Here is an 80,768-nt window from a genome sequence, read left to right as displayed (position 1 = left end):
CCGCGGCCGAGGGGCTCCGGCTCCACGACGGTGCAGACGCGGACCGGCAGGTCCGCCGAGTTCAGCCACTTCTCCAGCACCTCGGCGAGGTGGCCGCAGGACACCACCACGTCCGTCACCCCCTCCTCGGCCAGCCAGGCGAGCTGGTGCCCGATGATCGGGGTGCCCGTGCCGGGGATCTCGACCATCGGCTTGGGCCGGTCGTCGGTGTAGGGCCGCAACCGGGAGCCCTGGCCTCCGGCCAGGACGACGGCTTGAGTGGGGCGGGACGCGGTCTTCGGAGGGGTCATGTCCGCACTGTACGACCCACCCTCGGGCCGGCCGTCAGGGGCTGTCACGGCACGCCCGGGGGGCGTCGGGCACGGTCCGCTCGGCAGGACGGAAGCGACTGCCGGAGAAGCCCCACACCTCGGGACGAGACGGACGGGGGCCGGCCGGTTTCTCCACGAGTCCGCGGCGCGGAGCTGCGGGGTCAGGGCGACGGGGCCCGGTCGGGTGGGGACGGCCGACTTGTCCTGGAGGATCGGGGCGCGGGTCGGCGGGGGCGGCGCCGTTGACCGGTCGGCATACTGCCGCCTGCCGCCTGCCGCCTGCCGCCTGCCGCCTGCCGCCTGCCGCCTGCCGCCTGCCGCCTGCCGCCTGCCGCCTGCCGCCTGCCGCCCGCTCGTCTGCCCGCCAGCCCGTGTCGGCCCTCCGGGTCGGGCCATGGGCTGTGTGGGTGGCGGAGCCGGGTCGGGTGGGGCGGCTGGCTTCTCTGCGAGGTCCGCAGTCGGAGTCGCAGGGGGCGGGGGTCGTTGACCGGCCGCCATGCTGCCGCCCCGCCCGTCTGCCCGCCAGCCCGCCTCGGCCCTCCAGGCCGGTCCGCGGGCCGTGTGGGTGGCGGAGCCGGGTTGGGCGGGGCGGCCGGCTTCTCTGCGAGGCCCACAGCGCGGTGCCGCGGGAGGCGGGAGTCGTTGACTGGTCGCCGTGCTGCCGCCTGCTCGTCTGCCCGCCAGCCCGTGTCGGCCCTCCGGGTCGGGTCATGGGCTGTGTGGGTGGCGGAGACCGGTTGGGTGGGGTGGCTGGTCTCTCTGCGTGGCCCGCGGTGCGGAGCCGCGGGGGGCGAGAGTCGTTCACCGGTCGGCTGCCCGTCGGCCGACCGGGCCATGGGCCGTGTGGGTGGCGGAGACCGGTTGGGTGGGGTGGCTGGCCTCTTTGCGAGGACCGTAGTGCGGAGTTGCACGGGGCCGGGTGGCAGGGCCCGTAGGGGCGCGTCGGCCGGTGTTGGGGGGCCTGGGGTGCGGTGGCTGCGTCCGGGCCGTTGGTCGACTGACCTGGTGCCCGGGGCGCGCGTCGCCGGTGGCCGGGTCCCGTGGTGTTGCCGCCCGGCGCGTTCGGTGCGGGCGGTCCCGCCCTGGCCCCGAGGGTTCGCTCGGTCGGCCAGGGCGTCGCGGGGGCGTCAGTCGTGGGTGGACTGGATGCCGGAGGCGAAGGAGGTGTCGCAGACCGGGCGGGCGTAGGACTGGGCGCGGGTGGGACCGTAGATATGGACGGCCGCGCGGCCCAGGGTGCGGGCGATGGAGGCGCAGTGCTGGGCCAGCGACGGGCGGCCGTTGACCGCCTGCTGGAGGTGGGTGAGGACCACGCCCGGGTTCTTGTCCTGCAGCTCGGTCAGCAGCTGGTCGCGCAGCACGTCCTGCGGGGCGCGGGCGCGGGACTTCGCCGCGGCGCCGGCGGCCACGGAGTCCGACGCGGTCAGCACCGAGTTCGAGGTGCTCCCCGACCAGTTGACCCGGGTGACCGCGAGGGTTCCCGAGAGCACCAGGACGACGGGCAGGACGAGGGCGAGGGAGCGGCCGATCCGGCGGGCGGGGCCCGGGCCGCGTCGCGTGGAGTGGTTGGTGGAGTGCTTCACGCGAGTGAGGGTAGCGCCCGGTAATGATTTGGCGACATTTAGTCACCCCTTCGGGGGATGGCCGAACCGTCCCTCCCGGCCGACGTGTTGACGCACACCGCTCGAAATGTCCGGTGCGCAAGGGTGGTTCGGAGACATGGAGAAGGGCCCCGCTGCCAGGTCGCGGGGCCCTTCTCGTCAACTTGGGTGAATCGCTCGGCGATGTCCGGAGGTTTCAGCCGTAAGGCGTCAGCCGCGGACGGGTCAGTCCGACAGACGCTCGCCCGTGGAGGTGGAGAACACGTGGGTCTCGCCCGGCCGCGGCACGACGTGCAGCGTGGAGCCCTTCTCCGGGACGGAACGGCTGTTGACGCGGACGACGAGGTCCCTCTGCTCGCCGCCGACCTCGACCGAGCCGTAGACGTACCCGTCGGCGCCCGTCTCCTCCACCACGTTCACGGAGACGGCGAGGCCGGCCGGGGCGTCCTCGGTGTCCTTCGACAGGGAGGCGGCCGCGCCGCCGCCCAGCTCGACCACGTCGAAGTGCTCGGGACGCACGCCCACCGTCACCGTTCGGTCGCCCTTGTCCGAGGCGGCCTTGAGCGCGTCGCGGTTGACCGGCACCACGCTGTTGCCGAACTTCACGCCGCCGTCGGTGATCGGCACCTCGACGAGGTTCATGGCGGGCGAGCCGATGAAGCCGGCGACGAAGAGGTTGGCGGGCTTGTCGTACATGTTGCGCGGCGAGTCGACCTGCTGGAGCAGACCGTCCTTGAGCACCGCCACACGGTCGCCCATCGTCATGGCCTCGACCTGGTCGTGGGTGACGTAGACGGTGGTGATGCCGAGCCGGCGCTGGAGCGAGGCGATCTGCGTACGGGTGCTCACCCGGAGCTTGGCGTCCAGGTTGGACAGCGGCTCGTCCATGAGGAACACCTGCGGCTCGCGCACGATCGCGCGGCCCATGGCGACACGCTGGCGCTGACCGCCGGAGAGCGCCTTCGGCTTGCGGTCGAGGTACTCGGTCAGGTCGAGGATCTTCGCGGCCTCCTCGACCTTCTGCCGGATCTCCGCCTTGTTGACGCCGGCGATCTTGAGCGCGAAGCCCATGTTGTCGGCGACCGTCATGTGCGGGTAGAGCGCGTAGTTCTGGAACACCATGGCGATGTCCCGGTCCTTCGGCGGCAGGTGGGTGACGTCGCGGTCACCGATCCGGATGGCTCCTCCGTTGACGTCCTCCAGGCCCGCGAGCATCCGCAGGGAGGTGGACTTGCCGCAACCGGACGGGCCGACCAGGACGAGGAACTCACCGTCCTCGATGTCGATCTCGAGCGCGTCGACGGCGGGCTTGTCGGAACCCGGGTAGATCCGGGTCGCCTTGTCGAACTGGACAGTGGCCATGGCGAATGGGCCCCCTTCTACCGGCAGGAACGTGCCGGACGATCCGTTGTAGGAAGGTGGTGCCACTACGGGTGATTCCGTTGTGGTGGTGTAGTCCACACGAGTGAACTGGCACAGGACGGTACCTGGCGTTCACCTGGTCTGTCAGCATCCGGGGGCGGGTGAACTTCACGGAAATTCCTGGCGGGCCGTCTCGGGGACCTGGGTACACTGCACGAACACACCCATGCAGGCCTCCTTAGCTCAGCTGGTCCAGAGCGGCTGTCTTGTAAACAGCAGGTCGTCGGTTCGAATCCGACAGGGGGCTCCACACACGAAGGCCACCCGCACCGTGAAGTGCGGGTGGCCTTTGCGTTTTGGCAGGTCAGGCGGTTCTGAGGAGGGTCCGCACGACCTGACGCAGCGTCGCCTCCGCGTTCGGGACCGCGGCCGCCGTGCGCCAGGCCACGAAACCGTCCGGGCGGACCAGTACCGCTCCGTCGGCCGTGGTGCCGTGGGCGCGCGCCCAGTCGGGTGCCGCTCCCTCCACGCCGTCGCGCGGGTCGTAGCTGAGCTCGGCGCCGAAGCGGTACGAGTCCAGGCAAACGCCGTCGCTCCCGGTGATGCGCAGGGCCGCCGCGTGCCAGCCCGCCGTCGACTGGGCGTCGCTCAGCAGCACCAGGGAGCGCTCGTACAGGTCGAGCGTCGAGATCCGCTCGGCGCCGCGGCGCAGCCACAGGTGGGGCGCCCGGCTGCCCGGCTCGCCGGTAAGCCGCATCGCCTCGGGCACGACCTCCTGGCCCGGGTCGGCGCCCACGACGGCGCCCTGCGGGTAGCGGTAGCCGAGGACGACGTTGAGGATGCCGCCGCGCCTGCCGCCGCCGATGCCGGGAGCCGGGGCGAAGCCGGGGTGGCTGTGCTCGACGGAGCGGGCGGAGGCCCGGGCGCTGGTCGCCGTGGCGACGGGGCGGCGCTCGGTGTCGTAGGTGTCGAGGAGGCCGGGTCCGGCCCAGCCGCCGAGCACGGCGGCCAGCTTCCAGACCAGGTTGTGCGCGTCCTGGATGCCGGTGTTGGAGCCGAAGGCGCCGGTGGGGGACATCTCGTGCGCGGAGTCACCGGCGAGGAACACCCGTCCGGCCGAGTAGCGGTCGGCGACCCGTTCGGCGGCACGCCAGGACGCCTTGCCGGTGATCTCCACATCCAGGTCGGGGGCCCCGATCGCGCGGCGGATGTGCCGCTGGAGCCGGTCCTCGGTGAACTCCTCCAGCTTCTCGCCGCGCTCCGGGTGCCAGGGCGCGTGGAAGACCCAGTGCTCCTTGTTGTCGACGGGCAGCAGGGCCCCGTCGGCGTCCGGGTCGGTGAGGTAGCAGCAGATGAAGCGGCGGTCGCCCACCACCTCGGCGAGCAGCTTGGAGCGGAAGGTGACGCTGACGTTGGCGAACAGGTCGCCCGGCCCGCTCTGCCCGATGCCCAGGCGGCGCCGGACCGGGCTGCGCGGGCCGTCGGCGGCGACCAGGTAGTCGGCGCGGACGGTGTACCGCTCGTCGGAGCCCCGGTCCCGCACCACCGCGGTCACGCCCTCGCCGTCCTGCTCGAAGGACTCCAGCTCGTGGGAGTAGCGCAGGTCGCCGCCGAGCCTGCGGGCGCCCCTCAGCAGCTCCGGCTCCAGGTCGTTCTGGCTGCACAGGCACCAGGCGGCGGGGCTGAACCTGGCGAGGCCGCCGCCCGGGTCGATGTGCTTGAACAGCCACTCGCCCGCGTCGCCGGCCAGCGTCGGCGTCTGGAGGATGCCGTGGTTCTCCGCGAGCAGGGAAGCCGCCGTCCTGATGTCCGGTTCGACGCCGGCCACCCGGAACAGCTCCATGGTCCGCACGTTGTTGCCGCGTCCGCGGGGGTGGATGGAGGTGCCGGAGTGCCGCTCGACCAGCAGGTGCGGCACGCCGTGGCGGCCCAGGAACAGGGAGGTGGACAGACCCACCAGGGAGCCGCCCACGATGAGGACGGGTACCCGGTGGTCGGCTTCTCGGCGCATCGATGCCTCCAGGAGCAGGGGTGCGGGTGCGGGGCGCATCGGAGTTTCCATGCCCTCGCGGAGGCCGTCGTGCGTACGTCCGCGGCACCAATCACCCCTGTGATCACCCGCGTGGTGCACACGAGTCGCGCACCGATCGGGCACGGCACAGGATCGAGATCACGCTGACGTCGCGTCACCCGCGGCCGGCGTTCCCTCTGCCCCGCCAAGCCCGCCAAGGAGACGTACGCAGATGACCGCCATTTCTGAGCGTGTATCAGAAACTACCGAGCAGCAGGCAGCGACACGTGTCTCCCAGTCCGTCTTCGACGGCTCCCGGCTCCGGGTCGTCCTCCTGGTGGACGTCCACGACGGCGCCCAGCAGCAGTTCCTGGAGGCGTACGAGGAGATGGGCAAGCAGGTCGCGTCCGTCCCCGGGCACGTCAGCGACCAGCTCTGCCAGTCCATCGAGAACCCCTCCCAGTGGCTGATCACCAGCGAGTGGGAGAGCGCCCCGCCGTTCCTCGCCTGGGTGAACAGCGAGGAGCACGTCCAGATGGTGCAGCCGATGCACAGCTGCATCCGGGACACCCGGTCGCTGCGTTTCCACATCGTCCGTGAGACCGGCGTCGCGGCGGGCAAGGCCACCGCCGACCGCCGGCTCCAGGACTCGGCGCGGATCGGGGACGGGGTGATCCGGCACGCGCTGACCTTCACGGTGAAGCCGGGCAGCGAGCAGAAGGTGGCCGACATCCTGGCCAACTACGAGGCGCCCGACGCGGACGTGGACGGCACCACCCGGCTGTGCCGCACTTCCCTGTTCATGCACGGCAACCGGGTCGTGCGGGCCATCGAGGTGCGCGGCGACCTCCTCGTGGCGCTGCGGCACGTGGCCCAGCAGCCGCAGATCCGGAAGGCCGAGGAGGCGCTCAACCCCTACCTGGAGCAGGACCGCGACCTCAACGACCAGGAGTCCGCACGAGTGTTCTTCACCCGGGCGGCGCTGCCCGCGGTGCACCACGTGACGTCCGTCCAGGAGGACGTGGAGGCGGAACGGCACGCCTTCTACTACCCGGCGCGGCCGGGCATGGGCATGAAGCTGGCGGAGCTGCTGTCCCATCACGACGAGCGGGCCGCCCAGGACCCGGACAGCCCGGTGCTGCGCAGCACGGTCTTCGAGCGGGACGACGTCGTCGTCCGTCTGGTGGACGTCTGCGGCCGTCTCGACGCCGACCCGGCCGGCGCGCTGGGTCTGACGGACCCCGCGAAGGTGTCGGAGCTGACCACGCTGCTCGACGAGGGCGCCGCACCGAAGGACGGCGACCTGGCCCGTCTGCTCACCCTCGCCCGTATGGACCTCGTCACCGACCGCCGGGCCGCGCCGGACGCCTGACGCATTCCGAAGCCGACGTACCACACCACCGGAGGAACGACGTGATCAAACCCAGGCCCAGGATCGTGGAGCTCGGCGAGACCGAGCCCAACACGAAGCGCGGAGGCGATCTGCGCGCCATGCTCACCCCGGCCACGGTCGGTTCCACCAGCGGCTTCATGGGCGTGGCCATCGTGCAGCCCGGCGACCGCATCGGCGAGCACTACCACCCGTACTCCGAGGAGTTCGTGTACGTCGTCTGCGGCGAGCTCGAGGTGGACCTGGACGGCGAGCCGCACTCGCTCAGACCGGAACAGGGTCTGATGATCCCCGCCTACATGCGCCACCGCTTCCGCAACGTGGGCGAGGAGGAGGCGCGGATCGTCTTCCACCTGGGGCCGCTGGCCCCGCGCCCGCAGCTCGGCCACGTCGACACCGAGGGCACCGAGCCGGCGGCGGCCGGCGCCGAGGCGCCGCCGGCGGCGGACGTGGCAGAGGTCCGATCATGACCAGGCGGGTGGCGGTCACCGGCATAGGCATCGTGGCGCCGGGCGGTATCGGCGCCCCGGCGTTCTGGGACCTGCTGGCGAACGGGCGCACCGCGACGCGGGGCATCACGTTCTTCGACCCGTCGGGGCTGCGGTCCCGGATCGCCGCCGAGTGCGATTTCGATCCGGCGGCCGCGGGTCTTGAGGAGGAGCAGGTCGAGCGCTGCGACCGCTACATCCAGTTCGCCCTGGCCGCCGGCCAGGAGGCGGTGGCGGACTCCGGACTCGACCTCGCCGGGGAGAACCCCTGGCGGGTCGGGGTCTCGCTGGGCACCGCGGTCGGCGGCACCACACGGCTGGAGAACGACTACGTCCTGGTCAGCCACCGCGGCGACCGCTGGGACGTGGACCACGAGCGGTCCCGGCCGCATCTGGAGCGGGCGTTCACACCGAGCACGCTGGCCTCCACGGTGGCCGAGCGGTTCGGGGCCCGGGGCCCGGTGCAGACCGTCTCCACGGGCTGCACCTCCGGTCTCGACGCGGTCGGCTACGCGCTGCACACCGTGGAGGAGGGCAGGGCGGACATCTGCATAGCCGGGGCGTCGGACTCGCCGATATCGCCGATCACGATGGCGTGCTTCGACGCGATCAAGGCCACGTCGCCGAACAACGACGACCCCGCCCACGCCTCCCGCCCCTTCGACAACGACCGTGACGGGTTCGTCATGGGCGAGGGCGGCGCGGTGCTCGTCCTGGAGGAGCTGGAGCACGCCCGGGCCCGCGGCGCCCATGTGTACTGCGAGCTCAGCGGCTACGCCACGTTCGGCAACGCCTACCACATGACCGGACTGACCAGCGAGGGCCTGGAGATGGCGCGGGCGATCGAGACCGCGCTGGACCACGCCCGCCTGGACGCCACCGCGATCGGCTACGTCAACGCGCACGGCTCCGGCACCCGCCAGAACGACCGGCACGAGACGGCCGCGGTGAAGCGGGCGCTGGGCCACCACGCCTACGACACCCCCATGAGCTCCATCAAGTCGATGGTGGGTCACTCGCTGGGCGCGATCGGGGCGATCGAGGTGGTGGCCTGTGTGCTGGCGCTGGCCCACCAGGTGGTCCCGCCGACCGCGAACTACGAGACCCCGGACCCCGAGTGCGACCTGGACTACGTCCCGCGGGTCGCCCGCGAGCGGAAGCTGGACAGCGTGCTCTCCGTGGGCAGCGGGTTCGGCGGCTTCCAGTCCGCGGTGATCCTGACCCGGCAGAGGGAGAGGACACGATGAGCGCACCGCGCAAGCGGCGGGCCGCCGTCACCGGCATCGGTGTCGTCGCGCCCGGCGGCACGAGCACCGAGACCTTCTGGAAGTCCACCCAGGAGGGCGTGAGCGTCCTGGACCGCGTGACCCGTGAGGGCTGCGAGCACCTGCCGCTGAAGGTGGCCGGCGAGGTGCGGTCCTTCGAGCCCTCGGCGGCGGTCGAGGAGCGCTACCTCGTCCAGACCGACCGCTTCACGCACTTCGCGATGGCCGCGGCCGACGCCGCACTCCAGGACGCCCAGCTGGGTCAGGCCGACACCGACGCGGCCCCGTTCTCCGCCGGCGTGGTCACCGCGGCCGGGTCCGGCGGCGGCGAGTTCGGTCAGCGGGAACTGCAGAAGCTGTGGAGCAAGGGCAGCCGTTACGTCGGCCCCTGGCAGTCCATCGCCTGGTTCTACGCGGCCAGCACCGGCCAGGTCTCCATCCGGCGCGGCTTCAAGGGCCCCTGCTCGGTGGTCGCCGCCGACGAGGCGGGCGGCCTGGACGCCCTGGCGCACGCGGCGCGGGCCGTCGAGCGCGGCACCGACGTGATGGTGGCCGGTTCGACGGAGGCGCCGCTGGCCCCGTACTCGATGGTGTGCCAGCTCGGTTACCGGGAGCTGAGTCCGGTGGCCGACCCGGAGCGCGCCTACCGCCCGTTCACCGAGGAGGCCTGCGGGTTCGTGCCGGCCGAGGGCGGCGCGATGCTCGCCGTGGAGGCGGCCGGGGCGGCCCGCGAGCGGGGCGTGCCCGTACGGGCCCTGCTGGCCGGGCACGCGTCGACCTTCACCGGCGCCTCCCGCTGGGAGCTGTCCAGGGAGGGCCTGGCGGAGGCGATCCGCGGGGCTCTGGCCGAGGCCGGGTGCGCACCCGAGGAGGTCGACGTCGTCTTCGCCGACGCCCTCGGCGTCCCCGAGGCGGACCGGGCCGAGGCGCTCGCCCTCGCCGACGCGCTCGGCGCGCACGGCCGGCGCGTCCCGGTCACGGCGCCCAAGACGGGCACCGGCCGGGCGTACTGCGCCGCCCCGGTGCTGGACGCGGCGGCGGCGGTCCTCGCCATGGAGAACGGCCTGATCCCGCCCACCCCGAACGTCTCCGACATCTGCCATGACCTCGACCTGGTGACCGGTCGTGCCCGCGCCGCCGAGGTGCGCACGGCGCTGGTCCTCAGCCGGGGGCTCATGGGCTCGAACTCGGCGCTGGTGCTGCGGCACGGTGCCGCCGAGGCCTCGTAGCGAGGCAGCCACGATCAACCGGGAGCAACAAGGAGAGGAACCGCATGAGTGACCGAATCACAGTGGAGGAACTGGCCGAACTCATGAAGAAGGCCGCCGGGATCACCGTCAGCCCGCAGGAGCTGGCGGACCGGTCCGAGACCGGATTCGACGAGCTCGGTATCGACTCGCTCGGCCTGCTCGGCATCGTGGGCGAACTGGAGAACCGTCACGGCATGCCGATGCCGGCCGACGCGGAGCGCTGCAAGACGCCCAGGAAGTTCCTCGACCTCGTCAACAGCACCCTTCTGGCAGGAGCGTAGAAATGGCCGGACACACCGAGAACGAGATCACCATCGCTGCGCCGGTGGACCTGGTCTGGGACATGACCAACGACGTGGCGAACTGGCCGCGGCTGTTCAGCGAGTACGCCTCCGCCGAGATCCTGTCCCAGGAAGGCGACAAGTGCACCTTCCGCCTGACCATGCACCCGGACGAGAACGGCACCGTGTGGAGCTGGGTGTCCGAGCGCGAGCCCGACCGGGCCACACTCTCGGTCAGGGCCCGCCGGGTCGAGACGGGCCCCTTCGACCACATGAACATCCACTGGAGGTACGAGGAGGTGCCCGGCGGCACCCGGATGATCTGGACCCAGGACTTCGCGATGAAGCCGGAGGCACCGGTCGACGACGACTGGATGACCGACAACATCAACAAGAACTCCAAGGTCCAGATGGCCCTGATCCGCGACAGGATCGAGAAGGCCGCCGCCGGGCACCGGGCCGAGCCGGTCCTGACCAACGACTGATCCGGACGGAGGAAGCATCGTGCACCAAGCCCTGATCGTCGCCCGGATGGCCCCGGGCTCGGCCCCGGACATCGCCAAGATCTTCGAGGACTCCGACCGGGGGGAGCTGCCGCACCTGGTCGGCGTCACCCGGCGCAGCCTCTTCCAGTTCGGCGATGTCTACATGCACCTGGTCGAGGCGGACCGGGACCCGGGACCGGCCATCGCCAAGGTGGCGGACCACCCGGAGTTCCGCGGCATCAGCGAGCGGCTGTCGGCGTACGTCAGCGCCTACGACCCGCAGACCTGGCGTTCGCCGAAGGACGCGATGGCCCGGCGCTTCTACCTGTGGGAGCGTGACTGAGCCTTCGGATCAGCCACCTGACGAGCCGTCCGATCCCTCACGGACGGCCACCGGCCGCCGGGCCCGCTCTGTCGCGGGCCCGGCGGCCGGTGTCCGGGGAGGTCGCGGCGGCGCCGCCGGCGGTGCCCGCTCAGGCGGGCACCGTGCAGTCGAAGGCGTGCAGGTAGGGGTTGACCGGGCTGATGTCGCCGATGACCAGTCCCGCCGCCTTCAGCCGGTCGGCCATGCCGGCGCTGGTGTGCTTGGCACCGCCGACGTTGAGCAGCAGGAGCAGGTCCATGGCGGTGCTGAACCGCATCGAGGGCGTGTCGTCGACGAGGTTCTCGATGACCACGACCCGCGCGCCCGGCCCGCCCGCCTCGATGACGTTGCGCAGGCAGCGGGCGGTGGAGTCGTCGTCCCACTCCAGGATGTTCTTGATGATGTAGACGTCGGCCCTGACCGGGACGGCCTCACGGCAGTCGCCGGGCACGATCCGCACCCGGTCGGCCAGCGAGCCGCCGGCGCGCAGCCGGGGGTCGGCGTTGTCCACCACCCGCGGCAGGTCCAGCAGGCTGCCGTGCATCAGCGGGTACTTCTCCAGCAGGCTCGCCACCACGTGCCCCTGTCCGCCGCCGATGTCGGCGACCGAGGAGGCACCCGACAGGTCGAGCAGCTCGGCGACGTCCCGCGCGGACTGCTTGCTGGAGGTCGTCATGGCCCGGTTGAAGACGTCCGCGGATTCGGGGGCGTCCTCGTTGAGGTGGACGAAGAACTCCTTGCCGTACAGGTCCTCCACCACGTTGCGGCCGGTGCGCACCGCCTCGTCCAGCTTCGGCCAGGCGTCCCAGGTCCATGGCTCGGTGCACCACAGGGTGATGTAGCGCAGGCTGGCCGGGTCGTCCTCGCGCAGCAGCCGGGACATGCCGGTGTGCGCGAACCTCCCGTCGTGCTCCTCGGTGAAGACGCCGTAGCAGGTCAGTGCCCGCAGCAGCCGGCGCAGTGGCCTGGGTTCGGTCTTCACCGCGGCCGCGAGGTCCTCCACGGCCATGGGTGCGTCCCCGAGCGCGTCGGCCACACCGAGCCGGGCGGCCGCGCGGAGGGCGGCGGCGCACGCCGCCCCGAACGCGAGCTCCCTGAGCCGCATGGACGGCGGTGGGGCGGACTGAGCGGTCGTCATGTGCCGCCTTCTTTCCTTCTCGGTCCCGTGGGTCCCACGAGTGGCGATGGCCTCAGCACAGTCCGGCGGGCCTGGAGGTACCGCAGGAGTTGGCTGTGAAGGTGTTGTCGAGCGCGGTGCTCTCCTGGTTGACCAGGTCCGCGGGGGAGTTCCCGTCGAGCACGTTCCGGCTCACCCGGTTCCGCTCGCCGGGCGCGCCGACGAAGCTCTTAAACAGCACGATGCCGCCGGACAGGGGGGACCTGCCCGAGTTGCCGGCGACGAGGTTGCGGGACACGTCGGTCTGCTCGGTGCCGGTCAGGACGATGCCCGAGCCCTGGAGGAAGGGCAGCCGGGCGGTCGCCGGGCAGAACCTGTTGTTCTCCACGACCCGGTTGTCGCGCACGGTCAGGGCGCCGGCCTGCGGCTTGTTCTCGTCGCCGACGACGAACACGCCCGCGCAGTTGCCGGAGACCTGGTTGCCCGTGACGGTGAGGTCGCGCAGCCGGCGCACGGTGACGCCGATCCGGTTGCCTTCGAGCCGGTTGTGGGCGATCAGCGTGCCGCCGGTGTCGGCGGCGCCCTGCTCGGCGGTGACCGTGTTGGCCAGGAAGAGTCCCGCGTCGCCGTTGTCCCGGGCGGTGTTGGCGCGGTACTCGCTGCGTACGGAGCGCTCCTCGGCCAGGCCCCAGACGCCGTTCTTCTCGGCGGTGACCTGCCGTACGGTCAGCCGGTCGGTGCCCACGGCCATCAGGCCCGACTGGCGGAAGCCGGTGAGGGTCAGATGGGAGACGGTGACGTCTTCCAGGCGCCTGCCCTTGGTCCCCACCACACAGATGCCGTTGCCCCGCTTGCCGCAGGCGCTCGCGGCGCTCTGACCGCCCGGTTCCAGGACGGTGCCGGGGCCCATGCCGCGCAGCGTCAGACCGGGCGTCGTCACCTTGACGCTCTCGTGGTAGACGCCGGGCAGCACCAGCACGGTGTCACCCTGCTGCGCGGAGTCCACCGCCCGCTGGATCGATTGGCCCGGATGTACCAGGTGCGTCCTGGGCATCGCGGCCGACGGGGTGGCGGCGATGCCCGTACCGACCAGCGCGGTGGCGCTCAGGAGCAGAGCGATATGGCGTTTCGTCATATTCTGTACGGTATGGCCCGATAGTCGGCTGGAACGCCGGATGGGCCGTCCGGCGGCGTGTCACCGGACAGGGTGCGGTTCAGGCGTGTCACCCGCGCAGGGAGCGGCCGATCCACAGCTGTTCGGGGGACAGGGCACGGCCGTCCTTCAGGTCCCACAGGGCGTTCTGCAGGACGCGGCCGAGCGTCCAGGCGCGGGCCCGGTCCCGGTCGAGGCCCAGCACCCCGGTCATGGCCTCGAAGCGCGGGACGACCTCCCCGGGCTCGAAGCGGTTGAACAGCGCGGGGAACAGTTCGAAGCCGGGGTCCCCGGCGAGCGGCTTGGGGTCGATGGCCAGCCAGGCCTCGCGGTCGGCGCCGAGGACGTTGTCGTAGTGCAGGTCCCAGTGCAGCAGCCGGTCGCCGCTCTCGCCGGCGACCTCGCGCACGGCGGCGGCGCAGTCCGCGAGCAGCCGGCGGTCGTCCCCGTCGGGCAGCCGCCGCAACGCGCCCGGGGTCCGTTCCAGCAGGGCGCCCGCGATGTCACCCAGCCGCCGTATCCCCGCCGGGGCGGGGACGGACGTCAGGCGGGCCAACAGGCCGGCGATCACCCGGACGGCGTCGCGGGTGTCCGGCAGGCGCGTCAGCGGGCGGGCGGAGTCGAGCCGTTCCAGCAGCAGCGTGCCGGTCGGCCCGTCGTGCTCCAGCAGCCGTACGGCGCCCGCGCCGTCCCACACGCGCAGCGCCGGCGCCTCTCCCGCGCTCTCCTCGTCGGGCAGCTGGAGCTTCAGGACGGCGGGCAGGCGGTCGGCGCGGAGGACCGGGAGGACCAGCGCGCACACGCCGTGCATCGCCGGTCCGTCGATCCGCAGCCGCCACCGGTCGAGGAAGACGGACACCAGGCCGGGCAGACCGGCGACGAAGGCGCGGCCCGCCGCCCCGTTGAATTTCTCCTGGGAAGCGGCCAGCGCGCCGGGCACCTCGATCACCCCGACGACCATACTTGCGCCTGTGAGCGGGGTCATGCGGATGCGGCGTGGGCTTCGGGCGGCGGCGGCGTACGTCCGCAGCGCGCCGGGCACGTATGTCTGGCTGCTGATCCTGTTCCTGACCACCGTGGCCCTGCACCACATGTCCGCGTCGTTCGAGCAGCACTTCCTGCTCCACCGCTCGACGAACCTGCGCGAGCTGTCGCACGACCCGGTGCGGGTGCTCTTCTCCAGCGCCATGTGGATCGACAGCGGTCACTGGCTGCCCTACGCGGCCCTCTACACGGTCTTCCACGCCCAGGCCGAGCGCTGGCTGGGCACCCTGCGCTGGCTGCTGGTGTGCGTGACCGCGCACGTGCTGGCGACGCTGATCAGCGAGGGCGCCCTGCTGTGGGCGATCCAGCGGCACGTGGTGCCGGAGTCGTCCGTCAACACCCTGGACGTCGGCGTGAGTTACGCCCTGGCCGGGGTGGTGGGGGTGCTGGCGTACCGGATCGCCCCGCCCTGGCGGTACCTGTATCTGACCGCCGTCCTCGCCTTCTACGCCGTGTCGCTGGTGACCGGGCGCACCTTCACGGATCTCGGGCACTTCGCCGCCGTCCTGATCGGCCTGGGGTGCCGGCCGCTGGCCAGGGGCCGGGGCAGGCTGTGGGACCCGGTGGAGGCGCTGTCCGCGCGGAGGCGTTAGCGCCCGGCCCTCGCGCCTCACGCCACCGGTTCGCGCACGGGCGCCTCCGCCGGGGCGCCGTGCTTGGGGGCCCTGCCCGTCACCATCAGGCCGGCGACCAGTCCGGCCAGCAGCATCACGGCGGCCGCCCACCAGATGGCGACCGTGTAGCCGTGGACGATGCCCTCCGGTACCACCCGGGCCCGGACCGCCCCGCCGCGCAGATGGGCGGTGACGAAGGCGGCGCTGCTGGTCGTGGCGACCGTGTTGAGCAGGGCGGTGCCGATCGAACCGCCGACCTGCTGCGAGGTGTTCACGGTCGCGGAGGTCACCCCCGAGTCCTGCGGGGCGACGCCGGCGGTGGCGGTGGCGAACACCGGCATGAAGGTCAGGCCCATGCCGAGGCCCATCAGCACCAGCGCGGGCAGCACCTCGCTCGTGTAGTGCGAGTCGACCGTGAGCCGGGTCAGGAGCAGCAGGCCGCCCGCGGCCAGGAGCATGCCGGGGACCATGAGCGCGCGCGGCGGCACGTGCCGCAGCAGCCGGGCCGAGATCTGCGTCGAACCGGTGATGATCGCGGCGGTCATCGGCAGGAAGGCGAGTCCGGTCCGCAGCGGTGAGTAGCCGAGGATCTCCTGCAGGTAGTACGTCATGAACAGGAACAGCCCGAACATGCCGATCACGGCCAGCAGCATGGTCAGGAGGCAGCCCGCCCGGTTGCGGTCCCGCAGGACGTGCAGCGGCAGCAGCGGCATCGGCGCCCGGCTCTGCCACCACACGAACGTCAGCAGCAGCGCCGTACCGAGTGCGAACAGGGTCAGCACCACCGGATCGGTCCAGCCGCGCGGTTGCGCCTCGCTGAACCCGTAGACGACGGCGACCAGTCCGCCGCAGCCCAGCACCGCCCCGGGCATGTCGAGGCGGGCGTCCGTCCGACCCGGTCTGTCGCGCAGCAGGGCGAGGGCGCCGAGTACGGCGACGACGGCGATGGGCACGTTCACGTACAGGCACCAGCGCCAGTTCAGGAACTCCGTCAGCACGCCGCCGACGATGAAGCCGATCGCCGAGCCGCTGCCCGCCAGGGCGCCGTAGATGCCGAACGCCTTCCCGCGTTCCCTGGGGTGGGTGAAGGTCGTGGTCAGCAGGCTGAGCGCGGAGGGGGCGAGGACGGCCGCGAAGGCGCCCTGGAGGGCGCGGGCGCCGAAGAGCATGCCCGAGGACGTGGCCGCGCCGCCGAACGCGGAGGCGGCGGCGAACCCGGCCAGCCCGACGACGAACGTGCGCTTGCGGCCCACCAGGTCGGCGATCCGCCCGCCCAGCAGGAGCAGCCCGCCGAAGGCGAGGGAGTAGGCGGTGATCACCCACTGCCGGTTGCCGTCGGACATGTGCAGGGCGTGTTGCGCGGAGGGGAGCGCGATGTTCACGATCGTCGCGTCCAGGACCACCATGAGCTGCGCGAGCGCGATGAAGACCAGTGCCCACCAGCGGTGCCGGTCGGTCTCCTGGGACGAGGATTCACCTGTTTGGGTGACGCTCATCTGGCCAGAAGACCATGAATCGGGAGGTATCGCATCCTCGTGTGGACAAGGGGCGCCTCGCGGCCGGAGAGGGCGGGAGCCGGGGCATTGTCAGTGGCGGGGTGCAGCATGGGGGCATGGTGAGCGGAACGAGCGGCAGGGCCGGTGTGAAGGGCGCGCGGCGGCCCGAGGTGCGGCTGCCCGCGCTGGAGGCGTGCGGCGGCGGGGGACTGGCGCCCGACGGGGACTACGACGGGCTGGAGTTCCGGGAGGAGGACTTCGCCGGGCAGGACGGGGCGGGCGCCCGCTTCCTGGACTGCGCGCTCGCGGGCTGCGCGCTGGACGACACGTCGCTGCGCCACGCCCGCTTCCTGGACTCGGTCCTCACCGGCATACGGGGTGTCGGCACCGACCTCGCCGAGGCCACCCTGCGCGATGTGGAGGTGACCGACGCCCGTCTCGGCGGTGTGCAGTGCCACGGCGCGGTTTTGGAGCGCGTGTGGATCCGCGGCGGCAAGATCGACTACCTGAACCTGCGCAGGGCCCGGCTGCGGGACGTCGTCTTCGAGGGCTGCGTCCTCGTCGAGCCGGACTTCGGGGGCGCCCGGCTGGAGCGGGTGGAGTTCGTGGACTGCGTGGTCAAGGGCGTCGACTTCAGCGCGGCGACGCTCTCGGACGTGGACCTGCGCGGCGCCGCCTTCCTGGAGATCGCCCGCGGCCTCGACCGGCTGGCGGGCGCGGTGATCAGCACCGGCCAGCTCCTGGACCTTGCGCCGGTGCTGGCGGCGGAGATGGGGATCAGGGTGGACGGGTGAAAGGCCGATACAGGGGATGCGACTCAGGGGGTGCGGCTCAGGGGGAGGGGCTCAGGAGACGCGCGGGTAGCGAGCCTGGAGGGTCCAGATCGCCGGGTTCTCCGCCAGGTCCTCGTGCAGGTCGCACAGGTCGGCTATGAGGTCGTGCAGGAAGTCGCGGGCCTCTCGGCGCAGCGCGGTGTGCGAGAAGGACAGCGGGGGCTCCTCGGCCGGCATCCAGTCGGACTCGATGTCGACCCAGCCGAAGCGGCGCTCGAAGAGCATGCGGTCCGTGGACTCGGTGAAGTCCAGCTCCGCCCGCTGCGGACGGGAGGCGCGGGAACCCGCCGGGTCCCGGTCCAGCCGCTCGACGATGTCGCACAGGGCCCAGGCGAAGTCGAGCACGGGCACCCAGCCCCAGGCCGTGGCCAGTTCGCGGTCCGACTCGGTGTCGGCCAGATACACGTCGCCGCAGAACAGGTCGTGCCGCAGCGCGCGCACGTCCGCGCGGCGGTAGTCCGTCTGCGGCGGGTCGGGGAAGCGGTTGGAGAGGGCGTAGCCGATGTCGAGCACGTAGGCGATGGTGTCATGCGCCCCGCATAGGATCGCGCGCGTGTATCGATCCGCCCCGCTCGTCCGGACCGCCGCGGCCGGCTGCGCTCTGCTCGTGCTGACGCTGACCGGGTGCGACGGCGGTGTGCGGGGCACTCCGGGCGGGACCGGCGTGCAGGATCCGTACTTCCCCAGGGCGGGCAACGGCGGGTACGACGTCAGCCACTACGGCCTGACCCTCGACTACGACCCGGACCGGCGTCACCTCACGGGTACGGCGGTCATCACCGCCCGGGCGACCAAGGACCTGTCCGCCTTCGACCTCGATCTCAGCGGGCTCGACGTCCGCGGCGTCACGGTGGCCGGGAAGGCCGCCTGGTTCAGCCGGGCCGGTCAGGAACTCACCGTGCGGCCGCACGACGATCTGCTGAAGGGGGAGACGTTCAGCGCGACGGTGCGCTACTCCGGGCGCCCGCAGGTCGTCGTCGACCCCGACGGTTCGCGGGAGGGGTGGCTGCCCACCGCCGACGGCGCGCTCGCCCTCGGGGAGCCGGTCGGCTCGATGGCGTGGTTCCCGGGCAACCACCACCCGTCCGACAAGGCCGCGTACGACATCGCGGTCACCGTGCCCGAGGGGCTGCGGGCCGTCTCCAACGGTGAGTTGAGGAGTGAGACGACCAGCGGGGGACGTACGACGTTCCGGTGGCGCACCGCCGAGCCGATGGCGACGTATCTGGCCACCGTCGCGATCGGCCGGTTCGAGATCACCCGCTCCACGACGAGGAGCGGTCTGCCCGTGTACGTCGCCGTCGAGCCGTCCCAGGCGCGGGCGAGCCGGGCCGTGCTGGCCAGGATCCCCGAGGTCGTCGAGTGGGCGGAGCGGCGCTTCGGCCCGTACCCCTTCTCGTCCACCGGCGCGGTCGTCGGCCGGCGCGAGGACGCCGGTTACGCCCTGGAGACCCAGAACCGGCCCGTCTTCCCCGGCGCCCCCGACATCGGGACCCTCGTCCACGAACTCGCCCACCAGTGGTACGGGGACTCGGTCACCCCGAAGAGCTGGCGGGACATGTGGCTGAACGAGGCCTTCGCGACGTACGCGCAGTGGCTGTGGGAGGAGGACCACGGCGGCCGGACCGCGCAGCAGGCCTTCGACGCGCTGCTGCGCGGCGACTACTTCGCCGACGGCGCCGGGGACGAGGCGGTGTGGGCCTTTCCGCCCGCGAGGCCGAGCGGTGCCGAGCACATCTCCGACCGGCCCGTGTACGAGCGCGGCGCGATGGTGCTGCACAGGATCCGTCAGGCGGTCGGCGACCGGGCCTTCCAGGACATCGTCCGGGGCTGGGCCGCCGCCCACCGCCACGGCAACGCGGACACCGCCGACTTCACCGCCTACGTGGAGAAGAAGGCGCCGGGCACGGACTTCGCCGGGATCTGGGCCGACTGGCTGTACGGGGACGGCAGACCGGCGGGTCCCTGACCAGGGCCGACCGGCCGTGGTCAGGACGGGCGCGACGACCGAGGCCCCGGCCCTTCGCGGGCAGGGGCCTCGGTCGTCGGACCGCGTCCGTCAGACGTTGACGCCGAAGTCCTGGGCGATGCCGACCAGGCCCGAGGCGTAGCCCTGGCCGACGGCGCGGAACTTCCACTCCGCGCCGTTGCGGTACAGCTCGCCGAAGACCATGGCCGTCTCGGTGGCCGCGTCCTCCGACAGGTCGTAGCGGGCGATCTCGGCGCCGCCGGCCTGGTTGACGATGCGGATGTAGGCGTTGCGGACCTGGCCGAAGTTCTGGCCGCGGTTCTCGGCGTCGTAGATGGAGACCGGGAAGACGACCTTGTCTACGTCGGCGGGGAGTCCGGCGAGGTTGACGTTGATCGCCTCGTCGTCGCCCTCGCCCTCGCCGGTGAGGTTGTCGCCGGTGTGGACGATGGTGTTGTCCGGGGTCTGCTTGTTGTTGAAGAAGACGAAGTGCTGGTCCGAGTAGACCTTGCCCTGCCCGTTGACCGCGATCGCGGACGCGTCCAGGTCGAAGTCCGTGCCGGTGGTGGTGCGGACGTCCCAGCCGAGGCCCACGGTGACGGCGGTCAGGCCCGGAGCCTCCTTGGTGAGCGAGACGTTGCCACCCTTGGACAGGCTTACAGCCATTGTTGGGAGTCCCTTCCCTCGTTGCGTATGCGGACGAAGCTACCGCCACCCATAGGAACGCCGAGGGGGGTCCTCAGGGTTCCGCGTCTCTTTACCTTTTTTACCCACCCGGATCGAACACGCCCGCGGCGAAAACATGATGACGTGACGTGGGCGGGGAGGGGAACATGGACGACATGTCCGGTCCCCATCTCATCCGCGGCTCCGTCGCGCTCCCCGAGGCCGAACTGGCCTGGCGCTTCTCGCGGTCCTCCGGGCCTGGCGGCCAGCATGTCAACACCACGGACTCCCAGGTGGAGTTGCGCTTCGACCTCGCCAACACCGAGGCGCTGCCCGCGGTGTGGAAGCAGCGCGCGCTCGAGCGCCTCGCGGACCGGCTCGTCGACGGCGTCATCAGCGTGCGCGCCTCCGAGCACCGGTCCCAGTGGCGCAACCGCGAGGCCGCCGCCGTGCGTCTCGCCGCGCTCCTCGCCGAGGCGACCGCGCCCCCGCCGCGGCCCCGCCGACCCACCCGCATCCCCCGCGGCATCAACGAGCGCCGCCTGCGCGAGAAGAAACAGCGCTCGCAGACGAAGCGGGGGCGCTCCGGAAAGGACTGGGGGTAACCCACGCACGACACCGACGGCGTCACTTTCGTGCCGGGAGGTGGTCGAGCGCGGGGCGCGGGCGGGGCGTCGTTCCGGTCGGGCGGTGGTCGGGCATGGGGCGGGGACAAAAGGTCTGCCGAGCCGGGTGGTGCGTCGGCCCAGCCGGTCAGTAGTCGGGCACGGGCGGGGCGCCAGCCCCAACTGAGGGACACCCGGTGTGGACGGGCGGCAGTGCAGGCGGCGGCGGTCGGGCACGGGGCGCGGCTGGGAGGGCAGTCGAGCCGGGCGGCAGCGGACACCCGCGCCCATGGGGCCAGCCCAACCGGGTGGACACCCGGTGTGGACGGGCGGCAGTGCAGGCGGCGGCGGTCGGGCACGGGGCGAGGCCGGGGCGTCAGTCGAGCCGGGCGGCTGCGGGACAGCCGGCGCCGATAGGGGCGTCAGCCCAACCGGGTGCAAGTCGGGCACGGGATGTCGGTGGTGCGTCGGCCCAACCGGGCGGTGGTCGGGCACGGGACGGGGCGGGGCGGCAGCCGAGTCGGGTGGGCGGCCGGTGCGGACGGGCGGCAGGTCGGGCACCCGGTGCGGACGGCGCGTCAGCCCAGGCGGCGGTAGCGGCCGTGGTAGTACAGCAGGGGTTCTTCGTTCGTGCCGGGCAGGCGGGCCGTCAGGACGCGGCCGACGACCAGGGTGTGGTCGCCCGCCGCCACCCGCTGCTCGGTGCGCAGTTCCAGGGTGGCCAGGGCGCCGGTCAGCAGGGGCGCGCCGGAGACCTCGCCGCGGGTGTGGGGGAGGTCCCGAAACAGCAGGCGGTCGCTGACCCGGCCCTTCATGGCGAAGCGGCCGGCGATGGCGTGCTGGCTGTCGGCGAGGACCGAGACCGCCCACAGGGGCTGTTCGGCGAGCAGGTCGTCCATGCGGGAGCCCTCGCGCAGGCTGACCAGGGCCAGCGGCGGGTCCAGGGAGACCGACATGAACGCCGTCGCCGTCATGCCCGCGTCCTCGCCGGCCGGAGCCCGCGGATCGTCCGGGTCCAGCGACGGCTCCTGCGCGGTCACCAGGACCACACCGGCGGCCAGCCGGGACATCGCGGCACGGAACTCCTCGTCGGTCACCCCCTCAGCATGCCCGGACGGACGCCCTCGCTGCCCGAGCGGAGACGGCTCGGCGGAGGCGGCGGGACAGGGGGCGGGCGGCACGGAGGAAGGCTTCAACACACACGGAACGCTAGCCACCGGCCCGGCGCCGCCGCATCGGACCCGGGCCCGAAGCCGGACCTAGGACCAGCGGCGGAGCGAGTCGTGCATCATGTCTCCACAACTGCGTGGCCCGCGTTCGGCAAACGCACAGGGGAAAGACAGAAACCGCACTCAATTGTTCACGTTCATCTGTGACTTGAGTCACAAGAGCTGGGAATTGTTGACCCTGTGTACCGAGTGGGCTTCGCGCTGTGATTCAGTGGCGGAGAATGCGCAGACGATACGCCGAACAGCACCCTTGATTCTGCTGGCGAGGTCTCGGGGGGAGGGCGAGCATGGAGACCGACTCGGAGCCGTACGTCCGCCTGGCGTCCCTGCGGAAACTGCACCAGGTCATGGCGGACATGAACACCGCGCGAAGCCTGGCGGACACACTGCAGACCGTCGCCGACGGCGTGGTGCAGGGCCTCGGCTACGAGCTGGCCTGCGTCAACCTCGTGCGCGCCGACGGCGACCTCGTGGTCGCCGCCCTGGCCGGTAACGCCGCCGCCGAGTCGCTCATCACCGGCCGCGTCGGCTCCCGGGATTCCTGGGACCGCCGGCTGGCCATGGGTGAGCAGTGGGGCGGCCTGGTCTTCATACCCCACACCGAGGGCTGGGTCCTCGACGACGACGACGTCCCGACGTGGTACACGGACGGGCCCGCGCCGCGCTTCGAGGACGAGTGGCACCCCGCCGATCGGCTCTTCGCGCCGATGGACGTCCCCGGCGGATCCGGCGGCTCCTCCGGCGAACTGCTCGGCGTGATCTCCGTGGACCGCCCGCGCAACGGCCGCCGGCCCGGCGCCTGGGGCCGCGAGGCCCTCCAGATGTACGCCTTCCAGGCGGCCATCGCGATCAGCAACGCCCGGCTGCGCTCCAACATGCAGCGCGCCCTCATACGCCTGGAGCGCGAGCAGCAGGCCCTGCGTGCCAGCGAGGAGAGCTTCCGCCAGGCCTTCGAGTACGCCCCCTCCGGCATGGCCATCGCCGAGATGGGCGGCGACGAGCACGGCCGGATCCTGCGCACCAACGACGCCCTGTGCCGGCTGCTGGGCCGCCCCGCCTCCGCCATGCGCCGCTACTCCTTCTCCGACCTCGTCCACCCCGAGGACATAGGCACCCTGCTGCGCACCTCGGCGGAGGGCGGCCGGGCGGAGCTGCGACTGGGCCGCCGCGACGGCTCCTACGTCTGGGTGTCCCTGCGCAACTCCGTCGTCGCGGACGCCGCCGACGGGCCCCGCTTCCTGCTCACGCACGTCGAGGACATAGAGGAACGTAAGCGCCGCGAGCTCCAGCTCGCCCACCGCGCCTCCCACGACTCCCTGACCGGCCTGCCGAACTCCGCCGAGCTGCGTTCCCGCCTGTCCGCCCGGCTGTGCCGGCGGTCCCGGGCCGCGCACGCGGGCGACCCCGAGTCGCAGGACACCGCCCACGGCCACGCCGGCTACGACGTCGGCGACCACGGCTTCGACTTCCGGCCGGGCACCGAGGCCTACGACGCCTACGACCACCACGTGCACACCATCGCCCCCGAGGGCGACCACGACGACGGCACCAAGGGCCTCGCGGTCCTCTTCTGCGACCTCGACGGCTTCAAGTCGATCAACGACCGGTTCGGGCACAACGCGGGCGACGCGGTGCTCATCGAGGTGGCCCGGCGGCTGAGCAACGGCGTACGCGACGGCGACACGGTGGCCCGGCTCGGCGGCGACGAGTTCGTGATCCTCGCCGACGGCCTCGGCCGGGCCGACGCCCAGGACCTCGCCGTACGGCTGCGCAACGAGATCATCCAGCCGATCCGCGCCGAGGGCCGGGCCGTCCGGGTCGGGGCGAGCTTCGGCATCGGATGGGCCCACTGCGGAATGACGGCGGACGAAGTGCTGAAATCAGCCGACGAACGGATGTACGTCGAGAAACGATCTCGTCCCAAACAACATCGCCGTGCCGGATGAGCCGCAGGTCAGTCGACTCGTGCGGCGTGAGTCACCCGTTTGGGCCCCGTGGAGCGGGTAGGCTCGCCTTTCTCACGACGTACCGCCCGACCCCGCACCTGTTGAGGAGTACCAAGGGATGACGCCCGGCAACAGCGGCGCGAGCACGCCCGAGGACGACGACCCGTTCGGCTACCTGTACGCCGACGGGCAGGCCAACGGAGCCCAGCCGCCCTCGAGCGGTTACGGCTACCCGAACGCGGTCAACCGTGTCCGCACGGTCGGTCAGCGGCAGTACGGCCAGCAGTCCCCGACGGCGCCCTACGGGCAGGTCCCGCAGCAGCAGGGCACGTTCGGTCAGCCGAACGCCCACTACGCCGCCCCGGAGACCCTGCCCGGCGGCGCGCCCGCGGGCCGGAGGCAGTCCCAGGGCGGCGGCCGGGGCCCGAACACCAAGGGCCTGCTGATCGGCGCCATCGCGGTGGTCGCCGCGGTGGTCATCGGCATCGGCGTGGCGATGCTCGGCGACGACTCCGGCAAGAAGGACGACAACCAGGCGGGTGGCGCCGACCCCACGGTGACCCAGAGCGACGAGCCGACCCCGACCCGGAAGGCCGACGCGAAGGGCCCGGAGGAACTGCCGAAGATCGACGCCAAGGCGCTGCGCCTGGAAGGCGGCGCCGGGACGGCGACCGACTTCAAGGGCGCCGAGGCTGACGGCGGTGTGTACGTAACGGGCTTCAACCAGGTGGGAGCCAGGGTCACCTGGACCGTCGACGGTATCCAGAAGCCCGGCTCCTATCGGCTGAACGTCCGCTACGGCATCCCGGGAGTGGACGCCAACGCGACGCTTTCGGTGAACGGCAAGGCGAACACCGGCCCGCTGAGATTGAACAATTTCATCGGCGAGGCGCAGGCGCCCAAGGGGGACTGGGAGAAGGGGTGGCAGACCACCTGGGCTCCTGTGAACCTCAACCAGGGAACCAACGTCATCGAGATCGCCTGCAACGACGGCAACCAGTGCGATGCCGTCCTGGACCAGGTGTGGCTCAGCAAGGGATGAGACGCCGGTCGTCCTCGGGTGGAGCGGAGGGCGACCGCCGCTCTCCGGACGGCAGTGCGGTCACCGGCCACCGTCGGAGCTACGCCGCCGTCCGTTCCGCCGTTGCCCTGACACGCGTCAGCAGATCCTCGTAGCCGCGGCAGTCGAACTCGCCCGCCGCCGGGGACAGGACCGTCGCCGCCGACAGGGCGACCGCGCGGGTCAGGCGGTCCGGCCACGGGAGGTTTTCGACCAGCCCTGACAGCAGGCCGGCGACCGCGGAGTCGCCTGCGCCGGTCGGGTTGCCCTGGACGCGGGCGGGCGGGGCGGCCCGCCACAGGCCGTCGGGGGTGTGGGCGAGGAGGCCGTCGGCGCCCAGGGAGGCGACGACCGCGCGGGCGCCGCGGCGGCGGGCGTCATGGGTGGCGCGCAGCGGCTCGTGGGAACCGGTGAGCTCGGCCAGTTCGTCCGCGTTCGGCTTGACGATGTCGGGGCGGGCCGCCACCCCGCGCCGCAGGGCCTCGCCGCTGGTGTCCAGCAGGACGGGAACCCCGGCCGCCCGTGCCGTCCGTATCAGACCGGCGTACGCGCCCACCGGCAGCCCGGGCGGCAGGCTGCCGCACAGCGCCACCGCCGACACCGAGCCGAGCAGCTCCTCGTACACGTCCTGGAAGGCGGACCACTCGGCGGGGCCGACGACCGGGCCCGGCTCGTTGAGCTGGGTGGTATCGCCGGTGCGCGCGTCGACGACGGCTATGGTGCGCCGCGTCGCGCCCGCGACCGGGACCAGCGCGTCCACCACGCCCGGCGCCTCGGACGCGAGCCGGTCCCGCACCTGGCGCCCGGTGGCCCCGCCCGCGAAGCCGGTGACCGTCACCTCATGACCGAGGGCCGCGAGCACGCGGGCCACGTTGACACCCTTGCCGCCGGGCCGCTCGGTCACCTCGGACACCCGGTGGGTGGCGTGCGGCCGCAGGGACGGCACCCGATAGGTGATGTCGAGAGCGGTGTTCAGCGTGACCGTGAGGATCAACGGGCCGACCTCCCCCGAGTAAGCGCGTGTCCGCCGCGAAGTTCCGAAGACTCGATCATGCCAAAGACACGGCCCACCGCCCACCCCTCGGACCGGCCACCGCCTGCCGGACGGGTGGACGGATCAGCCCAGTTGGGGCTCAACCACCCAGGTGCCCCGCCGCATCACGCCCTTGAGGGTGAAGTCCTCGTCGAGCAGGACCAGGTCGGCGTCCTTGCCGGGTTCCAGGGAGCCCACCCGGTCGTCCATCCCGAGCAGCCGGGCCGGATTGGCGGACAGCGCGGCGACCACGTCCGTGACGGGGAGCCGGTCGACGGTCACCGCCCGGTGGAAGGCCCGGTCCAGGGTCAGGGTCGAGCCCGCGATCGAGCCGCCTTCCACCAGCCGTGCGACCCCGCCCTCGACCTCGACCTGGAGCGGGCCGAGGAGATAGCGGCCGTCGCCGATCCCGGCGGCGTCCATGGCGTCGGTGATGAAGGCGACCCGCTGTGCGCCCGCGTGGTGGAAGGCCAGCTCCAGGGCGGCGGGGTGCAGGTGCACTCCGTCGTTGATCAGCTCGACCGTGACCCGCTCGTCCTCCAGCAGGGCCGCGATCGGGCCGGGGGCGCGGTGGCCCAGCGGCGGCATCGCGTTGAACAGGTGGGTGGCGACGGTGGCTCCGGCGTCGATCGCCTCCACCGTCTGCTCGTACGTCGCGTCCGTGTGCCCGATCGCCGCGATCACGCCGTGCTCCGTGAGCAGCCGTACGGAGTCGATGCCGCCGGGCAGTTCGGTGGCCAGGGTCATCATCCTGGCCCGGCCGCGGGCGGCGTCGATCAGCTTGCGCACCTCGGCGGGGTCCGGGTCGCGCAGCAGCTCCTCGGAGTGCGCTCCCTTGCGGCACGGCGAGATGAACGGCCCCTCGAAGTGGACGCCCGCGATGTCGCCCTGCTCGGCGAGTTCCGACAGCAGGCCCGCCTGCTTGACGAGGAGGCCCATGTCGTCGGTGACGGTGGAGGCGACCAGGGTGGTGGTGCCGTGCTCCCGGTGGGTGCGGACGGCGGTCAGCACGTCGTCGGCCGTGCCGGAGAAGGAGGCGCCGCCTCCGCCGTGGTTGTGGAGGTCGACGAAGCCGGGGACCAGCCAGTGCCCGCGTACGTCGAGGGTCTCGGCGTCCTCCCGGGCGTTGTCGGCGATCCGCGTGCCGTCGACGATCACACGGCCGCCGTCCACGATCCCGGTGGGCAACACCACCCGGGCTCCGGTCAGAACCTTGCTGGGGGCCATCAGATGGCTACCTCCGGAAAACTCGTAGAAGTGTTGAGCAGGTCCCAGGCCAGGAGTCCCGCACCCAGGCAGCCGGCGGTGTCCCCCAGGGCGGCGGGGACGATCGACGGCAGCTTCTGGAAGGTGACGCGCCGCCGGACCGCCTCGCGCAGCGGCCCGAACAGCGTCTCGCCCGCCTCGGCGAGCCCGCCGCCGATGATCAGCGTGCGGGGATCCAGCAGGGTGAGCGCGGTGACCAGCCCGTCGGCGAGCGCGTCCACCGCCTCCTGCCAGACCGTCCGTGCCCTCGCGTCCCCGGCCTCCACGGCCTTGGCGCAGTCCGCCGCGTCCGCGTCCGGGTCCCCGCACGCCTCGGCCCATGCCTGGCTGACCGCCGACGCGGAGGCGAACCGCTCCAGGCAGCCGCGCTGCCCGCAGGGGCAGTCCAGGCCGCCGGGGCGTACGACGATGTGGCCGATCTCGCCCGCGAAGCCGTGCGCGCCCGTCTCCACCCGGCCGTCGATGCCGATGGCGCCCGCGATCCCGGTGCCCAGCGGCACGAAGAGGTATCGGTCCGCGCCCTTGCCCGCCCCGATCCGGCCCTCGGCCAGCCCGCCGGTGCGCACGTCGTGGCCCAGGGCCACGGGGGCGCCGAGCCGCTCGGCGAGCAGATCGCGCAGGGGTACGTCACGCCAGCCGAGGTTCGCCGAGTAGGCGGCGATGCCTCGCTCCTCGTCGACGATGCCGGGGACGGCGACGCCGGCCGCGGCCGCCTCCTGGCCCAGGTGCCGGACGCCGTGCGCGCGCAGCTCCGCGGCGAAGTCGAGGATGCCCTCGACGACGGCGTCCGGACCCCGCTCGCGGCCGGTCGCCCGGCGGGCCCGGTGCAGCAGGGAGCCGTCGGCGGCGACCAGGGCGGCCTTCATCCCGGTGCCGCCCACATCGAGGGCGATGACGTGTTTCACGTGGAACAGTGTGGACCGTCGACCGGGAGAGGTCTAGTCCACTTGCTTGGTGCAGACCAATTGTGTCCACTTGGTGACGCCGGGACGGCCGGAACGGCGCGGACGGGCCGGCGAGGGCCGATGTCGGTGGTGGGGGCTACGGTGCCTGGTATGCACGACGACGAGGAGCAGGGGCTCGGCCGCAGGGAGCGGGACATCCTCGCCCTGGAGCGCCGCGGCTTCACCGGCCCCGGCGCGAAGGAGCGCGCGATACGCGAGGAGCTCGGCCTGTCGCCGGTCCGGTACTACCAGCTCCTCAACGCCCTCCTCGACGACACCCGCGCCCTCGCCCACGACCCGGTCACGGTGAACCGCCTCCGCCGCGTCCGAGAAACCCGCCGCGCCGAACGCTGAGCCCACGCCGGGTGCCCGCGTCGCGGGGGTCCGCGCCGAGGGCGTTTTCGCGCCGGGCGTGAAGCTCGCGCCTCGGCGATGTGCCCGCGCCGGGCGGTGAACGCCCACCGCCACGAACGCGAGCGCCGCACGGCGCCGGCCATGCGGCGCAGCCTGCTCCCGAAGGCTGGGCTCGCGCCGGGCGGTGTGCCCACGCCCGGCGGTGTCCCTGAGCCGGGTCGTGAGGCCCGTGTCCGGCGGTGTGCCCGCGTCGGTTGGTGTGGTGCCGGGTGGTGGAGTCCGCGCCCGCGGTGTCCCTGAGCCGGGTCGTGAGGCCCGTGTCCGGCGGTGTGCCCGCGTCGGTTGGTGTGGTGCCGGGCGGTGGAGTCCGCGCCCGCGGTGTCCCTGAGCCGGGTCGTGAGGTCAGTGTCCGGCGATGTGCCCGCGTCGGATGGTGTGGTGCCGGGCGGTGGAGTCCGCGCCCGGTGGTGTGTTCGCGCTGGGTCGTGAGATCCGGGTCGGTGGAGGAGTGCGGCGGGTCGGGGAGGGATAGGTTCGCCCCATGGGTAGTCAGGACCGTCACTCCGCCGACTCGACCGCCTCCGTCTCCGATCTGCCGGCGCCCGTCACCCGGGCGGGACGGGACGGGCTCGCCGCGCTTCTCGCCCGGCCCGAGCGCGCGCTGATCGCACTCGACTTCGACGGGACGCTCGCACCGATCGTCCCCGACCCCGACCAGGCCCGCGCCCACCCGGACGCGGTGCCCGCGCTCTCCTCGCTCGCCCCGAAGGTGGCCGCCGTCGCGGTGGTCACCGGCCGCGCGCCCGGTGTCGCGGTGCGCCACGGCGGCTTCGCGGGCGTGCCCGGTCTGGAGCACCTGGTCGTCCTCGGCCACTACGGCGCCGAGCGCTGGGACGCCGCCACGGGCACGGTCACCGCCCCGCCCCCGCACCCCGGCGTCGCCGCCGTCCGCGCCGAACTGCCCGGCCTCCTCGACCGGACCGCCGGGCACGGCACCTGGACCGAGGACAAGGGCCGCTCGGTCGCCGTCCACACCCGCCGCGCGGACGACCCGCAGGCCGCGTTCGAGGCGCTGCGCGAGCCCCTCGCCGACCTGGCCGCCCGTCATGGGCTGATCGTCGAGCCCGGCCGCCTGGTCCTCGAACTGCGCCCCCCGGGCATGGACAAGGGCGTGGCGCTCCTGGACTGCGCCCGCGGCCTGGGCGCCACGTCGGTCCTGTACGCGGGCGACGACCTGGGCGACCTCCCGGCCTTCGCCGCCGTCGACGAACTCCGCGCGGACGGAGTCCCGGGCGTCCTGGTCTGCAGCGGAAGCACGGAGGTCACCGAGGTGTCGCAGCGGGCCGACCTGGTGGTGGACGGCCCCGCCGGGGTGGTGGCGCTGCTGAGGGACCTGGCGGACCGCCTCGCGTAGCCGTCCGTCCGCTCAGCCGCCGAGCTCCTGGAGCTGGTCCAGGAACCACTGGGCGGGCGGCAGCGCGGTCGCGGCGGCGGCCAGCCGTTTCGTCCGCTCCGCCCGTTCGGGACCCGGCATGCTCAGGGCCCGGTGCAGTGCCCCGGCCGTCCCCACCACGTCGTACGGGTTGACGACGACCGCGTCGTCGCCCAGTTCCGCGTACGCCCCCGCCTCCCGCGACAGCACCAGCGCGCACCCCGAGTCGGAGACGACCGGCACCTCCTTGGCGACCAGGTTCATCCCGTCCCGGATGGGGTTGACCAGCGCCACGTCGGCGATCCGGTACGCCGCGAGCGACCGCGCGAAGTCGTCCTCCACGTGCAGCAGCACGGGGGTCCAGCCGGGCGTCCCGTACCGCGCGTTGATCTCCTCGGCCACCCGCCGCACCTCCTGCGTGTACTCCCGGTACACCGCGAGGTCCTGCCGCGAGGGGTAGGCGAACGCCACGTGCACCACCCGCTCGCGCCACTCCGGGCGCTCCTCCAGCAGCTCCCGGTACGCGTGCAGCCCCCGCACGATGTTCTTGGACAGCTCGGTCCGGTCCACCCGTACGATCGTCCGGCGCGGGCCACCGTCCGGACCGGCGCCGATCTCCTCGCGCAGCGCCGCCATCCGCTCCTTGACGTCGGCCCGGTGCGACCGCTCCCGCAGGAACTCCGCGTCCGCGCCCAGCCCGTGCACCCCGATCCGGGTGCCCCCGAGCCCGCCGACGAGCGCGTCGCAGCACCCGGCGAACGCGTCGGCCCACCGCCGGGTGAGGAAGCCAAGCCGGTCCGCGCCCAGCATCCCGCGCAGCACCTGCTCGGCGATGTCGTCGGGGAGGATCCGGAAGTAGTCCGCGGGCGCCCAGGGCGTGTGCGAGAAGTGGCCGATGCGCACATCGGGCCGGAAGTCGCGCAGCATCCCCGGCACGAGCGTCAGGTGGTAGTCCTGCACCACCACGGCCGCCCCCTCGGCCGCCTCCTCCGCCAGCGCCTCGGCGAAGGCCAGGTTGTAGGCCTCGTAGGACTTCCACCGGCGCCGGAACTCGGCGTCGAAGACCGGCTCGAGCGGGGTCTGGTACAGCATGTGGTGGACGAACCACAGCACCGAGTTGGCGATGCCGTTGTAGGCGTCGGAGAACACCCGCGCGTCGATGTCGAGCATCCGCACCTGCTGCCCGCCGGCCGCCTCCGACGGCAGCCGGCGCCCGCCCTCGAAGCGGCCCGCCGCCTGCCGGTCGGCGTCGCTCAGCGCGGCGCACACCCACACCGCGCCCGCCTCCGGGCCGATCGCGGAGAGCCCGGACACCAGCCCTCCGCCTCCGCGCCGGGAGTGGAGCGAGCCGTCCTCGCGCACCTGATACGAAACCGGGCCGCGATTGGACGCGACCAGCACCTCGGCACCGTGCGTAGAAGCCATAAGGCTCAACCTAGCCCGGCCCCGAAACGCTCAAACGTACGGTTCCGCTTCGTAGCCGCCGGAAAGCGGGCGAGGCCGGTGTTTCACGCCACCTGCCGGGCCGCGTACTCCGCGACCTCGGCCATCGGCGGACGCTCCTCGGTGTCCACGGGGTGCGTCCGCGGCTCGAAGCCGCTCTCGCCGCGCTCGAACTGGGTGAGCCGGGGGCGCACGAGATGGCCGCGGGCCAGGCGGAGCTGGGCGGTGCGGTAGATCGCGGCGGCCATCCGGCCGAGCGCCTGCCCGTCCTGGTGCCGGTGCCTGCGTACCCCGACGTCGACCTGCGCGAGCGCGTCCAGGCCCACCAGGTGCAGCGCGTCGACCAGCATGCCCAGTTCGACGCCGTAGCCGACCGGGAAGGGAAGCTGTTCGAGGAGTGAGCGGCGGGCCGCGTACTCGCCGCCGAGCGGCTGCACGAAGCCGGCCAGCTGCGGCCAGTGCATGTTGAGCAGCGGGCGCGCCATCAGCTCGGTGACCCGCCCGCCCTGCCCGGCGGCGGCCGGGTCGGAGGCGGCCGAGCCGGGCACGGTGAAGGGGCGGTCGTACATCGCCTTGACCAGGTCGATGTCGCGTTCGGTGAGCAGCGGGCCCACGATGCCGGTGACGAAGTCGGAGGAGAACTCCCGCAGATCGGCGTCCACGAAGCAGACGACGTCCCCGCGGGTGACGAGCAGGGAGCGCCACAGCACCTCGCCCTTGCCCGGCACCGCCGGCAGGCGCGGCAGGATCTCGTCGCGGCGCACCACCCGGGCGCCCGCGGCGGCGGCCACCTCGAAGGTGCGGTCGGTGGAGCCGGAGTCGACGACGACGATCTCGTCGACGAGCGGCGCCCGCTCCACGAGGTCGCGGCGGATCACCGTGACGATGTCGCCGACCGTCGCCTCCTCGTTCAGCGCGGGCAGCACCACGGAGACGGACTGACCGGTGCGCTGCTTGGCCGCCAGGATCTGGTGGAGCGGCCGGTCGGCCACGGACCAGGAGCGGGTGGCCAGCCAGCGCTCGACTTCTTCCAGCACGGTCAGCGGCTCCTCACTGTCGTCCCGCGACTGTCGTCTCGCGGTGTCGTCTCGCGGTTCGGACGACTGTCTCGGCCGTCCTGGCCTTCCGTTACAGTCTTGAACAACGCGGACGACCATCCCATGCCGGGGGTCACCTCCGCGCCACAACCGAATACAGCTCATCCAGAGGGGCAGAGGGACACGGCCCGATGAAGCCCCGGCAACCCTCCAGCCGGTTCTCGTATCGACTGCTGTGCGCGCACAGCCGATCGTCTTCGCGAGGCTCCCGGCTAGGGAAGGTGCCAAATCCGTCTCACGGCGAGATGCGTCGTGAGGAAGATGAGGAGAAAGGGCCTCGCCTCACATGGCTGTGCAGACCGTTGCAAGCAGCACCGATTCCACCGTGAACCTCGGCCCCGCCGCGGCGCTGAGCTGTCGCGAGTGCGGTCACCGCGTCCCCCTCGGCCCGGTCTTCGCCTGCGAGGAGTGTTTCGGCCCGCTGGAGATCGCCTACGACTTCTCGGCCTACGACACCGAGGAGCTGCGCAAGCGGATCGAAGCGGGCCCCGCGAACATCTGGCGCTACGCCCCGCTGCTGCCCGTCCCCGCGGACGTCGCCGGCAAGCCGAACCTGAACCCGGGCTGGACCAAGCTCGTCCAGGCCGACCGCCTCGCCCGTGAACTGGGCGTGACCGGCGGCCTCTACGTGAAGGACGACTCCGGCAACCCGACGCACTCCTTCAAGGACCGCGTCGTCGCCCAGGCGCTGGAGGCGGCCCGCGCCTTCGGCTTCACCACGCTCTCCTGCTCCTCGACCGGCAACCTGGCCGGCGCCGTCGGCGCCGCGGCCGCCCGCGCCGGACTGCGCTCCTGCGTGTTCATCCCGCACGACCTGGAGCAGGGCAAGGTCGTGATGGCCGCGATCTACGGCGGCGAACTCGTCGGCATCGAGGGCAACTACGACGACGTGAACCGCTTCTGCTCCGAGCTGATCGGCGATCCGGCCGGCGAGGGCTGGGGCTTCGTCAACGTCAACCTGCGGCCGTACTACGCCGAGGGCTCCAAGACCCTGGCGTACGAGATCTGCGAGCAGCTCGGCTGGCGGCTGCCGGACCAGATCGTCGTCCCGATCGCCTCGGGCTCCCAGCTCACCAAGGTCGACAAGGGCCTGCGGGAGCTGATCGAGCTGGGACTGGTCGAGGACAGGCCGTACAAGGTCTTCGGCGCCCAGGCCGAGGGCTGCTCGCCGGTGTCCACCGCCTTCAAGGCGGGCCACGACGTCGTGCGGCCGCAGAAGCCGGACACCATCGCCAAGTCCCTGGCCATCGGCAACCCGGCCGACGGCCCGTACGTCCTGGACATCGCGCGCCGCACCGGCGGCGCGGTGGAGGACGTGACCGACGAGCAGGTCGTCGACGCGATCAAGCTGCTGGCGCGGACCGAGGGCATCTTCGCCGAGACCGCGGGCGGTGTGACGGTCGGCGTGACGAAGAAGCTGGTCGAGAACGGCGTCCTCGACCCGACCAAGACCACCGTCGTCCTCAACACCGGCGACGGGCTGAAGACGCTGGACGCGGTGGCCGGCACCGGCCTGACCGCGACGATCCGTCCGACCCTGGACTCCTTCCGAGAGGCTGGCCTGGCATGAGCGTGAACGTCCGCATCCCCACCATCCTGCGCACCTACACCGGCGGGCGGGCCGAGGTGAGCGCCGAGGGCGCGACCCTGTCCGAGGTCATCTCGGACCTGGAGAAGAACCACACGGGCATCGCCGCCCGGGTCCTGGACGACCAGGGCAAGCTGCGCCGCTTCGTCAACGTGTACGTCAACGACGACGACGTCCGGTTCGAGCAGGGCCTCCAGACGGCCACCCCGGACGGCGCGGGCGTCTCGATCATCCCGGCGGTCGCCGGCGGCTGACCATTACCTTCGGTAATTCCGGTCACGCAGAGTTCACCCGAGTTGCCCCTTCCGCGAGAGAAGCGGAGGGGGCAATTCTGTGTGATTGAACGGGGTAGAGTTGGGGAACGCGCCCCCGGACTCGGATTCCGGGGCCATGGATTTCTGCCGCGGGCCCGGCAAGAAGTAGCCAAAGTCTGCGGACCTTTTGCGGCATTTGCCTTGCTTATGGGGCCCGAAATGCCCTGAATTCGCGTGAACTCTTCCTATATTCCGGACCGCGTACGTCCAGATTTCTCGTCCGATTGACCTGTTGCAGACGGCAGTTGGACAGATACATTCAGCCGCGGTCGACGCGTTCCGGCGCACGCCCCCGATCCACGGGGGGTGAGGTCTGACCCGGGTCCGCGAAGTGTGGATCTGTGCAAGGGCCAGTAATAGGGGAGTTAGGCATGGCTCAGGGCACCGTCAAGTGGTTCAACGCGGAGAAGGGGTACGGCTTCATCGCGGTCGACGGTGGTGCGGACGTCTTCGTCCACTACAGCGCGATCCAGATGGACGGCTACCGCACGCTGGAAGAGGGCCAGCGGGTCGAGTTCGAGATCTCGCAGGGCCAGAAGGGTCCGCAGGCCGACATGGTCCGCGTCACGGCCTGAATCGCGCGACCACCGCAAGCGACGTTCTTCTTCGGAAGGGCCCGCACCTCCGCTGCCGGGGTGCGGGCCCTTCGCTGTGCCCGCGCCCCCTTCCCCCCTCCGTCCGCCGGCCCGCACATCCGCCTCCGCGCCCGCCCGACTGCCCGCCGACCCCCCGAAGGCGCTTGCACTCGGAGGGGTCGAGTGCTAATCATTGGCGTTAGCACTCTGAAGGTGAGAGTGACAACGAAGGACCGGGTCGGTGAGGCCGCGGGCCAGGTGGGGCAAGGAACCACCGTGGACCGGAGGCCGTCCGTCGCGGGCGCGGGCGCGGTCCGAAGGAATCACCCCCAGTCCTGGAGGGACCACTTCACATGGCCAAGATCATCGCGTTCGACGAGGAGGCGCGGCGAGGCCTCGAGCGCGGCATGAACCAGCTCGCGGACGCCGTCAAGGTGACCCTCGGCCCCAAGGGCCGCAACGTCGTCCTCGAGAAGAAGTGGGGCGCCCCCACGATCACCAACGACGGTGTCTCCATCGCCAAGGAGATCGAGCTCGAGGACCCGTACGAGAAGATCGGCGCCGAGCTGGTCAAGGAAGTCGCCAAGAAGACGGACGACGTCGCCGGTGACGGTACGACCACCGCGACCGTGCTCGCCCAGGCCCTGGTCAAGGAAGGCCTGCGCAACGTCGCCGCCGGCGCCAACCCGATGGCCCTGAAGCGCGGTATCGAGCGTGCCGTCGAGGCCGTCTCCGCCGCCCTGCTCGACCAGGCCAAGGAGGTCGAGACCAAGGAGCAGATCGCCTCCACCGCCTCCATCTCCGCCGCCGACACCCAGATCGGCGAGCTCATCGCCGAGGCCATGGACAAGGTCGGCAAGGAAGGCGTCATCACCGTCGAGGAGTCGCAGACCTTCGGTCTCGAGCTCGAGCTCACCGAGGGCATGCGCTTCGACAAGGGCTACATCTCCGCCTACTTCGCGACCGACATGGAGCGCATGGAGGCGTCGCTCGAGGACCCGTACATCCTCATCGCCAACTCCAAGATCTCCTCGGTCAAGGACCTGCTCCCGCTCCTGGAGAAGGTCATGCAGTCGGGCAAGCCGCTGCTGATCATCGCCGAGGACGTCGAGGGCGAGGCCCTGTCGACCCTGGTCGTCAACAAGATCCGCGGCACCTTCAAGTCCGTCGCCGTCAAGGCCCCGGGCTTCGGCGACCGCCGCAAGGCCATGCTCGGCGACATCGCCATCCTCACGGGCGGCGAGGTCATCTCCGAGGAGGTCGGCCTCAAGCTGGAGAACGCGACCCTGGACCTCCTGGGCCGCGCCCGCAAGGTCGTCATCACCAAGGACGAGACCACCATCGTCGACGGCGCCGGCTCCACCGACCAGGTCGCGGGCCGCGTGAACCAGATCCGCGCCGAGATCGAGAACAGCGACTCCGACTACGACCGCGAGAAGCTCCAGGAGCGCCTGGCGAAGCTCGCCGGCGGTGTCGCGGTCATCAAGGCCGGTGCCGCCACCGAGGTGGAGCTCAAGGAGCGTAAGCACCGCATCGAGGACGCCGTGCGCAACGCCAAGGCGGCCGTCGAGGAGGGCATCGTCGCCGGTGGTGGCGTGGCCCTGCTCCAGACCACCAGCGTCTTCGAGAAGCTGGAACTCGAGGGTGACGAGGCGACCGGCGCGCAGGCCGTGAAGCTCGCCCTGGAGGCCCCGCTCAAGCAGATCGCCGTCAACGCCGGCCTCGAGGGCGGCGTCGTGGTGGAGAAGGTCCGCAACCTCACCCCGGGCCACGGCCTGAACGCCGCGACCGGTGAGTACGTCGACCTGGTCGCCGAGGGCATCATCGACCCGGCGAAGGTGACCCGTTCCGCGCTGCAGAACGCCGCCTCCATCGCCGCGCTGTTCCTCACCACCGAGGCCGTCATCGCCGACAAGCCGGAGAAGGCCGCCGCGCCGGCCGGCGGCGGCATGCCGGGCGGTGACATGGACTTCTGATCCCCTCGAGGATCGGATCCGTCCGTCACGTACCGAGGGCGGCACTCCCTGGAGACAGGGGGTGCCGCCCTCGGGCGTGTTCCGGGTCACAGCGGTGGACCGGTGGAATGCCGTGGCCGGTGGGGCAGTTGACGCCGGTGCGCGGTCGACGCGCGTGCGTGTCGGCCGCTACCGACCACGATTTCGAGGAGCCCCCCACGTGACCGTCACCGCCTCCGAATCCGCTCCCGGGTCCGCCTCCCGCGCGGCCGAGATCCTCTCCCGCCCCGTCACGCTGAACGGCCTCACCGTCCCCAACCGGATCGTGATGGCGCCGATGACCCGGATGTTCTCGCCGGACGGTGTCCCCGGCGAGGACGTGCTGTCGTACTACGCCCGCCGCGCCGCCGCGGGCGTCGGTCTGATCGTCACCGAGGGCACCTACGTGGGGCACGACTCGGCCGGGCAGAGTGACCGCGTGCCGCGCTTCCACGGCGAGGAGCAGCTCGCGGGCTGGGCGAAGGTGGCCGAGGCCGTGCACGCGGCGGGCGGCACGATCGTGCCGCAGCTCTGGCACATCGGCATGGTGCGCAAGCCGGGCAAGCCGCCGTTCCCCGAGGCGCCCGCGGTCGGCCCCTCCGGGCTGCGCATCGGCGAGTCCGAGGTCACCGGCAGGGCGATGACGCGGACGGACCTGGACGACGTCATCGGCGCGTTCGCCGAGGCGGCCGCCGCCGCGGAGCGCATCGGCTTCGACGGCGTGGAACTGCACGGCGCCCACGGCTATCTGCTCGACCAGTTCCTCTGGGCGGGCACCAACCGCCGTACCGACGCCTACGGCGGCGACTTGGTGGCCCGTACGAAGTTCGCGGCCGAGATCGTGGCGGCGGTGCGCGCGTCCGTCTCGCCCGGCTTCCCGGTCCTCTTCCGGTACTCCCAGTGGAAGCAGGGCGCCTACGACGCCCGCCTGGCGGAGACGCCCGAGGAGCTGGAGGCGATCCTGTCGCCGCTCGCGGCGGCCGGAGTGGACGTCTTCCACGCCTCCACGCGCCGCTACTGGATGCCGGAGTTCGAGGGCTCGGACCTCAACCTCGCGGGCTGGACCAAGAAGCTGACGGGGACGCAGGCCATCACGGTCGGCTCGGTGGGTCTGAACGGCGACTTCGACAGGGCGCTCCAGGGCGAGGGCGCGGAGCTCGGCAGCCTCGACAACCTGCTGGACCGGCTGGAGCGCGACGAGTTCGACCTGGTGGCCGTGGGCCGCGCGCTGCTCCATGACCCCGAGTGGGCGGCGAAGGTCCTCGGCGGCCGCTTCGACGAGCTGAAGCCGTACGACGCGGCGGCCCTGAAGACGCTGAGCTGAACCGAGCCGGGTTCCGGGGCGGCGGCTGCCTGAGGCGGACGCCGCCCCTGCGCTTGGTGTCCGGCGGCCCCTGGCCCCTCCCGGCGGATTTTCGCTTGCTTAAGTCAATCAAGTCCAATTAAAGTTGCCTGAGTCAAGTACACCCGCTCTCCGACGGAGACCTTCCTTCATGTCCGACGCACTCGCCCGGCCCGCCACGGCAGGGCAATCCGCGCCCCGGCCCAACGCCGTCGTGGCCGTACTCGCCTTCGCGGGCATCGTGGTCTCGCTGATGCAGACCCTGGTGATCCCGATCATTCCCGAGCTGCCCCAGCTCCTGCACGCCTCGGCGTCGGACACCGTCTGGGCCGTCACCGCCACGCTGCTCGCCGCGGCCGTGGCCACCCCGGTCATGGGCCGCCTCGGCGACATGTACGGCAAGCGCCGCATGCTCCTGCTGAGCGTGGCCATGCTGGTGGCCGGCTCGGTCACGGCCGCGCTGAGCGACTCCCTGACGCCGCTGATCGTCGGCCGTGCCCTGCAGGGCCTCGCCTCCGGTGTCATCCCGCTCGGCATCAGCATCATGCGCGACGAACTGCCCGCCGAGCGGCTCGGTTCGGCGACCGCGATGATCAGCGCCTCGCTCGGTGTCGGCGGCGCCCTCGGACTGCCCACCGCCGCCCTGATCGCCGAGAACCTCAACTGGCACATGCTGTTCTGGGTCTCGGCCGGCCTGGGCGTCGTCGCGGCGGTGCTGGTGCTGGTCCTCGTGCCCGAGTCGGCGGTGCGCACCGGCGGCCGCTTCGACCTTCCCGGCGCGATCGGTATGGCGGTGGGCCTGGTCTGCCTGCTGCTGGCGATCTCCAAGGGCGCCGACTGGGGCTGGGGCAGCGGTACGACCCTGGGCCTGTTCGCGGCGGCGGTCGTGGTCCTGGTCGCCTGGGGCCTGTTCGAACTGCGCGTCGAGGCGCCCCTGGTGGACCTGCGCACCACGGCCCGCCGCCAGGTGCTGGTGACCAACCTCGCCTCGGTGGCCATCGGCTTCGCGATGTTCTCGATGTCCCTGGTCATCCCGCAACTGCTGCAACTGCCCGAGCAGACCGGCTACGGCCTCGGCAGGTCGCTGCTGGCCTCCGGCCTGGTCATGGCTCCCTCCGGCCTGGTGATGATGGCCGTCGCCCCGGTGTCGGCGATCGTCTCGCGGTCCAGGGGCCCCAAGGTGACGCTGATGATCGGCGCGCTGATCGTGGCCGCCGGCTACGGCCTCAACATCGCCCTGATGAGCGAGGTCTGGCACTTCGTCCTGACGTCCTGCGTGATCGGCGCCGGCATCGGCTTCACCTACGGCTCGATGCCCGCGCTCATCATGAGCGCCGTCCCCGCGTCCGAGACGGGCGCGGCGAACAGCCTCAACACCCTGATGCGCTCGATCGGCACATCGGTCGCCAGCGCGGTGGCGGGCGTGGTCCTGGCCCATATGACCACCGCGTTCGGCCCGTACCAGCTTCCCTCCGAGAACGGCTTCCGCACGGTCCTCGCCGTCGGCGGCGGCGCCGCCCTGCTCGGCTTCCTGGTCGCGTCCTTCATCCCGCGCCCGCGCACCGCGGCGCCGGGGGAGCCGACGGGGGCCGGCCGGCCCGCGCCCGCCGGGGCGAAGGTGCCGTAGGTCCCGGCCCCGCTCCCTACGGGTTGCCCGGGTTGCTCATGGGTTCGATGTCGACCCGCACGGGATGGCCCCAGACCCGCACCACCTCGTAGTCGGTGAACTCGTGCACGAGCCGGTAGGCGGGCGCGGCGCGCGGGGCCCTGCGCTGGGCGGCGATGAACAGCTCCGCCTCGCGCCGGTCCCGGCGCGGGGTGCCGCACAACTGCCACTCCCGCCCGTTCCACAGCTCCGGCAGCCACCGCTGCTGGGGCTGCGGGCGGTCCTCGCGGACGCCGTAGCGGGACGGGGTGGAGGCGGCGGGTTCGGCGGCGCGGCGCGCGTACGAGGCGTACGCCCCGTCGACCTCGGAGCGGCGGGCGGCCCGGCGCCGGGTTTCGCACAGCAGACACAGGTCGGGCGCGCTCTCGTCGACGGGCCCGTTCGGATGCTCGGGGCAGCGGGTGGCGGGTGCGGCCGTCGTGACGGTCTCGTCCAGCAGGTCGAGAGCGCGCCGGAGATCCGCCTTCATCTCGTGGAGCCTGGCGTCGGGCGTATCCGCGGAGAGCGCCTCGCCGTGCTCGCCGAGCAGACGCAGGGCCCGGCCGAGGGCGGTGAGCTGGGCGTGGTTCATGGTGTCCTCCAGCGTAGGACGCCCCGGCCGGTGGCGGAGCCCCCGGTCAGTCCGTCCGCCTTCGCCCGGCTCAGTCGCGGGCCCGCTCCAGCGCCGCGCGCAGGTGGCCGTCGGACTCCTCCAGGAGGCGGGTCGCCGTGGAGCCGTCGAGGTCGGCGAGGAGGGCGAGGACGGCGGTCTTCACCTCGCCGTCCGCTGCTGCCAGCGCCCGTTCGATCTCGTCGTCCGGCGCGCCCGTGGCCAGGGCGACGATGCGGCGGGAGCGGGCGCGGAGCTTGTCGTTGGAGGCCCGTACGTCGACCATCAGGTTTCCGTAGGTCTTGCCCAGCCGGATCATCGTGATCGTCGAGAGCATGTTGAGGACCAGTTTCTGCGCCGTCCCGGCCTTCAGACGGGTTGAGCCGGTCAGCAGCTCGGGGCCGACGACGACCTCGATGCCGTGCTCGGCGGCGGCCGCCAGCGCGCTGTCCGCGTTGCAGGACAGGCCGACGGTCAGGGCGCCCAGGGCGCGGGCGTGCTCCACCGCGCCGATGGCGTAGGGGGTGCGGCCGGAGGCGGAGACGCCCACCACCGTGTCGTCCGGTGCGAGACCGAGGGCGTCGAGCGCCTCGGCCGCCAGCTCCTTGGAGTCCTCCGCGCCCTCGACCGAGGTCACCATGGCCTGCGGGCCGCCCGCGATCACCCCGACGACCTGGGAGGGGCGGGTGTTGAAGGTCGGCGGGCACTCCGAGGCGTCCAGGACGCCCAGCCGCCCGGCCGTGCCCGCGCCGGCGTAGACCAGCCGGCCGCCACGCGCCATCCGCTCCGCCACCGCGTCGATCGCGGCGGCGATCTGCGGCAGCCGCTCGGCCACGGCGGCGGGCACGGTGGTGTCCTCGGCGTTCATCAGCCGGGCGATCTCCAGCGTCGGCAGCCGGTCGATCTCCGCCAGCTCGGGGCGGAACGCCTCGGTCGTCAGCGACTCCAGCTCGGAGCGCAGCTCGCGGTAGTGGGGCGTGGAGGTCATGGGAAGGGCGGCTCTCCTCGTGCGATGCGGTACGGCTGACCGTACGGATCCGGGCTTGTTCGGTTCTCGGCCACGAGCGCCACGAGAGCTAGGAACGGTGCGTTCCGCCCCGCGGGCTGTGCCGGTGGGCGAGCGCCTCGTAGGACGCGGCGAGCGCGGGCGCCGCCGTCTCGTACGTCCGCTGGGCCACCCCGACGAACAGGCAGTCCACCACGAGCAGTTGGCTGGTCCGGGAGGACATCGCCGCCGGGCGCAGCTCGCTCTCGCGGGCCGTGGAGGTGGTCAGGACGTGGTCGGCGTACTGCGTCACGGGCGCGGTGGGCCGGCCGGTGATGGCGACGGTGGTCGCGCCGCGCTCGAAGGCCACCCGCAGCGGTTCGATCACGTCCCCGGTCGAGCCCGAGTGGGTGATGGCGATCGCCACGTCCCCCGCGCGCAGTTGCACCGCGTTGGTGACGGCGAGGTGCGGGTCGCTGTGCGCGTGCGCCACCAGCCCTATGCGCAGCAGCTTCTGGGTGAGGTCCTGGGCGACCAGTCCGGAGGCACCGATGCCGTAGACGTCGGTGCGGCGGGCGGCGGCCAGCGCGGTGACGGCCGCGCCGAGCTGGATGGTGTCGAGCCCGGCGGCGGTGTCGGCCAGCGTCTGCTGCTCGTCGTAGGCGAGCTTGGCGACGACGTCGGCGATGGGGTCGTCCACCGCGATGTCGGTCGTGATGGCGGGCGCGCGGCCCGACTGCTGCTGGGCGGCCAGGCCCGCGAGGGCCAGGCGCAGGTCCCGGTAACCCGGATAGCCCAGCAGGCGGGCGGTGCGTACGACCGTCGCCTCGCTGGTGCCGGTGAGTTCGGCGAGGCCGGTGACCGTGAGGGCCGCGCAGCCGGCCGGGTCGCCGGCGACGGCCTCGGCGACCCGCTGCATGGAGCGGGTCATCGAGGGCGCGAGCGTACGTACCTTGGCCGCGAGGGCGGCGGGTGCGGGGGGCGTGAGGCCCGGGGCGCCCACGCCTGCGAAAATTTCCTTCACGTCCTGGGTCACACAGTGAAAGGTATTTTCCGTACGGTCGCGTGGTCAAGGCCGCGCGCAGAGGCCCCGAGGACCGCGGCGGAGTTCAGCGCACCTCCTTGCGCGCGCCCCGCCGGATCGCGGTCGCCACGCAGCCGGCCGCCAGCACCACGGCGACCGCCAGGGCCCGTTGCGCGTCGTCGGTCGCCGTGTGCCGCAGGAACGCGTCCGGCGCCTGCGTCAGCTCGGTCGGGAGCCAGCGCGACACGTGCGGCACCGCCCCGAGCAGCGGGAGCGTGAACAGCACGAGCAGCGCGTACCCGACGGTGCCGAGCGTGCTGCGCGCCAGTGTCGCGGCCAGCGCCGTGACCGCCACGGCGAACACCAGGTACACCGAACCGGCGAGCGCGGTCCTTCCCATGGCCGCCGTACCGGGACTGCCCAGCAGGACGGCCGTCTCGTACCAGGCGGCGAGCAGCCCGGCCAGGTAGCCGCCCACGGCCCCGGCGGCGCTGACCGCGAACCTCGGCACCAGCAGATCGCCGAAGCGGCGGGCGCGCGTGCGGTAGAAGACCGCCAGCGCGGGCCTGGCGTCGAGCGAGCACGCGTACGCCGCCACGACGACGGTCACGATGAGGCCGATCCCGAGCGCGTTGCCCACGTACTGGACCACGCCGTCCGCCGGGACCGGGGGCGGAAAGACGATCTTCACCCGCTGACCCGAGCTCCCGGCGTGGTTCAGCAGTTCCCCGGAGTACCGGGCGAGCAGCGGCCCGGCGAACCCGAAGAGCACGAAGACGCCCAGCAGTGCGATCAGTCTCTTGGTGCGCAGCAGCCGGAGCCACTCGACCCGCCACAGCGAAAGCTCGTTCACGCCGCATCCGTCCGTACGTCTTGTCCGTGGTGTCCGTGCCGTCCGCCGGTCAGGGCCAGGAACGCGGCCTCCAGGTCGGCGTCGACCGGGTGCAGGCTGATCAGAGCGGCGTCCGCCTCGGCGATCGCCTTCGGCAGCAGGCGCTCACCGACCGCCGTGCTCGCCGCTTCGACGCGTACGGACCCGTCGGGGCCGACCGCCACCGAGGTGACCCAGTCCTGCCGCCGCAGCAGTCCGGCCAGCCGCTGCTCGCCGCCCCCGCGCAGCCGCACCTCCCAGGCCGGCTGGAGGAACCGGTCGATCAGGTCGCGTACCGGCCCCTGGAACAGGAGCCGCCCCCGGTCGAGGACGCCCACCGTGTCGGCGACCCGCTGGACGTCCGCCAGGACATGGCTGGAGAAGATCACGGTGCGGGTCCGGCCGAGCCCGGCGACCAGGGAGAGCACCTCTGCCCGCCCGGACGGGTCGAGCGCGCTGGACGGCTCGTCGAGGATCAGCAGCTCGGGGTCGAGCGCCAACGCCACCGCGAGGCCCAGCCGTTGCTTCATCCCGCGGGAGAAGCCGCCCGTGCGGCGGTCGGCCGCCTCGGTCAGGCCGACCTCCGCGAGGACGGCCGCGACCGGGTCGGGGGCGTCCGTGCCCCGGTCGTGCTTCGTACCGCCACGGCGGCGGCGCCTGTCGCGTGCGGCCAGACCGCGGGACTGGCGCACCACCTCCGCCGCGGTGAGCCACGGTTCGAACTCGGGGGTGTCGGGGCAGACCCCGATCCGTCCCGCGTCGATCGACAACCGGACCTCGCCCGCGTCGGAGCGGCGCAGACCGGCCACGATGGACAGCAGCGTGGTCTTGCCCGCGCCGTTCGGGCCCACCAGACCGTAGACACCGCCGCGCGGCACCTCCAGGTCCACGCCGTGCAGCCCCGCGCCGTTCCCGTAGTCGCGCACCAGGCCCGTGGTGACCACGGCCGGCCCGTTCACCGGTTCTCGCTCCGCCCCGCCACCAGGTAGGCGATCGGACCCAGGGGGTTCACGAACAGGCATATCAGCACCCAGGCCCAGCGGGGCAGGTGACGGGTGTTCCGGTGCCGTGCGACGTCGACGAGGCAGTGGACGAGCAGAGCGAGCTCGGCGACCAGCAGAGGCGCGATCGCGGCCCAGGGGACCGCTGAGAAGTTGAGGCTGGAGGCAATCACGGGACGGACTCTCTGTGGGGGTTTCGGATCGGGTGGATCACGGCGTCTCGGGCGGGAGGACGAAGAATCCGGCGACCTTCTCGTCCGTGTCGAACGCGACCCGGGCCTTCATCTCACCGGCCTCGTAGCGCAGCGGGATGTCCACCACGGTGTGATCGCCGACGCGCCGGACGAACGGCTCGCCCTCGCCGAAGCCCTCGAACGCGCCGACGAGGCCGGCGACACTGGCCAGGGCGTCGCCCCGCACCTCGTCGGTGAAGGCCGCCAGCACCTCGGCGTTGAAGGACGGCCTGGCGTCGTCCATGCGGCCTTCGAGGACGGCCGTGACGATCTCGAGGGCGCGCCCCGCGGCGTCGGTCATGCGCACGGTCTTGTCCATGGGTTCTCCCGTTCGGGGGTCGATGGGCTTGCCGAACCGCTGGAAGGCGGCCTGGCGGGTGACTCCGAGCAGGTCCCCGACCTCCTGCCAGGTGTGACCCGCGTCCCGGCTCTGCTGCACGCAGAGCTTCAACACCTGTTCGGCCAGGGCGTCCACCTCCTGCGCGCGCCGGACCAGTTCGAGGTAGTCCGGCGCGGCCAACGGGCTGCCCGCGGCCGAGGCCAGGGCCGAGGCGTGCTCGGCGAGCCGCGCGCTCAGGGAGGTGAGGGGGAGGGAATCGGTCACGCGTAAAGGATGCCTTTACGCCCGGAGGGGTGTCAAGGCTTCCTTTACGGCGAGAGGTGCTCCCGTCCGTGCGTGATCCGTCACCGGTGTCCGGTCCGTGACTTCCGGGTGACAATGGGGGCATGGAACCCGTCAGCCCCCTGGAGCAGGCCCTGCACGCCGCCCGCGCCCTGGTGCTCGCCGACCTGGTCGCCGGCGAGGTCGCCGACGCGGACGTGGTCTCGCTCGTGGAGGACTCCGTCGTCCAGCGCCGCTGGTGGGTGGAGCAGTGGCCGGAAGGCGCGCGGTACGTCGCGGGTCTGGTCGCGCAGGACGTCCAGGACGCGCTCCTGGAGCGGTACGGCCGCTGGCCGCTGTGCCCGGTGTGCGGCTACGGCGACCCGCACGCGCTGGACGTCGAGCCGGAACTCGGGCCCGACCCGCACTGGGTGTGCACCAAGGTGGGTGTGAAGGTGGCGCCGGTGGGCGCCCTGGCGGAGGCGACCGGCCGGAGCACCACGTCGTGACGGTGCCGCGCCCGGCGGTCGCGCCGTGACCCTCTACATCGACCCGCCGTCCTGGCCGGGCCACGGCCGCATGTGGTCCCACCTGGTCAGCGATGTCTCCTACGACGAACTGCACACCTTCGCCGAGGGGTTGGGGGTGCCCCGCCGCGCCTTCGAGCGGGACCACTACGACCTGCCCTCACACCGGTACGCCGACGCGGTGGCGGCCGGCGCGGTCGAGGTCAGCAGCCGCGAGGTGGTACGGCTGCTGTACGCCGCCGGGCTGCGCCGCCCCAAGGGCCGTGTTCAGGGCCGGAGTTCGTAGGAGATCTCCTCCTCGTCCTCACGCACGGCGACGAAACCGGCGCGGCTGAGGACGCGTTGGGAGGGAACGTTGTACCGGTCCACGGTCGCGATCAGCGTCCGTACGTCGTCCCGGGCCAGCGCCCAGGCCGACAGCGCGCGCAGCGCCTCGGTCGCGTAGCCGTGGCCGCGGGCGGACACGGCGAGGTCGTAACCGACCTCCGCGCGCCCCTCCTCGTCGGGCACACCGTGGAAGCCCATGCCGCCGACCGCGAGGCCGTCCTCCTGCCGCACCAGCACGAACATCCCCCACTCGGGCCGGTGCGCTCCGGCCTCGTAGGCCTTCACGGCCATCCCGGCGGCGTCCCGCGTGCCCTCGTAGGGCCCGCCCTCGGCCCATGTGAACCCGCCGTCACCGCCGGCGCCCAGATCGCGGGCGGCGGCGGGGGTGACGCCCTCCAGGGTGAGCCGGCCCGCGGGGACGGCCGGCGGGTTGCTCCAGCGCCACTCGGTGACCGGCGGCCGGCCGGGGAGGTCGCCCCGGCCGGTGGCCCACAGGAGCGTCGGCCAGGGCGCGGAGCCCGGCCGGACGTGCGGGAAGAGCCGGGTCAGCACGTCCTCGCACAGTTCGGCGGGCGGCTCGTGGGCCAGGTGCAGGCCGGTCGCGATGTCGTGCGTGTGCAGCAGCACCTCGGCGACCCCCATCGCGGCGAAGCCCTCGCGGTTCGCGCTGCGGAAGGGGTACGGGTGGAAGGCCCGGACCTCGCGCGGGGTGGTGCGGACGGCGGCGGCGAGCAGGGCGCCGGTCGCCTCGATCACGTCCAGGACGTCCGCGTTCCCGGTGCCCTCGTCGAGGGTGATCTCGAAGGGGACGTAGGCGTGCTGTGCCCGCCCGGCCAACTGCCCGGCGTACGCGACGAGATCGCTCGCGATGTGCTCGGCCGTCCGCCGGCAGCTCCACTCGAGCCGCCCGGCCGTCGCGCGGTCCCAGTCCTGGTCCGTCGCCGTCCTCAGGAGCGCCACGGCGCCCGCGACGGCCTGCTCCACCTGTTCCCCGCCCCAAGTACGCATACGGCGCAGGGTAGGCGCGGTGATGCCCTCAGAGCGACAGCATTTCCAGCTCGGAGGTGACGTTGTAGCGGGCGGTCGCCTCCCAGTGCTCCGTCCCGTACGGGGTGCGGAACAGGCGGGGCAGGGCGAGGAGCTGCCGCAGGACGTCGGCACGGCCCTCGCGGAAGGCGTCGCTCGGGACGAAGTGGTACTCCTCGCGGACCCCGGCCGCGTAGGCGGCGTACGCCGACGGCGACGCGGCGAGGATCGCCAGGTCGGCGTCGCACAGCACCTGTCCGTCGCGGTCGCCGTCGGCCGGGTCGTGGGTGACGGTGAGCCGGACCAGCCGGGCGACCTCGGCGGTCTTCTCGGCCGACACCCCGGCCTCGGGAAGCGCGCGCTCGGCGAGCCGCGCGGACCGCTCCTCGTTCTCGGACCGCTCGGGCAGGTAGACAGCGTCATGGAACCAGGCCGCCAGCCGGACCACGTCCGGATCGCCTGCGTACCGCTCCAGCACGTCGACGCGGTCGAGGACGGCGGCGAGGTGCGTGATCGTGTGGTAGTGCCGCTGCGGCTCCTGCCACCGCGCGAGCAGGTTGTCGGCGTACGGCACGGGGTCGGGACCGCCACCGGGACCCCGGGCACCCTCCAGGGCACGGCTCCAGCGGAAGCGCAGGGCGTCGAGATCGGCCATGCGCTCATTGTCGCCCTTGCCGGGCGGCCGGCCACCGTCAACGGCTGAGGGGAGGGCAGCTTTCAAGGGGAGTCGTCCTCTTCCGCAGTCCTCCCTCCGCGTCCTTCTCGAACAGGAAGGAGTAGCAGCGGTGGACCTGGGAGTGCGAGGAGCCGAACATGACGGCCTCGTCGTATGCCGCGACGAACTGGACGACGGTGGTCAGCGACCGTGTCGACTGTGTGTAGGAGACGAGCGTGCCGTGGTTCTGCCGGGCGAGGCCGCGTGTGCGCGCCTCGCTCGGGTAGCGGGTCCGCGCCTCGTTCGACAGGTCACCCACGTACGACTCGGTCAGCCGGGCCATTCGCTCCAGTGCCGCTTTCTCATGGCGCTCGTTGGCCCGGTCCTGGCGGTGGGCCAGGAACATGAGCGTCCCCGCGATGAGCGCCACCGCGACCAGGGGCGCCATGAGGGCGATCAGGCAGCCGGGAGCCGGTATCCCGTCGCGATCGGATCGCGACCGCGTACCGGGGCCGGAGGGGGAGCCGAGTGGCATGTTCTCGTCCTTCGCCGGAGGTGCGGGAGTCTCCCATGGCGAAGGTCACCGGCGGTGGGTTCTCCGACCCCGTACCCTGATATTGGACTAGACCTGTCCGCTTCAGGGGAAACGAGGGAAGGGCTCCTATGAGCATGCGTGCAGTCCTGGAGGTGATCGCGCTCGATGCCGGGGACGCGGTCGCCGCTCAGGCCGGAGGCGCGGACCGCCTCGAGCTGATCACCGACATCGCGGCCGACGGGCTCACCCCGCCGGTCCGTACCGTCGCGGGGATCCGCGCCGCCGTGGACATTCCGCTGCGGGTGATGCTGCGGCTCGCGGACGGGTTCGGCGTGGGCGGTGCCAGGGGGCTGGACCGGCTGGCGGGGGTCGCGGGCGAGATGCGGGCAGCCGGCGCGGAGGAGTTCGTGCTGGGGTTCCTGGACGAGGAGGGCGGGGTGGACCTGGAGGCCGTCGAGCGGGTGGTCGGCGAGCTGGACGGCTGTCCGTGGACCTTCCACCGGGCGATCGACCGCGCCGCCGACCGGGACGCGCTGCGCAAGCGGCTGGACGGCCTGCCGGGGCTCGACGCGTATCTGACGGCGGGCGCCGCCTCCGGCGTGGACGAGGGGCTGCCCACGCTGATCGCGGAGGCCGCACGCGGCGGCGAGCCCGGCTACGAGCCGCAGATCATGGTCGGCGGCGGACTGCGGCTGGACCATGTGCCCGCTCTGCTCGCCGCCGGGATCGGCGCCTTCCACATCGGCGGTGCGGCCCGCCCCGGCGGCTGGGACGGACCGGTCTGCGTCGAGGCGGTCGCAAAGTGGCGTGCGGTCCTGGACGGGGTGGCGGTCCGGCAGCCCGCGGGCTGAGAGGCGGCGCCCGACCGGGGCGGGGTGGGATCGGGGCGGGTAATTCGTACGCCTGGCCCATTCCGACCGGGCACGATGTCGTTCATGACAGCAACGTCTCCTGACCCCACCGGGCTGCCCTATCACCGTATGGCCCGGTACTCGCCTCACCACCGCTGGTGGCGGCCGCTGCTCGGCACCGTGGTGCTGGTTGTCGGGTCGCTCCTGGCCGCCGGCATCCTCTACGCCCTCACCGACGGGATCGGCTGGGCCGCCGGTTACCCGGAACTGCCGGACGGCGGCGCCGACTTCGGTCCGATTGCGAACACGGGCCTCGACCTGGCGTTCATAGCCCTGGACCTGCCGCTGGTCCTGCTGGTCGTCCTCTGGCTGGGCCGGCGTCCGGCCGGCACGGTGGCCTCCGTCACCGGGCGGCCGCGTTGGCGGTGGCTGGGCTGGTGCGTGCTGGCCGCCGTGCCCCCCATGGTGCTGCTGCCGGTGGTCGCGGGCTTCCTGCCGGGCGACGAGGGTGACGGCGGCGGGTCCGACGTGTGGGTGGGGTGGCAGACGTTCCTCGTCTCCCTGGCCATGCTGGTCGTCCTCGTGCCGTTGCAGTCGGCGGCGGAGGAGTACGTCTTCCGCGGCTGGCTGCTCCAGGCAGCCGGGGCGTATCTCCGGTCCCCGTGGCTGGCGGTGCTGCCGCAGGCGGTGCTCTTCGCGGCCGCGCACGGCTGGGGCACGCCCTGGGGCTTCGCCGACCTTCTGGTCTTCGGCGTGGTGGCGGGGCTGCTGACCATCCGCACGGGCGGGCTCGAGGCGTCCATCGCCCTGCACGCGCTGAACAACCTGCTGGCCTTCGGCTTGTCCGCCGCGTACGTGGACGGGCTGGCGTCCGACGAGACGGCGGCGGACGCCTCCTGGCAACTGGCCCTCGTCGACATGGTCTCGGTGCTGCTCTTCGCCGCGATCGTGCTGCGGCTGGCCCGGCGACGCCGCCCGCAGCACCTGTCCGCCCCGCCCCCCGAGCCGATGTACGCCCCGCCGCAGGGCGCGTACTGGCCGTATGGGCAGGTGCCGGGTGCGTACGGTTCGTACCCGCAGCAGGCGCCGGCCGGGTACGGGCCGTACCCGCAGCAGCCCGGAGCGCCGTGGCCGTACCCGCAGCAGCCGGGTGCGCACGGGGCGTACGCGCCGCCGCCGGGTGCGCCTTGGCCCTACGCGCCGCCGCAGGGCAATCCTGGTCCGTACCCGCCACCGCCCCCGAACGCGACCGTCCCAGGCCCGGCCGCCGCGCCGGGTGCAGCACCGTCCGGCCCTGGTGGGCCCAGGCCTGCGGGGCCCGACGCCGTGCCTTCCGGCGCCGATGGGCCCGGGTCTGCCGCGCCCGGCGCCGAGTCCGGCTCCGCTGCGTCCGGTTCGGCAGCGCCCGGCCCCGCCGTGCCCCGCCCCGCCGTGCCCCGCCCCGCCGTGCCCGGCGACGCGCACAGCCCGGACGGGCGCAGTTCCGCTGCGACCAGCGATGCACTCAGCCCCGAAGGGACGAGCACCGCTGCCTCCGCCCCCGACGACGGGGTTCAGGAAAGCTGAGCCGGCAGCGGGGCCGCGTGGGTGACGATCAGGCCCGAGACCGCTCGGGTCAGGGCCACGTACAGGCGGCGCAGGCCCGTGCGTTCGTCGGGTTCGCCGGTGACGACGGCCTGGGGTTCGTCCAGGACCACGTAGTCGTACTCCAGGCCCTTGGCGAGGGAGGCCGGGACCAGGGTGAGGCGGGTCTCGGCCGTCGTCTCCGTGCCGGGGGCGAGGTACGGCAGGCCGGCCGCCGTCAGAGCTTCGGTCAGCGCCGGGACGCGGGCGTCGGCGGCGATCAGGCCGACCGAGCCCTCGTTGCGCAGCAACTCCTCGCAGGCGCCGACCACGTCGGCGTCCCCGGCGGAAGTGCGGATCTCGAAGAAGCCCGGGTTCTCACGCACCGACGCCACGGGCGCGAGGCCGGGCGCGATGTGCGGCAGCAGCCGGGAGGCGTACGTGATGACGTCCGTCGGCACGCGGAAGCCCGCCGTCAGCTCCTCGATCAGGCCGTCGGGCTTGCCGAGGTGGGCCAGGGCCTCCTCCCAGGTGCGGGTGGCCCACGGCGTGGTGCCCTGGGCCAGGTCGCCGAGGACGGTCGCGGAGCCGGTGGTGCAGCGCCGGCCGACCGCCCGGTACTGCATGGGGGAGAGGTCCTGCGCCTCGTCCAGGACGACATGCCCGAGGGAGTGGGTGCGCTCCACCAGGTCGGCGGCCTCGTCGATCAGTACGGCGTCGGCGGCGGACCACTTGGCCGACTTCACCGACCGTACGGGCCGGGCCCACAGGAGCGTCTTGCGCTCCTCCTCGGTGAGGATCCCGTCCGCGTGCTCCGCGAGGAAGTCCGCGTCGGTCAGCAGCCGCAGCACCAGTTTCGCCGGGTCGACCTGGGGCCAGACGTCCTTGACGGCTGCCTTGACCGCCGCGTTGCGGGCCACCGCGTCCTGCACGCGGTCGTCGGGGGCCTCGCCCGCCCGCTCCATCTGCACCAGCACGGCGTGCGCGATCCGCTGCGGCAGGGCCTCGCGGGCGGCGCCGTAGCGGATGCCGCGGTCCAGCAACTCGCGGACGATGTCCTCCAGTTCGTACGCGGAGACGCGCCAGCGCCGTGAGCCGCGCACCACCACGACCGGTTCGGTGGGCATCGTGACATGGGAGTACAGGGCCCTGCGGAGCACTTGGGCCATCCGGGCGTCGCCCTTGACGATCGCGGTCGCCGCGTCGTCCGCGCCCCGCACCTCCACATGCGCCACGAGATCGTCGACGGTGGCCTGCTGGACGGTCAACTCACCGAGCGCGGGCAGCACTTGCTCGATGTAGTGCAGGAAGGACCGGTTCGGTCCGATCACGAGCGTGCCGGTGCGGGCCAGCCGCTCGCGGTGGGCGTAGAGGAGGTAGGCGACCCGGTGCAGGCCCACGGCGGTCTTTCCCGTGCCGGGGCCGCCCTGGACGCAGACCGTGCCGGACAGCCCGGACCGCACGATCTCGTCCTGCTCGGGCTGGATGGTCGCCACGATGTCGCGCATCGGGCCCACACGGGGACGCTCGATCTCCTGCTGGAGCAGCTTGCTGGTGGTGGCGGCCCCCGACGGCTCGGCCGGGTCGGACAGGTGCTCGTCCTCGTACGCCGTGAGGTCGCCGCCGGTGTAGCCGAAGCGGCGGCGCAGCCCGACGTCCATCGGGTCCTTCTTCGAGGCCCGGTAGAACGGCTGCGAGACCGGTGCGCGCCAGTCGATGACCATGGGGTCGCCCCCGGCGTCGTGCACGTGCCGCCGCCCGATGTGCAGTGTCTGATAAGCGGCCTCCGGCCGCGGGCGTTCCCCTTCGGCGCCCTCCGCCCGGTCCGCGCCCGGACTGTGCAGGTAGTCCAGCCGCCCGAAGAACAGCGGGGTGTCGCTGAGGTCGGCCAGCGCCTTGATGCGCTCGTCGATCTGGCGGGCGAGGACCTCGGCGTTGACCCAGTTCGCGGTGACGTCCCGGATGTCGAGCGACTCCACGTCCTCGCGCATGGCGCGCAGCGCGGCACGGGAGGAGGACAGGTGGGCGCGCTCGCGGGCGAGGGGGTCGCCGGCCGGGTGCGCGGAGTCGGCGGACGTGGGCGCGGACGAGGGCGAGCGGGACAAGGGTGTGCCTCCGGAAGGCCTAAGGGACAGGCGGGTGCGCCGTGCGGCTGTGCCGTGCGCGGCGGGAACTGCCGACCGGTTTCCGTCCGGACGGCGGCGCTCCGTGAGGGAGGCGGGCAAGAGGGCGATTCTAGGTCGTCGGCGCAGGTGGAGGCCAACCGATATTCCGTTACCGCGTGCCGCCGTGTCGTGATCTTCCGGCCCCGCAGGGCCGACTTTGCGCCAACCCAGTGGTCGTGTACACAACTACTGTGTGAATGAGGGTTGTTGGGTGTTGTCGCACCTGGCCCGCCGGGACGTGGGCCGGCAGGTGCTGATCGAGGAATACCTGGACGCCCCCGAGTTCAGCTGGGAAGCGCTCGTCGAGGAGGGCGAGGTGATCTTCGGGGACCACACCCGCAAGGTGACCACCGGACCGCCCGAGTTCGTCGAGCTCCAGCACCAGTTGCCGTACCTCCCCGCCGACCGGGACCGCGTCGACCGGCAGACGGCCGCGCTCGTGGCCGCCGCCGGCATCCGCACCGGCATCGTGCACGACCATCAAGCTCCCGCCCGAGCACTTCTCCTCCGGCGCCGTCGGTGCCGTCATCGCCACCGGCGACACCGCCGCGGCGGTCGAGGGCGCGCTGCTGACGGCGTCGGATGCCATACGGGTGGAGATCGCCTCCCGCTGAGGGATTTCACCTACAGGACGTAGGGGTTGCTGTCCTCCCGGAGAGGTACGCGGGGGCCGGAAGAGCCGGTCCGCGGACCGATGCCGGACTCGGGTCCGCGGATCCACCATGGAGACATGAGCGCAGCAACCATCCACCCCGCTCCCGCCGCTCGCCCGGCCGGCGCCACGGCTGTCCAGGACAGCCCCCGTCATCACGCTCTGGGCGACGCCCTGCACGCTGTCAAGGTGTTCGCGGGCGCCCTGTTCGACGTGGTCGTCCTCGGCGAGTACGGCGAGGAGGCGGGCGTACGCCGCAAGTGAGCAACTAGGGTCGGTTCGTGACAGCACGGAAGGTGACCGCCCGGTCACCCGCGGCACCCGCCCTGGCCCTCCTCGTCGTCTCCTTCGCCGCCCTCGCGGCCCTGTTCGCGGTGCAGCGGGTGCAGATGGCCGACGCGGTGGTCTACCAGGCCGAGGGCGCGGCGGTCGTCCACGGCCACGACCTCTACGGCTTCACGGTCACGCGGGGACGGCTGCCGGCCACGTACCCGCCGTTCGCGGCCCTGCTGTTCGTGCCGACGGTGTGGCTGCCCGCCGCGGCCCTGAAGGCGGCGTTCCTCGCCGGCAACGCGCTTCTGCTCGCCTGGCTCGTCCACCTCTCCGCGCGGCTCGCCGGCCGCCGGGCCGGACTCCCGCTGCTGTGCGCCGCGACGGCGCTCGCCGTCTGGCTCGAACCGGTCTTCCAGACCTTCGTGTACGGGCAGATCAACCTCGCGATCGTCTGCCTGGTCCTGTGCGACCTGACCCGGCCGCCCGGCGCCCGCGGCAAGGGCGTCCTGATCGGCGTCGCGACCGGCATCAAGCTCACCCCGGGCCTGTTCATCGTGTACCTGCTGCTGCGGGGACGGCGGCGCGAGGCGGCCGCGGCCCTGGCCGGGTTCGCCGCGACGGTCGCCGTCGGGGTGCTCGTCCTGCCCGCGGCCGGCGTCGACTACTGGACGCGCCGGGTGTTCGAGACCAGTCGGGTCGGCAAGCCGTGGATCATCGCCAACCAGTCGCTCCAGGGCCTGGCCGCGCGGCTGCTCGGCGAGCCGTCGCCCGGCCTCGCCTGGGTCCTGCCGGCCGTCGCGGTGGCCGCCGCGGGGCTGTGGCTCGCCCGCCGGGTGCGGCGGGAGCGGTGGGGCGTGCTGCTGACCGGCCTGACCGCGCTGCTGGTCTCACCGATCAGCTGGTCCCACCACTGGGTGTGGTGCGTCCCGCTGATCGCCGTGCTCCTGGCCGAGGGCCGCCGCGTCTGGGCGGCGGTCACCGTGGTCGTGTTCACGGCCCGCACCCTGTGGATGGTCCCCAACAAGGGCGTGGAGCTGCACCTGTCCTGGTGGCAGCAGCCCCTGGCCTCGCCCTATCCCCTGCTGGGTCTCGTCCTGCTCGGGGCGGTGGCGCTGGCTTACCGCAGACAGCGGTCCGGCCGGACGGGGACGGGTCAGCCCTCCTCCGCCAGCAGTTCGTCGGCGTCCATGATCCGGTAGGCGTAGCCCTGTTCGGCCAGGAAGCGCTGGCGGTGCGCGGCGAAGTCCTGGTCGATGGTGTCGCGGGCGACCACCGAGTAGAAGTGGGCCTGGTGCCCGTCGGCCTTCGGGCGCAGCACCCGCCCGAGGCGCTGGGCCTCCTCCTGGCGGGAGCCGAAGGTGCCCGAGACCTGGATGGCGACCGTGGCCTCCGGCAGGTCGATGGAGAAGTTCGCCACCTTGGAGACCACCAGCACGCTGATCTCGCCCTCGCGGAAGGCGTCGAAGAGCTTCTCGCGCTGCGCGTTGGACGTCTCGCCCTTGATCACCGGCGCGTTCAGGTGCTCGCCCAGTTCGTCGAGCTGGTCGATGTACTGGCCGATGACCAGGATCTGCTGCCCGGCGAAGCGGCGGACGATCGCCTCCGTGACCTTCCGCTTGGTCGCGGTGGTCGCGCAGAAGCGGTACTTCTCCTCCGTCTCGGCCGTCGCGTACGCCAGCCGCTCGGAGTCGGTCAGGTTGACCCGGACCTCGACGCAGTCGGCGGGCGCGATGTGGCCCTGCGCCTCGATCTCCTTCCAGGGCGCGTCGAACCGCTTGGGGCCGATCAGGGAGAACACGTCCGACTCGCGGCCGTCCTCGCGCACCAGGGTCGCGGTCAGTCCCAGCCGCCGCCGGGCCTGGAGGTCCGCGGTGAACTTGAAGACCGGCGCGGGCAGCAGGTGCACCTCGTCGTAGACGATCAGTCCCCAGTCCCGGGAGTCGAACAGCTCCAGGTGGGGGTAGATCCCCTTCCGCCGGGTCGTCAGCACCTGGTAGGTGGCGATGGTGACCGGGCGGACCTCCTTCCTGGTGCCGCTGTACTCCCCGATCTCGTCCTCGGTCAGCGAGGTCCGCTTCACCAGCTCGTGCTTCCACTGCCGGGCCGAGACGGTGTTCGTGACGAGGATCAGCGTCGTCGACTTCGCCTGCGCCATCGAGCCCGCGCCGACGAGCGTCTTGCCGGCCCCGCAGGGCAGCACGACGACGCCGCTCCCGCCGTGCCAGAAGTTCTCCACGGCCTGCTTCTGGTAGGGCCGCAGCGCCCAGCCGTCCTCGCGCAGCTCGATCGGGTGGGCCTCGCCGTCGACGTATCCGGCGAGGTCCTCGGCGGGCCAGCCCAGCTTCAGCAGGGTCTGCTTGATCTGCCCGCGCTCCGAGGGGTGCACGGCCACGGTGTCCGGGTCGATGCGGGCGCCGACCAGCGGGGCGATCCGCTTGGACTTCAGCACCTCCTCCAGGACCGGCCGGTCGGTGGTGGTCAGGACAAGGCCGTGCGCCGGGTGCTTGCTGAGGGTCAGCCGCCCGTAGCGGTCCATCGTCTCGGCGATGTCGACGAGCAGCGCGTGCGGCACGGGGTAGCGGCTGTACTGCACGAGGGCGTCGACGACCTGCTCGGCGTCGTGCCCGGCGGCGCGCGCGTTCCACAGGCCGAGGGGGGTGACCCGGTAGGTGTGGATGTGCTCGGGCGCCCGCTCCAGCTCGGCGAACGGCGCGATGGCCCGACGGCAGTCGTCGGCCTGCTCGTGGTCGACTTCGAGAAGCAGGGTCTTGTCCGACTGGACGATCAGGGGACCATTCACGCGCAGCGCCCTTTCCATTGGTCAAACGTCCAGTGTGCCCTACTCGTGGCTCCTCGCGCCGCTCCCGCGGTCCGCCGGCTCCGGCCACGGGGCGACGGCGGAACGCAGCCGGCCGGCGCGGTTCTGCCGCGGCGGCACTGGCAGGGGCAGAGCATGCTGATGGAGCCTTTCCAGACCCCCTCCGCCGTTGCCGAGGCCGGGTTCCGGGTGCCCACGGGCCTCGGGGTCACGCTGATGCCTCTGCGGCACCCCTTCGCAGCTAGTGCCGCGACAGGTGACGTTTCCGAGAGGCTGTTGCCGACCGGCCGGTCGGAACCGGGAGGCGCGCGGAGCTTTGTGGCAAGGGAGGGGGAGGTCCGATGAACGCTGGACTGACGGTGGGCGAGCGGATCGTGCTGCTCGCTCTGGACGAGGAGGACGGCCCCCGCGAGCAGCTCCGGGTGGGCTGCGCTGTCACGGCGGCGCCGCTGGCGGAGACGGACCGGTTCAGGCGGAGTCGTCGGCGAGTTCGGCGACCCCGGTCACCCGGTGCAGGGGGTAGGTGCGGACCTCGTCCGCGGTGTGGTCGTACGCGGTCACGAAGCCGCCCTCGACACGGATGGGCGCGATGACGCGCTGGCTCGCCGCGCCCTCGGCGTTGACGTAGCCGATCCACAGGGACTCGCCGGTGAGGACGGCGGCCTGCATGGTGGCGAGGGTCTCGGCGGAGCCGGTGCGCGGCAGCTCCCCGTCCTCCCGCGTGGCCGCGGTCGGCTTGCGCGGGGCCGTGGAGGCCAGGTCGCCCGCCCGGATCGCGCGGATCGCGGCGAACAGCAGCACGGCGTCCGGGGCGGGCGGGCCGTCCGGTACCGGGTCGGGTGCGGTGCGCGGCGGGGTGCGGTGGGAGTGCGCGCGGGTGATCAGCACGTCGCCCGCCGCGGATTCGGCGGCCGGGGCGTAGCCCATCGCGCGCAGGCCCTCCAGGAGCGTGGCCGGATCGGCCTGCGTGGCCAGGACGGTCGGCGCGAGGCGGCGCAGGCCGAGGCCGGCGGACCGCTTGTCGGCGAGGATCTCGTTCAGCAGCGCGTCGTCGTCGCAGCGCACGTACGCGGAGGCCGCGCCGACACGTAGATGGCCGTGCCGGCGGGCCACGTCGTCGATCAGGTACGCCAGCGGCTGCGGCACCGGCGTACGGGAGTGCGCGGCCAGGAAGGCGTGCAGGTCGGAGGCGGTGCGGCCGGCGTCCAGGGCACGGCGTACGGAGGCGGGCGTGAACCGGTAGACGGTCGCCCCGCCCTTGGACTCCACGTCCGCGAGCACCCCCAGCGTCTCGGCCAGCGGCCGCCGCAACGGCCCGGGCGCGACCGCGGTCAGGTCCGCCTGCAGCAGCACGTGATCCAGCGGCTCGGGCAGAAGCGGCGCGAGAACCCGCGCCGCCTCGGCGACGGCAGCGGCCTGCTCGGCGGGGGAGCTGGGAGCGGCGGGGCGGACGGGCGGGACCCGAGCCGGGGCGGGCGCGGGCGGGGACTGGGGCTCGGGCGCCCCGAGGGTTCCCTCCGGCCGGTGGTGCTTGTGGACGGGCAACTTGTCCCCGGGGCTCGCGGGCGCGACCTCGCCCACGGCGGCTCCACGGCCGCCCGCCCTCGCGGCGGCTCCAAGGCCGCCCCCGCCGGTGGCGACTCCCCGGCCTTCCTCACCCGCGTCGGTGGCCGCCTTCGCGCGTGCGGCGGGCCCATGGTCGCCCGCGCCCGCGGTGGTTCCCCGGCCTTCCTCACCCGCGTCGGTGGCCGCCTTCGCGCGTGCGCGGGCTCCGTGACCGCCCGCGCCTGCGGGGGCTCCGCGACCTCCCTCGTCCGCGGTGGTTCCGCCCGTGTCCTCGCCTGCGTCCGTGGCCGCCTTCGCGCGTGCGGCGGGCCCATGGTCGCCCGCACCCGCGGTGGTTCCCCGGCCTTCCTCACCCGCGTCGGTGGCCGCCTTCGCGCGTACGGCGGGCCCGCGGTCGCCCGCACCCGCGGGAGTCCCCCCGGGCGCGGACGCGGGCTCCGGCTCCGCGGGAGCCGGTGCCGACGCGCCGAGCAGTGCGCGGCCGTGGGCGGACAGGGCGCCCCGGCCCGTGATGCCGAGCAGTTCGGCCTCGGACAGCGTCCACCGGGCGAGGCGGCTGCGCAGGTCCTCCTCCTGCCGCGCACCGCGCGGCGGGTGCTCCCAGCGCAACCGGGCCTGCACCGACTCGGCGACCGGCGCGGTGCCCAGCGGCAGCTCCGCGAGCAGCGTGAGCACCCGGTGGCGTACCTCCGGCGCCGCCGAGCGGTCGAGGCCGGGGCCGAGCGCGGACAGCGTCCGGTCCTTGGCGTCCCGTCCGCCGGCCAGCCCCGCGGGCCGCGTGGCCGCCAGCCAGGCCGACGCGAGGTGGGCCCAGCGTTCGGCCACGGGCAGCTCCAGCCACGCGTCGTGGGCCGGGGTCGCCGCGTACCGCTCGTCCGGCTCCCCGTCGGCGGCGACCAGACCGGCCGCGTAGGCGAGTTCGACCCAGAACGCGGCCACCGGTTCGGGCACGTCGAGGGCGACGGCGGTGCGCTTGAGGTCGCGCACGCTCAGTCCGCCCGAGCGCAGCACGCTCGGGCCGCCCTCGTCCCAGTCCCGCAGCAGTTCCTCGACGGTGGCCAGCGCGGTGTACGCCTGCCCGGCCGCCGTGGCGTCCACCATCTGCGGACGGTGGGTCGCGGCCGCCTCCACGGCCGGCGGCACCGGCTCGGGCATGCGGTGGGCGCGGCCTCCGCGCAGGTGCAGCGCCGCCTCGCGGGGCAGGACGACGGTTCCGGGCGCCGTGGGCAGCAGCAGCCCCCGGTCCAGCAGCCGCCGCAGCCGCGGCGCCGGGTCGGGAGTGACCTGGCCGTAGGGCGGCCCCCACACCAGGCGCTCAAGGACCTCCAGGGAGTCCGCCGGCAGCTCGGCGAGCAGCGCGGACATCCGCGCGCGGTCGGTGAACAGGTCGGTGAGCGAGGCGACGGCGGAGACGGAGTCGTGGGTCGACGGCAGCCCGGCGGTCGTCACGATCTCCTGGATGCGCCCCGGCGACATGCCCGCCGTGGCCTCCCGCACCGTCGGTCCGAGCCCGGTCGGGGACGGGTGCTGAGGCGACGGCGCGAGCAGCTCGCGTGCCGTGCGCACCAGACGGAGCCGGTCGTCGTCGCCCCAGACGAGGGCCTGCTCGCGCAGGGTGCCGAGGGCGCGGGGCAGCGCGGCGGCGACGACCGGATCGCGGTCGTCGGAGGCCATCAGGCCGAGCAGTTCGTCGTACGTGGCCGGGTCGCCGGCCACCGCGAGCGCCTGGGCCGTCTGCTGGGCGAACCGGTCGAGCCGCTCCAGGGCGCGGACCACCGAGGCACGGGTCCCGGCGCGTGTGGCGAGCTGCGTGAGGTCGGTCGGGACCGGGGTGATGAGGTCGGGGCGGCTGCGCAGAAGCGCGGCCAGGGAGGCGTCGTCGCGCGCGCGGAGCGCTTCCGCGAGCGAACGCGGGGCCGCCGGTTTCTCATCGCTGCTCATCCGATTCACGGTACCGGGTGAGAGTCGCGCCCGGCCCGGTACCGCGGCACCGGGCACCGCGCGGAAGGCGGTAACGTCGTCCAGCGGGGTCATCGGCCAGCCACCCCGGAGGGGCTTCGTGGGGATCGAGAGCGATCAGGTCGTCTACGAGTATCTGAGTCGCGTCGGCGACGTCGCTCAGCAACGCCAGTTGTCCTCGGCCACCCGGATGCGCCTCGTCGCGGAGTTGCGCAACGAGATCGACCGGCAGCGCGCCAAGGCCGCCGTGGACAGCCCCGCCGCCGTGCGCCGCATCCTCGACGGGCTCGGCAGTCCCGACGACATCGTCGCGGCCGCGGGCGGCACCGGCCGTGGCGGACCGGGGACGGCGGCACCGGCCGTGCCCGCGCAGCGCGAACCGGAGGCGGACCAGGCGCGCCCGAAGGGGCTGCGCAAGGTCGTGCCCCGGCCGCGTCCGCCGCAACCGCAGTCGCGCCCCGCGCCGTCCGACGGCCCGTCACCGCCGCACCTGGCGACCGCCGACGAACTCGGCGGCCCGGCGGGCGCCTCCGAGTGGTGGAGCGTGGGGCGGGGGACCTCGGCGATGGGCGACGAGGTGCCCGGCTTCATGGGCGGGGTGGAGATCCCGGAGCTGCTCAAGCCCCCGCCCGCGAAGGAGCCCGCGCAAGCGGAGCCCGCGCCCGGGGCGGCCGGTGCCACGGAACCGGTGGAGGCCGCCGAGCCGGACGCGCCCGCCGGGCGCCGGCGTCTCGCGCTGCCGCCGTTGCTGACGGGCCGGAGCAATCCGCTGCTGCTGCTCGCGGCCGGACTGCTGGTGGTCGGCGCCGTCCTGGGCAACTGGTACGCGCTGCTGCTCGGCTGGGTCATCGCCTACGCCTCCCGCCGGCTGACCCCTGCGGAGTCCAAGTGGGCCGCCCTCGGCATGCCCGGCCTGGCGCTCGCCGCCTGGGCGGTCTGGCTGTGGGGCCGTACCGACGACCGCTGGGGCACCCCGATCGCCGAGGGCCACATGAACGACGCGGTCGCCCAGACCTGGCCGTGGGTGGTCAGGGCCGCGGCCGTGCTGTCGGCGCTGTTCCTGGTGTGGCGCTCGCAGCGCCGGAAGTAGCCGCGGGAGGCCGGAAGCAGGCGCGGGAGGTAGGTGTACGTCACACGGACCCCGGGTCTCGCGGCCGGGCCCCCTGGGCACAATGGCCCATATGACCTCTCGCCCGCCGACCGTCGGCTTCGACCTCGACATGACCCTCATCGACTCCCGCCCCGGCATCCGCGCCTGCTACCTGGAGCTCTCCGCGCGGACGGGGACGTACATCGACGCCGACCTGGCGGTCACACGGCTCGGTCCGCCGCTCGCGGAGGAGCTGGTCAACTGGTTCCCGGCGGAGCGGGTGGAGGCGGCCGGGGCTCTGTACCGGGAGCTGTACCCGGCCACAGCCGTCTCCGCCACGCCCGCGCTGGCCGGCGCCCGCGAGGCGATCGAGGCCGTGCGGCGGGCCGGCGGGCGGGCGATCGTCGTCACCGCGAAGTACGAACCGAACGCCAAGCTGCACCTGGAGCACCTGGGCATCGAGCCGGACGCGGTGATCGGCGACCTGTGGGCCGAGCAGAAGGCCGAGGCGCTGCGCGAGTACGGCGCCAGGGTGTACGTCGGCGATCACGTCGGGGACGTGCGGGGCGCCCGTGCGGCCGGCGCGCTGTCGGTGGCGGTGGCCACCGGACCGTGCGACGAGGAGGAACTGCGGGCGGCGGGCGCGGACGTCGTGCTCGCGGATCTGACCGGGTTCCCGGCCTGGCTCTCGGCCGACGGCGCGCTGTTCAGCCGCTAACGGGAGTCGCCGCGCGCCTGACGGCGGCCGGCCGCGATCGACCGGAGCACGCCCGCGCCGGCGATCAGGAAGCCGACGGCCATGAGCATGCTCAGTCCGAACATGTAGGTCGGGAAGGGCTTCGCGCCGAGGAACAGCGGCGCCAGCGTCACCGCGGTGGCCACCGCGCCGACGAAGAAGACGACGGCACCTGCACGGACCAGCCGGTCACCGGCCGTGGGTTCGGAATGGGTTCGGGTCTGGTCACGCACCCCACCAGGATAGGTCCTCACCGCGAAGCGGCCGCGGCCGCGGGGCGTCCGCCGTCCGGTGCGCGCGCTGTCCGGGTGTCGTCACTCTGCGCGAATTCGGGTTGCCGCGGACGCCCCCTCATGTGCTGAGATATCCCCTGCCTCCCTCACCCGGGAGCGGGCGCACCCACGCCGATCGGCCAGGTTCGGCCGACTGGAGTGGGCGGGCTCGACGGCGGGTAAAGAGCTGGGGAGGCTACGGGACAACGGCAGGCACGAGCGAGCGCTAGATAGCCTGACCTGCGGCAACAGTGGTTCGGCTGACCGGTGAGATGGGGTGCGTGCTTTGCCTACCGGCAAGGTCAAATGGTTCAACGCTGAGAAGGGCTTCGGCTTCCTCTCCCGCGACGACGGCGGCGACGTGTTCGTCCATTCCTCGGTGCTCCCGGCCGGAGTGGACACGCTCAAGCCGGGGCAGCGGGTGGAGTTCGGAGTGGTCGCCGGTCAGCGCGGTGACCAGGCCCTCTCCGTGACGCTCCTGGATCCGACCCCCTCGGTCGCCGCCGCCCAGCGCAAGAAGCCGGACGAGCTGGCGTCCATCGTGCAGGACCTGACCACCCTCCTGGAGGGGGTCGCACAGACCCTGGAACGCGGCCGCTACCCCGAGAAGTCGTCCGGCAAGAACGTCGCCGGACTGCTGCGCGCGGTCGCCGACCAGCTGGACGTATGAACCGACAGGGCCGACAGGGCTGAGGCCTAGGGAAAAGCGAGCGCGTCCGGGCCGAGGGGCGGTACGAGCCCCTCGGCCGCCGCACGTGTGAGCAGCCCGCGGACCGCCGCGTAGCCGTCCTCGCCGAGGCCGGCGGTGAACTCGTTGACGTACAGCCCGATGTGCTGGTCGGCGACGGCCGGGTCCATCTCCTGGGCGTGCTCCATGACGTACGGCCGGGAGGCCTCCGGGTCGTCCCAGGCGGCGCGCACCGACGCGCGGATCGAGTCGGCGAGCCGCGTCAGCGTCCGCTCGCCCAGCGACCGCCGGGCGATGATCGCGCCGAGCGGGATCGGCAGCCCGGTGGTGTGCTCCCAGTGCTCGCCCATGTCGGCGAGCTTGTGCAGGCCGTAGTTGCCGTAGGTGAAACGCGCCTCGTGGATCACCAGACCGGCGTCGACCTTCCCGTCCCGCACGGCCGGCATGATCTCGTGGAACGGCATGACCACGATATCGCCCACCCCTCCGGGGACGACATCCGCGGCCCACAGGCGGAACAGCAGGTAGGCCGTCGACTTCTCGCTCGGCACCGCGACCGTGCGGCCCGTGAGGTCGGCGTCGGGCTCCTTCGTGAGCACCAGGGGTCCGCAGCCCCGGCCCAGCGCGCCGCCGCACGGCAGCAGCGCGTACTCGCCGAGGACGTACGGCAGCACGGCGTAGGACACCTTCAGCACGTCCAGCTCGCCGCGCTCGGCCATGCCGTTGGTGACGTCGATGTCCGCGAAGGTGACGTCGAGCGCGGGCGCGCCGGGGACGCGGCCGTGGGCGAGCGCGTCGAAGACGAACGTGTCGTTGGGGCAGGGGGAGTAGGCGATCCGCAGTCGGCTGCTGTCAGGGCTCATGTGGGTTCCAACTCGTGAGGACGGGCGCCAGCTTCCCGAAGCCCTCGGTCAGGGCGGTCAGGGCGTCGCCGATGCGCCAGGCGGCGCGGTCGCGCGGGCCGACGGGGTTGGAGACCGCGCGCACCTCCAGCACCGGGACGCGGTGCGCGGCGGCCGCCTCGGCGACTCCGAACCCCTCCATGGCCTCGGCCAGAGCGCCGGGGTGGCGGGCGCGCAGGGCGTCGGCGCGCGCGGCGGTGCCGGTCACCGTGGAGACGGTCAGCACCGTGCCGGTACGGGCCGAGGCGGCGGCCGCCATCGCCCGTACGAGCGCTTCGGGCGGACGGTGGGTGACGGTGCCGAAGCCGAGTTCGGTCACCGGCAGGAATCCCTCGCCGGTATCGGCGCCCAGGTCGGCGGCGGTGATCTCGTCGGCGACGACGAGCGAGCCGACCGGCGCGCCGGGCGCGAAGCCGCCGGCGATACCGGCCGAGACGACGAGGTCGTAGGCGGCGCCGCCGAGCGCGGCGGCGGTCAGGACGGAGGCGGTGGTCGCGGCGGCGAGGGCGGGGCCGACACCGGCGGCGATCACGTCGACGGCGGGCGGCCCGGGAACCCGGCGGAGGCTCGCTCCGGGCAGCGCCGGCAGCGGCTCCTCACGCACGGGCCCGGCGAACGCCCGTGCCACCGCGTCCCGTTCGACAGGGACGGCGGTGGCGACGAGGACGCGTGGCGAGGACGTGGTCAGGAATCCTTCTTCAGCTTGAAGGACCACAGACCTCGCACGTCCTTCTCGCCCTCCTTGATGGACACCAGCGTCGAGTTGCCGCTGGCGCCGTACTGGGCGTTGAAGAAGACGCTGCCCGGGATGGTGCGGTAGGTCTTGGTGCTGGAGTCGGTCAGCGGCTGACCGTTCATCAGGATGGTCCAGCCCGTGTCCGCGATCTTCGGGTCGACGCCGAAGCGGACGGTCTCGTCCGGGTCGACCTTGATCGTCTTGATGTCCTTGGACTTGAGGCACTTGGCCAGGTCGGCGGTCTTGAGCGCGTTGCCGTCGTTGTAGCAGTTGGCTTCCGAGCTCACCGAGGAGCTGCCGACGGTGAGCGTGGCCAGCGGGGTCGGCTTGGAACAGGCCGACAGCGCGAGCAGTCCGGCGGAAACGGCGCCGGCAGCGGCGACGGCGCGGCGGCGTCGCACGGCGGAATGCAGCGTGGTCATGGCGGAAGGCTATCGGGCGCGTCCGGCCGCCCGCCCACGCGGGGGTACGACGTGCCGTACGGCCCGCTGCGGCGCCTCATGCCACCCGGGGCCGCGTGGTGCCCCCGTGCCGGGCGGAGGCGAGCAGGCCGCGGACGGTGGGCAGCCAGCCGGCGGCCACGAGCCCGGCGCCCACCGACAGGCCCAGCACGCCGTTGAGCGGCAGCACGATGCCGATCGCGCCGCCGAGCACCCAGGCCACCTGGAGCAGGGTCTCGGAGCGGGCGAACGCCGAGGTCCGCACCGGTTCGGGCACGTCCCGCTGGATCAGCGCGTCCAGGGACAGCTTGGCCAGCGCCTGCCCGAAGCCGGCGATCGCGGCCAGGCAGGCCACCAGGAACGCGCCGAAGAAGACCGCGGCCGTGACCGCCGCGCCCAGGACGATGGCGACGACGGTCACGATGATGATCTCGGGCGCGCGCGATCTCAGCCAGGCCCCGACCGCCGTGCCCAGCGCGTTGCCCGCGCCCGCCGCGACGCCCACGATGCCCAGCGAGACCGCCGCGCTCTCGCCGGTCAGCGGGTGCTCACGGAGCAGGAACGCCAGGAAGAAGATCAGGAATCCGGACAGGCAGCGCAGGGCGGCGTTCGCGGCGAGGGCGTGGGTGACGGCCGTGCCTACGGTGCGCAGGCCGGGGCGCTTGAGCGGCTTGCGGCGGGGGCCGCGCAGATGCTGCTCGTCGGCGGCGAGCAGCGCCCGGTCCTCGCCCTTGGCCGAGTCGACCTTCGGCGGCAGGGCGAAGGACAGGAACGTTCCCGCGACGAAGATGACGAAGGCGCCGTAGAGCGGCCAGCGCGCGTCGAGGGTCTGGAGGCCGGCGCCGATGGGGGCGGCCAGGCCGGTGGCGAGCAGCCCGCCGAGGGTGACCCGTGAGTTCGCCTTGACCAGGGAGAAGCGGGGTGGCAGCAGCCGGGGTACGACGGCGCTCCTGACCACGCCGTACGCCTTCGAGGCGACCAGCACGCCGAGCGCGGCCGGGTACAGCTCCAGGCTGCCGCTGGCGGCGGCGCCCGCGATGATCAGCGCGAGCAGCGCGCGGGCCAGCATCGCGGCGGCCATCGCGGCGCGGCGGCCGTGCGGGAGGCGGTCGAGGAGGGGGCCGATCACGGGGGCGAGGACCGTGAAGGGCGCCATGGTGATGGCGAGGTACAGCGCGACCCGGCCGCGGGCCTCGTCGGTGGGCACGGAGAAGAAGACGGTGGAGGCGAGCGCCACGGTGATCATGACGTCTCCGGCGCCGTTCACCGCGTGCAGCTCGATCAGGCGGCCGAGCCCGGACTCGCCGGCGCCATGGGCGTTGGTCGCCCTGCGGATGCCGCGGACCGCTCCGGTCACGGGCAGGTGCAGGGCACGCCCGACCGCGCGGACGGACCCGCCGAACCGGCCCGAACCGCTGCCCCGGCTGCTCCCCTTGACCCCCTTGTCCCCACCGACGCCGGTGGTTCCCGGGGGCGTCCTTGCGGCTGCCACTCCGTCATACTGCCCCGGAACCGGCACGGGTAGCGCCATGGCGGCCCGGATGCGACCAACCAGACACCCCGAACCCACCCACCCGGCCCCGACCCGCAGCACCGCGCCGGGGCCCGCGGGCGCCCGTCCGCCCGGCTGCGCTGCCGAGCGGGGCTCGTCCCCGCCGGCCCCCGATCCGCCCACGCGCACGGCACCGGCCCGTCCCGCGCCCGGCGGGGCCGCCCCGCCGCGTTGTGACGGCGATCGAGGTCCGCCCTCACCGCCTCCGATCCGCCCACCAGCCCGGCCCTGGCCCACCGCGCTGCGCTCCGGCCGGTGGGCGGCCGCCCCCCGGCCGCGCTGCCGAGCGGGGCTTGCTCCCACCGGCCCCGGATCTGCCCACGCGCAGGGCACCGGCCCACCGCAACGCGCCCCGGCCGGTGGCGCCCGCCGCCCCGGCCGCGTTGCCGAGCGGGGCCCGCCCCCACCGCCCCGGCCCGCCCACGCGCACGGCGTCGGCCCGTCCCGCGCCCGGCGGGGCCGCGCTGCCGCGCTCGTCACGGCGCGGCGGGCCTGCCCGTCCCGGTTCGCCGTCGCCGTGACCGCTTGCCCGGTCATGGGTCCCGGAGGTCCGGGGCCCCGAGGCCTGCCGCGCACGCGGTTGTGGCGATCCGGCCGCTCCGGCGGCTCCGCCCGCCGGTTGCCGGGGCGGCCGCGCGTCCGGTGGCCCGGGGGAATGGGTTCGGGCGCCGGCCGGGTGGCGTGCCGGGGGCCCGGTGCGGGTGGGACTCGCGGACTTGGAGGCAGGTTCTCGGTGGGGTCGGTGGGGGCTGACGGCGGAGGGAAAGTTTGGGCGGGGCGTCGTGAAGCCAACGTCGGTGTAGGCCGAGCGGCGACGAGAAGGTAGCGTGCGTAGCGCGCCGTGGCGAACGTTCTCGACCGCGCGCCTTACGGGCATACCGCAGAATGGATGACGTAGGTGCGCCCGAGCGCGATCGGGCGTGGACGTCGACGCGGTCCCAGGGTCCGCTCCGTCCGCCCCGCCGCCTTCAGGCCGGCGCACCCGAAAGACGGCGTAGGAGAGAAGCGATACCTGTGAGCGCAGCGACCACGCGAAGCCGCACCCCCGACCGCCTGTGCGCCGAGGCAGTCGACCTCGCCCGGGCCGCAGCCGAGGAGGCGGCCGCGCCCGGTGTCGTCGGCGAGCACGCGGGAGTGCTCTCCGAGGGCGACCGGGTCGTCACGCACTTCTTCGAGTGCAAGGAGTTCGGCTACCGCGGCTGGCGCTGGGCCGTCACCGTGGCCCGCGCCTCACGCGCCAAGATCGTCACCCTGGACGAGGTCGTCCTGCTGCCCGGCCCCGACGCGCTGCTCGCGCCCGAGTGGGTGCCGTGGAGCGAGCGCCTGCGCCCGGGCGACATGGGCCCCGGCGATCTGCTGCCCACCGACGCCGAGGACCTCCGTCTGGAACCCGGCTACTCCGGCGAGGACGAGCCCGCGCCGAACGCCGCCGTCTCCGAGGAGATCGCGGACCTGGCGGAGGCGGAGGACGCCGACGTCACGGCGGGTCCGCCGAGGAACCTGCCCACCGCCCCGTCCCGCGGTTCGATCCCCGCGGTCGCCGAGGAACTCGGCATGCGCCGCGCCCGGGTCCTGTCCCGCTACGGCCTGCACGTCGCCGCCGACCGCTGGGAGGAGGGCTTCGGCGCGAAGACCCCCATGGCCCAGGCGGCCCCGGCGGCCTGCGTGAGCTGCGGCTTCCTGGTGCCGATCGGCGGTTCGCTGGGTCAGGCCTTCGGCGTGTGCGCCAACGAGTTCTCCCCGGCCGACGGCCGCGTGGTCTCCCTGACGTACGGCTGCGGCGGGCACTCCGAGGCCGCGGTGATGCCCAGGCCGCCGCAGCCGGCCCCGCCGGTGATCGACGAGACGCGCGTGGACCCCTTCCCGCTGCGTCCGGCTCAGGACTCCGGCTCCGTGCCGGTGACCGGGGACGACGAGACCGCCGAGCTGGGGCACTCCTAGGACAGCCCGCCCCGCGACCGGCCCGGACCGGTCCGTCCGTCCGTCCGCCGGGCGAATGGCCTCTCCCACGCGCGGTACCTTCGTCGTCACGCCGATGAGGAGAGTGAACGTGAGCATGTTGGTGCAGCCGTCCGCCGGAGGCGATCCGTTCGGGACCGCGCGCCTGCGCCGCGGCGTGCTGGACGCCTGGGCCACCAGCCCGGCCCGGTTCCGCGAGGACGCCAACGCGGAGGAGGACCTCGTCCTCGGCGGCTACCGCGACCGGCTCGTCGTCGAGCTGGCGCAGAACGCGGCCGACGCCGCCGCCCGCGCGGGCGTGCCCGGCCGGCTGCGGCTCACCCTGCGCGACGACGTGCTGCTCGCCGCCAACACCGGCGCCCCGCTCGACGCGGCCGGCGTGGAGTCGCTGGCCACGCTCCGGGCCTCCGCCAAGCGCGACGACTCCCGCGACCGCGCCGTCGGCCGCTTCGGCGTCGGCTTCGCCGCCGTCCTCGCCGTCACCGACGAGCCCGCCGTCGTCGGCCGGCACGGCGGTGTCCGGTGGTCGCTGGCCGAGGCCCGCGCGCTCGCGGAGGAGACCGCACGGCACAGCCCCGGGCTCGGCGACGAGATCCGCCGCCGCGAAGGACATGTACCGCTGCTGCGGCTGCCGTTCGCCGCCGAGGGCACCGCGCCCGACCCCTACGACACGGTCGTCATCCTGCGCCTGCGCGACGCGGCCGCCGCCGACCTCGCCGAACGCCTCCTGCACGCCGTCGACGACGCCCTGCTCCTCGCCCTGCCCGGGCTCGAGGAGGTCGTGGTCGAGATCGGCGACGCCGCACCGCGCACCCTGAGCCGCCGCACCGAGGGCGCCCTGACGGTCGTGGAGGACACCCTCGAGGGCACCACCCGCTGGCGTACGGCCGGCGCGCACGGCCCGCTCACCCCGGACCTCCTCGCCGACCGCCCGGTGGAGGAGCGCCTGCGCCCGCACTGGTCGGTCACCTGGGCCGTCCCCGTGGACGCCGACGGCACCCCGGCCCGCCCCCGCACCAGCCCCGTCGTCCACGCCCCGACCCCCAGCGACGAACCCCTCGGCGTGCCGGCCCTGCTCATCGCCTCGTTCCCGCTGGACAGCACCCGCCGCCACACCGCGCCCGGCCCGCTCACCGACTTCCTCGTGCAGCGCGCGGCCGACGCCTACGCCGAACTCCTCGCCGCCTGGCGGCCGGTGACCGAGGGCGTCATCGACCTCGTGCCGGGGCCCCTCGGCAAGGGCGAACTGGACGGCGCGCTGCGGCAGGCCGTCCTCGACCGGCTGCCGCGCACCTCCTTCCTGCCGCCCGCGGCCGTACCCGGGGAACAGGACTCCGACCTGCCCGAATCCCTCCGCCCCCGGGACGCCGAGGTGGTCGAGGGCGCGGGCGCCGCCACCGTGCGCGTCCTCGCCGAGGTGCTGCCCACGCTGCTGCCCGCCGGACTCGAACGGCGTGTGGAGCTGCGCACGCTGGGCGTGGCCCGTCTGCCGCTGACCGACGCCGTCGACCGGCTGGCCGGCCTGGAGAAGGAGCCGGACTGGTGGCGGCGGCTGTACGAGAGCCTCGCGGGCGTCGACCCCGACCGGCTCTCCGGGCTGCCCGTGCCGCTGGCCGACGGCCGTACGACCATCGGGCCCCGGCAGGTCCTGCTGCCCGTCGCAGGCGACGCCCTCAGCGACCCGGAGGTGCTCGCCCGGCTCGGTCTGAAGGTCGCCCACCCGGACGCCGTCCATCCCCTCCTGGAGAAGCTCGGCGCCCTGCCCGCGACGCCGCGTGCCGTGCTCACCACCCCGCAGGTGCGGGCCGCCGTCGCCGCCTCCCTCGACGAGGACACCGGCGGATGGGACGAGGACACCCCGGACGCCGAGGAACTCGCCGACACCGTCCTCGCGTTGGTCCGGGACGCCGCACTCGAACCCGGCGACGAGCCCTGGCTGGGCGCGCTCGCCCTGCCCGACGAGGACGGCGAACTCGCCCCGGCCGGCGAACTCGTCCTGCCCGGAGGCCCGTTCGCCCGCCTCATGCGCGAGGGCGAACTCCCCGCCGTGGATGCCGAGCTGGCCGGAAGGTGGGGTGAGCAGCCGCTCGCCGCGTGCGGTGTGCTGGCGAACTTCGCGCTGGTGCGGGCCACGGACGTCGTCCTCGACCCGGACGAACTCGACCCGCGCGAAGGGGACTTCCCCGAGCCGGACGACCCCGGGCTACTCGACGCGGTCGACGTGTGGTGCGAGGACCTGCTCGACCGGTTCCCGGACACCCCCGTGCCGCCGGTCGCCACCGAGATCGTCGCCGTGCGCGACCTGGACCTCGTCGACGACGAGCAGTGGCCCCGGGCGCTCGCGCTGCTGGCCCGGCCGCCGCTGCGGGACGCGCTCACCCAGCCGGTGCGGATCCTGCTGCCCGACGGCACCCACGAGATCGTCCGGCCGTACACCGCGTGGTGGCTGCGCGGGCACCCGGTGCTCGGCGGGCGCCGCCCGGCCGGTCTGCGCGCCGCCGGCTCCGACCCGCTGCTGCGCGGACTGTACGAGGAGGCCGACGCCGCCGGCTTCGACGACGAGCAGGTGCTGCGCGCGCTCGGCGTGCGCACCAGCGTCGCCGCGCTGCTCGAGGAGCCGGGCGGCGCCGCGGAGTTGCTGGAACGGCTCGCCGACCCCGAGCGCCCCGTGACCTCCGCCCAACTGCACGCCCTGTACGGGGCGCTGGCCGAACTCGATCCGGAACAGGTGACGCTGCCGGACGAGGTGCGGGCCGTGGTCGACGGCCGGGTGGAGGTCGTGGACGCCGCCGACGCCGTGGTGTGCGACTCGCCGGACCTGCTGCCGTTCACCGAGGGCGTCCCGCTGCTGCCCGTACGGCCCGCGCTGGCCGCCGAGCTGGCCGAGCTGTTCCAGGTGCGGCGGCTGAGCGAGTCCGTCACCGGCGAGGTCGGCTCCGAGGGCACCGAGCACGACGTACCGGAGCCGGTACGGGTCCTGCTCGGAGCGCGCACCCCCCGCACCTACGTCGAGCACGAGGAACTGGTCGTCGACGGCACCGAGCTGGACTGGCGTCTCACCTCCGACGGCGTCCTGCACGCGGCCACCCTGGAGGGCGTGGCCGCCGGCCTCGCCTGGGCGTCGGGCCAGTGGCCGCGCCGGTTCGAGGTCGCGGCGCTCCTTGAGGACCCGTCCCGGACGGGGGAACTGGCACGGGACCGCTGGTTCGACTGAATCTGTATACCGAATAGTCGCCATCTCGCGGCGTGCTGGATCCGAGCGCCTCAAGGGTGGCCGACGCGCGATCGCCGCGCACGGCGAGCTGTCTTGGTGCGAGTCCGATGTACGGCCTTCCGGTATACCATTCTGGAATGGCTGATCTGACTCTGACCAATGTCCGTCCCTGGGGCATGGCGGCCGTCGACATCGTCGTCTCCGACGGGAAGATCCGCGACCTGGTGCCCGCCGGTGCCGCGGGCGAGCCCGGTGAGCGCGTGGACGGCGGCGGACTGCTCGCCCTGCCCGGCTTCATCAACGCGCACGCCCACGTGGACAAGAGCTGGTGGGGCCGCCCGTGGGTGTCCTACGGCGGCGAGCCCACCACCGCGGGACGCATCGCGCACGAACGAGCCGAGCGGGACGCGCTCGGCATCCCCAGCGCGGGCAACAGCCTCACGGTGCTGAGGGAGTTCCTGCGGCACGGCGTCACCGCGGTGCGCAGCCACGTCGACGTCGACCTCGGAGTCGGCCTGCGCGGGATCGACGCCGTCCGCGAGGCGGCGGAGGTGCTCGGCGGCGCGATCGAGGTGGAGATCGTCGCGTTCCCGCAGGACGGGGTGGTCCGCAGGCCCGGCGTCCTCGACCTGCTGGACCGGGCGGCGGCGAACGGTGCGGGCAGCATCGGCGGACTCGACCCGGCGGCGATCGACCGCGACCCGGTGAAGCAGCTCGACGGGCTGTTCGAGATCGCCGAGCGGCGCGGGGTCGGCATCGACATCCACCTGCACGACGGGGGAGAGCTGGGCGCCTTCCAGTTCGAGCTCATCGCCGACCGCACCCGCCGCGCCGGGCTGCGGGGGAAGGTCAACGTCTCCCACGGCTTCGCCCTCGGGGAGGTGCCCGCGGGCCGGCAGGCCGACCTGCTCGACGAGCTGGCCGAGGCCGGAGTCTCCTGGTCGACGGTCGCGCCGGTGCGCACGGCGCCGCTGCCCTGGCGCGGGATGCGGGACCGGGGGATGCCGGTGGGTCTGGGCACCGACGGGATCCGCGACCTGTGGTCCCCGTTCGGCGACGGCGACCTGCTGCGCGTGGCCCTGGACTTCGCGCGGCTCCACGGCCTGCGGACCGACGAGGACCTCGGCTACGCGGTGGAGCTCGCCACCACCCGAGCCGCGGGCTTCGTGCACCGGGGCGTCCACGATCTCGCCGCGGGCGCGCCCGCGGACATCGTGCTGGTCGACGCCGAGAACGTGCAGGACGCCCTGATGCGGTCCCCTCAGCGCGAACTTGTGATGTCCGGCGGACGAGTGGTGGCCCGCAACGGCGAGCTACTGGTCTAGGGCGGCGCGCGACCTGTCGCCGGCACCCGATGGCGGAACTGTTCCCGCCGGTATTTCCCCGAGGTCGGATGCCGACCGGCCACCGGTCTTCACGTTTCCTCCGTGCACCCGTCATCAGTCGTACAACCTTTCACTTCCGCCCCCGGTCATGTCAGTGGAGTCAGCAGGCTCCTCAGACATGGACCGGGCGCGCATGGTGTCGAGCCGCGGCGGCCCGGCCTCCTGAACGTGGGGACAACACATGCGCATTCGTGCCTCTGCCGCCGTCGTGACCGGCGTACTGGCCCTGTCCGCCCTCGCCGTCCCGGCCGCGCAGGCCGACGGCGGGTTCGGCGACGTCAAGATCACCAAGGTCGTCGTCGACGGCGACAACAAGGTGGCCATCTCGACGTCCGGGCTGAAGACGATCAAGGTCAGCGTCACGGCGACGGACAACTCGGGCATCAAGCGGGCCGACTCGTTCACGCTGCAGGGCCCCGGCTTCGGATTCGCCACGAGTAGCAAGCCGACCTGCACCGTCGTCAACGCCACCACCTCGACCTGCACCGGCTCGGTCAAGGTCGACCCGAAGGTCGACTACCTCAGCAACAAGAACGCCGGCCGCTGGTACGTCGACGCGTGGATCGACGCCAACGACGGGGACTACATCTGGAAGGAGAAGGCCGGCTCCTTCCTCTTCCAGCGCGCCGCCAAGCTCACGGTTGACGCGGCGCCGGAGCCGGTGAAGAAAGGCAAGACCATAACGGTCACGGGCGCGCTCACCCGGGCCAACTGGGAGACGCTGAAGTACGGCGGCTACGCCTCCCAGCCGGTGAAGCTCCAGTTCCGCAAGAAGGGCTCCAGCACCTACAAGACGCTGAAGTCCGTCAAGACGGACTCCAAGGGCAGGCTGAAGACCACGACCAAGGCCACGGCCGACGGCTACTTCCGCTACTCGTTCGCGGGGAACTCGGCCACCTCGGCGGTCGATGCCAAGGCCGACTTCGTCGACGTCAAGTAGGCGGCACTGCTCTGTCCCGGGCGGCGGTCGGTCGCGCCACCGCCCGGGCGGACACAAGAAATCCAGATCTCCGTGCAACCTTCTTCACGGATCAGCGATCTGATCATGTGAGTCAGACAGACTCCACGATCATTGGGCCCCGCGCCGAAGCCGAACCGTCAGGGACGACCGGCGCCGGCCCCATTCTCCACCTGGGGAAACGTATGCGTATACGAGCCACTGTGGCAGCCGTGTCCGGCGCCCTGGCCCTCTCCGCCCTCGCCGTGCCCGCAGCGCACGCCGACGAGGTGGAAGGAGACACCAAGATCTCCAATGTCGTCGTGAACGGCGGCAAGCCGGTCGTCGTCACCGCCACGGGCGCCAAGAAGGTCACCGTCACCTTCACCGCCACGGACGACTCCGGCATCGACTTCGCGCAGGCGGTCCTGTACCACGGTGCGAGCGTCGCGAAGTCCGACAGCGGCGCGGTGGCCAACAGCAGCGACGGCAGCGCCAAGTGCACCAAGGTCAACGCCACGACGTTCAACTGCACGTCCACCTTCACCCTGAAGCCGATGGACAACCTCATCAACTCCGTCGCCGGCACCTGGAAGGTGTGGGCGATCGCCGCCGCCAAGGACGGCGACTACGTGATGAAGGAAAACGCCAAGAGCTTCAAGGTCCAGCGTCTCTCCAAGCTGACCGCCGACGCCGCGCCGGAGCCGGTGAAGAAGGGCAAGACCCTGACCGTCACCGGCAAGCTGACCCGGGCCAACTGGGAGAGCGGCAAGTACGCGGGCTACACCGCCCAGTCGGTGAAGCTGCAGTTCCGCAAGAAGGGCTCCAGCACCTATACGACGCTGAAGACGGTCAAGACGGACTCCAAGGGGAACCTGAAGACCACGACCAAGGCCACGGTCGACGGCTACTACCGCTACTCCTTCGCGGGCAGCTCGACCACCCCGGCGGTCAACGCCGCGGGTGACTTCGTCGACGTGAAGTAAGCCACCCGGCGTCCCGTCTAGACGGGAAAGCGGCGGCCGGTCCACTTCCACAGGAACTCCAGGACGGCCGCCGCCACCACCGCGATGCCCACCGCGAGCCACGGCATCGTCGTGCCCTCCAGCTTCAGTGCGAAGAAGTCCTGGAACGCGGGCACCGCCAGGACGACGAGGAACGCCAGGCCCATCGAGGCCACCAGGGTGATCCGCCACCAGGTGCAGGGGCGGGCGACGATCGCCAGGACCCACATCGAGACCAGGAACAGCGTCAGCGTGGCCGCGCTGGTCTCCGCGTCCAGGGCGCCCGGCCCCGTGTAGTGGTGGCGGGCGACCAGATACGTCACGAAGGTCGCCACGGCGGCCACCGTCCCGCCGGGCACCGCGTAGCGCATGACCCGCCGTACGAAGTGGGGCCGGGCCCGTTCCGTGTTCGGCGCGAGGGCCAGGAAGAAGGCCGGCACACCGATGGTGAGCGTGGACAGCAGGGTCAGATGCCGGGGCAGGAAGGGATACTCCACCTGCGAGCAGACCACCAGCACCGCCAGCAGCACCGAGTAGACCGTCTTCACCAGGAACAGGGTCGCGACCCGGGTGATGTTGCCGATCACCCGACGCCCCTCCGCGACCACGGACGGCAGGACGGCGAAGCTGTTGTTCAGCAGCACGATCTGCGCGACCGCCCGGGTGGCCTCCGAGCCCGAGCCCATCGCCACGCCGATGTCCGCGTCCTTCAGCGCCAGCACGTCGTTCACCCCGTCGCCGGTCATCGCGACCGTGCGCCCGCGTGACTGGAGGGCGCCCACCATGTCCCGCTTCTGCTGCGGGGTGACCCGCCCGAACACCGTGCCCCCGTCCACCACCGGGGCCATCTCGTCCCGCCCGGCGGGCAGCCGGCGGGCGTCGACGGCGGTCCCGTCGAGGCCGACCTTCGCGGCGACCGCGCCTACGGACACCGCGTTGTCGCCGGAGATGACCTTGGCGCTGACGTCCTGCTCGGCGAAGTAGCGCAGCGTCTCGGCGGCGTCGGGCCGCAGCCGCTGCTCCAGCACGACCAGCGCGGCCGGCCGCACGGTCCGGGCCACCTCCGGGTCGTCCAGGTCGCGTGCGGCACGGGCGAGCAGCAGCACGCGCAGGCCCTGTTCGTTCAGCCGCCCGGTCTCGGCTAGGGCGGGGGCCTCGGCCGGCAGCAGCACGTCCGGGGCGCCCAGCAACCACGTACTGGACTCGCCGTCGCCCTCGCTGAAGCTGGCGCCGCTGTACTTGCGGGCGGAGGAGAAGGGCAGCGACTCCACGCAGCGCCACTCCTCGCTGTCCGGGCAGGCGGCGATGATCGCCTGGAGGGAGGCGTTGGGGCGCGGGTCGGACTCGCCGAGCGCGCCGAGCACCTTGCGCACGTACGACTCGTCGTAGCCGTCGAGCGACCTCAGCTCGGTGACGTCCATGCCGCCCTCGGTGAGGGTGCCGGTCTTGTCCAGGCAGACGGTGTCGACGCGGGCGAGGCCCTCGATGGCGGGCAGTTCCTGCACCAGGCACTGCTTGCGGCCCAGCCGGATCACACCGATGGCGAAGGCGACGGAGGTGAGCAGGACCAGGCCCTCGGGGACCATGGGGACGATCCCGCCGATGGTGCGGGCGACGGACTCGCGCAGGTCGTTGTTCTTCACCACGAGCTGGCTGATGACCAGGCCGACCGCGGTCGGGACCATCATCCACGTCACGTACTTGAGGATGGTGGAGATGCCGGTGCGCAGCTCGGAGTGGACGAGCGTGAAACGGGAGGCCTCCTCGGCGAGCTGGGCGGCGTAGGCGCCGCGGCCGACCCTGGTCGCCTGGAAGGCGCCGCCGCCGGCGACGACGAAGCTGCCGGACATCACACGGTCGCCGGGCCGTTTGACGACGGGGTCGGCCTCGCCGGTGAGCAGCGACTCGTCGATCTCCAGACCGTCGGTCTCGACACAGGTCCCGTCGACGACGACCTTGTCGCCGGGACCGATCTCGATGAGGTCGCCGCGGACGATCTCGGGGGTGGCGATCTCGACGGCGGTGTCGTCGCGGCGCACCGTGGGGCGGGCCTCGCCTATGACGGCGAGCGAGTCGAGGGTCTTCTTCGCCCGCCACTCCTGGAGGATCCCGATGCCGGTGTTGGCGATGATCACGAAGCCGAACAGGCTGTCCTGGATCGGGGCGACGAACAGCGTGACCAGCCACAGGACGCCGATGATCGCGTTGAACCGGGTGAAGACGTTGGCGCGGACGATGTCGGGGAGCGACCGGCTGCTGCGCACCGGCACGTCGTTGATCTCGCCGCGGGCGATGCGCTCCGCGACCTCGGCGGAGGTGAGTCCGGTCGACCGGACCGCCGGCACGGGCACGGGGTGCACGGGGTCGAGTTCTGCGCCCGCGTCGATGTGCGTCATGCATTCGACGGTACGTGCGGTTGTGCGGCTTCACTCGTCGGGGAGGCGGAAGATCCGACCTGGGGAGGAGAGGGGCTCGTACCGCCGTCGTACGAGTGTGGCGAGCGACCGGTGTTGTGCATTGCACAACGATATGCTGCATAGCACCGATCGTGGCCTACGATGCTCGGCACGATCGGCGCGGCACCCGGCACACCGGTTCAGCGAGGAGGCCACTTGTGACCGACCAGCTCGCCCCCACCCCCGGCGCGCGCAACAACTCGGCCTCGCTGCGCCGGGCGCTCGGGATCCTCATCAGGCTCGGCGACGACGTCGAGGGCCGCGGCTGCACGCTCACCGAGCTGGCCGCGCAGCAGGGCCTGAGCAAGTCCACGGTGCTGCGTCTGCTGCAACCGCTCATCGACGCCCGGTTCGTCCAGGTCCTGCCGGGCGGCGCCTACCGGCTCGGCTGGCGCAACGCCCAGCTCGGCCAGGTGTACCTGGCCGGAAACGACCCGCACCGCGACGCACGCGACGTGCTGAAGGACCTGTCGGAGTCGACGAACGAGACCGTTCACCTGGTCACGGCGGACTTCCCGCACGTGGTCTACGTCGACAAGGTCGACAGCCCGCTTCCCGTGCGGATGGCGTCGCGGATCGGCACCACCCAGTCGGCGTACTGCACCAGCGTCGGCAAGGCCATGCTGGCCCACGCCGACGCCGCCGTCGTCGACGCGGTGATCGCGGCCGGCATGACCCCGCGCACCGGGAACACCATCACCGACGGCGACGCGCTGCGCGCCGAGCTCGCGAAGACCCGGGCCCGCGGCTGGGCGATCGACGACGTCGAGAACGAGGCGGGAGTGCGCTGCGTCGCCGCCCCGGTCTTCGACGCCACCGGGGCCGCGACCCACGCGATCAGCGTGTCGGCGCCCGAGGAACGCATGCCGGCCGAGCGGGTCCCGCAGGTGGCGCCCCTGGTGACAGCGGCGGCCCGCGCCATCACGCAGCGGTGGGGAGGCCGCGGATGACCATGGCCGCCCCCGGTGCCGGACCCGGCCGGAGCCCGCTCGCGCGGCGCGGCCGGGGCGCCACCAGGTTCCGCTGACCACCCCCGACCCACGGCGTGACCTGCCTCGTCGAAGGCGACCAGGCGGCCCGCCCCCCACCACCCTGTTGTGAGAAGGAGCTGCTCCGTGGCCCAATCGGCGGCCCCCCTGCCCCTGCCCCCGGCCCTGACCGAGACCCGTGTCGTGGCCGTGCTGCGGCCCGCGACGACCGAGCACCTCGCCACCACCGTGGCCGCGCTCATACGCGCCGGTGTGCGAGCGATCGAACTGACCGCCACCACCCCGGACTTCACGGCCGTTCTGGAACGCACCGTCCGGCAGTTCTCGGCCGACGCGGTGATCGGCGCCGGCACCCTCACCGACGAGTCCCTCACCCGCGCTGCGATCGACGCCGGAGCCGGGTTCGCCGTGTCACCCGGCCTGGTGGACGCACTGCCCCGGATCGCGTCCGGACACGGGGTCCCGAGCATCGTCGGCGCCTGGTCGCCGTCCGAGGTGATGCGGGCCCACGCCCTCGGCGCCGACGCCGTCAAGATCTTCCCCGCCGCCACCGGCGGCCCCGGCCACCTGCGCAGCCTGCGCGAACCGTTCCCCGGCATCCCGTTCGTCCCGTCGGGAGGGATCACGGTGGAGACCGCCGGCTCGTACGTGGCCGCCGGGGCGGTCGCGGTCAGCCTGGGCGGCGCGCTCACCGGCAGCGCGCTGCGCGACGGCGACGTGTCGGTGATCGCCCGGCGCGCGGCCACCCTGTTCACGTCGATCGAGGAAGCGGTGTGAGCGCGATGGGTCCCGAAGTCGTCACCCTCGGCGAGTCCATCGGACTGCTCACCCAGTCGGCGGACATGCCGCTGATCCGACAGCCCACCCTGCGACTCGGCTTCGGCGGCGCCGAGAGCAATGTGGCCATCGGGCTGGCCCGGCTCGGCCGCGCTGCGCACTGGATCGGCCGGCTGGGCACGGACGAGGTCGGCGCGCTCATCGCCAGGGAGCTGCGCGCCGAGGCCGTCTCGACCTCGATCGTGCGCGACCCCGCGCCGACCGGCCTGATGCTCAAGACCCGCCAGGCCTCGGGCCGGGTCCAGGTCGGCTACTACCGCACCCACAGCGCCGGCTCCCGCCTCGCGCCCGCCGACCTCGACGAGGCCCTGATCGCCGGCGCGCGGATCCTGCACGTCACCGGCATCACGCCGGCCCTGAGCGCGTCCGCGTCCGACGCGGTGCGCAGGGCCGTCACCATCGCCGAGGAGCACGGCGTCACCGTCTCCTTCGACGCCAACTTCCGCTCCCGGCTGTGGGACGAGGACCGGGCCCGTCCGGTGCTGAGCCATCTGCTCGGCAAGGCAGGCATCTTCTTCGCCACCACCGAGGAAGCCCTGCTGTTCACCGACGAGAAGGATCCCGAGCGGCAGGCGAGGGCCATCGCCGCACTCGGCCCCGGCCAGGTCGTGATCAAACTCGGCTCCGCCGGCAGCGTCGCCTGCGTCGACGGGGCCGTCCACCGGCAGCGGCCCCAGCCGGTCGCCGTCGTCGACCCGGTGGGCGCCGGAGACGCGTTCGCCGCCGGCTACCTCAACGGGGTGCTCGACGGGGCGGACGCGGCCGAATGCCTTCGGATCGCCGGTGTGTGCGGAGCCCGTGCCGTGACCGTCGCCGGTGACTGGGAGGGCGCTCCGTTCGCGGCCGAGCTCGACGACACCGGCTGCGACACCGACGTCGTCCGCTGACGAGGGCGGCCCCGGTCCGGGGCCTGGGCCGGGGCGGGCGCGCCCTGCCTCGGCCCGCTCGTCCGGGTCGGGGGCTCCCTATTCCGCGGACGTCGGCTGCTGCGGCAGCCCCGCCCGCTTTGCCGCCGCCCGCTTGATGGCGGCGTCCCGCTTACGGACGTACCAGATGCCGATCAGGCCCAGGCCGCCGCCGGCCAGGCAGGTCCACACCCACCAGGCGTGGCCGTGGTCGTCGAACCAGCCGTAGAAGGGGAGCTGGACCAGGAAGAGGACGAACCACACGATCGTGCCGCCGGTGATGGTGGCGACCACGGGGCCCTCCAGGGGCTCCGGCGCCTCGTGCTTGGGGGTCCACTTCGCCATGGGGATCAGCTTACGGGGCGCGGGGCGGAAGCGTCCCGTCCCTGGCAGAGGCATGGTCTACGCGCGGAGATGGTCTTTTGTGCTTCATATGTTCATACTGAAACGGTCCGAGTCTGGCCACTTCTCTTCGTAGGAATCACCAACAGAGTCACAACAGGGACCTGGGGGAACCTGTTGCTTGTCGGTTTGCTCCTCGGTCCGGCCCGGAACTCCTACTCACCCGCACCCTTGAGGTCACCCGCATGTCCACCTCGGCCACCGCCAAGGCTTCCGCCCCCGAGCAGCCGGGAACGCCCCCGTACGGCGCCCTCGACCGCTACTTCAAGATCTCCGAGCGGGGCAGCACGCTGTCCCGAGAGATCCGCGGCGGTTTCGCCACCTTCTTCGCGATGGCCTACATCATCGTGCTGAACCCGATCATCCTGGGCAGCGCGAAGGACATGTACGGGCACCAGCTCGACAACGGCCAGCTCGTCACCGCCACCGTCGTGACCGCCGCGTTCACCACGCTG

The 80,768-nt window shown here is 72.9% G+C and carries 76 protein-coding genes, 1 tRNA gene and 1 riboswitch (1 of these 78 cut by a window edge); of the genes, 41 read left to right on the top strand and 36 right to left on the bottom strand.

Annotation, left to right across the window (positions count from 1 at the left end; all coding sequences use genetic code 11):
- The 3 genes from ACF09J_RS14980 to ACF09J_RS14970 all read right to left on the bottom strand — a co-directional run.
- A partial coding sequence (locus ACF09J_RS14980; RefSeq protein ID WP_392305824.1) for an NDP-sugar synthase occupies positions 1 to 290 on the bottom strand: 290 nt, incomplete at its 3' end.
- Positions 291 to 1,438: 1,148 nt separating this feature from the next.
- Entirely contained in the window at positions 1,439 to 1,894 is a 456-nt protein-coding gene (locus ACF09J_RS14975; protein WP_392305823.1) for a hypothetical protein, read from the bottom strand.
- A 243-nt stretch (positions 1,895 to 2,137) separates the two neighbouring features.
- A complete protein-coding gene (locus ACF09J_RS14970) occupies positions 2,138 to 3,274 on the bottom strand; it encodes an ABC transporter ATP-binding protein (RefSeq protein WP_392305822.1) in 1,137 nt (378 codons plus the stop codon).
- 232 nt (positions 3,275 to 3,506) lie between these two features.
- On the opposite strand from ACF09J_RS14970, the gene ACF09J_RS14965 reads away from it, so the two are divergent.
- Positions 3,507 to 3,584: transfer RNA gene (locus tag ACF09J_RS14965), tRNA-Thr, on the top strand.
- Between the two features lie 54 nt (positions 3,585 to 3,638).
- Here the strand turns inward: ACF09J_RS14965 and ACF09J_RS14960 are convergent.
- Positions 3,639 to 5,285, bottom strand: coding sequence for an FAD-dependent oxidoreductase (locus ACF09J_RS14960; RefSeq protein ID WP_392305847.1), 1,647 nt, complete (start codon positions 5,283 to 5,285; stop codon positions 3,639 to 3,641).
- Positions 5,286 to 5,517: 232 nt separating this feature from the next.
- Here ACF09J_RS14960 and ACF09J_RS14955 point away from each other — a divergent pair, with 232 nt between their 5' ends.
- The 7 genes from ACF09J_RS14955 to ACF09J_RS14925 are packed head-to-tail and all read left to right on the top strand — an operon-like array spanning position 5,518 to position 10,787.
- Complete coding sequence (locus ACF09J_RS14955; RefSeq protein WP_392305821.1) at positions 5,518 to 6,657, top strand: SchA/CurD-like domain-containing protein; 1,140 nt, start codon at positions 5,518 to 5,520, stop codon at positions 6,655 to 6,657.
- A gap of 41 nt (positions 6,658 to 6,698) precedes the next feature.
- Positions 6,699 to 7,145: a cupin domain-containing protein gene (locus ACF09J_RS14950; RefSeq protein WP_392305820.1), complete on the top strand. Its 447-nt coding sequence runs from the start codon at positions 6,699 to 6,701 to the stop codon at positions 7,143 to 7,145.
- The gene (locus ACF09J_RS14945; protein WP_392305819.1) at positions 7,142 to 8,410 is read left to right on the top strand and encodes a beta-ketoacyl-[acyl-carrier-protein] synthase family protein; all 1,269 of its coding nucleotides are present in this window, start codon (positions 7,142 to 7,144) and stop codon (positions 8,408 to 8,410) included. The genes ACF09J_RS14950 and ACF09J_RS14945 overlap by 4 nt, the downstream gene beginning before the upstream one ends.
- Positions 8,407 to 9,657 carry a beta-ketoacyl synthase N-terminal-like domain-containing protein gene (locus ACF09J_RS14940; protein ID WP_392305818.1) on the top strand — a complete coding sequence of 417 codons (1,251 nt, stop codon included), beginning with the start codon at positions 8,407 to 8,409 and terminating at the stop codon, positions 9,655 to 9,657. The genes ACF09J_RS14945 and ACF09J_RS14940 overlap by 4 nt, the downstream gene beginning before the upstream one ends.
- 44 nt (positions 9,658 to 9,701) lie before the next feature.
- The gene (locus ACF09J_RS14935) at positions 9,702 to 9,959 is read left to right on the top strand and encodes an acyl carrier protein (RefSeq protein ID WP_100569051.1); all 258 of its coding nucleotides are present in this window, start codon (positions 9,702 to 9,704) and stop codon (positions 9,957 to 9,959) included.
- A 2-nt stretch (positions 9,960 to 9,961) separates the two neighbouring features.
- Positions 9,962 to 10,444, top strand: coding sequence for an SRPBCC family protein (locus ACF09J_RS14930; protein ID WP_392305817.1), 483 nt, complete (start codon positions 9,962 to 9,964; stop codon positions 10,442 to 10,444).
- A 19-nt stretch (positions 10,445 to 10,463) separates the two neighbouring features.
- Positions 10,464 to 10,787, top strand: a complete 324-nt coding sequence (locus ACF09J_RS14925; protein ID WP_392305816.1) for a TcmI family type II polyketide cyclase — start codon at positions 10,464 to 10,466, stop codon at positions 10,785 to 10,787.
- 130 nt (positions 10,788 to 10,917) lie between these two features.
- Here ACF09J_RS14925 and ACF09J_RS14920 read toward each other — a convergent pair whose 3' ends face one another.
- The 3 genes from ACF09J_RS14920 to ACF09J_RS14910 form a co-directional block, all read right to left on the bottom strand.
- Positions 10,918 to 11,946 carry a methyltransferase gene (locus ACF09J_RS14920; RefSeq protein WP_392305815.1) on the bottom strand — a complete coding sequence of 343 codons (1,029 nt, stop codon included), beginning with the start codon at positions 11,944 to 11,946 and terminating at the stop codon, positions 10,918 to 10,920.
- Positions 11,947 to 11,998: 52 nt separating this feature from the next.
- Positions 11,999 to 13,060 carry a nitrous oxide reductase family maturation protein NosD gene (locus tag ACF09J_RS14915; RefSeq protein WP_392305814.1) on the bottom strand — a complete coding sequence of 354 codons (1,062 nt, stop codon included), beginning with the start codon at positions 13,058 to 13,060 and terminating at the stop codon, positions 11,999 to 12,001.
- Between the two features lie 88 nt (positions 13,061 to 13,148).
- On the bottom strand, positions 13,149 to 14,039 hold the full coding sequence (locus ACF09J_RS14910; RefSeq protein WP_392305813.1) for an aminoglycoside phosphotransferase family protein: 891 nt from the start codon (positions 14,037 to 14,039) through the stop codon (positions 13,149 to 13,151).
- Positions 14,040 to 14,061: 22 nt separating this feature from the next.
- On the opposite strand from ACF09J_RS14910, the gene ACF09J_RS14905 reads away from it, so the two are divergent.
- Positions 14,062 to 14,715 (top strand): rhomboid-like protein, encoded by a 654-nt coding sequence (locus tag ACF09J_RS14905; RefSeq protein WP_392305846.1) that lies wholly within the window; start codon positions 14,062 to 14,064, stop codon positions 14,713 to 14,715.
- Between the two features lie 17 nt (positions 14,716 to 14,732).
- Here ACF09J_RS14905 and ACF09J_RS14900 read toward each other — a convergent pair whose 3' ends face one another.
- Positions 14,733 to 16,232 (bottom strand): MFS transporter, encoded by a 1,500-nt coding sequence (locus ACF09J_RS14900; protein ID WP_392305812.1) that lies wholly within the window; start codon positions 16,230 to 16,232, stop codon positions 14,733 to 14,735.
- 116 nt (positions 16,233 to 16,348) lie between these two features.
- Here ACF09J_RS14900 and ACF09J_RS14895 point away from each other — a divergent pair, with 116 nt between their 5' ends.
- Positions 16,349 to 17,026 (top strand): pentapeptide repeat-containing protein, encoded by a 678-nt coding sequence (locus ACF09J_RS14895; RefSeq protein ID WP_392305811.1) that lies wholly within the window; start codon positions 16,349 to 16,351, stop codon positions 17,024 to 17,026.
- A gap of 51 nt (positions 17,027 to 17,077) precedes the next feature.
- Here ACF09J_RS14895 and ACF09J_RS14890 read toward each other — a convergent pair whose 3' ends face one another.
- Complete coding sequence (locus tag ACF09J_RS14890) at positions 17,078 to 17,578, bottom strand: hypothetical protein (RefSeq protein WP_392305810.1); 501 nt, start codon at positions 17,576 to 17,578, stop codon at positions 17,078 to 17,080.
- A gap of 7 nt (positions 17,579 to 17,585) precedes the next feature.
- On the opposite strand from ACF09J_RS14890, the gene ACF09J_RS14885 reads away from it, so the two are divergent.
- Positions 17,586 to 19,034, top strand: a complete 1,449-nt coding sequence (locus ACF09J_RS14885; protein WP_392305809.1) for a M1 family metallopeptidase — start codon at positions 17,586 to 17,588, stop codon at positions 19,032 to 19,034.
- A 90-nt stretch (positions 19,035 to 19,124) separates the two neighbouring features.
- Here ACF09J_RS14885 and ACF09J_RS14880 read toward each other — a convergent pair whose 3' ends face one another.
- The gene (locus ACF09J_RS14880; protein ID WP_392305808.1) at positions 19,125 to 19,700 is read right to left on the bottom strand and encodes a TerD family protein; all 576 of its coding nucleotides are present in this window, start codon (positions 19,698 to 19,700) and stop codon (positions 19,125 to 19,127) included.
- A gap of 167 nt (positions 19,701 to 19,867) precedes the next feature.
- Here ACF09J_RS14880 and arfB point away from each other — a divergent pair, with 167 nt between their 5' ends.
- Entirely contained in the window at positions 19,868 to 20,305 is a 438-nt protein-coding gene (gene arfB / locus ACF09J_RS14875) for an alternative ribosome rescue aminoacyl-tRNA hydrolase ArfB (RefSeq protein ID WP_392305807.1), read from the top strand.
- Positions 20,306 to 20,883: 578 nt separating this feature from the next.
- Here arfB and ACF09J_RS14870 read toward each other — a convergent pair.
- Entirely contained in the window at positions 20,884 to 21,402 is a 519-nt protein-coding gene (locus ACF09J_RS14870) for a flavin reductase family protein (protein ID WP_392305806.1), read from the bottom strand.
- 419 nt (positions 21,403 to 21,821) lie between these two features.
- Here ACF09J_RS14870 and cdgB point away from each other — a divergent pair, with 419 nt between their 5' ends.
- Both cdgB and ACF09J_RS14860 read left to right on the top strand, forming a co-directional pair.
- Positions 21,822 to 23,480, top strand: a complete 1,659-nt coding sequence (gene cdgB / locus ACF09J_RS14865; protein WP_392305805.1) for a diguanylate cyclase CdgB — start codon at positions 21,822 to 21,824, stop codon at positions 23,478 to 23,480.
- A gap of 118 nt (positions 23,481 to 23,598) precedes the next feature.
- Positions 23,599 to 24,522 carry a carbohydrate-binding protein gene (locus ACF09J_RS14860; RefSeq protein ID WP_392305804.1) on the top strand — a complete coding sequence of 308 codons (924 nt, stop codon included), beginning with the start codon at positions 23,599 to 23,601 and terminating at the stop codon, positions 24,520 to 24,522.
- A gap of 79 nt (positions 24,523 to 24,601) precedes the next feature.
- Here the strand turns inward: ACF09J_RS14860 and ACF09J_RS14855 are convergent, their stop codons facing one another.
- The 3 genes from ACF09J_RS14855 to ACF09J_RS14845 all read right to left on the bottom strand — a co-directional run bounded on the left by ACF09J_RS14855 (position 24,602) and on the right by ACF09J_RS14845 (position 27,744).
- Positions 24,602 to 25,534, bottom strand: a complete 933-nt coding sequence (locus tag ACF09J_RS14855) for a 1-phosphofructokinase family hexose kinase (RefSeq protein ID WP_392305803.1) — start codon at positions 25,532 to 25,534, stop codon at positions 24,602 to 24,604.
- Between the two features lie 123 nt (positions 25,535 to 25,657).
- Positions 25,658 to 26,800, bottom strand: coding sequence for an N-acetylglucosamine-6-phosphate deacetylase (gene nagA / locus ACF09J_RS14850; protein WP_392305802.1), 1,143 nt, complete (start codon positions 26,798 to 26,800; stop codon positions 25,658 to 25,660).
- Entirely contained in the window at positions 26,800 to 27,744 is a 945-nt protein-coding gene (locus ACF09J_RS14845; protein WP_392305801.1) for an ROK family protein, read from the bottom strand. The genes nagA and ACF09J_RS14845 overlap by 1 nt, the downstream gene beginning before the upstream one ends.
- Before the next feature lie 150 nt (positions 27,745 to 27,894).
- Here ACF09J_RS14845 and ACF09J_RS14840 point away from each other — a divergent pair, with 150 nt between their 5' ends.
- Both ACF09J_RS14840 and otsB read left to right on the top strand, forming a co-directional pair.
- The gene (locus ACF09J_RS14840) at positions 27,895 to 28,137 is read left to right on the top strand and encodes a DUF3263 domain-containing protein (RefSeq protein WP_392305800.1); all 243 of its coding nucleotides are present in this window, start codon (positions 27,895 to 27,897) and stop codon (positions 28,135 to 28,137) included.
- 541 nt (positions 28,138 to 28,678) lie between these two features.
- The gene (gene otsB / locus ACF09J_RS14835; protein WP_392305799.1) at positions 28,679 to 29,551 is read left to right on the top strand and encodes a trehalose-phosphatase; all 873 of its coding nucleotides are present in this window, start codon (positions 28,679 to 28,681) and stop codon (positions 29,549 to 29,551) included.
- A gap of 12 nt (positions 29,552 to 29,563) precedes the next feature.
- Here the strand turns inward: otsB and ACF09J_RS14830 are convergent, their stop codons facing one another.
- Positions 29,564 to 30,994, bottom strand: a complete 1,431-nt coding sequence (locus ACF09J_RS14830; RefSeq protein ID WP_392305798.1) for a trehalose-6-phosphate synthase — start codon at positions 30,992 to 30,994, stop codon at positions 29,564 to 29,566.
- Positions 30,995 to 31,077: 83 nt separating this feature from the next.
- Entirely contained in the window at positions 31,078 to 32,049 is a 972-nt protein-coding gene (locus ACF09J_RS14825) for a glucosyl-3-phosphoglycerate synthase (RefSeq protein ID WP_392305797.1), read from the bottom strand.
- 158 nt (positions 32,050 to 32,207) lie between these two features.
- Positions 32,208 to 32,377, top strand: a riboswitch (SAM riboswitch).
- Positions 32,378 to 32,395: 18 nt separating this feature from the next.
- On the opposite strand from ACF09J_RS14825, the gene thrC reads away from it, so the two are divergent.
- The 6 genes from thrC to ACF09J_RS14795 all read left to right on the top strand — a co-directional run bounded on the left by thrC (position 32,396) and on the right by ACF09J_RS14795 (position 39,549).
- Positions 32,396 to 33,679 carry a threonine synthase gene (thrC, locus tag ACF09J_RS14820; RefSeq protein ID WP_392305796.1) on the top strand — a complete coding sequence of 428 codons (1,284 nt, stop codon included), beginning with the start codon at positions 32,396 to 32,398 and terminating at the stop codon, positions 33,677 to 33,679.
- Positions 33,676 to 33,951, top strand: a complete 276-nt coding sequence (locus ACF09J_RS14815; protein ID WP_392305795.1) for a MoaD/ThiS family protein — start codon at positions 33,676 to 33,678, stop codon at positions 33,949 to 33,951. Before thrC ends, ACF09J_RS14815 begins: the two co-directional genes overlap by 4 nt.
- Positions 33,952 to 34,382: 431 nt before the next feature.
- Complete coding sequence (locus ACF09J_RS14810) at positions 34,383 to 34,586, top strand: cold-shock protein (protein WP_004986573.1); 204 nt, start codon at positions 34,383 to 34,385, stop codon at positions 34,584 to 34,586.
- Positions 34,587 to 34,939: 353 nt separating this feature from the next.
- Complete coding sequence (gene groL / locus ACF09J_RS14805) at positions 34,940 to 36,562, top strand: chaperonin GroEL (RefSeq protein ID WP_392305794.1); 1,623 nt, start codon at positions 34,940 to 34,942, stop codon at positions 36,560 to 36,562.
- Between the two features lie 199 nt (positions 36,563 to 36,761).
- Positions 36,762 to 37,904, top strand: coding sequence for an NADH:flavin oxidoreductase (locus ACF09J_RS14800; RefSeq protein WP_392305793.1), 1,143 nt, complete (start codon positions 36,762 to 36,764; stop codon positions 37,902 to 37,904).
- 169 nt (positions 37,905 to 38,073) lie between these two features.
- Complete coding sequence (locus ACF09J_RS14795; protein ID WP_392305792.1) at positions 38,074 to 39,549, top strand: MFS transporter; 1,476 nt, start codon at positions 38,074 to 38,076, stop codon at positions 39,547 to 39,549.
- Positions 39,550 to 39,565: 16 nt separating this feature from the next.
- Here ACF09J_RS14795 and ACF09J_RS14790 read toward each other — a convergent pair whose 3' ends face one another.
- The 7 genes from ACF09J_RS14790 to ACF09J_RS14760 all read right to left on the bottom strand — a co-directional run bounded on the left by ACF09J_RS14790 (position 39,566) and on the right by ACF09J_RS14760 (position 44,895).
- Positions 39,566 to 40,159 carry a hypothetical protein gene (locus tag ACF09J_RS14790; RefSeq protein WP_392305791.1) on the bottom strand — a complete coding sequence of 198 codons (594 nt, stop codon included), beginning with the start codon at positions 40,157 to 40,159 and terminating at the stop codon, positions 39,566 to 39,568.
- A gap of 70 nt (positions 40,160 to 40,229) precedes the next feature.
- Positions 40,230 to 41,165, bottom strand: a complete 936-nt coding sequence (gene murQ, locus ACF09J_RS14785; RefSeq protein ID WP_392305790.1) for an N-acetylmuramic acid 6-phosphate etherase — start codon at positions 41,163 to 41,165, stop codon at positions 40,230 to 40,232.
- Between the two features lie 88 nt (positions 41,166 to 41,253).
- Complete coding sequence (locus ACF09J_RS14780) at positions 41,254 to 42,198, bottom strand: MurR/RpiR family transcriptional regulator (protein ID WP_362345769.1); 945 nt, start codon at positions 42,196 to 42,198, stop codon at positions 41,254 to 41,256.
- 73 nt (positions 42,199 to 42,271) lie between these two features.
- A complete protein-coding gene (locus ACF09J_RS14775) occupies positions 42,272 to 43,039 on the bottom strand; it encodes a hypothetical protein (RefSeq protein WP_392305789.1) in 768 nt (255 codons plus the stop codon).
- Complete coding sequence (locus ACF09J_RS14770; protein ID WP_392305788.1) at positions 43,036 to 44,016, bottom strand: ABC transporter ATP-binding protein; 981 nt, start codon at positions 44,014 to 44,016, stop codon at positions 43,036 to 43,038. Before ACF09J_RS14770 ends, ACF09J_RS14775 begins: the two co-directional genes overlap by 4 nt.
- Entirely contained in the window at positions 44,013 to 44,231 is a 219-nt protein-coding gene (locus ACF09J_RS14765; protein WP_392305787.1) for a PLD nuclease N-terminal domain-containing protein, read from the bottom strand. Before ACF09J_RS14765 ends, ACF09J_RS14770 begins: the two co-directional genes overlap by 4 nt.
- A gap of 37 nt (positions 44,232 to 44,268) precedes the next feature.
- The gene (locus ACF09J_RS14760; protein ID WP_392305786.1) at positions 44,269 to 44,895 is read right to left on the bottom strand and encodes a DUF3887 domain-containing protein; all 627 of its coding nucleotides are present in this window, start codon (positions 44,893 to 44,895) and stop codon (positions 44,269 to 44,271) included.
- 122 nt (positions 44,896 to 45,017) lie between these two features.
- On the opposite strand from ACF09J_RS14760, the gene ACF09J_RS14755 reads away from it, so the two are divergent.
- A complete protein-coding gene (locus ACF09J_RS14755; RefSeq protein ID WP_392305785.1) occupies positions 45,018 to 45,401 on the top strand; it encodes a hypothetical protein in 384 nt (127 codons plus the stop codon).
- A gap of 25 nt (positions 45,402 to 45,426) precedes the next feature.
- Positions 45,427 to 45,705, top strand: coding sequence for a DUF4031 domain-containing protein (locus tag ACF09J_RS14750; RefSeq protein WP_392305784.1), 279 nt, complete (start codon positions 45,427 to 45,429; stop codon positions 45,703 to 45,705).
- Here the strand turns inward: ACF09J_RS14750 and ACF09J_RS14745 are convergent.
- From ACF09J_RS14745 to ACF09J_RS14735, 3 genes are read right to left on the bottom strand one after another with little or no spacing between them, the layout of a single operon-like run.
- Positions 45,687 to 46,754, bottom strand: coding sequence for a GNAT family N-acetyltransferase (locus ACF09J_RS14745; RefSeq protein ID WP_392305783.1), 1,068 nt, complete (start codon positions 46,752 to 46,754; stop codon positions 45,687 to 45,689). The genes ACF09J_RS14750 and ACF09J_RS14745 overlap by 19 nt on opposite strands.
- Before the next feature lie 28 nt (positions 46,755 to 46,782).
- Entirely contained in the window at positions 46,783 to 47,427 is a 645-nt protein-coding gene (locus ACF09J_RS14740) for a hypothetical protein (RefSeq protein ID WP_392305782.1), read from the bottom strand.
- A 37-nt stretch (positions 47,428 to 47,464) separates the two neighbouring features.
- Positions 47,465 to 47,962, bottom strand: coding sequence for a hypothetical protein (locus ACF09J_RS14735; RefSeq protein ID WP_392305781.1), 498 nt, complete (start codon positions 47,960 to 47,962; stop codon positions 47,465 to 47,467).
- A gap of 128 nt (positions 47,963 to 48,090) precedes the next feature.
- On the opposite strand from ACF09J_RS14735, the gene ACF09J_RS14730 reads away from it, so the two are divergent.
- Both ACF09J_RS14730 and ACF09J_RS14725 read left to right on the top strand, forming a co-directional pair.
- Positions 48,091 to 48,813, top strand: coding sequence for a copper homeostasis protein CutC (locus ACF09J_RS14730; protein WP_392305780.1), 723 nt, complete (start codon positions 48,091 to 48,093; stop codon positions 48,811 to 48,813).
- Between the two features lie 84 nt (positions 48,814 to 48,897).
- Positions 48,898 to 50,379 (top strand): type II CAAX prenyl endopeptidase Rce1 family protein, encoded by a 1,482-nt coding sequence (locus ACF09J_RS14725; protein WP_392305779.1) that lies wholly within the window; start codon positions 48,898 to 48,900, stop codon positions 50,377 to 50,379.
- Here ACF09J_RS14725 and ACF09J_RS14720 read toward each other — a convergent pair.
- Complete coding sequence (locus ACF09J_RS14720; protein WP_392305845.1) at positions 50,367 to 52,367, bottom strand: HelD family protein; 2,001 nt, start codon at positions 52,365 to 52,367, stop codon at positions 50,367 to 50,369. The two genes, ACF09J_RS14725 and ACF09J_RS14720, sit on opposite strands and share 13 nt — an antisense overlap.
- Before the next feature lie 385 nt (positions 52,368 to 52,752).
- Here ACF09J_RS14720 and ACF09J_RS14715 point away from each other — a divergent pair, with 385 nt between their 5' ends.
- The 3 genes from ACF09J_RS14715 to ACF09J_RS14705 all read left to right on the top strand — a co-directional run bounded on the left by ACF09J_RS14715 (position 52,753) and on the right by ACF09J_RS14705 (position 54,665).
- A complete protein-coding gene (locus ACF09J_RS14715; RefSeq protein ID WP_392305778.1) occupies positions 52,753 to 53,178 on the top strand; it encodes a hypothetical protein in 426 nt (141 codons plus the stop codon).
- Positions 53,179 to 53,271: 93 nt separating this feature from the next.
- The gene (locus ACF09J_RS14710) at positions 53,272 to 53,457 is read left to right on the top strand and encodes a hypothetical protein (protein WP_392305777.1); all 186 of its coding nucleotides are present in this window, start codon (positions 53,272 to 53,274) and stop codon (positions 53,455 to 53,457) included.
- Between the two features lie 17 nt (positions 53,458 to 53,474).
- The gene (locus tag ACF09J_RS14705) at positions 53,475 to 54,665 is read left to right on the top strand and encodes a glycosyltransferase 87 family protein (RefSeq protein WP_392305776.1); all 1,191 of its coding nucleotides are present in this window, start codon (positions 53,475 to 53,477) and stop codon (positions 54,663 to 54,665) included.
- Here ACF09J_RS14705 and ACF09J_RS14700 read toward each other — a convergent pair.
- Both ACF09J_RS14700 and ACF09J_RS14695 read right to left on the bottom strand, forming a co-directional pair.
- The gene (locus ACF09J_RS14700; protein WP_392305775.1) at positions 54,620 to 56,266 is read right to left on the bottom strand and encodes a DNA repair helicase XPB; all 1,647 of its coding nucleotides are present in this window, start codon (positions 56,264 to 56,266) and stop codon (positions 54,620 to 54,622) included. The genes ACF09J_RS14705 and ACF09J_RS14700 overlap by 46 nt on opposite strands.
- 486 nt (positions 56,267 to 56,752) lie before the next feature.
- A complete protein-coding gene (locus tag ACF09J_RS14695) occupies positions 56,753 to 59,791 on the bottom strand; it encodes a helicase-associated domain-containing protein (protein ID WP_392305774.1) in 3,039 nt (1,012 codons plus the stop codon).
- 118 nt (positions 59,792 to 59,909) lie between these two features.
- Between ACF09J_RS14695 and ACF09J_RS14690 the strand changes: the two genes are divergently transcribed.
- Together ACF09J_RS14690 and ACF09J_RS14685 are read left to right on the top strand one after the other, a co-directional pair.
- Positions 59,910 to 60,899, top strand: coding sequence for a hypothetical protein (locus ACF09J_RS14690; protein ID WP_392305773.1), 990 nt, complete (start codon positions 59,910 to 59,912; stop codon positions 60,897 to 60,899).
- 91 nt (positions 60,900 to 60,990) lie between these two features.
- Entirely contained in the window at positions 60,991 to 61,617 is a 627-nt protein-coding gene (locus ACF09J_RS14685; protein WP_392305772.1) for an HAD family hydrolase, read from the top strand.
- Here ACF09J_RS14685 and ACF09J_RS14680 read toward each other — a convergent pair.
- Complete coding sequence (locus ACF09J_RS14680) at positions 61,614 to 61,868, bottom strand: hypothetical protein (protein ID WP_392305771.1); 255 nt, start codon at positions 61,866 to 61,868, stop codon at positions 61,614 to 61,616. The genes ACF09J_RS14685 and ACF09J_RS14680 overlap by 4 nt on opposite strands.
- 325 nt (positions 61,869 to 62,193) lie before the next feature.
- On the opposite strand from ACF09J_RS14680, the gene ACF09J_RS14675 reads away from it, so the two are divergent.
- On the top strand, positions 62,194 to 62,577 hold the full coding sequence (locus tag ACF09J_RS14675; RefSeq protein WP_392305770.1) for a cold-shock protein: 384 nt from the start codon (positions 62,194 to 62,196) through the stop codon (positions 62,575 to 62,577).
- Positions 62,578 to 62,603: 26 nt separating this feature from the next.
- Here ACF09J_RS14675 and ACF09J_RS14670 read toward each other — a convergent pair whose 3' ends face one another.
- The 4 genes from ACF09J_RS14670 to ACF09J_RS14655 all read right to left on the bottom strand — a co-directional run bounded on the left by ACF09J_RS14670 (position 62,604) and on the right by ACF09J_RS14655 (position 66,165).
- Positions 62,604 to 63,458, bottom strand: coding sequence for a 1,4-dihydroxy-6-naphthoate synthase (locus ACF09J_RS14670; RefSeq protein WP_392305769.1), 855 nt, complete (start codon positions 63,456 to 63,458; stop codon positions 62,604 to 62,606).
- Complete coding sequence (locus tag ACF09J_RS14665; RefSeq protein WP_392305768.1) at positions 63,448 to 64,212, bottom strand: futalosine hydrolase; 765 nt, start codon at positions 64,210 to 64,212, stop codon at positions 63,448 to 63,450. Before ACF09J_RS14665 ends, ACF09J_RS14670 begins: the two co-directional genes overlap by 11 nt.
- Positions 64,182 to 64,655, bottom strand: coding sequence for a DUF2771 domain-containing protein (locus ACF09J_RS14660; RefSeq protein WP_392305767.1), 474 nt, complete (start codon positions 64,653 to 64,655; stop codon positions 64,182 to 64,184). Before ACF09J_RS14660 ends, ACF09J_RS14665 begins: the two co-directional genes overlap by 31 nt.
- Positions 64,656 to 64,731: 76 nt before the next feature.
- Entirely contained in the window at positions 64,732 to 66,165 is a 1,434-nt protein-coding gene (locus tag ACF09J_RS14655; RefSeq protein WP_392305766.1) for an MFS transporter, read from the bottom strand.
- A gap of 1,074 nt (positions 66,166 to 67,239) precedes the next feature.
- Here ACF09J_RS14655 and ACF09J_RS14650 point away from each other — a divergent pair.
- From ACF09J_RS14650 to ACF09J_RS14630, 5 genes are all read left to right on the top strand, one after another.
- Positions 67,240 to 68,166 carry a DUF3027 domain-containing protein gene (locus ACF09J_RS14650; RefSeq protein ID WP_392305765.1) on the top strand — a complete coding sequence of 309 codons (927 nt, stop codon included), beginning with the start codon at positions 67,240 to 67,242 and terminating at the stop codon, positions 68,164 to 68,166.
- Positions 68,167 to 68,275: 109 nt separating this feature from the next.
- A complete protein-coding gene (locus ACF09J_RS14645; RefSeq protein WP_392305764.1) occupies positions 68,276 to 71,398 on the top strand; it encodes a sacsin N-terminal ATP-binding-like domain-containing protein in 3,123 nt (1,040 codons plus the stop codon).
- 137 nt (positions 71,399 to 71,535) lie between these two features.
- Positions 71,536 to 72,723, top strand: a complete 1,188-nt coding sequence (locus ACF09J_RS14640) for an amidohydrolase (RefSeq protein ID WP_392305763.1) — start codon at positions 71,536 to 71,538, stop codon at positions 72,721 to 72,723.
- A gap of 241 nt (positions 72,724 to 72,964) precedes the next feature.
- The gene (locus ACF09J_RS14635; RefSeq protein WP_392305762.1) at positions 72,965 to 73,723 is read left to right on the top strand and encodes a calcium-binding protein; all 759 of its coding nucleotides are present in this window, start codon (positions 72,965 to 72,967) and stop codon (positions 73,721 to 73,723) included.
- Positions 73,724 to 73,926: 203 nt separating this feature from the next.
- The gene (locus tag ACF09J_RS14630) at positions 73,927 to 74,706 is read left to right on the top strand and encodes a DUF5707 domain-containing protein (RefSeq protein WP_392305761.1); all 780 of its coding nucleotides are present in this window, start codon (positions 73,927 to 73,929) and stop codon (positions 74,704 to 74,706) included.
- Positions 74,707 to 74,723: 17 nt separating this feature from the next.
- Here ACF09J_RS14630 and ACF09J_RS14625 read toward each other — a convergent pair whose 3' ends face one another.
- Complete coding sequence (locus ACF09J_RS14625) at positions 74,724 to 77,120, bottom strand: HAD-IC family P-type ATPase (RefSeq protein WP_392305760.1); 2,397 nt, start codon at positions 77,118 to 77,120, stop codon at positions 74,724 to 74,726.
- A gap of 218 nt (positions 77,121 to 77,338) precedes the next feature.
- Here ACF09J_RS14625 and ACF09J_RS14620 point away from each other — a divergent pair, with 218 nt between their 5' ends.
- The 3 genes from ACF09J_RS14620 to ACF09J_RS14610 all read left to right on the top strand — a co-directional run bounded on the left by ACF09J_RS14620 (position 77,339) and on the right by ACF09J_RS14610 (position 79,893).
- Positions 77,339 to 78,130 carry an IclR family transcriptional regulator gene (locus ACF09J_RS14620; RefSeq protein ID WP_392305759.1) on the top strand — a complete coding sequence of 264 codons (792 nt, stop codon included), beginning with the start codon at positions 77,339 to 77,341 and terminating at the stop codon, positions 78,128 to 78,130.
- A gap of 165 nt (positions 78,131 to 78,295) precedes the next feature.
- Positions 78,296 to 78,946 carry a bifunctional 4-hydroxy-2-oxoglutarate aldolase/2-dehydro-3-deoxy-phosphogluconate aldolase gene (locus ACF09J_RS14615; RefSeq protein WP_392305758.1) on the top strand — a complete coding sequence of 217 codons (651 nt, stop codon included), beginning with the start codon at positions 78,296 to 78,298 and terminating at the stop codon, positions 78,944 to 78,946.
- 5 nt (positions 78,947 to 78,951) lie between these two features.
- The gene (locus ACF09J_RS14610; protein WP_392305844.1) at positions 78,952 to 79,893 is read left to right on the top strand and encodes a sugar kinase; all 942 of its coding nucleotides are present in this window, start codon (positions 78,952 to 78,954) and stop codon (positions 79,891 to 79,893) included.
- Positions 79,894 to 79,971: 78 nt separating this feature from the next.
- On the opposite strand, the gene ACF09J_RS14605 is transcribed toward ACF09J_RS14610, so the two are convergent.
- Positions 79,972 to 80,256, bottom strand: coding sequence for a DUF2530 domain-containing protein (locus ACF09J_RS14605; protein ID WP_392305757.1), 285 nt, complete (start codon positions 80,254 to 80,256; stop codon positions 79,972 to 79,974).
- Positions 80,257 to 80,498: 242 nt separating this feature from the next.
- On the opposite strand from ACF09J_RS14605, the gene ACF09J_RS14600 reads away from it, so the two are divergent.
- Positions 80,499 to 80,768 carry the beginning of an NCS2 family permease gene (locus ACF09J_RS14600; RefSeq protein WP_392305756.1) on the top strand. The gene runs 1,179 nt beyond the window's last position, so 270 of the gene's 1,449 nt are visible here — the first part of the coding sequence; the start codon lies at positions 80,499 to 80,501; its stop codon lies beyond the right edge, outside the window.

Origin of the sequence: Streptomyces sp. NPDC014889, from assembly GCF_043081205.1 — a bacterium.
GTDB lineage: Bacteria > Actinomycetota > Actinomycetes > Streptomycetales > Streptomycetaceae > Streptomyces.
Note: the sequence above shows the minus strand (reverse complement) of the source record. Positions and strands in the feature narration are given on the sequence as shown.

Bases quoted from the DNA above. Each gene is read 5' to 3' on its own strand.
- ACF09J_RS14930 (WP_392305817.1), top strand. From the start codon at position 9,962: ATGGCCGGACACACCGAGAACGAGATCACCATCGCTGCGCCGGTGGAC.
- ACF09J_RS14910 (WP_392305813.1), bottom strand. From the start codon at position 14,039: ATGGTCGTCGGGGTGATCGAGGTGCCCGGCGCGCTGGCCGCTTCCCAG.
- ACF09J_RS14960 (WP_392305847.1), bottom strand. From the start codon at position 5,285: ATGCGCCGAGAAGCCGACCACCGGGTACCCGTCCTCATCGTGGGCGGC.
- ACF09J_RS14685 (WP_392305772.1), top strand. From the start codon at position 60,991: ATGACCTCTCGCCCGCCGACCGTCGGCTTCGACCTCGACATGACCCTC.
- ACF09J_RS14605 (WP_392305757.1), bottom strand. From the start codon at position 80,256: ATGGCGAAGTGGACCCCCAAGCACGAGGCGCCGGAGCCCCTGGAGGGC.
- cdgB (WP_392305805.1), top strand. From the start codon at position 21,822: ATGGAGACCGACTCGGAGCCGTACGTCCGCCTGGCGTCCCTGCGGAAA.
- ACF09J_RS14915 (WP_392305814.1), bottom strand. From the start codon at position 13,060: ATGACGAAACGCCATATCGCTCTGCTCCTGAGCGCCACCGCGCTGGTC.
- ACF09J_RS14860 (WP_392305804.1), top strand. From the start codon at position 23,599: ATGACGCCCGGCAACAGCGGCGCGAGCACGCCCGAGGACGACGACCCG.
- ACF09J_RS14755 (WP_392305785.1), top strand. From the start codon at position 45,018: ATGGAACCCGTCAGCCCCCTGGAGCAGGCCCTGCACGCCGCCCGCGCC.
- ACF09J_RS14640 (WP_392305763.1), top strand. From the start codon at position 71,536: ATGGCTGATCTGACTCTGACCAATGTCCGTCCCTGGGGCATGGCGGCC.
- ACF09J_RS14955 (WP_392305821.1), top strand. From the start codon at position 5,518: ATGACCGCCATTTCTGAGCGTGTATCAGAAACTACCGAGCAGCAGGCA.
- ACF09J_RS14720 (WP_392305845.1), bottom strand. From the start codon at position 52,367: ATGCGCGAGGACGTGGAGTCGCTCGACATCCGGGACGTCACCGCGAAC.
- groL (WP_392305794.1), top strand. From the start codon at position 34,940: ATGGCCAAGATCATCGCGTTCGACGAGGAGGCGCGGCGAGGCCTCGAG.
- ACF09J_RS14795 (WP_392305792.1), top strand. From the start codon at position 38,074: ATGTCCGACGCACTCGCCCGGCCCGCCACGGCAGGGCAATCCGCGCCC.
- ACF09J_RS14920 (WP_392305815.1), bottom strand. From the start codon at position 11,946: ATGACGACCGCTCAGTCCGCCCCACCGCCGTCCATGCGGCTCAGGGAG.
- ACF09J_RS14830 (WP_392305798.1), bottom strand. From the start codon at position 30,994: ATGGCTTCTACGCACGGTGCCGAGGTGCTGGTCGCGTCCAATCGCGGC.
- ACF09J_RS14970 (WP_392305822.1), bottom strand. From the start codon at position 3,274: ATGGCCACTGTCCAGTTCGACAAGGCGACCCGGATCTACCCGGGTTCC.
- ACF09J_RS14625 (WP_392305760.1), bottom strand. From the start codon at position 77,120: ATGACGCACATCGACGCGGGCGCAGAACTCGACCCCGTGCACCCCGTG.
- ACF09J_RS14880 (WP_392305808.1), bottom strand. From the start codon at position 19,700: ATGGCTGTAAGCCTGTCCAAGGGTGGCAACGTCTCGCTCACCAAGGAG.
- ACF09J_RS14895 (WP_392305811.1), top strand. From the start codon at position 16,349: ATGGTGAGCGGAACGAGCGGCAGGGCCGGTGTGAAGGGCGCGCGGCGG.
- arfB (WP_392305807.1), top strand. From the start codon at position 19,868: ATGGACGACATGTCCGGTCCCCATCTCATCCGCGGCTCCGTCGCGCTC.
- ACF09J_RS14810 (WP_004986573.1), top strand. From the start codon at position 34,383: ATGGCTCAGGGCACCGTCAAGTGGTTCAACGCGGAGAAGGGGTACGGC.
- ACF09J_RS14710 (WP_392305777.1), top strand. From the start codon at position 53,272: ATGAGCGCAGCAACCATCCACCCCGCTCCCGCCGCTCGCCCGGCCGGC.
- ACF09J_RS14660 (WP_392305767.1), bottom strand. From the start codon at position 64,655: ATGACCACGCTGCATTCCGCCGTGCGACGCCGCCGCGCCGTCGCCGCT.
- ACF09J_RS14735 (WP_392305781.1), bottom strand. From the start codon at position 47,962: ATGCCACTCGGCTCCCCCTCCGGCCCCGGTACGCGGTCGCGATCCGAT.
- ACF09J_RS14905 (WP_392305846.1), top strand. From the start codon at position 14,062: ATGCGGATGCGGCGTGGGCTTCGGGCGGCGGCGGCGTACGTCCGCAGC.
- ACF09J_RS14885 (WP_392305809.1), top strand. From the start codon at position 17,586: ATGGTGTCATGCGCCCCGCATAGGATCGCGCGCGTGTATCGATCCGCC.
- ACF09J_RS14610 (WP_392305844.1), top strand. From the start codon at position 78,952: ATGGGTCCCGAAGTCGTCACCCTCGGCGAGTCCATCGGACTGCTCACC.
- ACF09J_RS14630 (WP_392305761.1), top strand. From the start codon at position 73,927: ATGCGTATACGAGCCACTGTGGCAGCCGTGTCCGGCGCCCTGGCCCTC.
- thrC (WP_392305796.1), top strand. From the start codon at position 32,396: ATGGCTGTGCAGACCGTTGCAAGCAGCACCGATTCCACCGTGAACCTC.
- ACF09J_RS14935 (WP_100569051.1), top strand. From the start codon at position 9,702: ATGAGTGACCGAATCACAGTGGAGGAACTGGCCGAACTCATGAAGAAG.
- ACF09J_RS14745 (WP_392305783.1), bottom strand. From the start codon at position 46,754: ATGCGTACTTGGGGCGGGGAACAGGTGGAGCAGGCCGTCGCGGGCGCC.
- ACF09J_RS14635 (WP_392305762.1), top strand. From the start codon at position 72,965: ATGCGCATTCGTGCCTCTGCCGCCGTCGTGACCGGCGTACTGGCCCTG.
- ACF09J_RS14940 (WP_392305818.1), top strand. From the start codon at position 8,407: ATGAGCGCACCGCGCAAGCGGCGGGCCGCCGTCACCGGCATCGGTGTC.
- ACF09J_RS14740 (WP_392305782.1), bottom strand. From the start codon at position 47,427: ATGGCCGATCTCGACGCCCTGCGCTTCCGCTGGAGCCGTGCCCTGGAG.
- ACF09J_RS14900 (WP_392305812.1), bottom strand. From the start codon at position 16,232: ATGAGCGTCACCCAAACAGGTGAATCCTCGTCCCAGGAGACCGACCGG.
- murQ (WP_392305790.1), bottom strand. From the start codon at position 41,165: ATGACCTCCACGCCCCACTACCGCGAGCTGCGCTCCGAGCTGGAGTCG.
- otsB (WP_392305799.1), top strand. From the start codon at position 28,679: ATGGGTAGTCAGGACCGTCACTCCGCCGACTCGACCGCCTCCGTCTCC.
- ACF09J_RS14815 (WP_392305795.1), top strand. From the start codon at position 33,676: ATGAGCGTGAACGTCCGCATCCCCACCATCCTGCGCACCTACACCGGC.
- ACF09J_RS14840 (WP_392305800.1), top strand. From the start codon at position 27,895: ATGCACGACGACGAGGAGCAGGGGCTCGGCCGCAGGGAGCGGGACATC.
- ACF09J_RS14695 (WP_392305774.1), bottom strand. From the start codon at position 59,791: ATGAGCAGCGATGAGAAACCGGCGGCCCCGCGTTCGCTCGCGGAAGCG.
- ACF09J_RS14670 (WP_392305769.1), bottom strand. From the start codon at position 63,458: ATGAGCCCTGACAGCAGCCGACTGCGGATCGCCTACTCCCCCTGCCCC.
- ACF09J_RS14945 (WP_392305819.1), top strand. From the start codon at position 7,142: ATGACCAGGCGGGTGGCGGTCACCGGCATAGGCATCGTGGCGCCGGGC.
- ACF09J_RS14730 (WP_392305780.1), top strand. From the start codon at position 48,091: ATGAGCATGCGTGCAGTCCTGGAGGTGATCGCGCTCGATGCCGGGGAC.
- ACF09J_RS14725 (WP_392305779.1), top strand. From the start codon at position 48,898: ATGACAGCAACGTCTCCTGACCCCACCGGGCTGCCCTATCACCGTATG.
- ACF09J_RS14790 (WP_392305791.1), bottom strand. From the start codon at position 40,159: ATGAACCACGCCCAGCTCACCGCCCTCGGCCGGGCCCTGCGTCTGCTC.
- nagA (WP_392305802.1), bottom strand. From the start codon at position 26,800: ATGGCCCCCAGCAAGGTTCTGACCGGAGCCCGGGTGGTGTTGCCCACC.